At 60.0% G+C, this 114378-nt stretch carries 113 protein-coding genes and 1 tRNA gene (2 of these 114 running past the window's edge); 58 read left to right on the top strand and 56 right to left on the bottom strand.

Annotation, left to right across the window (positions count from 1 at the left end; translation table 11 throughout):
* A protein-coding gene (locus GH663_RS11870) for a PAS domain S-box protein (RefSeq protein WP_153131945.1) crosses the window boundary here: on the top strand, positions 1-2170 show its 3' portion. The gene continues 359 nt to the left of window position 1, outside the view; 2170 of the gene's 2529 nt are visible here — the last part of the coding sequence; its start codon lies off the left edge, out of view; the stop codon is at positions 2168-2170.
* A 199-nt stretch (positions 2171-2369) separates the two neighbouring features.
* On the opposite strand, the gene cls is transcribed toward GH663_RS11870, so the two are convergent.
* Entirely contained in the window at positions 2370-3758 is a 1389-nt protein-coding gene (gene cls, locus GH663_RS11865) for a cardiolipin synthase (RefSeq protein WP_153131944.1), read from the bottom strand.
* A gap of 713 nt (positions 3759-4471) precedes the next feature.
* Here cls and GH663_RS11860 point away from each other — a divergent pair.
* From GH663_RS11860 to GH663_RS11840, 5 genes are all read left to right on the top strand, one after another.
* Positions 4472-5608, top strand: coding sequence for an ABC transporter permease (locus GH663_RS11860; protein WP_153131943.1), 1137 nt, complete (start codon positions 4472-4474; stop codon positions 5606-5608).
* Between the two features lies 1 nt (position 5609).
* The gene (locus GH663_RS11855; RefSeq protein WP_153131942.1) at positions 5610-6395 is read left to right on the top strand and encodes an ABC transporter ATP-binding protein; all 786 of its coding nucleotides are present in this window, start codon (positions 5610-5612) and stop codon (positions 6393-6395) included.
* Between the two features lie 11 nt (positions 6396-6406).
* Positions 6407-7345, top strand: coding sequence for an MlaD family protein (locus GH663_RS11850; RefSeq protein WP_246181572.1), 939 nt, complete (start codon positions 6407-6409; stop codon positions 7343-7345).
* On the top strand, positions 7342-8028 hold the full coding sequence (locus GH663_RS11845) for an ABC-type transport auxiliary lipoprotein family protein (protein WP_153131941.1): 687 nt from the start codon (positions 7342-7344) through the stop codon (positions 8026-8028). The genes GH663_RS11850 and GH663_RS11845 overlap by 4 nt, the downstream gene beginning before the upstream one ends.
* A 136-nt stretch (positions 8029-8164) precedes the next feature.
* Positions 8165-8728: a lipid-binding SYLF domain-containing protein gene (locus tag GH663_RS11840; protein WP_153131940.1), complete on the top strand. Its 564-nt coding sequence runs from the start codon at positions 8165-8167 to the stop codon at positions 8726-8728.
* Between the two features lie 104 nt (positions 8729-8832).
* Here GH663_RS11840 and GH663_RS11835 read toward each other — a convergent pair whose 3' ends face one another.
* The 5 genes from GH663_RS11835 to GH663_RS11815 form a co-directional block, all read right to left on the bottom strand.
* Entirely contained in the window at positions 8833-9318 is a 486-nt protein-coding gene (locus tag GH663_RS11835) for a hypothetical protein (protein WP_153131939.1), read from the bottom strand.
* A 95-nt stretch (positions 9319-9413) separates the two neighbouring features.
* On the bottom strand, positions 9414-9839 hold the full coding sequence (locus tag GH663_RS11830; RefSeq protein ID WP_153131938.1) for a hypothetical protein: 426 nt from the start codon (positions 9837-9839) through the stop codon (positions 9414-9416).
* Positions 9840-9920: 81 nt separating this feature from the next.
* Entirely contained in the window at positions 9921-10097 is a 177-nt protein-coding gene (locus GH663_RS11825; RefSeq protein WP_211371132.1) for a hypothetical protein, read from the bottom strand.
* Positions 10098-10243: 146 nt separating this feature from the next.
* A complete protein-coding gene (locus GH663_RS11820) occupies positions 10244-11029 on the bottom strand; it encodes a hypothetical protein (RefSeq protein WP_246181571.1) in 786 nt (261 codons plus the stop codon).
* Between the two features lie 79 nt (positions 11030-11108).
* Entirely contained in the window at positions 11109-11798 is a 690-nt protein-coding gene (locus GH663_RS11815) for a VIT1/CCC1 transporter family protein (protein WP_153131936.1), read from the bottom strand.
* Here GH663_RS11815 and GH663_RS11810 point away from each other — a divergent pair.
* From GH663_RS11810 to GH663_RS11795, 4 genes are all read left to right on the top strand, one after another.
* Complete coding sequence (locus GH663_RS11810; protein ID WP_153131935.1) at positions 11797-12057, top strand: hypothetical protein; 261 nt, start codon at positions 11797-11799, stop codon at positions 12055-12057. The genes GH663_RS11815 and GH663_RS11810 overlap by 2 nt on opposite strands.
* Before the next feature lie 16 nt (positions 12058-12073).
* Positions 12074-14686, top strand: coding sequence for a chemotaxis protein CheB (locus GH663_RS11805; RefSeq protein ID WP_153131934.1), 2613 nt, complete (start codon positions 12074-12076; stop codon positions 14684-14686).
* A gap of 183 nt (positions 14687-14869) precedes the next feature.
* Positions 14870-15070 carry a DUF3079 domain-containing protein gene (locus GH663_RS11800; protein ID WP_153132012.1) on the top strand — a complete coding sequence of 67 codons (201 nt, stop codon included), beginning with the start codon at positions 14870-14872 and terminating at the stop codon, positions 15068-15070.
* Between the two features lie 33 nt (positions 15071-15103).
* On the top strand, positions 15104-15523 hold the full coding sequence (locus GH663_RS11795; protein ID WP_153131933.1) for a PAS domain-containing protein: 420 nt from the start codon (positions 15104-15106) through the stop codon (positions 15521-15523).
* 29 nt (positions 15524-15552) lie between these two features.
* Here GH663_RS11795 and GH663_RS11790 read toward each other — a convergent pair whose 3' ends face one another.
* The gene (locus tag GH663_RS11790; RefSeq protein WP_211371131.1) at positions 15553-15822 is read right to left on the bottom strand and encodes a DUF3460 family protein; all 270 of its coding nucleotides are present in this window, start codon (positions 15820-15822) and stop codon (positions 15553-15555) included.
* 158 nt (positions 15823-15980) lie between these two features.
* Here GH663_RS11790 and sufB point away from each other — a divergent pair, with 158 nt between their 5' ends.
* From sufB to GH663_RS11740, 10 genes are all read left to right on the top strand, one after another.
* Entirely contained in the window at positions 15981-17429 is a 1449-nt protein-coding gene (gene sufB, locus GH663_RS11785) for a Fe-S cluster assembly protein SufB (RefSeq protein WP_153131932.1), read from the top strand.
* 14 nt (positions 17430-17443) lie between these two features.
* Entirely contained in the window at positions 17444-18211 is a 768-nt protein-coding gene (gene sufC / locus GH663_RS11780; RefSeq protein WP_153131931.1) for a Fe-S cluster assembly ATPase SufC, read from the top strand.
* Complete coding sequence (sufD, locus tag GH663_RS11775; protein ID WP_153131930.1) at positions 18208-19515, top strand: Fe-S cluster assembly protein SufD; 1308 nt, start codon at positions 18208-18210, stop codon at positions 19513-19515. The genes sufC and sufD overlap by 4 nt, the downstream gene beginning before the upstream one ends.
* A 10-nt stretch (positions 19516-19525) precedes the next feature.
* Entirely contained in the window at positions 19526-20782 is a 1257-nt protein-coding gene (locus tag GH663_RS11770) for an aminotransferase class V-fold PLP-dependent enzyme (protein WP_153131929.1), read from the top strand.
* Positions 20779-21228 (top strand): Fe-S cluster assembly sulfur transfer protein SufU, encoded by a 450-nt coding sequence (gene sufU, locus GH663_RS11765; protein WP_153131928.1) that lies wholly within the window; start codon positions 20779-20781, stop codon positions 21226-21228. Before GH663_RS11770 ends, sufU begins: the two co-directional genes overlap by 4 nt.
* 5 nt (positions 21229-21233) lie before the next feature.
* The gene (locus GH663_RS11760; protein WP_153131927.1) at positions 21234-21602 is read left to right on the top strand and encodes an SUF system Fe-S cluster assembly protein; all 369 of its coding nucleotides are present in this window, start codon (positions 21234-21236) and stop codon (positions 21600-21602) included.
* Positions 21603-21615: 13 nt separating this feature from the next.
* On the top strand, positions 21616-21936 hold the full coding sequence (locus GH663_RS11755) for a non-heme iron oxygenase ferredoxin subunit (RefSeq protein ID WP_153131926.1): 321 nt from the start codon (positions 21616-21618) through the stop codon (positions 21934-21936).
* Between the two features lie 81 nt (positions 21937-22017).
* Entirely contained in the window at positions 22018-22440 is a 423-nt protein-coding gene (locus GH663_RS11750; RefSeq protein WP_153131925.1) for a M67 family metallopeptidase, read from the top strand.
* Complete coding sequence (gene moeB, locus GH663_RS11745) at positions 22433-23893, top strand: molybdopterin-synthase adenylyltransferase MoeB (protein ID WP_153131924.1); 1461 nt, start codon at positions 22433-22435, stop codon at positions 23891-23893. Before GH663_RS11750 ends, moeB begins: the two co-directional genes overlap by 8 nt.
* A complete protein-coding gene (locus tag GH663_RS11740) occupies positions 23890-24801 on the top strand; it encodes a PLP-dependent cysteine synthase family protein (RefSeq protein WP_153131923.1) in 912 nt (303 codons plus the stop codon). The genes moeB and GH663_RS11740 overlap by 4 nt, the downstream gene beginning before the upstream one ends.
* A 152-nt stretch (positions 24802-24953) precedes the next feature.
* On the opposite strand, the gene GH663_RS11735 is transcribed toward GH663_RS11740, so the two are convergent.
* The 12 genes from GH663_RS11735 to GH663_RS11680 all read right to left on the bottom strand — a co-directional run bounded on the left by GH663_RS11735 (position 24954) and on the right by GH663_RS11680 (position 40536).
* Positions 24954-25607, bottom strand: a complete 654-nt coding sequence (locus GH663_RS11735; RefSeq protein WP_153131922.1) for a hypothetical protein — start codon at positions 25605-25607, stop codon at positions 24954-24956.
* On the bottom strand, positions 25604-27598 hold the full coding sequence (locus GH663_RS11730) for a lysozyme family protein (RefSeq protein ID WP_153131921.1): 1995 nt from the start codon (positions 27596-27598) through the stop codon (positions 25604-25606). The genes GH663_RS11735 and GH663_RS11730 overlap by 4 nt, the downstream gene beginning before the upstream one ends.
* Positions 27599-27611: 13 nt before the next feature.
* The gene (locus GH663_RS11725; protein ID WP_153131920.1) at positions 27612-30608 is read right to left on the bottom strand and encodes a type VI secretion system Vgr family protein; all 2997 of its coding nucleotides are present in this window, start codon (positions 30606-30608) and stop codon (positions 27612-27614) included.
* Between the two features lie 48 nt (positions 30609-30656).
* Complete coding sequence (locus GH663_RS11720) at positions 30657-31130, bottom strand: hypothetical protein (RefSeq protein ID WP_153131919.1); 474 nt, start codon at positions 31128-31130, stop codon at positions 30657-30659.
* A 35-nt stretch (positions 31131-31165) separates the two neighbouring features.
* The gene (tssH, locus tag GH663_RS11715) at positions 31166-33859 is read right to left on the bottom strand and encodes a type VI secretion system ATPase TssH (protein WP_153131918.1); all 2694 of its coding nucleotides are present in this window, start codon (positions 33857-33859) and stop codon (positions 31166-31168) included.
* Positions 33860-33874: 15 nt separating this feature from the next.
* Positions 33875-34939 (bottom strand): type VI secretion system baseplate subunit TssG, encoded by a 1065-nt coding sequence (gene tssG, locus GH663_RS11710; protein WP_153131917.1) that lies wholly within the window; start codon positions 34937-34939, stop codon positions 33875-33877.
* Positions 34903-36735, bottom strand: a complete 1833-nt coding sequence (tssF, locus tag GH663_RS11705) for a type VI secretion system baseplate subunit TssF (RefSeq protein ID WP_153131916.1) — start codon at positions 36733-36735, stop codon at positions 34903-34905. Before tssF ends, tssG begins: the two co-directional genes overlap by 37 nt.
* Positions 36736-37215, bottom strand: coding sequence for a type VI secretion system baseplate subunit TssE (tssE, locus tag GH663_RS11700; RefSeq protein WP_088178944.1), 480 nt, complete (start codon positions 37213-37215; stop codon positions 36736-36738).
* Positions 37216-37264: 49 nt separating this feature from the next.
* On the bottom strand, positions 37265-37801 hold the full coding sequence (locus tag GH663_RS11695; RefSeq protein ID WP_066881473.1) for an Hcp family type VI secretion system effector: 537 nt from the start codon (positions 37799-37801) through the stop codon (positions 37265-37267).
* 31 nt (positions 37802-37832) lie between these two features.
* On the bottom strand, positions 37833-39317 hold the full coding sequence (tssC, locus tag GH663_RS11690; RefSeq protein WP_153131915.1) for a type VI secretion system contractile sheath large subunit: 1485 nt from the start codon (positions 39315-39317) through the stop codon (positions 37833-37835).
* Positions 39314-39826, bottom strand: coding sequence for a type VI secretion system contractile sheath small subunit (tssB, locus tag GH663_RS11685; RefSeq protein WP_153131914.1), 513 nt, complete (start codon positions 39824-39826; stop codon positions 39314-39316). The genes tssC and tssB overlap by 4 nt, the downstream gene beginning before the upstream one ends.
* Before the next feature lie 89 nt (positions 39827-39915).
* Complete coding sequence (locus tag GH663_RS11680; RefSeq protein WP_153131913.1) at positions 39916-40536, bottom strand: tetratricopeptide repeat protein; 621 nt, start codon at positions 40534-40536, stop codon at positions 39916-39918.
* A gap of 99 nt (positions 40537-40635) precedes the next feature.
* Here GH663_RS11680 and tssJ point away from each other — a divergent pair, with 99 nt between their 5' ends.
* From tssJ to tssA, 4 genes are read left to right on the top strand one after another with little or no spacing between them, the layout of a single operon-like run.
* Positions 40636-41337 carry a type VI secretion system lipoprotein TssJ gene (tssJ, locus tag GH663_RS11675; protein ID WP_153131912.1) on the top strand — a complete coding sequence of 234 codons (702 nt, stop codon included), beginning with the start codon at positions 40636-40638 and terminating at the stop codon, positions 41335-41337.
* A gap of 4 nt (positions 41338-41341) precedes the next feature.
* Positions 41342-42685, top strand: a complete 1344-nt coding sequence (gene tssK, locus GH663_RS11670) for a type VI secretion system baseplate subunit TssK (protein WP_153131911.1) — start codon at positions 41342-41344, stop codon at positions 42683-42685.
* On the top strand, positions 42682-43455 hold the full coding sequence (icmH, locus tag GH663_RS11665; RefSeq protein ID WP_153131910.1) for a type IVB secretion system protein IcmH/DotU: 774 nt from the start codon (positions 42682-42684) through the stop codon (positions 43453-43455). The genes tssK and icmH overlap by 4 nt, the downstream gene beginning before the upstream one ends.
* A gap of 44 nt (positions 43456-43499) precedes the next feature.
* Complete coding sequence (gene tssA / locus GH663_RS11660) at positions 43500-44579, top strand: type VI secretion system protein TssA (RefSeq protein ID WP_153131909.1); 1080 nt, start codon at positions 43500-43502, stop codon at positions 44577-44579.
* Between the two features lie 43 nt (positions 44580-44622).
* Here the strand turns inward: tssA and GH663_RS11655 are convergent, their stop codons facing one another.
* From GH663_RS11655 to GH663_RS11630, 6 genes are read right to left on the bottom strand one after another with little or no spacing between them, the layout of a single operon-like run.
* On the bottom strand, positions 44623-45417 hold the full coding sequence (locus tag GH663_RS11655) for an OmpA family protein (protein WP_170291408.1): 795 nt from the start codon (positions 45415-45417) through the stop codon (positions 44623-44625).
* A 2-nt stretch (positions 45418-45419) separates the two neighbouring features.
* Complete coding sequence (gene tagF, locus GH663_RS11650) at positions 45420-46403, bottom strand: type VI secretion system-associated protein TagF (RefSeq protein ID WP_153131907.1); 984 nt, start codon at positions 46401-46403, stop codon at positions 45420-45422.
* Positions 46400-50245 carry a type VI secretion system membrane subunit TssM gene (tssM, locus tag GH663_RS11645; RefSeq protein WP_153131906.1) on the bottom strand — a complete coding sequence of 1282 codons (3846 nt, stop codon included), beginning with the start codon at positions 50243-50245 and terminating at the stop codon, positions 46400-46402. The genes tagF and tssM overlap by 4 nt, the downstream gene beginning before the upstream one ends.
* Before the next feature lie 16 nt (positions 50246-50261).
* The gene (locus GH663_RS11640; RefSeq protein WP_153131905.1) at positions 50262-51671 is read right to left on the bottom strand and encodes a hypothetical protein; all 1410 of its coding nucleotides are present in this window, start codon (positions 51669-51671) and stop codon (positions 50262-50264) included.
* A 35-nt stretch (positions 51672-51706) separates the two neighbouring features.
* The gene (locus GH663_RS11635; RefSeq protein ID WP_153131904.1) at positions 51707-51973 is read right to left on the bottom strand and encodes a PAAR domain-containing protein; all 267 of its coding nucleotides are present in this window, start codon (positions 51971-51973) and stop codon (positions 51707-51709) included.
* A gap of 43 nt (positions 51974-52016) precedes the next feature.
* Positions 52017-52865, bottom strand: a complete 849-nt coding sequence (locus tag GH663_RS11630) for a M15 family metallopeptidase (RefSeq protein WP_153131903.1) — start codon at positions 52863-52865, stop codon at positions 52017-52019.
* A gap of 204 nt (positions 52866-53069) precedes the next feature.
* Between GH663_RS11630 and GH663_RS11625 the strand changes: the two genes are divergently transcribed.
* Positions 53070-53660, top strand: a complete 591-nt coding sequence (locus GH663_RS11625) for a hypothetical protein (RefSeq protein ID WP_153131902.1) — start codon at positions 53070-53072, stop codon at positions 53658-53660.
* 43 nt (positions 53661-53703) lie between these two features.
* On the opposite strand, the gene dinB is transcribed toward GH663_RS11625, so the two are convergent.
* From dinB to mltG, 7 genes are all read right to left on the bottom strand, one after another.
* On the bottom strand, positions 53704-54852 hold the full coding sequence (gene dinB, locus GH663_RS11620) for a DNA polymerase IV (RefSeq protein WP_153131901.1): 1149 nt from the start codon (positions 54850-54852) through the stop codon (positions 53704-53706).
* 141 nt (positions 54853-54993) lie between these two features.
* The gene (locus GH663_RS11615; protein WP_153131900.1) at positions 54994-55653 is read right to left on the bottom strand and encodes an ankyrin repeat domain-containing protein; all 660 of its coding nucleotides are present in this window, start codon (positions 55651-55653) and stop codon (positions 54994-54996) included.
* Positions 55650-56432 (bottom strand): TatD family hydrolase, encoded by a 783-nt coding sequence (locus GH663_RS11610; RefSeq protein WP_153131899.1) that lies wholly within the window; start codon positions 56430-56432, stop codon positions 55650-55652. The genes GH663_RS11615 and GH663_RS11610 overlap by 4 nt, the downstream gene beginning before the upstream one ends.
* Before the next feature lie 9 nt (positions 56433-56441).
* Positions 56442-56804, bottom strand: coding sequence for a PilZ domain-containing protein (locus tag GH663_RS11605; RefSeq protein WP_066881517.1), 363 nt, complete (start codon positions 56802-56804; stop codon positions 56442-56444).
* Positions 56805-56810: 6 nt separating this feature from the next.
* On the bottom strand, positions 56811-57830 hold the full coding sequence (holB, locus tag GH663_RS11600; protein ID WP_153131898.1) for a DNA polymerase III subunit delta': 1020 nt from the start codon (positions 57828-57830) through the stop codon (positions 56811-56813).
* Positions 57827-58441, bottom strand: a complete 615-nt coding sequence (gene tmk / locus GH663_RS11595; RefSeq protein ID WP_153131897.1) for a dTMP kinase — start codon at positions 58439-58441, stop codon at positions 57827-57829. Before tmk ends, holB begins: the two co-directional genes overlap by 4 nt.
* On the bottom strand, positions 58438-59433 hold the full coding sequence (gene mltG, locus GH663_RS11590) for an endolytic transglycosylase MltG (protein WP_246181570.1): 996 nt from the start codon (positions 59431-59433) through the stop codon (positions 58438-58440). Before mltG ends, tmk begins: the two co-directional genes overlap by 4 nt.
* A gap of 92 nt (positions 59434-59525) precedes the next feature.
* On the opposite strand from mltG, the gene ygfZ reads away from it, so the two are divergent.
* Positions 59526-60542 carry a CAF17-like 4Fe-4S cluster assembly/insertion protein YgfZ gene (ygfZ, locus tag GH663_RS11585; RefSeq protein ID WP_153131895.1) on the top strand — a complete coding sequence of 339 codons (1017 nt, stop codon included), beginning with the start codon at positions 59526-59528 and terminating at the stop codon, positions 60540-60542.
* Positions 60543-60554: 12 nt separating this feature from the next.
* Positions 60555-61304 carry an NRDE family protein gene (locus GH663_RS11580; protein WP_153131894.1) on the top strand — a complete coding sequence of 250 codons (750 nt, stop codon included), beginning with the start codon at positions 60555-60557 and terminating at the stop codon, positions 61302-61304.
* Here GH663_RS11580 and GH663_RS11575 read toward each other — a convergent pair.
* Genes GH663_RS11575 through guaB form a run of 4 tightly spaced genes read right to left on the bottom strand, consistent with a single transcriptional unit; the run spans position 61274 to position 65393 of the window.
* On the bottom strand, positions 61274-61756 hold the full coding sequence (locus tag GH663_RS11575) for a L,D-transpeptidase (protein ID WP_153131893.1): 483 nt from the start codon (positions 61754-61756) through the stop codon (positions 61274-61276). The two genes, GH663_RS11580 and GH663_RS11575, sit on opposite strands and share 31 nt — an antisense overlap.
* A gap of 2 nt (positions 61757-61758) precedes the next feature.
* Positions 61759-62211, bottom strand: a complete 453-nt coding sequence (gene tadA / locus GH663_RS11570; RefSeq protein ID WP_211371137.1) for a tRNA adenosine(34) deaminase TadA — start codon at positions 62209-62211, stop codon at positions 61759-61761.
* 23 nt (positions 62212-62234) lie between these two features.
* Positions 62235-63869, bottom strand: coding sequence for a glutamine-hydrolyzing GMP synthase (gene guaA / locus GH663_RS11565; RefSeq protein ID WP_153131892.1), 1635 nt, complete (start codon positions 63867-63869; stop codon positions 62235-62237).
* A gap of 60 nt (positions 63870-63929) precedes the next feature.
* Positions 63930-65393 carry an IMP dehydrogenase gene (gene guaB / locus GH663_RS11560; protein WP_153131891.1) on the bottom strand — a complete coding sequence of 488 codons (1464 nt, stop codon included), beginning with the start codon at positions 65391-65393 and terminating at the stop codon, positions 63930-63932.
* Between the two features lie 56 nt (positions 65394-65449).
* Here guaB and GH663_RS11555 point away from each other — a divergent pair, with 56 nt between their 5' ends.
* Complete coding sequence (locus GH663_RS11555) at positions 65450-65941, top strand: DUF4124 domain-containing protein (RefSeq protein WP_153131890.1); 492 nt, start codon at positions 65450-65452, stop codon at positions 65939-65941.
* Between the two features lie 15 nt (positions 65942-65956).
* Here GH663_RS11555 and GH663_RS11550 read toward each other — a convergent pair whose 3' ends face one another.
* Positions 65957-66283: an RnfH family protein gene (locus tag GH663_RS11550; RefSeq protein WP_153131889.1), complete on the bottom strand. Its 327-nt coding sequence runs from the start codon at positions 66281-66283 to the stop codon at positions 65957-65959.
* On the bottom strand, positions 66276-66719 hold the full coding sequence (locus tag GH663_RS11545; protein WP_153131888.1) for a type II toxin-antitoxin system RatA family toxin: 444 nt from the start codon (positions 66717-66719) through the stop codon (positions 66276-66278). The genes GH663_RS11550 and GH663_RS11545 overlap by 8 nt, the downstream gene beginning before the upstream one ends.
* Positions 66720-66776: 57 nt before the next feature.
* Between GH663_RS11545 and smpB the strand changes: the two genes are divergently transcribed.
* The gene (gene smpB, locus GH663_RS11540; protein WP_153131887.1) at positions 66777-67226 is read left to right on the top strand and encodes an SsrA-binding protein SmpB; all 450 of its coding nucleotides are present in this window, start codon (positions 66777-66779) and stop codon (positions 67224-67226) included.
* Positions 67227-67233: 7 nt separating this feature from the next.
* Positions 67234-67854 carry a trimeric intracellular cation channel family protein gene (locus GH663_RS11535; protein WP_153131886.1) on the top strand — a complete coding sequence of 207 codons (621 nt, stop codon included), beginning with the start codon at positions 67234-67236 and terminating at the stop codon, positions 67852-67854.
* A gap of 33 nt (positions 67855-67887) precedes the next feature.
* On the opposite strand, the gene GH663_RS11530 is transcribed toward GH663_RS11535, so the two are convergent.
* Positions 67888-68676 (bottom strand): NAD-dependent deacylase, encoded by a 789-nt coding sequence (locus GH663_RS11530; RefSeq protein WP_153131885.1) that lies wholly within the window; start codon positions 68674-68676, stop codon positions 67888-67890.
* A 113-nt stretch (positions 68677-68789) separates the two neighbouring features.
* Positions 68790-68866: transfer RNA gene (locus tag GH663_RS11525), tRNA-Asp, on the bottom strand.
* A gap of 125 nt (positions 68867-68991) precedes the next feature.
* On the opposite strand from GH663_RS11525, the gene menD reads away from it, so the two are divergent.
* The 5 genes from menD to GH663_RS11500 all read left to right on the top strand — a co-directional run bounded on the left by menD (position 68992) and on the right by GH663_RS11500 (position 77426).
* Positions 68992-70623: a 2-succinyl-5-enolpyruvyl-6-hydroxy-3-cyclohexene-1-carboxylic-acid synthase gene (menD, locus tag GH663_RS11520; RefSeq protein ID WP_153131884.1), complete on the top strand. Its 1632-nt coding sequence runs from the start codon at positions 68992-68994 to the stop codon at positions 70621-70623.
* On the top strand, positions 70620-73205 hold the full coding sequence (gene mutS, locus GH663_RS11515) for a DNA mismatch repair protein MutS (protein ID WP_246181569.1): 2586 nt from the start codon (positions 70620-70622) through the stop codon (positions 73203-73205). The genes menD and mutS overlap by 4 nt, the downstream gene beginning before the upstream one ends.
* Positions 73202-74134 (top strand): metallophosphoesterase family protein, encoded by a 933-nt coding sequence (locus GH663_RS11510; RefSeq protein ID WP_170291406.1) that lies wholly within the window; start codon positions 73202-73204, stop codon positions 74132-74134. The genes mutS and GH663_RS11510 overlap by 4 nt, the downstream gene beginning before the upstream one ends.
* Positions 74135-74250: 116 nt before the next feature.
* Complete coding sequence (locus GH663_RS11505; protein WP_153131882.1) at positions 74251-76275, top strand: methyl-accepting chemotaxis protein; 2025 nt, start codon at positions 74251-74253, stop codon at positions 76273-76275.
* 17 nt (positions 76276-76292) lie between these two features.
* Entirely contained in the window at positions 76293-77426 is a 1134-nt protein-coding gene (locus GH663_RS11500) for an ABC transporter substrate-binding protein (RefSeq protein ID WP_153131881.1), read from the top strand.
* A 51-nt stretch (positions 77427-77477) separates the two neighbouring features.
* On the opposite strand, the gene GH663_RS11495 is transcribed toward GH663_RS11500, so the two are convergent.
* The 7 genes from GH663_RS11495 to pyrG form a co-directional block, all read right to left on the bottom strand.
* Complete coding sequence (locus tag GH663_RS11495) at positions 77478-77972, bottom strand: FKBP-type peptidyl-prolyl cis-trans isomerase (RefSeq protein ID WP_153132008.1); 495 nt, start codon at positions 77970-77972, stop codon at positions 77478-77480.
* A gap of 2 nt (positions 77973-77974) precedes the next feature.
* Positions 77975-78448: a peroxiredoxin gene (locus GH663_RS11490; protein ID WP_439329169.1), complete on the bottom strand. Its 474-nt coding sequence runs from the start codon at positions 78446-78448 to the stop codon at positions 77975-77977.
* Positions 78449-78544: 96 nt separating this feature from the next.
* Positions 78545-78829, bottom strand: a complete 285-nt coding sequence (gene ftsB, locus GH663_RS11485; RefSeq protein ID WP_066884920.1) for a cell division protein FtsB — start codon at positions 78827-78829, stop codon at positions 78545-78547.
* Positions 78830-78835: 6 nt separating this feature from the next.
* The gene (eno, locus tag GH663_RS11480; protein WP_153131880.1) at positions 78836-80119 is read right to left on the bottom strand and encodes a phosphopyruvate hydratase; all 1284 of its coding nucleotides are present in this window, start codon (positions 80117-80119) and stop codon (positions 78836-78838) included.
* 36 nt (positions 80120-80155) lie between these two features.
* Positions 80156-80464: a DUF1330 domain-containing protein gene (locus tag GH663_RS11475; protein ID WP_153131879.1), complete on the bottom strand. Its 309-nt coding sequence runs from the start codon at positions 80462-80464 to the stop codon at positions 80156-80158.
* Positions 80461-81297: a 3-deoxy-8-phosphooctulonate synthase gene (kdsA, locus tag GH663_RS11470; protein ID WP_153131878.1), complete on the bottom strand. Its 837-nt coding sequence runs from the start codon at positions 81295-81297 to the stop codon at positions 80461-80463. Before kdsA ends, GH663_RS11475 begins: the two co-directional genes overlap by 4 nt.
* Positions 81294-82934 (bottom strand): CTP synthase, encoded by a 1641-nt coding sequence (gene pyrG, locus GH663_RS11465; RefSeq protein ID WP_153131877.1) that lies wholly within the window; start codon positions 82932-82934, stop codon positions 81294-81296. The genes kdsA and pyrG overlap by 4 nt, the downstream gene beginning before the upstream one ends.
* Positions 82935-83092: 158 nt before the next feature.
* Between pyrG and GH663_RS11460 the strand changes: the two genes are divergently transcribed.
* The 15 genes from GH663_RS11460 to GH663_RS20990 all read left to right on the top strand — a co-directional run bounded on the left by GH663_RS11460 (position 83093) and on the right by GH663_RS20990 (position 98074).
* Positions 83093-84037 (top strand): dialkylrecorsinol condensing enzyme, encoded by a 945-nt coding sequence (locus GH663_RS11460; protein ID WP_153131876.1) that lies wholly within the window; start codon positions 83093-83095, stop codon positions 84035-84037.
* Positions 84027-85193, top strand: coding sequence for a beta-ketoacyl-ACP synthase III (locus GH663_RS11455; protein ID WP_153131875.1), 1167 nt, complete (start codon positions 84027-84029; stop codon positions 85191-85193). The genes GH663_RS11460 and GH663_RS11455 overlap by 11 nt, the downstream gene beginning before the upstream one ends.
* Positions 85183-85578 carry a DarG family dialkylresorcinol biosynthesis protein gene (locus GH663_RS11450; RefSeq protein WP_153131874.1) on the top strand — a complete coding sequence of 132 codons (396 nt, stop codon included), beginning with the start codon at positions 85183-85185 and terminating at the stop codon, positions 85576-85578. Before GH663_RS11455 ends, GH663_RS11450 begins: the two co-directional genes overlap by 11 nt.
* Positions 85575-86570: a BtrH-related acyltransferase DarH gene (darH, locus tag GH663_RS11445; RefSeq protein WP_246181568.1), complete on the top strand. Its 996-nt coding sequence runs from the start codon at positions 85575-85577 to the stop codon at positions 86568-86570. Before GH663_RS11450 ends, darH begins: the two co-directional genes overlap by 4 nt.
* Entirely contained in the window at positions 86570-87481 is a 912-nt protein-coding gene (locus GH663_RS11440) for an ABC transporter ATP-binding protein (RefSeq protein WP_153131873.1), read from the top strand. Before darH ends, GH663_RS11440 begins: the two co-directional genes overlap by 1 nt.
* A 2-nt stretch (positions 87482-87483) precedes the next feature.
* Positions 87484-88716, top strand: coding sequence for an ABC transporter permease (locus GH663_RS11435; RefSeq protein WP_153131872.1), 1233 nt, complete (start codon positions 87484-87486; stop codon positions 88714-88716).
* Positions 88713-88982, top strand: coding sequence for an acyl carrier protein (locus tag GH663_RS11430; protein WP_153131871.1), 270 nt, complete (start codon positions 88713-88715; stop codon positions 88980-88982). The genes GH663_RS11435 and GH663_RS11430 overlap by 4 nt, the downstream gene beginning before the upstream one ends.
* Entirely contained in the window at positions 88979-90061 is a 1083-nt protein-coding gene (locus tag GH663_RS11425) for a beta-ketoacyl synthase N-terminal-like domain-containing protein (protein WP_153131870.1), read from the top strand. The genes GH663_RS11430 and GH663_RS11425 overlap by 4 nt, the downstream gene beginning before the upstream one ends.
* Positions 90058-90732, top strand: a complete 675-nt coding sequence (locus GH663_RS11420; protein WP_153131869.1) for a hypothetical protein — start codon at positions 90058-90060, stop codon at positions 90730-90732. The genes GH663_RS11425 and GH663_RS11420 overlap by 4 nt, the downstream gene beginning before the upstream one ends.
* A gap of 19 nt (positions 90733-90751) precedes the next feature.
* A complete protein-coding gene (locus GH663_RS11415) occupies positions 90752-91609 on the top strand; it encodes a tetratricopeptide repeat protein (RefSeq protein ID WP_066884886.1) in 858 nt (285 codons plus the stop codon).
* Positions 91610-91632: 23 nt separating this feature from the next.
* Positions 91633-92541: a histone deacetylase family protein gene (locus GH663_RS11410; protein ID WP_153131868.1), complete on the top strand. Its 909-nt coding sequence runs from the start codon at positions 91633-91635 to the stop codon at positions 92539-92541.
* Positions 92542-92647: 106 nt separating this feature from the next.
* Positions 92648-95425 (top strand): ATP-binding protein, encoded by a 2778-nt coding sequence (locus GH663_RS11405; protein WP_153131867.1) that lies wholly within the window; start codon positions 92648-92650, stop codon positions 95423-95425.
* Positions 95422-96900 carry an NAD(P)H-hydrate dehydratase gene (locus tag GH663_RS11400; protein ID WP_153131866.1) on the top strand — a complete coding sequence of 493 codons (1479 nt, stop codon included), beginning with the start codon at positions 95422-95424 and terminating at the stop codon, positions 96898-96900. Before GH663_RS11405 ends, GH663_RS11400 begins: the two co-directional genes overlap by 4 nt.
* Positions 96901-97003: 103 nt before the next feature.
* Positions 97004-97867, top strand: coding sequence for a carboxylating nicotinate-nucleotide diphosphorylase (gene nadC, locus GH663_RS11395; protein WP_153131865.1), 864 nt, complete (start codon positions 97004-97006; stop codon positions 97865-97867).
* Positions 97868-97936: 69 nt separating this feature from the next.
* Positions 97937-98074: a hypothetical protein gene (locus GH663_RS20990; protein ID WP_170291405.1), complete on the top strand. Its 138-nt coding sequence runs from the start codon at positions 97937-97939 to the stop codon at positions 98072-98074.
* Here GH663_RS20990 and GH663_RS11390 read toward each other — a convergent pair.
* A complete protein-coding gene (locus GH663_RS11390; RefSeq protein ID WP_153131864.1) occupies positions 98071-98703 on the bottom strand; it encodes an SAM-dependent methyltransferase in 633 nt (210 codons plus the stop codon). The two genes, GH663_RS20990 and GH663_RS11390, sit on opposite strands and share 4 nt — an antisense overlap.
* An 87-nt stretch (positions 98704-98790) precedes the next feature.
* Between GH663_RS11390 and GH663_RS11385 the strand changes: the two genes are divergently transcribed.
* Positions 98791-99729, top strand: coding sequence for a GAF domain-containing protein (locus GH663_RS11385; RefSeq protein WP_153131863.1), 939 nt, complete (start codon positions 98791-98793; stop codon positions 99727-99729).
* Positions 99730-99775: 46 nt separating this feature from the next.
* On the opposite strand, the gene thrC is transcribed toward GH663_RS11385, so the two are convergent.
* From thrC to GH663_RS11365, 4 genes are all read right to left on the bottom strand, one after another.
* Positions 99776-101203 (bottom strand): threonine synthase, encoded by a 1428-nt coding sequence (gene thrC, locus GH663_RS11380; protein WP_153131862.1) that lies wholly within the window; start codon positions 101201-101203, stop codon positions 99776-99778.
* 32 nt (positions 101204-101235) lie between these two features.
* On the bottom strand, positions 101236-102360 hold the full coding sequence (locus tag GH663_RS11375) for a hypothetical protein (protein WP_153131861.1): 1125 nt from the start codon (positions 102358-102360) through the stop codon (positions 101236-101238).
* Positions 102361-102627 carry a DUF2249 domain-containing protein gene (locus GH663_RS11370; RefSeq protein ID WP_066884857.1) on the bottom strand — a complete coding sequence of 89 codons (267 nt, stop codon included), beginning with the start codon at positions 102625-102627 and terminating at the stop codon, positions 102361-102363.
* A 120-nt stretch (positions 102628-102747) separates the two neighbouring features.
* Positions 102748-103068 (bottom strand): hypothetical protein, encoded by a 321-nt coding sequence (locus GH663_RS11365; protein ID WP_066884854.1) that lies wholly within the window; start codon positions 103066-103068, stop codon positions 102748-102750.
* 186 nt (positions 103069-103254) lie between these two features.
* Between GH663_RS11365 and GH663_RS11360 the strand changes: the two genes are divergently transcribed.
* On the top strand, positions 103255-104697 hold the full coding sequence (locus GH663_RS11360; protein WP_153131860.1) for an aminotransferase-like domain-containing protein: 1443 nt from the start codon (positions 103255-103257) through the stop codon (positions 104695-104697).
* 108 nt (positions 104698-104805) lie between these two features.
* On the opposite strand, the gene GH663_RS11355 is transcribed toward GH663_RS11360, so the two are convergent.
* Together GH663_RS11355 and GH663_RS11350 are read right to left on the bottom strand one after the other, a co-directional pair.
* A complete protein-coding gene (locus tag GH663_RS11355) occupies positions 104806-106116 on the bottom strand; it encodes a homoserine dehydrogenase (protein WP_153131859.1) in 1311 nt (436 codons plus the stop codon).
* Positions 106117-106125: 9 nt separating this feature from the next.
* A complete protein-coding gene (locus GH663_RS11350) occupies positions 106126-107370 on the bottom strand; it encodes a pyridoxal phosphate-dependent aminotransferase (RefSeq protein WP_153131858.1) in 1245 nt (414 codons plus the stop codon).
* 124 nt (positions 107371-107494) lie between these two features.
* Here GH663_RS11350 and GH663_RS11345 point away from each other — a divergent pair, with 124 nt between their 5' ends.
* The gene (locus GH663_RS11345) at positions 107495-107866 is read left to right on the top strand and encodes an Mth938-like domain-containing protein (RefSeq protein ID WP_153131857.1); all 372 of its coding nucleotides are present in this window, start codon (positions 107495-107497) and stop codon (positions 107864-107866) included.
* 14 nt (positions 107867-107880) lie between these two features.
* Here the strand turns inward: GH663_RS11345 and GH663_RS11340 are convergent, their stop codons facing one another.
* Positions 107881-108675, bottom strand: a complete 795-nt coding sequence (locus GH663_RS11340; RefSeq protein WP_211371129.1) for an outer membrane lipoprotein-sorting protein — start codon at positions 108673-108675, stop codon at positions 107881-107883.
* Between the two features lie 51 nt (positions 108676-108726).
* Here GH663_RS11340 and GH663_RS11335 point away from each other — a divergent pair, with 51 nt between their 5' ends.
* The 5 genes from GH663_RS11335 to pepA all read left to right on the top strand — a co-directional run bounded on the left by GH663_RS11335 (position 108727) and on the right by pepA (position 114026).
* Entirely contained in the window at positions 108727-109482 is a 756-nt protein-coding gene (locus GH663_RS11335) for an ABC transporter ATP-binding protein (RefSeq protein WP_153131856.1), read from the top strand.
* Complete coding sequence (locus tag GH663_RS11330; RefSeq protein WP_246181579.1) at positions 109382-110857, top strand: DUF1302 family protein; 1476 nt, start codon at positions 109382-109384, stop codon at positions 110855-110857. Before GH663_RS11335 ends, GH663_RS11330 begins: the two co-directional genes overlap by 101 nt.
* A 59-nt stretch (positions 110858-110916) precedes the next feature.
* Positions 110917-112152, top strand: a complete 1236-nt coding sequence (locus GH663_RS11325; RefSeq protein ID WP_153131854.1) for a glycosyltransferase — start codon at positions 110917-110919, stop codon at positions 112150-112152.
* Between the two features lie 101 nt (positions 112153-112253).
* Positions 112254-113042, top strand: coding sequence for a 2-oxo acid dehydrogenase subunit E2 (locus GH663_RS11320; protein ID WP_153131853.1), 789 nt, complete (start codon positions 112254-112256; stop codon positions 113040-113042).
* 186 nt (positions 113043-113228) lie between these two features.
* Positions 113229-114026, top strand: a complete 798-nt coding sequence (pepA, locus tag GH663_RS11315; protein ID WP_153131852.1) for a flocculation-associated PEP-CTERM protein PepA — start codon at positions 113229-113231, stop codon at positions 114024-114026.
* 120 nt (positions 114027-114146) lie between these two features.
* Here the strand turns inward: pepA and GH663_RS11310 are convergent, their stop codons facing one another.
* Positions 114147-114378 carry the 3' portion of a nitroreductase family protein gene (locus GH663_RS11310; protein WP_153131851.1) on the bottom strand. The gene runs 839 nt beyond the window's last position, so the window shows 232 of its 1071 coding nt (coding positions 840-1071); its start codon lies off the right edge, out of view — the gene reads right to left on this strand; the stop codon is at positions 114147-114149.

Raw genomic sequence — 114378 nt, 5'->3', positions numbered from 1 at the left:
CGGCGAGCTGCAGCACCTCTGCCTGCGCTACACCCAGGCTCTGATGACGCAAATGGCGCAAAGCGTGGTCTGCAACCGCCACCATACCGTGGACCAGCAGCTTTGCCGCTGGCTGCTGCTCAGCCTCGACCGTCTGCCCGGCAACCAACTGAACATGACCCAGGAGCTGATTGGCAACATGCTGGGCGTCAGGCGCGAAGCGGTCACCGAAGCCGCCGGAAAGCTTCAGGCCGCCGGCCTGATCCAGTACAGCCGAGGACATATCAGCATCCTCGATCGAACCGGTCTGGAGGAGCGCGCCTGCGAATGCTACGCCGTGGTCAAGTCTGAATATGACCGCCTGTTTCAGTTCCCGCTCGCCATCCGTATCAAGAACCGCGTCCGGCCCAATCCGGAAACCATGCGCCGGCGCGCCGAAGCGCGTCTGCTGCAATCCCCCCCGGATATCTTGCAAACATCGTGGGACAACATGCGGCTGGTGCATGAACTGCAGGTTCATCAGATCGAGCTGGAAATGCACAACGAGGAACTCCGGCTCGCCTATAACGAGGCCGACGCCCTGATCGAGCGTTACGCCGACATCTACGATTTCGCCCCGGTCAGCTACTTCACGCTCGACCGGCAAGGCGTCATCATCGATATGAACCTGGCCGGCTCGATCCTGCTCTCCATCAAAGGTTCGCAGAAAGGCCGCTATCGCTTTGCCTCACGCATCGCCCCGGAGGACCTGGTCGATTTCAATGCCTTCTTCGAGCAAGTCTTCCGGGCCAAGGACAAGACCGCCGGCGAGTTCGTGCTGTCGGCCAACGATCACCGCCCCGAGGCAATCGTCAAGATCGAGGCGGTTCCCGATGAAGACGGGAATGAGTGCCGGATGGTCGTCATCGATGTTTCGCAGGCCAGACAAGCGCAAAAAACGCTGCAGGAGCGCGAGCAATACCTGCGCGCCGTCATCGACAACTTTCCCTTCTTCGTCTGGCTGAAAGATGCACAAAGCAGCTTTCTTGCGGTGAACGCCCCTTTTTCGGCAAATTACGGCTGGCCATCGGCCGATGCCCTGATCGGCAAGACGGACTTCGACATCACCACCCGGGAACTGGCCGAGTTCTATCGAGAAGAAGATCGTGCCGTCCTCGAATCCGGCCAGACGAAAACCTTGGTCGAACTGATCAACACCAGCGATGGGGAACGCTGGTTCGAGGTTTATAAATCGCCGATCCATCTGGAGGGGCAAGCAATCGGCACGGTCGGCTTTGCCCGCGACATCACGGAGCGCTACACCGCCGAGCAAGCGCTGAAGAACTCGGAGAAACGCTACCGCAGCCTGATTGAGAAAATGCCGCTCAGCGTCGCCATCCAGCAGGATGGCGTCCTGAAGTACATCAACTCCAGAGGCTTGGATCTGATCGGCTATCCGGCCAGCGAATGCATCGGTCAATCATTCCTGCCCCTGGTCCATGAAGCCGACCGCCAATGGGTCACCGACATTCACAAGGTTCATGCTCTCGGCGAACTGGACAACAGCAGCGCCGAGGTCAGGCTGGTGAATATGGCGGGGCGGGTCATCGACTGCCTGATCCACGTCAGCAGCGTCGAATGGGAGGGGCGCGTCGCGGTCCTCGCGATCCTCGAGGACATCACCGCCAAGAAGCTGATCGATGCAGAACTGCACCGTCTGGCCTGCATCGACCCGCTGACTGAACTGGCCAGCCGGCAGCATTTCCTCGACCACATGGAACAAGCCTTCTCGCGTCTGAAACGGGGCATCGACCGTGAGGTCGTCGTCGTCAGGCTGGATCTCGACCAGTTCCAGACAACCACCGAGAGCCTCGGCGGTCTGGCTGGCGATGCCCTGCTCCGCCTGTTCTCGGCCCAACTCCGCGACGAATTGCGCAAGGTCGATTTTGCCGGCCGCATCGATAGCGAAAAATTTGCCGTGCTGCTGCCGGAGACCAATCTGTTCGCCGCCAAGGTATTTGCCGAACGCTTGCGGGAGAAGGTCGCCGGCACAACGATCATCATGGCCGGCCAGCCGGTTTCCAGCACCATCAGCATCGGCCTGGCCGCAATGAACGTGGACGACGCCTCGGCCGACCATGCCCTGCTGCGTGCCGAACAGGCGCTGGCCCACGCCCACGAGGCCGGCGGCAATCGGACCGCCGAGGCCTGAGCGACCCGACCGGGCATTCCGTTCAAGAAATTGCGCTGTGTGCGCTACCCAACAGATGCAGGCATTGAATAACAGCAGAATGTCGTTGGGCATCCTTCCATGACCCCTTAGTTGGGTGCCTTCAGTAGTTTGCCCGGAACAGCATGCCTGCATCCGGGCATTTTTTTGGCCATTGTCATGAGCCATGCATGAGGCACCGCTAAAGCAGTCGCTGCAACAAACTCGCCCCCCACTCCTTGATGCGGAGCAGCATGGATCGTTGCTCCCAACGCTCAGGGTCGATGGCCTCCGAGCCCTCGATATCCCGGGCAATCATTCCCGACATCTGTTGGGCGAAGTCGCGGCCGAGAACGACCACGTTGACCTCGTCGTTATCGACAAAGCTGCGCCAATCAAGATTGCTTGAACCGACATACGACCAGACGCCGTCGATGAGCGCCGTTTTTGAATGAAGCAAGGCCCCACGACGCTCATAAATCCGGACGCCAGCTTTCAACAGCATGGAATAGTGCGCACGACCGGCCTGAAAAACTACGGCCGAGTCTGACTTGCCGGGCAGGATGAGCCTGACATCGACCCCGCGCCCGGCCGCATCGATCAAAGCCTTGAGCAGTTGCGGGTCGGGTACGAAGTAGGCATTGGTCAGATGGATCTGCCTTTCGGCATTGCCGATGGCGGAGACCAGGGTCAGGTAGATCGGGCTATTGGCGTCGTCCGGCGTGCTGGCGATGGCGCGCACGATATCTTTGCCCTGCGCCGTCAGATCGGGGAAATAATCCCGCGCCGCCAGCGGTTTGCCGTGCTGTTTCGTCCAGGTTTCAATGAACAGTTTTTGCAGTTCACCGACGACCGGGCCGTCGATCTGCAAATCGGTATCGCGCCAGGCTATTTTGTTTTCTGCAGTTTTTCCGGCCCGCCGATTCGCCGAGCCGGACGAATAGACACTGCTGATGTTGATGCCGCCCAGGAATGCCGTCCGCCCGTCGACCACCAACAACTTCCGGTGATCGCGATGGTTAAGCCGCCATGACACCCTTGCCGCCAGCGGATTGATCGGATTGAACTCGAGGATATTGATGCCTTCTTGCTGCATGCGCTCGAAGAAGGCCTTGGGGGTATTGATCCCGCCGAAGCTGTCGTAGATCAGATTGACCTGAACGCCTCGCCGCTGCTGCACCAGCAACAAGTCCGCAAACTGCTGCCCAATCTCGTCGTCTTCAATGATGTACGACTCGAGATTGATATGGTCGCGCGCCGCCCGGATCGCCGCGAACATCGCACGGTAGGTCGCCACGCCATCCTGCAGCAGGATTACCCGGTTGCCCAGTAGGAGTGGGCTGCCAGCGATGGCCTGCTCCAGCGCAATCTGCTTGTCGAGGATATCGATATCACCCGACTTGCGTTTGAGGTCGGCAGCGATGGCCGCATTTTTGCTGGCGGGGAGCGGACCTTCGGCATTTTCGAACCTGGCGGCCTGTTCACCGTGGCGGTCGATAATGGCGTCGGTATCGGGCAAGGCGGCGCAACCTGCTGCAACGAGCAGGAGGGCCGTCGACGTCAGGACAAGCCGGGAAATGCGGACAAGCATGACTGACCACCTCATCCTGCCATCGACAAGGAAAAGGGTGACGCCGCCGCGATCCTGAAGCAGACTGCCGCCTTTTCCGCGGGCTTAACGCGCCGGTGCAGCAGGAACGACGACCACCGTGTCGGTCCCCGTCTTGCCGGGCTCGCCTTGAGCTCCGGTACCGCCAGCCGCTCCGGTTGCACCGGTATCACCGGTCACCCCGGTCGAGCCGGTTGACCCCGTGGAGCCGGGCTGGCCGCTCGAGCCTGTAGCTCCGGTTGGACCTGCCGGGCCGGGAACCGGAACGTTGACGACAGTTGGTGGCGCGACCTGTGGTTGCTTTTCGCATGCGCCCAAGCCCAGGGCGAGCAGCAGCGCTGAAAAGATCATTGAGTATTTCATCTGGATTCCTCTTCTCGGTTTATTGAAAGCACAGACTTTGGTGTCTTTCGATCACCGTGTGCTGTTGTTCGACGGTACGCCGACGCCCGGCAAGCCTCCGTTCGCTAACACACACATAAGTGACAAATGCTGCGCAGACCGATGAGCGCAAACGAGTCGCCAAAAAACGCACTATGTGGGCCGGCGCACAGAGAGATGACGAACGTGGTGCTAAATCTGCATGACGACGAGTCACAAGCTCCCACCACTTCTCGGGATCAAAGGTGTCGTTTTTCAAGCATCAAGGAAGAACCCAGAATGAACAAAAAGCCGAATGCCGGCACTCTCATACGATGACGCAAACTCCGGCCACAGCCGCCCGCTTCACCCGGACCAAGCCACTGGAACTGGCGCTATCGGGTTCATGGACGGTGCGCGGGATCGGCCGGATCGACAGCGAACTCGAGACCTTGGCCGTGCCGTCCGGCGTAGCCGTGGTCATCGATGCCTCGCGCATCGACGCCTTTGACAGCGCTGGCGCCTGGATCGTGCACAAGCTGCTGCATCGCCTGCACGGTGCATCCGGCCAGGCTGAAATCCGCGACCTGCGACCGGAGTTCGTCAGATTGCTTGATGTCGTTGGCCAGGAAATTGCCCAGCAGGCATCGACCAGCCCGCCGGATGCCGTTAAGCCGCTCAACAAGCTCGAAAGCCTCGGCCGCGGCACGGCCGACGCGCTCGAACAAGGCGTCGCCCTGCTGGCCTTTGTCGGTGAATCCAGCCTCGCCCTGAGCGGCTGGATTGCCCATCCGGCTCGCATCCGCTGGCGCCCCATTCTCTACAACATCCGCAGTGCCGGCTTCGATGCCCTGCCCATCGTCGGCCTGCTCTCCTTCCTGCTTGGCGTCGTCGTGGCCTATCAGGGCGCCGACCAACTCAGGCAATACGGGGCCAACATCTTTGTAGCCGATCTTGTCGGCCTTTCGATGCTGCGCGAATTCGCGCCGCTGATTACCGCCATCATCGTCGCCGGCCGCTCCGGCTCGGCCTACGCTGCACAGATCGGCAGCATGGCGGTAAGCGAGGAGATCGATGCCATGCGCACCATCGGCATCGCACCGCTCGAGATGCTGGTCCTGCCCAAGGTTATTGCCCTCTTCATCGCCCTGCCCCTGCTCACGGTGTTTGCCGACGTACTCGGCGTTTTCGGCGGCATGATCATGGCGCGCGCCCAGTTGGCCGTCAGCTATCCCGAATTCCTCGACCGCTTCGCCAAAACCGTCAGTGTCACGGCTTATCTGATCGGTATCAGCAAGGCACCGGTTTTTGCTGCAATCATCGTCACCGTCGGCTGCTTTCAAGGCTTTCGCACCCACGGTGGTGCCGACAGCGTCGGGCTGCAGACCACGCGCAGCGTCGTCCAGTCGATCTTTCTGGTGATCGTTGCCGATGCCCTGTTCTCTGTTGCCTTCAGCGCCCTGGACCTCTGAGATGAATGAACCGTCACCAGAAACCACGCCAGCCATCGAGATCAGCCAACTGACGACGCGCTTCGGCGACCATGTCGTCCATGCCGATCTCGATCTCCTTGTCCACCCGACTGAAATATTTGCGCTGGTCGGCGGCTCGGGCTCGGGGAAGTCGACCCTGCTGCGCGAAATCATTCTGCTTCAGCAACCGGCATCGGGTTCGATCAAGGTACTTGGCGTCGATCTGGAAAACATCAGCGACCCCGCCGCCCTCGCCCTGCGCCAGCGCTGGGGGGTCATGTTCCAGAGTGGCGGCCTGTTCGGCTCGCTGACGATCAGGGAAAACGTCGGCCTGCCGCTCCGCGAGCATAGCGGACTGGCTGACCCGCTGATCGACGAAATCGCCGACTGGAAGCTGGCGATGACCGGCCTGGAACCGTCGGTCGGCGCAAAGTATCCGTCGGAACTCAGTGGCGGCATGATGAAACGGGCATCGCTCGCCCGCGCCCTGGCCCTCGACCCGGAACTGCTCTTTCTCGACGAACCGACCGCCGGCCTTGATCCCGAGAGCGCCGAAGAAATCGACCGCTTGATCAAAAAACTGCGTGATCTCTTCGGCCTGGGCATTGTCATCATCACCCACGATCTCGACCTGCTGTGGCAAATCGCCGACCGCGTTGGCGTCCTCGCCGACGGCAAGATGCAAGGCATTGGCTCGATGAGTGAACTGGCGCAACTCGATCATCCCGCTGTCCGCAAGTTTTTCGACGGCCCGCGCGGGCGAGCCGCGCAAAGCGGGGTGAAATGATGGAAACCAAAGTGAATTATGCGGTTGTCGGCGCCTTTGTCCTGCTTTTGGCGACGGCACTGGTCGCCGCCGCCCTTTGGCTGGCCTCTGGCGGCGCCGTGAAGAAAAAATACGATCTCTACCTGGCGATCGAGGAAGAATCGGTGGCCGGTCTCAATCTGAACGCCCCCGTCAAATACAACGGTGTTGACGTTGGCAAGGTGCGGCAAATCCAGCTCGACCCCGGCAACCCGGAAAGGGTCAATCTGCTCTTCGCCATCGAGCACGGCACGCCAATCAAGGAAGACACGGTGGCAGTACTGAAGACCCAGGGCCTGACCGGAATCGCCTATGTCGAACTGAGTGGTGGCGCCGACCATGCACCGCTGCTGCAGGCGACGGCCGGCAACGAGTATCCGGTAATCCGTACCAAGCCATCGCTGAGCACACGCCTGGAAAATGTGCTGACCAACGTACTCGCCAAGCTGGATGCCACCTCGAACAACCTCAACGCCATGCTCGGTGCCGAAAACCAGGCGGCGTTCAAGAACACCCTCGCCGACCTTGCCAGCGTGGCGCACACCTTCGCCGCACGCAAGGAAAGCATAGATGCCGGCCTGATCGACGCCGCCCGCCTGTTTGCCCACGCAGCGCAGGCCTCGGTCAAGCTGGAACCGACACTCGACCGCCTCGGGCGCGCGGCGGATGCGGTCGAAAAGATGGGCAACGAAGTCACGCTAACCAGTGCCAGCGCCGGCAAGACGATCAACTCGGTCGGCGGCGATGTCGGACGCTTCACAGCCGAAACCCTGCCCGAACTGGAACGACTGCTGCGCGAACTGAGCGTCCTTAGCACTTCGTTGCGTCGTCTCAGCGAGCAGATGGAGCGTGATCCGTCCGCTCTGCTGTTCGGCCAGAGGCCGGTGCCCACCGGGCCGGGCGAGTCATCAACGGGGGAGCGGCAGCGATGATCAAGCCTCCTCTCTTTCGCCGCCAGCGGCTGGTTGCCGCCACGCTGCTCGGATTGCTCGGTGCCTGCGGTGTACTCACGCCAAACCAGGAATCGCAACGCGCCTTCTATACGCTGGATGGTTCAGGCGTTGTCGATATACGAACGCCTCCCCTTGCCCCCTTGCCGGTCTCGATCGCTGCGCCAACACTGATCATCAATCCACCACATGCGGCAGCCGGTTTCGATAGCCGGCGCATCATCTACGTACGCGAACCTCATCGGCTGGAATATTTTGCCAATAGCGAATGGGCGGATACGCCGGCCCGGATGATCGCCCCGCTGATCGTCGCAGCCCTCGAAAAAAGCACTAGCTTCCGCGCCATCCTCCTGACCCCCAGTGCCGCAGTTGGCGATCTTCGCCTGGATGTCGAAATCGTGCGGCTGCAGCATGAGTTTGACCGTTCGCCAAGCCAGGTCCGTTTCACCCTGCGCGCATATCTGATCGACACCGAAACCCGTCAGGTTCTGGCCAGGGAGGAGTTCGACGAGAGCGTTCCCGCCCTCCAGGACACCCCGTACGGCGGGGTCATCGCCGCAAATGGCGCGGTGCGGAAGGTCATGGCGCGACTCGCCGTTTTTTGTGCCGAAGCCGTTCGAAGCAGGCACCAGACAGCCTTGCCGCGACCGAAGAGCGACCACTGATTGCTCCCTATGTGCGCTATCAAACCGAGATGAAAAATCAATCCATCTAAGCTCTTTTCAGGAATATCCCTCCCGCTTGCGCATGTTTGGCAGTCCGGGTGCGTCGAGTTCCCCTTTGTAATTCTGGAGATCGAAAATGAACAACACACCAAACATTTTGCAAAAATTCATCCTCGTCACTGCTACGGCCTTCGCATTGGCCACAATCAGCAACGCGGCGCTTGCCGCCAGTGCCGAAGACCTCAACAAGGACGCGGCGCAGGCGTTGCAAATACTCTACAAGAGCAGCCCGGTTGCCGAGAGCCTTTCCAAGAAAGCCAAGGCAATCCTCGTCTTTCCCAAGATCATCAAGGCTGGACTGGTCTTCGGTGGCGCCTATGGTGAAGGCGTTCTGACCAAGAACGACAAATTCGTGAGCTACTACAACTCGGTTACCGCCACCTTCGGCTGGCAGGCCGGGGCGGAGTCGTATGGCTATGTGGTTTTCCTGATGAGCGACAAGGCCGTGAAATACCTTGATGATTCGATGGGATGGGAAATCGGCGTCGGCCCGACGGTGGTCGTGGTCAATGAAGGGATAGCCAAGAATCTCTCGACATCGACTTTGAAGAACGATGCTTACGCCTTCATTTTCGACCAGCAGGGCCTGATGGCCAGCCTCAGCATCGAGGGCACCAAAATCAGCCGTATCAAACGCTAGGCCGCAGTTAAAGCGCTGTTCACCTTACGACGGTCTTGATTCCCGATGGAGTCAAGACCGTTTTTATTGCCCCCCGTTTGCAATCGACCAAGGGCCGGAAAAGATCATTCGCCCCGGCTGACGAATACCATGCGTAGCGGTTGCCTGGTTGTACCAGCCTGGATGCGTCGATGCAGCCACGCCCCGTCAATTTGTGCGGATATCCGATAAGCCCCCGGAGGCAGCTTGATATAGAGCAGCGGACCTTCGCTGACGCCGGAAATGATCTGCCGGCCGTCGCGACCAGCCACGGCGAATGGAATGTCAGCCAGGTAGCTGCCCTGGCGATTGCTGAAAACGATGTGAACGTTGTAGGAAGCCGCTGCCTTGCGCATTTCATCGCGCGCCTCCTCGCCAATGCCGCCACTCATCCAGGGAATATCGGCTTGCGGGATGCTGATTGCGTTGGATTTTGCATTGTCCCCGACCTCACCGGCTTGCAAGGGAGGGCATAGCAAGGCGCCAAGAATGATCGCGATGGGTAACGAAACGGACTTGCGAGCCAATTTATGATGGCCCCGGGCGAGTATTGCTATTGCTGGTATGTGCATGATCTGCTCCGAAATAACCGTGGACCGGCATGAGAGCAGCCGGTGGAAAGCACCGGCTGATTTTCAGGTCCTTGCTGGGTGATTGCGCCACTACCTCAACGATATTCCCCTCGCTGATGATCATTGCGCGGATCGCCACGTTGCCCATCTCTGTGATCGTCCCGGTGTTCATCCCGGCGATCTCCGTAATGCCGCTGGTAACGCGGTGCATATTCGCGCTCGTACCAGCTGTTTTGTACAAAATAGACTCGCTCGTTGCAGGCATTGTATTTACCGCAATGTCGGCGCCAGTTTTTGGCATGCCCGGGAGGTACATTCAGATAGAGTGGCGGCCGCCCAGCCGGTACTCGATACACTGCTCTCGGCTGCTGATAGATAAGCTGCGGCGGGGGCGGATAGTCGCCAAAATCGAGCCGGCCGTAAAAGCCTGGCTGGCCGATGCTCACCGCTACCCCTACATCGGCCGCTTGGGCAGATGAGGCTGATGCAGCTAGCAATAGCGCAATCAAAAATAATTTCATGGTATTCCTTCTCTTCTTCTCATCGGTTCACCCAGCACCTGACGAGAATCCCCGGGCACCATGGTGAAAGCTTGCCGGCAACTACTTCTTGTCGCCCTCGGCGGCGTCCTTGATCTTTTCTCCGGCTTTTTCGACCTGCTGCCCAGCGGACACGGCAGCCTTATCGACTTCCTTACCCGCCTTTTCCATCGGCCCCTCTTTTTTTTCGCAGCCGTACAGCGCAGCGAGCAAGGCACTCATGGCAATGACAACTGTCATGGTTTTTCCGTTTGTATTCATTGCGTTCTCCTCGAAAGCATTTGCCAAACCACCGCGTTTGATGGTTGACCGGTCGTGCCTTATCGTCAGCCTCTTTCCCGAGACACCTGACCTCAAGCCTTGATGGCCTGAGTCAGGAGGTCTTGTTACTTTTTGTGAGTCACTTTTGCCTTGTCGAGGCAGCTATCCTTGGCTGCACCGGAGTACGCATCGCACTTTTCCTTGGCGACTGCATACTCGGCATCGCTCTTGTCGGCATTGGCATCCTTCCGGGCCTCGGTGGTTTTCTTGCTGGCATCGCCGCGTGCATCGGCCGTTTTTTCATTGGCTGTTGCGTTTGCTTCAGCAGTCTTCATTTGCGCCTTGGCATCGGCTATTGCGGCAGTTTCTGCGGCCTTAGCTTCCTTTTGGCAGACATCCTTGGCGTTGCCGGCCAGATCGTCGCACTTCTCCTTGGCCACGCCATAGTCAGCCTCGGCCTTGGCAACGCGCGCTTCGTAGCGTGATTTCTGTGTTGGCTTGTAGGCGGCTTCGAGGTCAGCCTTGGCTACTTTCTCTTTGCCCTTGGCTTCAGCCATGCAAATATCATTGGCATTGCCCGACAGCGAATTGCAGTTCGCCTTGGCCGTCTTGTAGTCGGCTGAAATTTTGTCCTTGCCGGCATTGAAATCGCCTTTCGACATGCCTTCAGCCATGGCGCTGGCACTGAAAGCGAGGGTGATGGCGAGGGCGATCGTATTGATATTGAGGTTTTTCATTTTGTAGTCCTTGATGATTTGATCCTGAGAGCTATGCCAAGGCAAACGAGGCCCCGCATACAGTTTTCTTTGCCAAAACCGCGTGATAGGTAAGCATCGCGCGTTGCCGCAATACGGGTGTCGCACTGCATTTGGCTCCGATAGGCCGAGCATGGGGCAGAAGCCCGCTGCCATCTGTCCCTTGGCGCACATAGCGAATACTTGCCCGCTGAATGACGCCACTCAGCTATGGGGCAGGCCGAATACAGGAAAATCAGGCAGACACACCAAACAAGGCACCGACGCCAGCCGTCAAGCCCATCGCCAAGGCCCCCCAAAAGCTGACGCGGGCGATTGCGACGCTCAAGGGCGCCCCCCCTGCGGCAGCCGACAAGCCCCCCAGCAAGGCGAGAAAAAGCAGCGCACTGCCGGCGACACTCCAGAACAGCACGCTCACCGGCACTAACATGACAACCAGCAGCGGCAACGCCGCACCCATTGAAAAAGTGGCGGCCGAGGTCAGCGCGGCCTGCAACGGTTTGGCTGTCTGGCATGCCGAGATACCCAACTCGTCCCGGGCATGCGTCCCAATGGCGTCATGGGCCATTAATTGGCTGGCCACCACGCCGGCAATTTCGGCGTCCAGCCCGCGGCCGATGTAGATGGCTCGCAATTCCGCCAGTTCGTGTTCCGGATCGGCAGCCAGTTCACGCCGTTCGCGATCCAGATCGGCATTTTCCGTATCGGCCTGCGAACTGACGGAAACGTACTCGCCAGCGGCCATCGAACTGGCGCCCGCCATCAGGCCCGCGACGCCGGCAATCAGGATGGTGCTGGAATCGGCCCCGGCCGCAGCAACGCCCAGAACCAGGCTGGCCGTCGAGACGATCCCGTCGTTTGCCCCCAGCACTGCGGCACGCAGCCAGCCAATCCGTTCTGTCCGGTGTTTCTCTGTGTGTCGCATGAATATCCTGACTCCAAGGCAGTTGGATTCCGTTCTCGCGCTTTCCGGGCTGCAACAAGGCCAGCCCAACATCAATACTGGTCTGCCGATGGCGATAGTCAAGGCGCATCTCGCCATTACCGTTGGACTGCGATTGAACTCTGTGTGCAAGCGCACATACGTTCTGCTTGGCGGCGATTTATTGATTGCAGTGGCGGCTGATTCGGTGCACCCTGAAACGGTCTCCGAATCCCCAGATGTCCGTAAGGAAAAATATTGATAGCGAGTGGCGAGTGATGCCGACCGTACCCAAAACGCGCCCGCCAAGTCACCAGGCCAATGTCGTAGCGCATCGCCCGGCGCAACCTTTCCCGATTGTCGCAATCGGTGCTTCGGCCGGCGGTCTTGAGGCGCTGGAACAGTTTCTCGGACACGTCCCCGCTGCCAGTGGCATGGCCTTTATCGTCATCCAGCACCTCGACCCCGATCGCGAGGACATGCTCTCCGAATTGCTGCAGCGGGCGACAACCATGCCGGTCGAGCAGGCGCGCAACCGGATGAAGGTCAAGCCCGATTGTGTCTACGTCATTCCGCCCAATACCAATATCTCCATTCTGCACGGCAACCTGTATCTACTGGCGCCCGTCGCACCACGCGGATTGCGGCTGCCGATCGACTTTTTCTTCCATGCGCTGGCCGAAGACCGGCGCGAGCATGCCATCGGCGTCATCCTCTCGGGCATGGGCTCGGATGGCACGCTCGGTCTGCGCAGCATCAAGGAATACGGCGGCCTCGTCCTGGTCCAGGAGCCGGCCAACGCCAAGTTCGACAGCATGCCGAAAAGTGCCATTGCCACCGGCCTGACCGACATCATTGCGGTGGCAGAAGAACTGCCGCTGCGCATCATCGATACCCTGCAGCATGCGCATCATTACCCGCCCGTCCGTCCCGTGCCGGCCACCGAAAGCACGGCCGACAAGACAGCTTTCGAAATAATCTGCATCCTGCTGCGGGCAGCGACCGGCCACGACTTTTCGCTTTACAAGAAAACCACGGTCTATCGTCGGATCGAACGGCGCATGGCCATTCATCAACTGGACCGGATTGCCGATTACGCCCGTTACCTGCGCGAAAACCTGCAGGAAGTCGAATTGCTGTTCAAGGAATTGCTGATCGGGGTCACCAGTTTCTTTCGCGATCCGGCGACCTGGGCCTACCTTCAGGAACACGTGCTGCCCGGCTTGCTCGCTAGCTACCCGGGTGGGGGCACGCTACGCGCCTGGGTGGCAGGCTGCTCGACTGGCGAAGAGGCATTTTCCCTGGCGATCGCCTTTCGTGAAGCCATGGACAAAATGCCGCCCCCCGCCCGCTATTCCGTCCAGATCTTCGCCACGGATCTTGACCCGGATGCCATCGAAAAGGCACGGCGTGGCATTTACCCGGCCAATATCGCCGCGGACGTCTCGGAGGATCGCCTGAAACGCTTCTTCATCGACGAGGGAGACAATTTTCGTATCTGTAAGGAAATTCGTGAAATGGTGGTCTTTGCACCGCAAAACCTGATCATGGACCCACCCTTCACCAAACTTGATATCCTGACCTGCCGCAATCTGCTGATCTACCTCGGCGCCGAGCTTCAGAAGCGTGTTCTTCCCCTCTTCCACTACAGTCTCAAGCCGGGGGGCGTGCTGATGCTGGGCAGTGCCGAAACGATAGGCAGCTTTACCGATCTTTTCGTGCCGCTGGAGAGCAAGGCACGCTTATTCCGGCGCAACGACAGCCTTACGCGCCCGACATCCCTTGAATTCCCGACCCGCGATCTACCTACAAGAACAGAGTCTCCGATGGAAACAAAGCCCGAACAGGTTCCCGCCAATCTGCAACACCTTGCCGACGAACTGCTCCTCCAGCAGTTCTCGCCGGCCGCCGTGCTGGTCACCGCGACCGGTGACCTGGTCTATATCAGCGGCCGTACCGGCAAATATCTCGAACCCGCTGCCGGCAAGGTGAACTGGAATATCCACGCCATGGCCCGCGACGGGCTACGCCAGGCCATTGCGCTGGCCATGCCGAAGGCCTTGCGCAGCGGCGAACAGGTGGTCTGCCCCAACCTTTCGGTCGACAGCAATGGCGTTACGCAAATTGTGGACCTGACGCTGCAACCCATTGCCGAACCAGCCGCCCTGCGCGGCATGCTCATGCTGGTCTTCAGGGATACCGCGACAACGGCAAAACCCTACGCCGCTGCGCCCGGCAAGCGCGGGGGACGGGGTAGCCCGCGTGAAATGGAGCTGGAACAAGCGCTGCTGCAGGCTCACCTGGAAATACGGACGTTGCGCGAGGAAATGCAAACCTCGCATGAAGAGCTCAAGTCGGCCAACGAGGAGTTGCAGTCGACCAACGAGGAGTTGCAGTCCACCAATGAAGAGCTCACCACTTCCAAGGAAGAAATGCAGTCCTTGAACGAAGAGCTGCAGACGGTGAATGTCGAACTGCAATCGAAGGTCGATGAGCTATCAACGACCAACAACGACATGAAGAACCTGCTCAACAGTACCGACATCGCTACCGTTTTCCTGGATAACGCGCTGCATGTCCGGCGCTTCACCACCCAGGCGACGCGCCTGTTCAAGCTGATCCCGAGCGATCTCGGCCGCGCCTTGTCGGACATCGTCACCGACCTCGACTACCCCGACTTCCGGCACGATGCCGAGGAGGTTCTGCACACGCTGGTTTTCTCGGACCGTGAAGTTACGACCGGCGATGGCCGCTGGTTCCAGGTCAAGATCATGCCCTACCGGACCCTGGAAAATGTCATCGACGGTGTCGTGATCACTTTCAACGACATCAGCCGCGCCAAGCAACTGGAGGCCGAATTGCGCGCCTTTGCCGGTGAGAAAAAGGTTTAGGACGCCAGGGAGCCGACGCACTCGGCGACCATCGGCCTCAACGCCGATCTTGTGAGCGAGATCAAATAATTGCCAATATAGTTGAGTAAACTACTCAGCTATAGACTAGCCGATATCGGGTTCAGGAACTATTTCGAGACCGCGGGCATGAGCAAAACACCGACGTTTTTCAAGTCGCCTGAAATGGCGAAAAAATTTCCGTTGAATCCAAAACATCCCGAGCGGACCTGTTGGGGATGCGACAAATATTGCTCGGTGAACGCCTTGCAGTGCGGCAATGGCTCCGGTCGCACCCAGCACCCGTCCGAAATGCTCGGCGAGGACTGGTACATGTGGGGCGATTGGGGCATCGACCCGAACGAGCAGCCTGAAACGAAGACCTAGTTTCATGTTCGGCAACAAACAGGAGAGCCAACTATGGATGACAATCTGCAAGCGGTTTCCTCCCTCGGCGACTTGATCGTCGAGCACACGGCCGATGCGCTGATCTACTCGAATCGCGACGGCATTATCGAACGCTGGAACCCAGCTGCCGCATCGATGCTCGGCTATAGCGCCGCCGAGGCCTGCGGCCAGAGCCTCGACCTGATCATTCCCGAACCCCTGCGTGCCGCCCATTGGCGGGGTTTTGATGCGGCGATGCAGAACGGTTCGACGCGACTACACGGCCGCCCGACCGTGACCCGAGCGGCACACAAGTCGGGGCAGACGCTCTATGTCGAAATGAGCTTTGCACTGGTCAGCGACAAAGCCGGAAAAGTCATCGGCTCGGTTGCGATGGCGCGGGATGTGACAGAGCGCTTTCTGCGCGAAAAAGCGGCCCGCCAAAGCAAGTAGGCTATTGTCCGTGGCCGGGCGAGCAAAGCTCACTCCGGCCCTTTGATTGGACCATGGCGGTGAAAGCCGTAGCCATCGTCGGGGACGCTATCCAGTTCGGCTTTTTTCTGGGCGACCAAATCGACTTGCTTGTCCCAGTAAATATGCCAGCCTTTGTGCTGGTCCTTGACCACCTCAGGGTGTTCCTCGAGAAAGTGGTTGATGAAGCGGGTGTGATTGGAAACAAACCCCCGATCCATGACGCCATGGCCAGACTTGTCGCCGTATGGGTGAAACAAGCTGTTGAAAAAGTTGTTCATGGTAAGTACCTCAAAATGGGAAAGAAGCAGAATCCCCCATTAATTCGAGTTCATATGAGCCGGCTTGGTTCGCTTCATTTGCCATCAAGCAGATGGGCAGCCGAGGTAGCCGGAACGATGGATAGACCCACCGGTCCAAGTTGCGAAGGAGGCGAGCCATGCTCAAGGAAGCCACCAAACTCGACGAACTGGTCAGTCGCGAATACCAGCACGGTTTTCATACCGACCTGGAAACGGATACCCTTTCCCAGGGCTTGAACGAAGCGGTGATCCGCCTGATTTCAGCCAAGAAGGAAGAGCCGGAATTCATGCTCGACTGGCGGCTGCAAGCCTATCGGCACTGGCTGACCATGCGCGAACCCGGCTGGTCCACGATTCATCATCCGCCCATCGACTATCAGGCGATCAGCTATTACTCGGCCCCCAAGTCTCGCCAGGACGGGCCGCAGAGCCTGGCGGAAGTCGATCCCGAACTGCTGCGGACCTACGAAAAGCTCGGCGTGCCGCTGCAGGAGCGGGAGATTCTGGCCGGGGTTGCGGTCGACGCGGTTTTCGACAGCGTTTCCGTCGCCACCACCTTCAAGGCCAAGCTGGGCGAGCTCGGCATCATCTTCTGCTCCTTTTCCGAAGCGGTGCGCGAACACCCGGAACTGGTCCGCCAATATCTCGGCTCGGTGGTGCCCTACACCGACAACTATTTCGCCAGCCTGAACTCGGCCGTCTTCTCCGACGGCTCCTTCTGCTATATCCCGCCCGGCGTCCATTGCCCGATGGAGTTGTCCACCTACTTCCGGATCAACGCCATCAATACCGGCCAGTTCGAGCGCACGCTGATCATCGCCGACCGTGACAGCTACGTCAGCTACCTGGAAGGCTGCACGGCACCGATGCGCGACGAGAACCAGTTGCACGCGGCAGTGGTCGAGCTGATCGCGCTGGAAAATGCCCAGATCCGCTACGCCACGGTGCAGAACTGGTACCCCGGCGACAAGGAGGGCCGCGGCGGCATCTACAATTTCGTCACCAAGCGCGGTGAATGCCGGGGCGACAATTCGCGGATTTCCTGGACCCAGGTCGAGACCGGCTCGGCGATCACCTGGAAGTACCCGAGCGTGATCCTGCGCGGCGACAATGCGCAGGGCGAGTTCCATTCGGTTGCCCTGACCAACAACTACCAGCAGGCCGACACCGGCACCAAGATGATCCATCTGGGCCGTAACACGCGCAGCAATATCGTCTCCAAGGGCATCTCGGCCGGCCACGGACACAACGCCTACCGGGGTCTGGTCAAAATGGCCAAAAGCGCGGTCGGTGCCCGCAACTACAGCCAATGCGACTCGCTGCTGCTCGGCGACAAGTGCGCGGCCCATACCTTCCCGTATATCGAGGTCAAACATCCATCGGCCCGGGTCGAGCACGAGGCGACCACCTCGCGAATCGGCGAAGACCAGTTGTTCTATTGCCAGAGCCGCGGCTTGTCGGCCGAAGATGCCGTCTCGATGATCGTCAACGGCTTTTGCAAGGAGGTCTTCCAGGAACTGCCGATGGAATTCGCCGTCGAGGCGCAAAAGCTGCTCGGGGTTAGCCTCGAAGGCAGCATCGGCTAGGAGCCGCACCCACCATGCTCGATATCCGCAACCTGCACGTCAGCGTCGATGGCAAGCCCATCCTCAAGGGCCTCGATCTCAGCGTCAAGGCCGGCGAAGTCCATGCCATCATGGGCCCGAACGGTTCGGGAAAAAGCACGCTGGCCCATGTGCTGGCCGGACGCGAAGGCTATGTCGTCAGTTCGGGAGAAATCCTTTATCAGGGCAGCAACCTGCTCGAACTGAACGTCGAGGAACGAGCCCAGCAAGGAATACTCCTCGCCTTCCAGTATCCAGTTGAAATCCCCGGCGTGGCCAATGTCTATTTCCTCAAGGCGGCACTCAATGCGCTGCGCCGCCATCGTGGTCTGCCCGAACTCGACGCCATCGACTTTCTCGCCCTGATCCGCAACAAGCTGAAGCAGATGGAAATGGACGAGAGCCTGCTCTACCGTCCGGTCAACCAGGGCTTTTCCGGCGGCGAGAAGAAGCGCAACGAGATACTCCAGATGGTCCTCCTCGAACCGACGCTCGCCTTGCTCGACGAAAGTGATTCGGGCCTCGACATCGACGCCCTGAAAGTGGTCGCCGCCGGCATCAACGGGCTGCGCAGCCCGCAGCGGGCGATCGTTCTGGTCACCCATTACCAGCGCCTGCTCGACTACGTCGTGCCGGACAAAGTGCATGTCCTGGCGGATGGACGTATCGCCCGCTCCGGCGGTCGCGAACTGGCCATCGAACTCGAACGCACCGGCTACGGCACGCCGGCGGATCATCCGGGACGGCAGGCGGCCACGCCATGAACGCCCGCGTCCCCGGCTCGGCTGCCGATTACCTGGGCGCCTTTCGGCGAATTTCGGGCATTTTGCCGGGCCAGCATCTGGACTGGCTGCGCCAGGCCCGGGCCGAGGCGATTGGTCGCTTCAGCCAGCAGGGCTTTCCGACACTCCACGACGAGGACTGGAAATACACCAGTGTGGCGAGCATCGAAAAAGGCCGCTTCAACATCCTGCCGACCGCCAGCGACAATTTGCTGGCCCCGCAGGTCGCCCTCCATGCCCTGCCCGACAGCCATCTTCTGGTCTTCGTCAATGGCCGCCTGGACCCCGGACTCTCCCGGCCGGGCCGCCTGCCGCCGGGCACCGTGTTGAGCAGCCTGGCCTATCAGCTCGAGCAGGATCAGGATTGGCCGGAGGATACGTTGGTCACCTACCCGCCGGCCTCGCCCTTCGCCGATCTGAATCTTGCCTTCATGGCCGATGGCGCCTATGTTCGCTTGCCGCCTGAAGCGGCGCTGGCCGCCCCGATCCAGTTGCTGTTCATTACCAGCGAGGCCAATCTCGCGGTCCAGCCGCGTAATCTGCTGGTCGCCGGCGCTGGCAGTTCGGCCAGTATCGTCGAACAGCATGTCGCCCTCGGCGAGAGCAGCTATTTCACCAATACGGTCACCGACATTCTCGTTGGCAGCGGCGCCACGCTTGAACATCACAAGGTCCAGCAGGAAAGCCCGGCGGCTTTTCATATTGCTACGGTCAACGTCTCGCAGGCGGCAAAAAGCCGGTTCACCTCGACCTCCTTCGCCCTCGGCGCCCGCCTGGCCCGGACCGGCATCGCCGTCAAGTTCCAGGCCGAGGACGCCCATTGCACGTTGGATGGGCTTTATCTGAGCGATGGCCGCCAGCATGTCGATCACCATACCTGGATCGACCATCAGAAACCCCGCTGTACCAGTCGCGAACTCTACAAAGGCATCCTGAACGGCGCGTCGCGTGCCGTCTTCAATGGCCGGGTGGTAGTGCATCCCGATGCCCAGGGCAGCGATGCCCAGCAGACCAACCATAATCTGCTGCTCTCGGAAAACGCCGAGATCGACACCAAGCCGCAACTGGAAATCTGGGCCGACGATGTCAAGTGCAGCCATGGCGCAACGGTCGGCCAACTGGACGAGGATCAGGTTTACTATCTGCGCGCCCGGGGCATCGGTGAAGCCTCGGCCCGGGTGATACTGACCCGGGCCTTCGCCAAGGAAATCATCGACCGGGTCGGCCCGCTGTCCCTGCAGGAGCGGCTGGATCAACTGCTGCAGCACAAGCTGCCGCGGCAGTGAGGGAGGCAAGATGCTGAGCGCCTTGAATACCTCGCCGACCGCAAGGCTTCCCGCCCTCGATGTCGCCCGCCTGCGCCAGGACTTCCCGATCTTGCAGCGCGCAGTCCATGGCCAACCGCTGGTCTATCTCGACAATGCGGCGACCAGCCAGAAGCCATGGTCGGTGATCGAGGCCGAACGGCACTATTACGCCCACTACAACGCCAATATCCACCGCGGCGTGCACCAAATGAGCCAGGAAGCGACCGAGGCCTATGAAGCGGCACGCGACCGGGTGCGCGATTTCATCCACGCGTCGAGCCGCGAGGAGATCATCTTCACCCGCGGCACCACCGAGTCGATCAACCTGGTGGCGAGCAGCTATGGCCAGCGCATGCAGGCCGGCGACGAGATCCTGATCACCGAAATGGAGCACCATTCCAACATCGTCCCCTGGCAATTGCTTTGCCTGCGCAGCGGCGCGCTGCTGCGGGTGGCGCCGATCGACGACGCCGGCCAGCTCAACGTCGCGCGATTCGCCGAATTGCTCGGGCCGCGCACCCGACTGGTCGCGCTGAGCCACATGTCGAATGCGCTGGGCAGCATCAACCCGGTCAAGCAGCTGGTCGAACTGGCGCATCAGGTCGGTGCCGTGGTGCTGCTCGATGGCGCGCAGGCGGTCGCCCACCTGCCGGTCAATGTGATGGATATCGACTGCGACTTCTATGCCTTTTCCGGCCACAAGCTGTACGGCCCGACCGGTATCGGCGTGCTCTACGCCCGGCGCGCCATCCTTGACAGCATGCCGCCTTACCAGGGCGGCGGCGACATGATCCGCGAGGTCCGCTTTGCCGGCTCAAGCTGGAACGACCTGCCCTACAAGTTCGAAGCCGGCACGCCCAATATCGCCGGCGGCATCGGCCTCGGCGCCGCCCTCGACTATATCGGTGGCGTCGGCCTGGCAGCCATCGCCGCCCACGAAAGCGAACTGCTGCGCTACGCCACCGCACTGGCCGCCGATTTCTCCGGTTTGACCCCGATCGGCACGGCCGCCGATAAGGGCGCCATTCTGTCCTTCACGCTGGCCGGAATCCACCCGCATGACATTGGCACCATCCTCGACAGCTGCGGCGTCGCGGTACGGACCGGCCATCATTGCGCCATGCCGGTCATGGAACATTTCGGCGTGCCGGCCACGGTGCGTGCCTCCTTTGCGCTGTACAACACCCGGCATGAAATCGACACGCTGTTTCAGGGGCTGACCAAGGCCCGGGAGATGTTTGGATGAGCACTGATCTGCGCGATCTGTATCAGGAAACGATCGTGGACCATGCGCGCCGGCCGCGCAATTTCGGCCCGCTGCCCGAGGCCAGCCACCAGGCCGAGGGCTTCAACCCGCTGTGCGGCGACCGCCTGACGCTGCGCCTGAAAGTAGTCGGTGGCTTGATCGAGGATGCCCGCTTCGAAGGTGTCGGCTGTGCCATTTCGACGGCCTCGGCCTCACTGATGACCGAGGCCCTCAAAGGCCTGAATGAGCAACAGGCCGAAGCGCTGTTTTTGGGCTTCCACAGCATGTTGACCGGCGGAATCCCGGTCTCGGGCTCTGTACTCGGCAAACTGGATGTACTGACCGGTGTCCGCGAGTTCCCCAGCCGAATCAAGTGCGCGACGCTGGCTTGGCACGCGCTGCACGCCGCGCTGCATGCCGAAAAACAACCGGTCAGCACGGAGTAAACAGCATGGGATTTCGCCAATGGCTGAGCAAGGCCGAACGAACCGAAGCCGAACGTCTGCCGCCGCGCAGCGAACTGGAAAGCGACATCGTCTTCGTCCTGCGGACGATCTACGACCCGGAAATTCCGGTCAACATCTATGACCTGGGGCTGATTTACGAACTCAAGGTCGATCCGGAGAACGGCCATGTCCTCATCCGGATGACGCTGACGGCACCCGGCTGCCCGGTGGCCCAGACTTTTCCCGAAATGGTGGCCGAGACGATCCGCGAAGTCCCCGGGGTTGAGGATTTGCAACTCGAACTGGTCTGGGACCCGCCCTGGTCGAAAAAGATGATGAGCGAGGCGGCCCGCCTGGAACTTGGCTTGCTGTGAAGGAGTATCAGCGATGAGCGAATGGACCGATGTCGCAGCCGAAACTGACTTTCTCCCGGGTAGCCGCCGTCAACTGGATGTCGATGGCGTGGCGATGGTCGTCTTCAATGTCGATGGCCATTTCTACGCGATCGAGGATCTGTGCAGCCATGAGGCCGAAACGCTTTCCAACGGTCAGTTGTGCGGCCTGGAAATCACCTGCCCCGCGCACGCCGCCCGCTTTTCCCTGGTCGACGGGGCAGCCCTGTCGCCGCCCGCCTACGAGCCGATCCCCGTTTTCCCGGTACGCATCGAAAACGGCCGGGTGCAGGTCAGGGACAACCGCTTCGACTGAAGCAGAAAAACAAGTCATCACCAACCGGAACGTGCCGCCCCTCGAACGGGTCCAATACAAGTGACCAATGAGGGCTGCGCGATGCCTGGTGTGCTACTGCTTCCGCCCGGGGTCCGTGCCGAACTTGAAGCACAGGCCGCTACCGGCTATCCCGACGAAACCTGCGGCCTGCTGCTCGGCCTGAGCAACTCTGTCCGCTGTAGCGTCGTTGCCCAATATCCAGCCCACAATCTGAATCGGGAGCGGGCCAACGATCGCTTCGTGCTTGATCCGCAGGATTATCTCGCGGCCGAGGAGTTTGCCGAGGACACGGGCGTCGAAGTGGTCGGTGTCTGGCACAGCCACCCGGACCACCCTGCCCGCCCCAGCGAAACCGACCGGGCGATGGCTTGGCCCGGCTGGTCTTACCTGATCCTGTCGGTCACCGCAGGAGAGGTTGTCGATGTACGGTCCTGGCGCCTCGCCGGCCGGGAATTTTATGAAGAGGAGGTTCACCATGGCTGAACATCCCGGCGAACTGGTCGTCATCCGCATTCCCACTCCGCTGCGCAGCTATACCAACGGTGCCGATCAGGTTGCCGTGCAGGCGACCACCGTCGGCGACGCGATCACGGCACTCGGCGATGCCCATCCGGGCATCCTGGAGCGTGTCGTGGCCCCGGATGGCAGCCTGCGCCAGTTCGTTAACATCTATCTCGGGGCTGACGATATCCGGGTACTGCATGGTCTGGTCACCCCGTTGCCGGCCGGTGCCGTGCTGGCCATTGTCCCGGCCGTGGCCGGTGGTGCCGGCGGCAAGGAGCGCCGGTTGAACGAATTGCGCGCCGTCATTCCCGAGCTCACCCCGCTGGAAGCCTTCGGCAGCCAGGTTCGAGGCGGCGTACTGATCGACATCCGCGAAGCCGACGAAATTGCTCAGGGCAGCCCGCCCAACGCCCTGCGCCTGGGCAGGGGCTTTCTCGAACTTCGCATCGAGGGCCTGGTTCCCGATTACGACCAACCGGTGATGACGCTGTGCGGCGGTGGCGTGCGTTCGCTGTTCGCCGCTGAAGCCCTGCGGCAACTGGGTTATCGCCAGGTCGCCTCGGTCATCGGCGGCTATAGCCGCTGGAAGGCCGATGGCCTGCCCTGCGAGTTGCCGCAAACCATGAGTAACGAAGAAAAGGAACGCTACAGCCGGCACCTCTCCATGCCCGAGGTAGGTGAGGCGGGCCAGGCGAAACTGCTCGACAGCAAGGTCTTACTGGTCGGTGCCGGCGGCCTCGGTTGCCCGGCCGCACTCTATCTGGCGGCTGCGGGCGTCGGCACGCTGGGAATTGTCGATGATGACCGAGTCGACCGCAGCAACCTGCAGCGCCAGGTGCTGCACACCCACGGTCGCATCGGGCAACTCAAAGTGGATTCGGCGCGGGCCAGCCTGCTAGCGCTGAACCCGGGCATTCATATCGAGACATATCCGGAGCGCCTGACCAGCAGCAACGTCGAGCATCTTTTCGCCGGCTATGACTTGGTGGTGGATGGCTCCGACAATTTCCCCACCCGTTATCTGGTCAACGATGCCTGCGTCAAACTCGAAATACCGAACATCCATGGTTCGGTCTACCGCTTCGAGGGCCAGGTCACGGTCTTCTGGCCAGGCTACGCGGAACGACGCGGCCCCTGCTACCGCTGCCTCTACCCGGAACCGCCACCGCCCGAACTCGCCCCATCCTGCGCCGAGGCAGGCGTTCTGGGCGTGTTGCCGGGTATCGTCGGCTTGCTCCAGGCCACCGAGGCGATCAAGCTGCTGCTCGACCTGGGCGATCCGCTGGTCGGCCGTTTGCTCTGCTACGACGCCCTGCCCGGCCGCTTCAGCGAATACACCCTGCTCCCCGACCCGAGCTGCGCTTACTGCGGCGACCACGGGGCGTTTCCCGGCTACGTGGACTACACGGCCTTCTGCCGGGCTGCGGCATGAGCGCTGCGGCCCTGCTCGCAGCCGTCGGCAACACCCCGCTTGTCGAAATCCCGTTTGCCGCCGAGGCAAACGATGGGGTTCGACTCTTCGCCAAGCTGGAAAGCGTCAATCCGGGCGGCTCGATCAAGGACCGGCCGGTCGCCCGAATGCTGCTCGAAGCACGGGCCAACGGCCATTTGGCCGGCCAGCGCCGTCTGCTCGACTCATCGTCAGGCAATGCCGGCATTTCCTACGCCATGTTCGGCGCAGCCCTCGGCATTCCGGTAACGTTGGTCGTCCCGGGCAATGCCAGTGCCGAACGCCTGGCCAGAATTCGCGCCCATGGCGCCGAACTGGTACTGACCGATCCGATCGAAGGCTACGACCACGCCCTGCGTACCGCACATCGGCTGGCAGAGGAACAACCGGAACGCTACTGGCTGTGCGACCAGTACGCCAACCCGGCCAACTGGCAGGCGCACTATGAGGGGACCGGCGAGGAAATCCTCAAGCAGTTGGCCGAACGCGGGCTTGGTCCACCCGATGCCCTGATCGTCGGCGTCGGTACCGGCGGCACCCTGACCGGAATCGGCCGCCGCCTGCGTCGCGACAACCCGAAGTTACTGATCGTCGCCGCCATCCCCGAACTTTTTCCCGGCGTCGAAGGCCTGAAACCTCTCGGCCACCCCGGCGACATCGTACCGGCCCTGCTCGACCAGAGCCTGATCGACCGCCGCGAACCGGTCAGTCTCGACCAGGCCGCCGCCATGTGCCACCGTCTGGCCAAACTCGGCCTCTACGTCGGCCCCTCATCCGGCGCCTTCGTCGAGGTCGCCCTGCGTGTGGCGGCCACTGGCGAGCAGCAGCTTCTCGTCACCGTGCTGAGCGACACTGGCGAACGCTATGTTTCTACTGGGCTTTGGCATTAAATCCGGGGTCACCTCAGACAGGCTCCTTTTTGGTTTTTGTGCTTTTTTGCGGGGCGACTGCAGGCGTCATCCCGATGCGGGTCTCACCGAGATTGTTGCGCGCATGGTGAGTGATGTCGGTGGTCAGGAAGCGGCGGGGTGGGATCGCCTTCTCAACGCTTGCAATGCTTCGGGATTTCCTTGGCTTCTTCATCGTTTGGCGCCTTGGCGAAGCTGAAGTAGCAGTGATGGGTTCCGTCGTCCAAATCCGGCCACTTCGTATGAATCATCACGTTGGTGATGCGCCAGCCATTTTCGGATTTGGTCAGGAAATAGAGGTTGCGACCAAGGTCGAAACTCGGTGGATTTGAGATTTTCTTGTTGCCGGCGGGGAATACTTCTACCTTGGCTCGGTTTCCCGATACGATGGGGGGGGTGATGTATGGAAATGGAATATCATCAATTCTTATATCCGATGGCATATCTTCGGCGCCCAAATATGGATAACGGTTTGGCGCATCACACCCAACAAATCCTGTTTTGATGTCTCGTTTTCTAACCACTAGGGGGTCAAAGAACTCGTTAAGTAGCTCGCATTTTTTTTGTGGCTGATATTTCCCGACTTTGTTTGGTACACGATTTCTGAGAAACGGACTGCCGTCCCTCTTAGAAAACTCTCCAAACTCAAACGTATCCGGATCATACGAATACATCTTCTCAACAAACTGCTTAACCTCTTTCTGCTCTGGCGTCAGCGTATCGGCCGGCCAAGCCATGCCAAAGACCAGCAGTGCCAGCAAGCCACAAACAGTTTTCAGATGAGTCATCCCTTTGCCTTTTCTTCGTTCAGGTATTGATCAAACAGAGTTTGGAAGTACGCGATGTTCATGGGCCTCTTGCCCGCTGTCAGCCGATGCGCATTTTCCTTGCCGCCGGGAAGGCTTGTCCACTCACTCGGCAAGGCCAAACTGCCGTTCGGGCCTTTGAATTCCAAGGCTTCCTTGATGTACCCTGTACGTATCAAGTGCAATACGCCTCTATCCTCCAACTTCATTACAGCGATCCGGTCTTGGACCGTAGGACTGAAACGATCTACCCTCGGTTCGATCAGCCCTTTATCAAAAATCTCTTGCCACGTGCCCGAGAGAATCTGATACGCCCCGGCTGCCGTTGATCCCTTCAACGGCTTGCCTTGGCCATCCCATGGGTGTGTCTTGTAGTTGGAGAAACGGCGGTCGCCCGAGGGCAGCGGAGCATTCAGCATCTGGTAACGCTTGCTATCATCCTTTTCGGCCTGACATTCAAACTCGCGAATGCAGCGCAGGAAGGCACGGATGCGCTGCGTGGGCAAGGGATCGAAGGCTTTGCGGTAGATGCGGATATTGACGTACTCCGGGTAGTACTTCCCCTGCATCGAATATTGCCCGTCATCATTTCTCGGACGCTCCTTATACCACCTTGGATGCCCAGGGAAAGTCGGCGGTAACGGAATAAAATCGCTGATATAAAAATCATAGTCCCGAATGTCGATATGCCCATGGTTTTGGCTTTTCGGGTCTTTTTTCTTCCGTTGCTCCCAGGTTGCATCCGACCACGCGTAGACAATCACATCGCCCGCTGCCGCCCAGCGGGCATCGGGCACTTCTGCCGTGACATCCCTGAAACCCTTGGCAATCAAGGCCGGCCCCGCCTGGCTGGCGGATAGCTGCATGGCGTAATGTTCGGCATCCGTTTGTGTGATGCTGGCCTTCTGCGCGGCTAGCACGCCGTCGATGATCTTGGCGCGGGACAGTGCAACCTTGACGTAGGTGTAGCAGAGGCCATGAGATCTATACGATTCTTTTTCCCTCTTTTTATGCTTAAACGTCCCCTTCCCCATCGAAGCCAGCACACCGGCAGTCCCTTCCGTATAGAGGTACTCCGTCTGCTCCCTCGCAAACGCCAGCAATGCCTCGACCTTCTTGACCATCTCGGCATCGACCTTGACCGGCGTAGCCGGTACGGAGCCTCCCATTGCGGAGGAGGCCGGTGTTCCCCATAGGTTGAACGTGGGCATGCGCCAACTATTCCACCAGTCGACCGCTTTTTGGGTAATCACGACCAGCGGGTTGCCGTTTTCGTCGCGCCCTTTTTCCAGCTTTGGTTTGACTTCCTCCTTACCGGAAATGTGTTGCGGCGGTTTGTCGGCATGTTGCTCGGCTTTTGTTTCAGGAGGCTTGGTTTGCGCTTTGGGCCTAGGTGCAGGCTTTGGCGGTATGGCAGGTTTGTCGGTATGTGCTGCCGGCTGGTTCGTTTCCGTGTGACTGACTTCGGTTTTGGCCGCTGGCTGTGTGTTTTCGCTTGCCGTTGAGTCGTTTTTCGCAGCGCTCAAATCACCAAGATCACTCTGTTCCGGTGTCGGGATATTTGCCTCGGCGTTGCCGGCGTTACCTTCATGTTTTTCGGTTCGAGTTTCCAACACGATGTTGGGGCTAACAGCAGTCAGCACTGCATCGCTAGACGGCATGCAACATTCGCCGATTTTCTTGTAACTGCCATCAAAACGCTGCACGGCGATGCTCAGTGTTTCTCCGGCGGGTGCTTCGATAGGAGGAATGGCGCCATTGGCATCGGTACGTGCCAGCCGTTCTCCACCTTGCCAGCGAACAGCAACACCCATTTTGGCAATGGGCGATCCATCCAGCGAAAGAAAATTAATGTCGAACGCCGGTTTCGTATTTGGCTCTTCGGTGCTATCAGGCGCTGGATCACTTTTGTCTGGCACTTCGTTAGCAGATTGGGAGTCATCGACCACAGAGGTATCGGTTAGTACATTCATGACTTGTCGTTACTTAGAGATGATTCACGTCCTGGAAGAAAAGCCAGTCACCTTGGGAAATGACGACCTTCACTTTCTCCGCCTTTGAGGTGAAAATGTCGCCGGTTGTGCCGTCTGCGCTCAATTGTCCGGCTGCGATTTTTTGTCCTTGTTCGTTGTATGCCTCGTAAGGCATTGCCGCATACAACGAACCACTTTCAGGGTCGCCACCAATTAATCCTGCGACATTGATGCGCTGACTATAGGTTGAACGTTCACTCGCCTCGCTTTGAACCCAATTTAGTTCGTTTGCAGCGGGGGAACTCGGCAACTCCACTGCTGCACTCTTCGGCCCGGTCCAATCCTTCTTGCTCGCCTTGAACTCCACCTTGCCCGGGGCATGCAATTCGATATTCCCGCCTTCGATCTTCAGGTAGGCCCCTTGGGCGGTAGCGAGGAATTTCTGTTTGGCGCTGGCATTTAGGCTGCCGTTGGTGCTGGCGAAAGTCACTTTCTTGTCGGCGGCGGCGGTAGTTTTCCCGCTTTGGCTTTGCAGGCTGACCTTGCCGCTGGCGGCGTGCAGGTGGATCCCGGTTTCGATGTTCGGTTTCTTTGGGTCGCTGGCCTTGCCAACGGTAAACAGCGCGATGCCGTCTTTCACCGCCAGGCTGTGGTTGCCCTGGGCGATCAGGTTGCTGTCCTGGCCGCTGGCGATGCTGAGGTTTTTTCCGGCGGCCAGAATATGGCTTTTCGGGGTGAGTTGGGCGATGCCGGCCGGCGCGCTGTATTGGAGGCGTGGTTCGCTCCAGGCGGGCACGGTGCCGGTGCCGCCCTCGACGGTTTTGATGCTGCCGTTACTGGCGGCCGTGCTGCCTTTGCTGGCTGTAGCGCCGAGTACGGAAATCGAGTGTTTGAGTGCGTCCACCGCAGGAAGCTGGTCGGCTTGCAGATCGCCTTTGAGAGCGGCATTTTGCTTGGCGGCGACCTCGCTCAGGCTTTGGCTGAGGCTTTGGGCCTGCTCGGTCTGGCTAATCGCTTCACGACTGTCGAGTTGGCTGCTGCTGGCGTTGGCGCGGGCATCGGCACTGATCAGCAGGCCATTGCCGGCGCGGAGAGCCGTTGAGGCCTGCGTCGCGAGTTCGGCGCCATGGCCGCGATTGTTGAGGCGGGCGTTGTCGTTTTGTTGTTTGAGATGACCGAGTTGCAGGCTGCTCCGGTATTCGCTGGTGCCGAGTTCGATGCGCGACTCGCCGGGCGTGTCGTCGAAGATGAGCTGGTTGTAGCCGCCCTGACCGCTGCGGCTGCTGTCGAGTTGCTGGCTTTTCAGGCCGGACAGGCTGGCGCCGTGGCGATGAGGGTCGGCCTCCTGGCCGGCGAATAAGGCGGGGGCATTGGCACTGGCTTGCATGGTGCCGCTGCCCAACTGGTTGCCTTGGGCATCGCGACTGCCCTGCCCGTTATAGACGCTGCCAATGATGATCGGGCGGTCGATGTTGCCGTTCTGGAAGGCGACGAGAACCTCCTGTCCCGGCCGCGGTGTCAGGTGGCCGCCCCAGTTGCCGCCGGCGACCGGGGTCATCACCCGCAACCAGACACCCAGTGTCTCGCTGGCCGGGGCGTTCTCGGCGCCGGTCGGATGCTCGCGGCGAGCGGCGGACTGGGCGCCGCGTTGCCACGGAAACTGGACGCGGACGCGCAAGTCGCGGTCGGTATGGGTCGGCTGGCCATTGCCGACGACGATGGCGGTCGATGTGCCGTTGATGGTCGGCCGCGGATGGATCATGCGGCCATGGCTGTCGGAGAGCAGCGGACGCCAGGGCAGGCTGGCGCGGATGGCGGTGATCTGGTTGCGATAGAGATCGACCGTCTCATCTTTGGTTTTTGTGTTTTTTTGCGTGTCGACCGCAGGCATCATCCCGATTCGGGTCTCACCGAGATTATTGCGGGCGTGGTGGGTGATGGCGGTGATCAGGAAGCGGCGCTGCTCCGCCGTATCCCGGTCGTGTTCCGGGTGATCGGCCAGCAGGAAGGTAGTCCCCGGCGCGGCGGAGCGGACGCTGCCTTCGCCATGAAACTGCTTCAGGCGCGCATCGATCGCCTGACGCTGGTTGTTCAACATGCGCTCGCCGTGGGCGGCGTTCTGCCAGGCATATTGACCGGGGTCATGCCAGGCCACGGTGCGCGGCACGGCACCATTGTTCACCGTGCTGGCGGCACTTTGCGGGCGGCTTGAGAGCGCCCGGTAATCCCAACTGCTCGCCTTGCTCTCGCTGGTGTCGAGCTGACGCAGGCCGTACCAGCGGTCGAGGCTGTCCTCTGCGAGGGTGGCGCCGGCCTGGGTATAGCGGATGCGGGGCTGGGCATTGTCGACGAACACGCCATTATGGTCGCCGATGACCAGCGTGTGGCTACCCAGGTTGCCGCCCGTATCGGCCTTGTGCTCGAACCAGCAAAAGAGCCCTTCTTCGGCGAGCAGGCGTTTCAGGAAGGCGAGATCGCTTTCGCGATATTGCACGGTCATGCCGCGCTTGGGGTAAGCAGCGGCATCGGCCAAAGTCCAGCGCCACTCGGGAACAAGCTTGCCCTGCCCTTTCCAGTCTTCGAGCAATTCGTCGATGATTTCCACGACGCTCTTGTCCTGAAACAGGTAGTTGTCCTGGTTGTGCCCGAGGAAGGCCAGCCAGGGTTCAAGGGTAAGCTGGTAACGAGCAAAGCCGCCGTTGGCGCCAAGGCGGGTGACTTGCGTGATGTGGCCGTGAAAGGGACGCAGCGTGGTCCGCGAGGCGGCGGTTTGCAGATCGAGCCGGGCCGGCTGGCCAAGGAGCGCCGTCAAGGACTGCTGGGCATTGCTCGACAACACCGTCAGTTCGATGCGAAAACCGGCATGCTCGGCCAGCGGGCCGAGGGCTTCGTCGATGCGTGCCGTTTCGGCCAACAGGGCATTCGCACCGGCCGGCGTGCTCAGGGTCAGGAGCCGGTCGCTCTGGCGCCAGCCGGCGCCGCCGGCGATCAAATCAAGGATGCTGTTCATGTTCCTGCGGTCAACGAGTGAAATGGGGCAAAAAGCGCGGGCGGCGACTCAGGAGAGCGCCCAGAAGCGAACTTCAAGCGGGTGCTTGCCTTCGGCGGCAGCACAGACCGGCCCGGCATTACGGCCATCGAGCAGCGCCATCGAACCACCTTGCGGCCCGCTGCCCTGAATAAAAGCAACGATGCCGCGCCGGCCGAACAGTGCGTAGCAGACCTCGGCCATGCCTTTTTCGAGCGGCATGATTTCCGGTGCGGCATGGCGCACGGCAAGCCACTCGGCCAGCCGATTGGCGCCATGACAGACCTTGCGGCCAGCCAACGGACCAGCCTCTATCCGCAGCGAGCCGCAGACCGGCGCCCCGCCGCTCAATAGGGCCAGGCTAGTCAGCACCGCCCCGTTGCGGACATAGCCGGGCGTTCCCGCCTTCTCGGCCCAGCCCAGGCTGTTGAACAAGCTGTCCGTCTCTAGCGCAGCGTAGCGCCGGTAAGCATTGGCAAAATTGGCATAGTTCAGATTGAGCATGCGTGAGCCTCCGGATAGTGGTCGGAAATCGCGATTTACTTGATGGCGTACTTGAATTCACCGTTCTTGCCGGCCCCGACCTTGATGCGCTCGACGGCCGCGCCGTCTGCCATGCGGGCGAGCACGACTTCGGCAATTTCGGGCAACAGCGTGCCGTTGAGAATGTGATCGACGTTGCGCGCCCCCGAATCGACCTCCGTGCAACGGGCCAGCACCGCTTCGACCAGCTTGTCGTCCCAGACGAACTCGGCCTTGTGGTTGGCGGCGATACGGTCGCGGATGCGGCCCAGCTTGAGTTCGATGATGCTGACCAGCACCTCGTCCGAAATCGGGTAATACGGGACGACCTTCATGCGCCCGAGGAAGGCCGGCTTGAACGACTTGAATAGCACCGGGCGCAAGGCGTCGGCCAGCGCATCGGCGGCCGGCAGTTCCGCCGCCGGCTTGTTCAGGCAAGCCTGCATGATCTGGGTCGAGCCGACGTTGCTGGTCAGGATGATCAGCGTATTGCGGAAGTCGATTTCACGACCTTCGGCATCATCGAGCACGCCCTTGTCAAAGACCTGGAAGAACAGCTCGAGCACATCGGGATGCGCCTTTTCGACTTCATCGAGCAAGACCACGCTGTACGGGTTACGGCGGACCGCTTCGGTCAGCACACCGCCTTCGCCATAGCCGACATAGCCCGGCGGCGAGCCCTTGAGGCCGGACACCGAATGCGCCTCCTGGTACTCGCTCATGTTGATGGTGACCAGTTTTCGCTCGCCGCCGTACAGGATGTCGGCCAGCGCCAGGGCCGTTTCGGTCTTGCCGACGCCGGACGGGCCGGCAAACATGAAAACCCCCTTCGGCTTGTTCGGATCTTCGAGATTGGCCCGGGCCGTCCGCACCCGCTGGGCAACCGCTTCGAGCGCATGGTCCTGGCCGATCACCCGTTCCTGCAGCAAGGGTTTCAGGTTGAGTACGGTCTTGATCTCGTCCTTGACCATCTTGCCCAGCGGAATGCCGGTCCACGCGGCAATGATCTCGGCCACCACATGGCCATCGACCTGCAACGGCACCATCGGCGACTCGCCTTGCAACTCGCGCAGGCGGGCCAGCGCCTTGTCCAGTTCGCCGTCGCCGGCCGCCGCCTCTTTCTTGCGCCCCTTGGTTTTTGCCTTTTCCGGCAGGTCGACCGCAGGACTATCGTTTTCCAGTGCGCCACGCAGTTCCAGAATCCGGCTGACCAGCGCTTTTTCCTCATCAAAGCGGGTTTTGAAGATCGCCAGATCGGACTCGACGACCGCCATCTGCGCCTTCAACTCCTTGATCCGCGTATCGTGCCAGGCGCCACTGGCTGCCTCGCGCTCCAGGGCGGCCAGTTCGGCGCGCTCGCGCAGCAGGCGCTTGTCAGCTTCGTCGATCAGGGCCGGCGTCGCACTCTGGCCGAGGGCCACCTTGGCGCACGCCGTATCAAGGACGCTGATCGCCTTGTCCGGCAATTGCCGACCGCTGATGTAACGATGCGACAGGCGCACCGCCTCGGTCACCGCCTCGTCCAGAACCCGAATCGCAAAGTGCTTTTCCATCAAGGGCACCATGCCGCGCAGCATGGCCGAGGCCAGGACCTCGCTCGGCTCCTCAACCTTGACCACCTGAAAACGGCGGGCCAGCGCCGCATCCTTCTCGAAATACTTCTTGTATTCGGCCCAGGTCGTCGCCGCCACCGTGCGCAACTCGCCGCGGGCCAGGGCCGGCTTGAGCAGGTTGGCCGCATCGTTCTGCCCGGACTGGCCGCCGGCGCCGATCATCGTGTGCGCCTCGTCGATGAAGAGGATGATCGGCTTCGGGCTCTTCTTGACCTCGTCGATAACATTTTTAAGGCGGTTTTCAAACTCGCCCTTGACGCTCGCCCCGGCCTGCAACAGCCCCATGTCGAGCGTGTGCAGTTCGACGCCGAGCAGCGGTGGCGGCACGTCGTCAATGGCGATCCGCAAGGCCAGCCCTTCGACGACTGCGGTTTTGCCGACGCCGGCCTCACCGGTCAGGATCGGATTGTTCTGTCGGCGCCGCATGAGGATATCGATCACCTGCCTGATTTCGCCATCACGGCCGATAACCGGATCGACTTTGCCCTCCCGCGCCCGCTGCGTCAGGTTGGTGGTGAACTGGTCGAGAGCCGGTGTCTTGCCGGCATGCGCGCTGCTGACGAGCAAGGGGTCGCCCCCCTCTTCTCCCCCCTCCGCCGCTGCCATGCCGGCCAGTTCGGTCGCTTCGGCCGAACCTTCGGTCATCGCGTCAAAATTATGCTTCAACTCGTCCAGCCGGACCTTGGCCAGCAGTTTCGAACCACGGAAAGCCAGTTGGGATAGCTCCGGCTCGGTCAGCAGGGCCAGCAACAAATGGCCGGAGCGTATCCGCGGCAGGCGGGCATCCAGCGAGGCGAGCAGCCAGGCCTGTTCGAACAATTTGAGAATATGCGTCGAGAAAACCGGCGTCCGGGTATTGCCGCTCTTGAAGCGGTCGATTTCCTGGCTCAATTCGCGTTCCAGGCCGGTCTGACTGATCCCGCAACGCTTGCCGATCACCTGCAGGTCGTTGCCGGGTTGCTCGAGGAGCGCCATCAACAGATGTTCCAGATCAACCTCGTAATTGCTGCGCGCCATGCACAGGCTGGCTGCACGTTCAGCCGCCTGGCGGCAGGTACTGTTCAGTTTGCTGATCAACGTCTTCAGTGAGGTGCTCATCGCTTTGCTTCGTGATTAGTGAGTGAAATGGGTGAGATAGCGGGTATCGCTGCGGTCGACGCTGGCTGGGCGGGTCAGCACGAAACTGTCGTAGCCGAGGCGGCAGCCCTTGCTGGCCGAAAGCCCTGCTGGTTTGGCATCAGCCGCACGCAGGATGGGACAGATTTCGTACTCGAACTGGCCGCCGGTGGCCAGCGTCAGCAGCTTTTCCAGTGCGGCGGCCAGTTCGCCTTGGGGCAGGAAGGCCATATAGCGCTCGTGGCACAGGGGGCCAATGTGAATGCGGATGCGCAGATTGCGTTGCCAGACCCGCTCACCGAGCAGCAAACTGCCGCCCAGTGCCATGTTGCGCGTGCCCAGCGCGGAGCGCTGATCGGCCGGTACGGCATACCAACTGCCGACGAATTGCTCGACCTCGACCACTTCCCGGAAGTAACCGCCAATCACCCGCTGCAGTGACTCGGCAGAAACCGGGCGCTGGCGCAGCAGGCCGGCAAAATAGGCGATCGACTCATCATCGATCGCCCCCGGCGCCTCGTTCAGGCGGGTGCGCAGCGAATCAAAACCCAGCCCGGTCAGCGCCAGGACAAGCGGTAAAAAGCGATTCTGGCGATCCGTCTCGTACTGGATGGCCAGCTTGTACTTTTTCCAGGCGCGGTAAAAATGCCCGACCGCCCGGTTGCTGAACAAGTCGAGGAAAGCCCGGCCCGATTCATCGCGCTTGAAGCGCTCATGGTTGATGACCTGCTCGGTATAGTGGATCGGCAAGGTGCCATTGACGCCCAGCATGCCGATGAAACTTGGCGTGATGGCAACCCGCTCCAGCTCGCCGGTTTCCAACCCCGCCTCGTCTTTCCGGTAAGCGGGGAGCATGGCATCCACCTGGCTCGGAGCAAAGCCGAGGCGCAGCGAATTGCGAAAACGTATCCGCTCGCTGACGATATTGGCCCCGCCGCCCCGGACATCTTTGTGGAAATAAATCTCATAGAGACGCACGAGCTGGAAAAACTCGTAGCGCTCGGGTGCCTGCAGGCTGTGCTCGACTAGACCAGGATCGAGTCGCCGTTGCGGGGTGCGCATCGGATCAGTTCCTCTCCGGTTCGTTTCGAGATCACCACCAGCTGGATGAAGCTGTTCAGGCTGACGTAAAGGCCAAGAAAACGGTCGATACAGCGTGCGAAGACATCAAGGCCGCTGCCCACGAAACTCGATTCGTCGATGGTCAGCCGAACCTCTTGTCCACGGATGAAGCAGGCAAACGGCTTGCCGGCCATCCATTGCGTTTTGTCGCGCTGCTCGATACCCAGGACACCTTCGATCTGACGCCGGCTGGCGGCGGTCCGCGGCAAATCGTAGAGGGCCAGCATTTCCTGGAAGGCAGCCAGCCCATTGCCGGACAACGACAGGTGGTTGAGCGAGAGGTGCGAGATGATGCGCCACTGCCCATCGCGCCGATGATCAAAACGACAGGGCTGGCTGGGTTTTCTCAACAGCTTGATGGCGCGTACGCTGGAGCCGCCCTCGAGAAAGAGGTCGCCGGAAGGCAGGCCGACCGACATCAGGGTCGGCAGATCGCGATTGGTACAGGTCAGTTGCAGGCTGAGGACGTCGGTCTTCGGTTGTACCGGGTCGAAATCGGCATCAACGATCGACAGCGAGGTTTCATAGCCCGGGCTGGTCTCGGCCACCATGTGATCGCGCTGGGCATACCAGTAATAACCGTTGCGCTCCGGCGTTTCGCCATGGCGCAGCGAGAAAAAGGCGCGGAACTCGGTGATCGACTCACCGTGCGGCGTTTGCCGGACACGCCGCACCGAGTCGATCGAATAGACATCATAGGCATAGGCCCGCCGGCCGTCCGCGACCACCGGGTAGGCTGTCTGCCGGTTGCTGATCCGGATCGGATCGCCGCGCTGGGCGAACAGATTGACCACCGGTACGCAGCCCAGGCGGAGATTTTGTGCGCTCAGTGTTTGCAGCAAGCGGGAGGCATCGCTGTCCGCGCGCAGATCTCCCAGCGCAATATGCAGTGTAATTTTTCCTTCAGCGAGCAGTCCGGACGGAATATCCGCCATGCAGATGTCGAAAAAATTGAATTTCTCGGGAAAGCAGAAATATTCGGTCAGATAACGATAGGCACCGTGCGCCGTATCCGGCATTTCGATCAGGCTTTCGTCATCGGCAAAGCCGACTTCGCCGATCAGTCCAGCACGCGCAATGCGCCAGCGTTGATCGGCCCCGGTCGCATAGACCTTGAGCGTACGCAAGAACAAGGCATCACGCAGTGCCGAAGCCACCGAGGGTTCGGCGTCGATATAGACCCGCAACCGGTCCACTTTCTGAAAGCCGGCTTCGATATTGGCTCCGCGCAACGACAGCGCAAAGGAGAGAATGGCATTGCAGCCCACCGGCAGGCGAACCTCGCTGGGTGCACTGGCGATTGGATCGAATGAAAGCTCGCCAATCGTTACCGGGGCCAGTTCAACATCCCAGGCTGTCCTGAACTTGCAGGCCGCCCCCTTGATTGGCCTCGACTGCAGTTCGGTGCCCCGCTTGACGCTCGCTATCGACGACAGATCTCCTGCCGCATGTTCGAAATGGGCGATCGAGCAACTCGGGAAAGGACGCAAATAGTGCGGATACAGCACATTCAACAAGGCTTCGGTGAATTGCGGATAGCTGTCTTCCAGCTTTTTCGAGACGCGCGCCGTCAATAGCGCGAACGACTGGATCATCCGTTCGACATGCGGGTCATCGCAGCCTTCGCCCGACAGCAATAACTGGGCGGCAAGCTTGGGGTAACGCTCGGCAAACTCGCGGGAATGCTGGCGCAGAAAGGCCAGTTCGCGTTCGTAATAAGGCAGCAGGTCTTCCAATTAGGCTCCCAGCCGCGGCCGATGCCGGGTAACGGAATACTGCAGACTGGTCGGTTGCAGCAGCGCGTCGAAACTGACCGGCTCCTGCGCCGGGCGGACCACAAGTACCGCATTGATTGAAAAATAGAGGGCGTTCACCGTCTTGCGATGCAATTCAAGATCAACGCGAACCTCGCGCAGACGAGGCTCATGGGCGGCAATCGCCGCCTCGATCGAGGCACAGATTCGCCGCCGGTCATGCACGTTCGCCAGACTTAGCCCGGCGAAATCGGCCAGGCCGAAACCAGCGACCGAACGTACGGCCAAGGGAAAGGCCTGATCAAATCCTTCATCAAGGATGACTCGGGTATTCAAAAGTGCTTCCAGATCACGGGCAACTGAGTCTTTCAGTTGTTCGAGCGACAGACGACGCCGTGCCGCGCCGACCGGCAGGTCGTCGAAAAGTTTGTCAAAGAGGGAAGGCTCGAAACCCTTGATCATAAAAAACGGCGGAAACTCGTTTCCGCCGGATTTCTCTACAAAGATGCGATCAGGTCAGGTTCGGCGTGTTCTTGGCCAGATTCCAGGCGCCCTGGATATTGACCTTGCCGGACTTGGTGCCATCGATATTCAGCTCGTCGTAGGTCCACTTCACGGCCGAGTATTTCAGCGAGAAGCTTTCCTTGGGAATGCCTTCCTCATCAACTGCCGGAGAAACCGAAGCGATGATGACGTTTTTCAGTTCGATCTTCAGGTATTGGTGACGATTCTGGGTGGCCGACGGGTTGCCGGTCGTGTTCTGACCGCCGAAAGCACGATAGAAATAAATGATCACGTCACTGACCACGAGGCCGGAGGAACAGGCCTGGTAGAGCTTCGGGCTGGAACCGTCGATATCCTTGGTGAAAATCATCTCGCCATGTTCGACCCGCTCGGCAGTATGACCGCCGGCGGCTGACGCGGTCGCCGATTTCGGCTGGCGCATCGAATGGCTCCAGCTATAGACCTCGACCGTATCCTTGTGCTTGGCATCGCGGGAGTCCCCCTTGATGTCGCTGCCCTTGAACTCAACGTAAATATCCTTCATTTCGTGCTTTCTCCTTGAATGTTAGAGACCATCAGTTTTTGCCGGATTGCGGCAACTCGGCGACCAAACGCAAAGACACCGAGAGTTCGTCAAGCTGGAAGTGCGGCCGAATGAACGACACGGCCCGATAGACACCGGGCCGTCCGGGCACTTCGCTGACTTCGACTGACGCTTCCCGTAGCGGGAACTGCGCCTTGGTTTCCTGTGACGCGGAATCGTCTGCCGTCACGTACTGATCGATCCAGCGCTGCAGGTAGTTCTGCACATTGGCCGCCGAAGCAAAGCTGCCAATCTTGTCGCGCATCATGGCCTTCATGTAATGCGCAATGCGCGACACCGCGAACATGTATTGCAACTGCGCCGACAAGGAAGCATTGGCGTTGGCGGAGTCGGTGTCGTATTTCTTTGGCTTCTGGGCCGACTGGGCACCAAAGAAGGCGGCGTAGTCGGTGTTCTTGCAATGGACCAGCGGGATGAAGCCGAGGTCGCTCAATTCCTTTTCGCGACGGTCGGTAATCGAAATTTCCGTCGGGCACTTGAGTGCCACTTCGCCATCATCGGTGCGGAATGTATGGGTCGGCAGGTCCTCAACCAGACCGCCGCCCTCAACGCCACGTATGGCAGCACACCAGCCATAGTTTTCGAAGGCGGTGGTCAGGCGGGCGGCGAAGGCAAAGGCGGCGTTACACCACAGGTACTTGTCGTGATTCGTGCCATCAACTTCTTCAACGAAATTGAAGCCTTCAGTTACCTCGCCATCAATCGGGTTGTAAGGCAGGCGCCCAAGAAAACGGGGCAAAGCAAGACCGACATAGCGTGAATCCTCCGACTCGCGGAACGATTTCCACTTGGCGTATTCGACGGTATCGAACACTTTTCCCATATCCCGCGGCTTGCCGAGCTCGGTGTAGGAGTCCAGACCAAAGAGCTGGGGCGATGCTGCGGCAATGAAGGGGGCGTGTGAGGCAGCGGCGATATGTGACATCTGTTCGATGAAATACATATCTTCGGGCTGGCGGCTCAGTTCGAACTGGCCGATCAAGGTCCCAAAGGGCGCCCCCCCGAAGGTACCGAACTCTTCCTCATAGACCTTCTTGAACAGCGCACTCTGATCGAAATCGATAGCCGATTTGAAATCCTTGACCAGTTCACGCTTGGAGGCATTGAAGAGTTTGATCTTCAATTGCTGCCCGGTTGAGGTTTGCTTGCACAGGTAATGCAAACCGGTCCAAGCACTTTCCAGCGCCTGGAACTCCGGCGCATGCATGACTTCGCTCAACTGCTCAGAAATCAGGCGATCCAGTTCCGCCACCCGGGCATCGAGCGATGCCGCCAAATTTTCGGAAACGATTACTTCTCCGTCGAGAACCTGATTGACTAGTTCGCTGATGATGTCCCGCGCCCGGTTCTTTTCCTGATCGGATTGCGCGACACGGCTCTCTTCGATGATCTGATCAAGAAGACCGGATTCCCGAACATGACCGACATCGCTCATCACCGCCTGCTGAACGCTCATTGCAGTTCCCCTTCCTTCTTCTGGCCGCCGAGGCTGTGTAGTTGCTCGGTGCTGTTCAGGACATCGTTGAGCAGATCCTCAAGTTTTTCATTGCCGGCAAGCTTGTTACGCAGGTCGGCCAGTTTGGCGCGAGCCTCCTGAAGCTTGCGCAACGGTTCGACCTGTTGAACAACGGACTCTGGCCGAAAATCCTCGAATTTTTCAAACTGGATATCGACTCCCATCTCGCCACCGTCATGAGCCAGACGGTTCTTCACGCGAAAACTTGTACGTGGCGCCATGGCCTCCATGACGTCATCGAAATTATCCATATCGACATTCACGAACTTGCGGTCGCGCACCTTGCCCTGTGGCTCCTTGGACTGCGCGGCAAAGTCACCGAGAACGCCCACCACAAACGGCAACTCCTTGACTTCAAGTGCATCTCCGATCTCGACGTCATAGGTCAACTGAACGCGCGGCGGACGAACCCTCTGCAGGCGCTTTTGAACACTCTCTTTTTTCGCCACAACACTTCTCCCGAATGGATATTCAAAACAACTACGCGGAGCCATCCAGCCCAACGGCTCCTGGACAAAAATGGATCTGCTCCAGCGAATTACCTCAACACGCTGAACGGATTGGCCCCCGATGACGCTGGCGCGGGTGCCGCATCGCTCGTTCCATCTGCTTTCTTTGGAACCGGGCGAGGCTTTGCCCGCATGGCGGCCTCCCTCTTCCTCCTGGCCTCAAGCTCAGCCGGGGGTACCAAGACATCCTCGCCCAGCGTCTCCCGCATCACTTTTGCCAGGCCAACCGCATCGGAGCGGGCATTCCCCTTCAACTCGACATCACTACGCAGATCGAACAACGACTGCGTAGCGACCCGCAATCCAGAAACAGCTCTAATACTTTTCGCAGTACGGTCTGTCGTATCGCGCTGCAGGGCCTCTTCGGATGCAATGATCGCCTGCGCATAGTTCTCGGCATCGAAATAAACCTTTGCCATACGTACCCAAGGTTCTTTGCGTCCGGGATTTTTCTTGGCCAATTCACCAAGGACTTTTACCGCCTCCTCCTGATTCCCTTTGCTTAGCAGCGAGTCAACGCTAAGACTTGACTTATCCATCGCAGCCAGAAATTCATCTTGGCTCATCGGGGCACTATTGGTCGCACACCCAGACAAAGCAGCAATTAGAACTAAAACAAGAACATAGCGAAGATTCTCAAGGGGCAACATACGCATTCCTCACAAATTTGTTCCGCATATAAAATGCCAATTGGTTTGCTTTGATCAAACTGAAATAGTACAGTACGGCCCCAGCAATAATCAATACATATGCATATTTTGATCTTGTTTATTTATGCTTATGACATTCCGCATACACAAAACCGCGACATGACAAAGGCAAATCGAATAACTTCTACATCTCCGTCGCTTTTCGCACTCGCCCTGCTCTGCACACTTTTTGCCGGGTGTGCATCGATGTCAGCACTGCAAATGGCAGGCAGTGCAGTCGGCATGGTGCTCGAGGTGTCCGGGGTGATGAAAAAGGATGGCGGCGACCCAAGCAAAAAGATGACCGACCTGTCAGTTCGGGTATTTGCTGGCGACCAGTTGAATTTGGCCAATAGCGGGAAGCCGCTATCGCTGGTCTTGAAAATGTATGTTCTGCGCTCCCCGGAGCGCCTGAAGACACTAACCTACCCGCAAACATCGACGGCTGACAGCGAAAAGGAGGCATTCGGCGAAGAATTGATTTCAGTTCGCGAAATCACTGTGCTGCCCGGGAAAACCTATGATCTTCAACTAAAGGTCCCTGGCGATGCGACAACGATTGGGGTCGTCGGGCTGTTTCGCACCCCCTACTCGTATCGCTGGAAACTCGCATTCGACACAAAGAACTCGTTTGGTGCGGGTATTACCGTTGGCGCCCACGCTTGCGCACTCACCGCCAGCAAGGGCTCCCTGGTCGCCGAGATCAGTCCTGAGAGCGTTCAGTCACTGGTAGGCGTTCAATGCAATCCGTACCAATCCTGAAAAAATGAACAATGCAAAAATCCTGTGGGGTGAGGGACTATTTCTCCGCCCCCAACACTTTCAACAACAAGATGCATACGTCGAGGCCCACAGCAAGAAAAGCATGCTCTCGGCCAATCCATTTGCCTGGGGGGTGCGGGACCTCGATCTTGACCTTGAGTCCCTGAAAAGCGGTGTTCTCCGCTTCAACCGAATCGACGTAATTTTCCCCAACGGGGATTTTTTTACGGCACCTGATGCGGATCTTTTACCTCCGCCGCTCTCCCTTGCCTCGGCAGTTTCGGAAGATGGGACAACGGAATTTTTCCTCGCCTTGCACCAACTCAACGCGCACGGTGGAAATTGCGTCGAAAACGCGTCCGACTCAGGCCTGGCACGCTATCTGATCGTCCCTCGCGAAACATCCGACCTCTTTACCGAAGCTGCAGAAGCAGATATTTCAACGCTCAGTCAAATTGGTCATCTGAAATCATCCAACGAGCCTCGCGATCAGTTTCTAACTTTACCTATCGCACGGATTCGCCGCACCTCGAGCAATGGCTTCGAGGTTGATGCGTCATTTATCCCGCCTTCGGCCAGTCTGCGCAGTTCACCGGGTCTGTACATGCTGTTGAGGCGCCAAATTGATGCCCTGCTGGCCAAAGTCGAGGCGCTTTATGGCTTTCACCGTGAGCCATCCAAAAACATCATCGAATTTCGATCCGGCGATATCGCTTCATTCTGGCTCCTGCACACAGCCAGTAGCGCTTGCGCCACCTTGACCCACCTTTTTCGCAACCCGGATAGTTCTCCGGAGCGCCTGTTTCTGGAACTGCTGCGTCTGGCCGGCGGGCTAATGACATTCTCCAAGGGCCACTCGCTGAACGACCTCCCCACCTACGACCATCTTCAACCGGGCCCCTGCTTCGCCCGCATCGATCAGATACTGCGTGAATTGCTCGATACCGTCATTTCTACCCGTTATTTCGCAATCGCCCTAAGCCAGCCAAAACCAGCTTTTTATGCAGGGCACCTGGACTCGGAAAAAATCAACGGCGAAACAGCGTTCTATCTCTCCATTACTGCATCTCACCCACAGTCAGAAATCATCGAATCCATTCCGCTACGGATCAAAATTGGCGCCCCGGACGATGTCGAAAAGCTTGTTCTCTCAGCCATGTCCGGCGTCCGCCTCACCCATGCGGCACAAGTCCCGGCGCCTATCCCGGTTCGCCCCGGTGCCTGTTACTTCGCCCTGGATGCACACGGCCAGTTGTATGAGCGGATGCTGAAAGCTCAATCAGTAATGATTTACGCACCGGAAAGTTACCGCGACCTCAAAATTGAAATGATTGCCGTTACCCCATGACCCTCGCCCCCAGTCTCTTCTCCATCGCCCCAAGCGCAGATACCCAGCAGCCAATGAGCGAGCAGCCGGCCCGAAGCCTTGTCGATTTGCTATATGACGGCTTTTACATGCTCATCCTGCTAAACAACCGCAGCAGCCCAAAAGATAGCGACGAGTTCTCCGGCAACATCCAGAAATTCCTCGATCAATTCGAGCGAGCAGCCAAAAAACACAAATTCAATGCCGAAGACATTTTTGATGCAAAGTACGCTTTCTGCGCCGCGGTCGATGAAGCCATTCTCGCTTCGGGAATGAATATTCGTGAAATTTGGGAACGTCGACCGCTGCAACTGGTACTTTTTGGCGACCAGCTAGCCGGTGAACACTTTTTCGACAAACTTGAGGCCGCCCGCAATGGCGGCTCCAGTCGGATAAACGCGCTGGAAGTTTTCCATATGTGCCTGCTCGTTGGCTTCAAAGGACGTTACTTGCTGGAAGGCCCGGAGAAACTGAAATACCTTACTGCTCAGCTTGGTGAACAAATCGCGCACATCAAAGGAAAGGCCGCCGCCTTCGCCCCCCACTGGGCCGCCCCGGACAGCATTGCCAACGCCATCAAGCGCAACATCCCTGTTTGGGTCATCACATCGGTACTGGCCTTGCTCGGCCTGATGGCCTATGCCGGGCTTAATTGGCATGCCGACACGACTGTTGCGCAAGCGCTATCGCCGTTCAAAAACATCATTCAACTCGCCCCACGCGCCCCCACGCTAACCATAACCCTTCCCTGACCGCTAGGCCGTCCAACATAATCTTTCGAGCAAGGTATACAACAATGAGTTTCGAGCATCTGCTTCGGCCACTGGAGTCCGCTCACGGCCTCTGTGGCGAAGATATGATTTTTTCCGCTGAGTTCGACGCCATTCAGGAGGCGCGTCGTTTTGATGACCCGACGCTGGCCCAGGGAGAGTGGGTATCCGAATTCAAGGAAGCCAACTGGGAAAAAGTAATTCGCAGCAGCGAAGACCTTCTGGCTCAAAAAACCAAGGACATGCGGGTAGTGGCTTGGCTGATCGAAGCAAAAGGCAAGCTCTCGAGCCTGGCGGGACTGGCTGATGGCTATGCCCTGCTTGGCGGATTGTGCGAAGAGTTCTGGAATGACATCCATCCCTTGCCGGAAGATGGCGATTTTGAACCGCGAATCGGGTTACTCGACTGGTTGACTACCCAGACCTTGCGATTGATTCGCGAAACACCGCTGACCCAGTCGACCAAGGGAAATTTCTCTTCAAGCGATCAAGAGTCAGCACGCGCAATGGCTAAAACCATCGGATGCAACCCCGGCATTGCCGATGACTTGCTACGTTCGGCTCATGTAACTCAGGAAAGTTTTGAAGCAGCTCTGAAAGACACCTCCGTAAGCTACTTCAAAGGGCAGCTAGAGGATGCTGAGCATCTCAGAAGCTCAGTTAAAGCACTCGAAGCAATACTTGACCAAAAGATGGGCGATGATGCCCCCAGCTTCGTCCCTGTATTCGATGCGCTTGATGACATCGACCATTTCTTTCGCCGTCATGCCGGAACTAACAGCGTGAAGCCAGCAGAAAATACTTTAGTTTCCTCGTCACCCAAACGGACCGAACGGCTGGAACCAAGTATTAATGGCGCGAGTGATCTGCCCGAAAATGCTTCGATTTGCTCCCGAGACCAAGCAATTGACCAACTGCAAAAGATTGCTGCCTTTTTCCGTCGTACAGAACCGCACAGTCCTGTTGCCTATTTGGCCGACAAGGCCGCCAAATGGGGGCGAATGCCACTGCATGAGTGGCTACGGACCGTCGTCAAGGATGACAGTGCGCTCTCCCGGATGGAGGAGTTGCTCGGTATCGAGGCAATAACCAGCGAGTCCGCTTAAAGGCAATCTGCCGTAGAGGCTCACGCCCCTACGGCAGTTTATGTCAATTGGCCAGCCGGAACTCGATGCGCCGATTTTTTGCTCTCCCCTCCGCGCTGTCATTGGTGGTAAGCGGATAATCCGGCCCGGAACCGAGCGCACTCAACGACTCACCGGGGATGCCGATGTCGATCAGGTAAGCACGCACCGTATTTGCACGGGCCAGGCTAAGCCCAACATTTGCTAGTCTGTTGCCGCTACTGTCGGTGTGACCAATCACCTGAACTTTCGGGGTGCCGACTTGCTTGATGGCTGCCGCCATCTCGTCAAGGATGACCCGCCCGGCCGGTGTCAGTGTCGCAGAGCCGCTCTCGAACTCAACCACGCGGTTCGACAAGGTCTTGTCCAGCACACTCTGAGCCCCACCACCGGAGACGACGAGGCCGTTATCGACGGTATAGGTCGGATTCAATGCTGTTGCCAGTTCGCTAACCACCTGCTGACGTGACGCTTCATTTGAGACATTGCCCCTGATTGCGATTTGGGTGCCACTGACCTGCATCTGCCCCTTGCGCACTTGCTTCAGGTTGGGATTGAGAATTTTGGTCATGTATTCCGTCCAGTTGGTAGGTGGAACCACACCACCAACCTCCAGGCGATCAAGCACATTGGCAGCACCGTAGAGGTCTCGTAATTTGCCAAGAATGGCTGCACGCGACGCTTCGTCAGGCACTGTCCCCGATGCGACTACCTTGGCCGTTTCGTCAGCAACCGATGGAGCAGAAACTGCGTTTCCCTGAGCGAAGACAGCGGCTTGAAATATGAAAAACAAGGCACTGAGGAGTACTGAATGTTTCATGCTTATTCCCCTAAAAAAACTTCTCTGAAAGTATTGATGGCTAACTCAAGGGGAATGTGAGGCTGGGCAAGATAGGCTGAAAGTTTGGCAACACCATAGTCATTGGTCAGGTCGGGCTGGTCTTCAATCCATTCCGGATCGGTCAGTGAAATTATTTTCTCTTCAACAGTCTCAGGCGAAAGTGCTGCCAACAGCGTGCTAGGTGATGCACCGTTGAAACCCAGAACGAGATGGGGGGCCTTGCTCTGATGTTCAATGAGAACTTGCATCTCGACGCTTGTTCTGCGCAGGAATGCTGAAACGAGGTAGAGCCATAGCCCGGCAACCAGATTTCTCTGGCGCTCATCCGATGGCAAAGGAAGAACGATATCTTTCTCGACCGAGACGCTTCCTTGACCCAGAACGGGGCGCATCAATAAGCCTATGGCGAGAATAATCCGGCGAATCGCATCGACTCCGGAAACGTCGAGCATGCCAGCCAATGAGTCGATCGTTGTTCGCCGAACAAAGTTTCCCAGTGGGTCTGCCTGAATGGCTAACTCAAAACTGACGGCACAGTTCATAGCCTCGAGTTCGGCAAGCACTAGCCCAAGCTCCGTCCCTTGCACACCGGAATCGGAGATTTTTGCCAAGGTACCAAAAACCAGTTCGAGCCCGGCCGGCGCACAACGGAACATCAGGGAATCGTCCCGCTCGATGGTGGCAGCGGTAATGAATGGAAAGCGGCGGCCTGACGAGTCAGTACTCGGTTTCAAGTGACCGACTACCGATAATCGGCTTCTCGCTCCAACAAAGGCAAAATCCACGGAACGGGAATTATCGTAGCCAATCTTCCAACGCGGGTCTTCCGACCAACGCTCCATCGTCTGCGAGACCCAGCGATCGAGTAGATTTATCAGTTGGTGCTGTCCTGTTCCCTTTACAAAATCGCCACGAGACGGAATTTTTCCGAAACAGGTCGCCGATACGGCAATTGTATTGCTCATAACGCGCTCCCCACTACGGGCGCCGGCGCTGTCGCACGTGATGCCTGCGGCATCGACTGGGGCGTAACACCGACCGGAACGACGCCTTCAGCGGCCGGGTTTTGGTATCCGTTCGATGTCGAGGCAGTGACGCTTTTGGGCAGGACAAGCCCGCCAAGACCACGCGCCCCGCCGCCCTCTTCATTTTTACCTGCGGCCTGAGCCTGAGCGCTGCTGACCAATCTGAGATCAACTGCAATCTCGACATCTTCAACACCCCATGTCAGACGAAAAGTACCGTCCTGCTGACGTGTGCGTTTAGCTGCATTGATCATTTTTTCCAGACCGAAACGTCCAGGAATATTGATGACTTCGATGATTTTTCCTTCAAATGTCGTGGCGGTAATACGAGCCCCCGAGGCACCAGACGCATTCGGCCAGATGAAATTGGCCCATTGAGCGGCACCATTTCGATAACTCAGTTTCTGACCGTCAATTTCAATGACGTAGCCGGTCGTTCCTGGTGAGGCTTGTGGGCGCAGCATGAATACGGTTTGCGCCTGGCCGGCGCTTCCAGTTCCAGCCTCAGAGGCCGCCCCCCCCTCGAGCGGCGAAACCCAGCGCGCAAAATCACTCATGAACTCAGGCTGCAGGGTTATCCCGAGATCCCCCCAGGTCCGTGGCGTAACGGTGTTGCCCCGGCGGACAACCAGCGGCCCCATCGCCGACTCGACATATTTGGCAATCGCACCTTCCGGGCCGAATACCTGGGCAATCTCGACTGGCGATGCTTCGATATTGGATCGGGCGGTAAACGGATATTTGATTGCCAATTTGCGGTTGAACGGTTCATAAACCAGGGCTTCCCATGTCTTGTTCAAGTCATCAGAAGCCGGCTTGATGATTGCAGCATATGACTGCAGCAATGGGCGAAGCAAAAGCGGGCGGAGTACTGCTTTTTGACCATCGGGCATTCCGGTCAACATCTGCTCGTCCACGAAACGCAAGGTTTCAGCGAGCTCGGAGCCGCCGCCATCAATCGTTTCACGCATCAACTTGAGTGATCCAGGCCCCGGATCCCCTTGGTTCTTTAGCTGATTCAGGCGTGTGCGTACCTTGGAAAGCTGCTTGAGGTAGGTGTCGACCAGAGGATCGGCTTTGTCACGCGGCATGACCAAACGTCCAAAACCGGCAAACTCCTTGCCGATCGGGCCCATCGGAACCTCCGCTGTCTTTCCCGAAACATTGACGTCGAGTTGGACCCGGCCGGGCGACATTTGCAAAATTGAGCGCTTGAACCATTCAATAAACCCTTTTTGCGCACGCTCAAGGCCGAGATTGGCGATCGCTGGGTTATCCCAGGCTGTCTGGTCAAAAACCACCTTGATCAGGGTGCCGATCGGCGAGCCTTGTGGATCGCCTAAGCGATGCATCGCCGATACAGCGTCAGGAAAGGTTTCGAAGGAGGAAACACTGACCCCCAGAACAAATTGCTTCCACTCCTCCGCATAATCCCGCTTGTACATGGCGATCAAAGATTTCTGAATCTGCTCAGGGCTACCTTCCAGTGTCAGATCATCCTTGGTTGATGTTTGCAATACCCAATCAGCACTCTTCTGCTCGCTGGTTGCGGCATCCTTAATTGCGGCCTGGACATATTCTCGCCAAGCTTCAACCGTAAAGGCCCCGGAAACAACATGGCTACCCGCCACCAATGCTGCGTTATCAGGTCCGACAATATTGGCTACTGTCAGCGGCGGGAAACGGGTCGACGCACGCGCCTTGATTTCCGCGTAAACACGCTCGGCAGCAGGCATGCCACGCACAACCAGGCGGAGTTTGTCGCGAACCTCATCGACCATCACCAGGTTGATATTGATAGTCGGCCACGCCGGATGGTTGGCATGCTCGAGATGAAACGAGAGAACGCGCCCAGCCGAGCGGATCATTTGCTCACGACTCATCGTGCCACGATTGGCTTCCAGCCACCCACGCCAGAATCGGGTAATCTGGTCAGATAGATGCCCCACGTCGAGATGATCTCGGCTGGATAGCATCAGGTAGGTCTTGAGAGCGTTATAGCCATCTTCGACTTCAGATGGGGTGGCATCCTTGTAAGTTTTTGCGGCTGCACCTCGTGTTGCTTGGGCTGTACTCGCCGAATTCCCTTGCGCTTTGAGTTGATCGCCATGCGTACTCACTTCGTTGAGAAACGCCTCAAGATTGTCCTTGACGGGTACCAGCATCAGATTGCTGACACCGGCGAAATACTCGCTACGCAGCTTGTCAGCCATCAAATCACCTTGATAAAGACCAAGGCCGATCGAAATCGGATGCTCTTCGTTAAACCGTTCAAGTTGGACTAGGCGGTCCTGCAGTATTTCCAAGGCCTCCAGGCGTGACTGGAGGTCGAGACGTCCTTCCTGAATACGCACAGCCTTGGCAAGATCCTGCTCAACATTGGCCAACAGGCTTCTATTGTTGAAATATGACCAACTCCAGCCGCCGAGTGATAACCCGAGAAGGCACAATGCACCAAGGACGGCAAACTGTCGCAATTGACTTTTTGCTTTGCTGGCATGCTGCCGAACCAGGTTTCGATCAGGGAATATCACTTTCGAGAACAGCTCTCGGAGGAAATAGCCATGATTCAAGGCAGCACGAACCGAAGCCCCCCCGCCTCCCGCCAAAGCGAACTTGCGCAGGATACGGTCATTGGAAAGAGGTTTGATATCTGCACTCTGGGTAGCAGACGTAATGTAGAACCCACGAAATACGGGCTTGAACTGAAACGGATTATCTTCGAACAAGGTCGCAATAAAAGCCTGCAAGGCTGGCTTTACCGAAGCGAACTCCGAGGGAAAAGCGAGTAGGCCAGGCAAGCTCTGCTCTCCCTGAAGGCGCGAAAGTTGCGCAACGCTCATCGCACGCACCCCCTCGTAGAGCTCATCGAAGTGCTGCTCGAACAAGGCAATCAATTCGTTACCGGTTGACTGATCGTATGGAATGGTCGCCCCCCAGACCCGATCCCGCTCATTCCAGTCGAGATCCAGGAAAAAATCATGGAATCCGGGAATCAGGTCAGCCTTGGTGAACAACACATACACTGGCGCGAATACTTCCAGTTTTTCGGTAAGCTCCTGCACTCGCTGACGCAGGTTCTTGGCCAGATTGATTGCAAAAGCGGGCGAATTTCCTATCAATTCGCCAATGCTCACTGTCACGATAATCCCGTTGATCGGTGCCCTCGATCGATGCTTTTTCAACAAGCCGAGAAAGCCGAGCCACTCCTCCCGATCTTCCTCATGTACCGAATAGCGCCCAGCCGTATCGAGCAAAATACCCTCGGAGGTGAAAAACCAGTCGCAATTTCGTGTTCCACCGATTCCCTGAATAATGGCGTTGCCACCATCATCGAACGGAAACTTCAGGCCGGAATTGACGATCGCCGTACTTTTCCCAGCCGCAGGATTACCGATCGTGATGTACCAGGGGAGTTCGTATAAGGCCTCGGCTCCCGACATTTGCCCAAGCTTTGAAGTCTTTATTGTTTTGATCGCCTCCTGCATGCGCTGTTTAAGTTTGGCGACCTCGGCTGCAGTAGCCGGTCCGGCTCCTTTCTGTGCAGGCTCCCCCTGCTGCTCCAACATTGAGCCAATTGCCTCACCCGCCTTGCGTGCCCGATGTCGACGAACCAGCCATACAACTCCCCAGACAACAATTATTGCTAGGCTGGCCAATGCTGCCCAGACCATCGCCACTTTTAATGTCTGCGCACCAAGAAAGAACAAGGCCGTGACAGCAGCGACACCAACAAATGAAAGAAAACGGGAATCAGTGAATAAGGAACGGATTTGCGACATCTTCAGTTATCTTTGCTCAAGTGGGGCTGGATTTGGTATCGATTTGACTGGCATATGGCATGACCAGCACAACCGCCCGATCAAGTTCGTGTTGATTGCTTACAAAAAGGGCTGGCGCTTCGGTCAGCAAGACCTTGCTCCGCGCACAAGCGAGAGCCAGCAAGCTGCCAATGGGTTGGAGGGCGCCGTGGACCGTGCCTGTCGCTAAACAATCCTTAATGGGCTCCAGATGTTCAAACGCCTGCCCCACGCCCTCCATTGCCTCGGCTATATGATTGGAACGATGATCGGTATCGAAGACCACCGTCTTGACCCGAGAGCTCTCGATCGCAAGCGTATTGAGCAATCCAGCGACAAGTTGCTCTATAAGCTTGCCGCCAATCCGGCCACCGGCATCGACTGCCTTGTCCCTAGTGCCAATGCTGGCGCGACTGATCACCACCGCATCGGTTAGCCCAAGATGCTCAACTGTTGCACGGCTGGCGAGAAGCAACGCTGCAGCTCCTTCCCCTGGTATTTTTCGTTGCTGGTGTTGAGCCGAGAACAAGCTGTTGGCAGCAGCCCAATTGCTCACGGTCAATTCGTCAACATTTGATGCAGCCCCCAACAGCAAGGTCAGTTCCATCCCGTTGGAATCCCGATTGACACGTAACACCGCCTCGTCAAGCAGCCTAATTGCATCCACCTCGTTGGCAGCTGCCTGCAAAGCAATTTCCAGCTTGCCTTTACCCAAGAGGGGCCAATCATTCAACTGTAGCCAGGATCGAAGGGCTGCATGACAGGAGGGGCTCCAGTTAGCGGGAAGTACCCAGAGCACCCTTAAATGAATCCCTTCCTTGTCCTGCTGCAAAATATGCTCAAGCGGCTCCCGAACCGCATCCATCAGCCCCTCCAGCAGCGCCAATGCACGTACCACGCCAGGATATTCAGTCAATTGGCGCATTGATTCCGAACCTTCTTCCAGACGCACTAGCGCGGCATCGACATCCAGGTCACTCACCTCGGCCAGGAACACCGGGAAGCCCTTTTCATCTGTAACGCGAAAACAGGGTTCAGGGCGCTTGCCGGCTTCAATGGCAGATAGCAGATCATCGGCAGAAATACCCGGCGCAGCAACGATGAAGGCATTGACTAGGCAATGGGTGAACGAACGTTCGGCCGCTGCGGTTTTGGCTTTTGAACTCGACAACGGATCATCATCAAGTGTGGCCGCCATGCTTGGCATGGCAACGCTTGGCGGGGCTTTCAGATGCTCGATGAAGACCCGGAGCAACCAGTATCCACCAATCAGAGCCAGTGGCAAGGCGGCGAGAGAGAGCGCAAGATCGGATTTGCTCGGTTCATGGTCGTTCGACTGCCACCATCCAAGCACAAGGGCCCAGACCATGACAAAAGTCAGCAGTCCCCCGCCAAGTGCTTTAAACATTATCAATCAACATACGCTTATCGGGCACCGGCGCTTTAATCGGTGGTCAGGGACTGGCTGGAGATCAAGCTAGCCCCGCAAGCTGTTTTGTCGCCATGGCGTGCCGCTGGACGCCCATCAATTAAAGCTGTTTGATCGCCGGTAACGATCGTCGTAACGCTGCCATGCCCCTTTTTCGGACATGTCACTTTGTCCCCGACCCGTGCTATTCCCTTGCCATCACAGTCGCTCGACTCTGAGGCAGAGATGACGACACCACCATGGTCGGTTTTGTCACCCAGAAGAATGAATGGCTTACTCATTTTTGCCCAAAAAACTCTCTATTACTTTGATCGGAGGGTTCGACTACTGAACAACATTTCGGCCAAGAACGCCCTTTCGCCTTAACTCGACATGCCCGTAGTCCAGCATTTTCCATCGCCCCCCCCAAGTGAGCCCGACCTGCTCGGCGATCTCTCCATAGAGCTGGTAACCCCTCATCGCCCATGGATCTCGCTCGGAAATGACGACTTTGCCATCCCGGTAGAATGCTGAATCTGCAGCCAGACCGTACTGGTGGTAGCTCATGTTCGCACCCGCCTGAGTGACATGGCTGCCCTGCTCGGCCAAACGCGCCTGCCGCTCCGGGCTGCGATAGCCCTCGATCAAAACCATGTCGTAGCCATGCCGCTCCTTCATTAACTTGAAGACGACCAGCAAGCGTTGAGTAAAGAGCTGATCCAGCAGAGTCCAGTTGCGGCTGGCATTAATGACATCAGGACGAATCAATTCCACTTCGCGGGTCGTAAAAACCTCAGGTGGCAATGGCGCAGGCGGAACGAGTTGCTCCCCCTCCAGCAAAATTGCTATTTGTCGATCTGCAATTTGTCCATCATCGGAAAAGTCAAACACTGCAGGACTACGCAAAGTCAGAGCAATCAGCGACGGAGCAACAACCAAAAAAAATGCCGAACCGACCAGCAAAGGTCTCGAGGACACAAACAGCCGAAGCCCCGCCAAACCCTGCCGGGATGATTCGCAGGTTCGCCGAAAACCGGAAGAGCATCTCGAACCGACATTGACGACCGGCGTTGCGCCATTACTGAGCGCCCCCAACAGGGTCGAAATGAAACGCCTGCGATAGCCGGGAAACACCACCAACAGCACGCCAAGCGCAACAACAAGGAAATACGCCAGAACGGCGACAGCAACCACAAGAGATCCTTACGAATAGCCGGGAAATCCGCTTCCGAAGAAATTCGGCAGCAGTGCATGACAATCATCAGCCCTGCGATTTTAGTACAAACGAATATATTTATGAGCTTGACGAAGTCATATTACAATAAATATAAATTCCATTTGCATTACAAGACAAGCAATGAATGCGTATCCATTCCGTGAATCCGACAAGGCAGGGCGATGAGTATCCTGCGCGACCTTGATCCGACAAACGCCAGACTCTCTGCCGTGCCGACACCCCGCTCTGGCAGGGCTACCGTCTGGATTATCGCCTTGCTACTCATCGTCGCAGGAACAGCTTGGCTATTCCTGGTACAACATCGAGAACGCAAAAACGGGACCATTGAAAGCCAGCAGATCGAGAGCGCTCATTCGGTAAATCCCCCCAGTGCTCTAGAGCTGGTACAACGCCCTCCTGCCGCCCCCCTGCTTCCGCCAGAACAATCACACTCTTCCAAGCCCGACAAAGGCGCCGCACTAATTCGGGAAAGCACCGATCCTCGGGAAAATGCCCTTGAGAGCAGCAAAGCCCCACTGGACATCCATCAGGAACTAAACTCGGGGTTGAGGGCAGAACCTTCAGACAAGAAGGAAGTGGTCGTCGCTCCGCAGAAAAAAACTAGGCAAAATCGCCCATCGAGCGCTGCCGCCACAAAGAAACAAGGCAAGACCTTGGTCGCCCATACCGCAGCCGACGGCAGCCGCTCGCTCACGACGACAAAGAAATCAGTCGAGCGGGATATCGACATCATCACTGCGATAGTGAGATAAATGGTGCCTTTGTAAGCCACCAAAGCAGCAGAAAGAATGCTGGCTAAAACGGCAATTGGGCTTGGCTAGCGGGACATTCCCGCCCGTGTTCGGACAATGAATGCAAACCGCTGGCCCGTACGCCAAGTAGCCGTATTTTCTGGTCTAGGGGAACACGCTTCAGGCATTCTCCTGCCGCCTTGCGCAGTTCATCCCCTGAGCTGATCGCAATTGGCAAGGTCAGGTCACGCGTCACTACCTGGAAATCGGCGTAACGCAGTTTTATGCCGATCGTCCGGCAGGCGTAACCTTTTCGCATCAAGTCATCAGCAAGGCGCATGCAGAGCATCGTAAAAACTTCGGAGAGTTCAGCACGGTTCTGCCTGGCATGGAGATCTCGCTCAAAGGTGGTTTCCCGGCTGATCGACTTGGGTTCCGATTTCGTCACGACCGGCCGCTCATCGACCCCATGCGCCACTTGGTGCAACCAACTGCCGGTACTGCGACCAAATTGTCGGACCAGTACTTCAACAGGCGTCGCCGCCAACTCGCCAATAGTATGAATGTTGAGTCGATTCAGCTTCTCGCCTGCCTTGGGACCGATGCCATTGATCTTTCTGGCGGCCAACGGCCAAATTCGTTGGGGAATGTCATCCATCTGCAGGATGGTCAGCCCATCAGGCTTATCAAGATCCGAGCCTATTTTTGACAACAGCTTGTTTGGCGAAATACCGATCGAGCAGCGCAGACCAGTTGCGGCAAAAACAGCGTCCTTGAGGCGCCTGGCCAGTGCTACCGAATCCTCCGGAATATCGTCAAGGTCGATATAGATCTCATCAATCCCTCGATCCTCAATTTTTGGCGCAATACTCGCGACTGCTGCCTTGAACAGCCTTGAATAATGGCGATAAGCATCGAAATTGGCAGGCAGAAGAATGGCGTCAGGCGCCAGGGCGGCCGCTTTCATCAGCCCCATGCCGGAAAAAACCCCCTGAGCCCTTGCTTCGTAGGTCGATGTGGTAATCACACCGCGCCCGACATAGTCTCCAAGCCGCGCACACAGCAGGCTGCCATCGGCCGCCAGTACGGGCGGTGCAATATTCCGCCCACCAACGACCACGGCCAGTCCGCGCAGTGCCGGATAACGAATTAGCTCGACAGAAGCAAAAAACGCATCCATATCGAGATGGGCGATACGACGAATACTGTTCATATTAACAGTATATGCGATTCTTCAAGCAGTATTGCCCCCGCCATGCCTCGCCACAAGCAAAAGAGCCGCGTTGCCAGACTGGCAAGGCGACTCTTTTCGGGCGCACCATCTATCCGGGCAACGTGGCCCACATTGGCAGCACTAGCGGATTTCGATACTCACGGAGCGCCCGGACTTACCGCCGGCACGGCGCAGCAGGTCGGCAATATCGGTATTCTTGTTCTTCAACGCGATATCGAGCGCAGTCTCACCAGTGTCGACGGCCTTGTTCGGGTCGGCCTGGTTGCCCAACAGCAACTTGGCGATTTCAAGATGCCCTCCACGCGAAGCAGCAATCAGGGGTGTCGTGCCATTCTCGCTAGGCGCATTGACGTCAGCCCCGGCCTTGATCAGCAGCCGGGCAATATCGAGATGACCGGCAAAGGCTGCGTAAGCCAGCGGCGTCCAACCGGGTGTGTTGATCTGCGCCCCGCCCGCCACCAGGAGTTCGACGACTTTCAGGTGCCCTCGGAAGGCGGCCAGCCGCAACGCGGTGTCTCCAGCCGAATTGCGCGCATTCACCTTGGCGCGCTGCTTGATCAGAAAATCCACAAGGTCGGCATGCCCATCCCGCGCCGCCAGCATCATCAGCGTATTACCCTCGATGTCGGTGCTGTCGATCGAGGCGCCACGCTGGACGATTTCGGCAACATCTTTGGTATCGCCAAGTTTGGCCGCGCTGATCAGGTCATCGTAAGTGGCGGCAATGCCCGAAAATGGCAGGCCGAGGACAATTGCTGCGGTCAACAGTGTTTTTTTCATGATTTTGACGGGCGACTGGCCTGTTTGAACAGACGGAAGAAATTGTCAGTCGTCGCCTGACTCACATCCTCAAGCGACAGAGAACGCAAACGGGCGATTTCTTCGGCAACGTGGAGAACGTATGATGGCTCGTTGGGCTTACCACGATAGGGAGCCGGCGCCAGATAGGGCGAGTCGGTTTCAACGAGAATACGGTCAAGCGGACACTGCTGGGCGACATCTTTGACGATGCTGGCATTCTTGAAGGTAACAATGCCGGAAAACGACAGGTAAAAGCCGAGATCGAGCGCTTGCCGGGCAATCTCCCAATTTTCGGTAAAACAATGCATGACGCCGCCCACCTCGTCCGCGCCCTCTTCCTGCATTAGGCGCAGCGTATCGGCAGCGGACTCTCGGGTATGAATGACCAGCGGCTTGCCGACGCGCTTGGCGGCCTGGATATGGGTGCGAAAGCGGGCCCGCTGCCACTCTGGCTTGTCTTTCTGCCAGTAATAGTCGAGGCCGGTTTCGCCGATGGCAATCACTTTACGATGCCCGGCCAGCGCAACCAGCATCTCTTCCGACGGTTCCTCGACATCGGTGTATTCGGGATGCACGCCAACCGTGGCAAACAGGCGTTCTTCCGCCTCGGCCAGGGCCAGCACCTTCGGGTAATCTTCGAGATTGACGCCAATGCAGACAGCGCAGCCGACGTTGTTGGCCTGCATGCGGGCGAGAACATCCGGCAAGCGGTTGGCCATATCCGGAAAATCAAGGTGGCAGTGTGAGTCGACCAGCATCACGGTCGCTTACAGCGTATGGGTCGGGCGGGTTGATTGCATTACGCCACCGAGTAGACCTTCGATCTTTCGGCGAGCTTCCTGGCCGCTTTCATCATTGTTGAAATGCACGCCGATTCCCTGTGCGCGCCCGTTCTGCGCCCCCGGCGGCGTAATCCAGACCACCGTCCCGGCGATCGGCAACTTGGCCGGATCGTCCATCAGGGAAAGCAGCATGAAAACCTCGTCACCAATACCGTAAGCACGAGTCGTCGGGATAAAGATGCCGCCACTTCGCAAATGGGGCATGAAAGCCGCATAAAGTGCGGATTTCGAATTGATGTTCAGCGAGAGAACACTCGGGCGCTGCGGCGCGGGTTTGACTTCACTCATTGTCGATCAATTGGCAAACAGGGCACGGTAGTCCAGAAAAACACCTTCCAGGAAAAGACGCGCGTTGAGCGGCTGCTCTGCTTCCTGACGGCGTTTGATCAAATCACGGTAAAAATGAATCAGGCGTATGGCCGGGATCATATCAGCCAAGCCCTTGATTGTGGCCTGATGCGGCAGAAAATATCTTATTGGCAAGCCATTCCTGGCGAGTGCCAGATCGACCTGCCATTTTTGTAAAGCCTCAATGATCGCCTTCAGCAGTAACTTGCCTTTGCTTTCCTTGATTGCTTTTTCCAACTCGCCGGCCATGCCGATAGGATCAACATTCTTGCCAGATGCCAGACGCTTGATCAGCAATTCCAGCCAAGCGCCCTGACCGGAGGCGGCCAGTTGAAGGGCCAGTCCGGGGGCTCCACCGGCCAAGGCCAGCCAGCGTCCCGCCTCGGTCACCCCATCATCGAGCAAGACCTGCTCGGCAACCTTGGGTTGGGGCACCGCCACCGGCACGACTTGGCAGCGGCTACGGATGGTCGGCAGCAAACGGAGAGATTCGTTTGAAACAAGCAAAAACAACGTACTTGGCGCTGGCTCTTCAAGTGTTTTAAGAAGAGAGTTGGCTGTACTTCGGTTCATCGCCTCGGCCGGGTGAACCACGATAATGCGCAAGCCGGCACGATGTGTGCCGACGTTCAAAAAATCATCGAGCGAACGCACCTGATCAATGGTGATCTGCTGGCTGGGTTTTTTCTTGCCATCTTCAACCTCGGCCTCATCCGCTAGGGCATCCGGTTGCAACAGGCGAAAATCGGGGTGGTTTCCTTGGCTGTACCAATTGCAGGCTAGGCAACGACCGCAGGCTTGACCATCGCCGAGCGGACTCTCGCACAGCAGGCTGGCCGCGAAGCGCTTGGCCAGTTCGAATTTGCCGAGACCTTTTTGCCCGACCAGCAACAAGGAATGCGGCAAGCGCTCACGCCTGGCCTGCAAGCTATTCCAAACATTTTCGTGGAGCTTTAATACGTTCATAAACAATTCGTTGAAACGACTTGTTCAAGTGTTTTACGAATATTATCGAGGCTGTTGTTCGCGTCCACTACCCGAATTCGCGATGGATTGGCATGGGCTCGCTCAAGATAAGCCAGACGGACGCGCTCGTGGAATTCGGCGCGCTCCTGCTCAAAACGGTCAAGGACGCGACTGGCCAGCGCAATACGCTCACGGGCGACATCGAGCGGTAAATCGAAGAGCAAGGTCAGATCAGGCTGAACATGGGCATGCACCCAGTGCTCAAGGGCCAGGAACTTGCTCCGGTCAAGACCCCGCCCGCCACCTTGATAGGCATAGGTCGCATCACTGAAGCGGTCGCAGACCACCCATTCGCCACGCGCCAGCGCCGGCTCGATCAGCTTGGCCAGATGCTCGCGCCGGGCGGCAAACATCAGCAGCGTTTCGGTCTCCAGGTGCATGGGATCGTTGAGCAACAAGGTGCGCAGCTTTTCGCCGAGTTCGGTCCCCCCCGGTTCGCGTGTCACCTGTACGGTTTTGCCCTGCCCCCGCAGCCATTCGGCCAGCCACTCGACGTGGCTGCTCTTTCCGGCACCATCGATGCCTTCGAAAGTGATGAATTTGCCTTTCACTTCCTTCCTCTCTGATATCTGTTTACTGCGCGGTTATGTTCGTCGAGGGTACGCGAAAACTCACTACTCCCATCGCCCCTGGCCACAAAATAAAGCACGTCGCTCGCTGCTGGATGCAAGGCCGCCTGCAAGGAGGCAAGACCAGGCATGGCGATCGGCGTCGGCGGTAGACCGCTACGGGTATAGGTGTTGTACGGCGTATCAGCCTGTAGATCGCGCTTGCGCAGATTGCCATCGAAATTTTCGCCCAGGCCGTAGATGACCGTTGGATCGGTTTGCAGCAACATGCCCTTACGCAGCCGATTTACAAAAACCGCAGCAACCATCGCCCGGTCGGCTGCCTGACCGGTCTCTTTCTCGATAATTGACGCCATCACCAAGGCTTCGAGCGGAGTTTTGTACGGCAGACCCTGATCGCGCTGCCCCCATTCGCTGTCGAGTTTGCGCTGCATGGCGCGGAGTGCGCGCGCCAGCAAATCGAGATCGCTCGATTGCTTGTCAAAAAGATAGGTGTCAGGGAAAAGCCAACCATCAAGCTGAGCAATGTTTTGGCCCAGTCGCTCAGCAATCTGGGCCTCCGACAGCCCGGTCGTCTCGTGGCGCAGATCCGGGTGCTTGTCCATCCGCTGGCGCCACTGCCGGAAACTCCAGCCTTCGACCAGCGTCAATTCACCTTGCGTCACCTCGCCGCGGGTCAGCTTGCCCAGCAATTGCAGTGGCGTGACGCCCTGTTTAACCGAGTAACTCCCGGCCTTGATTCCCGTCTCGGCTCTATTCAGACGGGCCAGCCAGGCCAACACGGTTGGCTGAACTTCGATCCCCGCCTCTTGCATCTGAGTGATCGCTGAACGCATACTGCTCCCCGCCGCCACGTGGAAATCGACCGGCGACGAACGTAGGCTCAACGGCTGGTTTGCCCACCACCATGTACCGGCGGCAAGCGCCGAGAGCAGCAGAAAAACGAATATAAAAAACTTAAGAAGAAGGCGCACGGGAACTCGCTGGCGACAAGCCGGTCTTGCCCGTGTGGCACGAGCACGTGAAAACGGGCGATATAATATCCCAAACCCCAACAGGAGCCTCCATGAACCCCAACTGGCGCAGCTTTCTAGAATCCGCGGAAGGCATCTTCGATGCCGCATCGGCCGATCTACTTCATTTTGGCGATGCCGCCGCCGAGTTGCAGGCCGCCGGCCAGCAGACCATTCTTGTGCCACTGACCCACCTTGGCCTGCTCGAAGCCAGCGGCGAGGAGGCCAAGAGCTTTCTGCACAGCCAGTTCACCAGTGACGTCAATCATCTGGCCGAAGGCCAGGCCCAGCATGCCGGCTGGTGCACCGCCAAGGGCCGGATGCAGGCCAGCTTTCTCGCCTGGCGTAACGGCGACGCCTACCGGATGACCGTTTCGGCAGACCTCCAGGACGCTACGCAAAAACGCTTGCAGATGTTCATCCTGCGCGCCAAGGTCAAACTGACTTCATTGAACGACAGCACCATCCTGCTGGGGCTGGCCGGCCGGCAAGCCGAAGAGGCACTCGCCGATGCAGGACTCCCCTGCCCGGCCGAACCGATGACCACCGCCGCCAGCGATGGCGTTACCGTCATTCGCCTGGAAACAAACCGTTTCGTCATCAGCGCACCGGAAGAGATGAAGGCCGACCTGTGGCAAAAGCTGAGCGTCAAGGCCCGCCCGGCTGGCACGCCTGCCTGGCGCTGGCTGGATATACAGACCGCCTTCCCGCTCGTGACGCTGGCCACCAAGGAAGAGTTCGTACCGCAGATGGCCGACTTCGAGAAGATCGGCGGCGTCAGTTTCCACAAGGGCTGCTACCCGGGCCAGGAAATCGTCGCCCGGACGCAGTACCTCGGCAAGGTCAAGCGCCACCTTTATCGACTGACCAGCACCCAGGCGCTGAGTGCCGGGGAAGCGCTCTATTCCCCGGACAACCTCGACCAGGCTTGCGGCATGGTGATGAGCGCAGCACCGTCGCCGAAGGGCGGCTACGAAGCACTGGCTGTCGTGCAATCGAATTACTCGACCAACGTTCACCTTGGTTCCCGCGAAGGCCCGCAAGTGCAGGCTGCTGCGGTCAACCCGTAAAAACAGGCAAAAATGTGTCTGATCGTCGTCGGCTGGCATTCCCATCCGGACTACCCGCTGGTGGTTGCGGCCAACCGCGACGAGTTTTATGCCCGACCCACCGCAGCCGCCGGCCGCTGGCCGGAGGCCCCTCGAATCATCGGCGGCCTCGATCTTGAAGCCGGCGGGACCTGGCTAGGGATTGCCGAGAACGGCCGCTTTGCGGCTGTCACCAATGTGCGCGAACCCGGCATGGCCAAAGGCCGACTGTCGCGCGGTGCGCTGACGCGCGATTTCCTGCTTTCAGAAAAAAGTGCCAGCGATGCGATCGACGCCATCGACGGTTCAGCCTATTCCGGCTTCAACCTGCTGCTCGGCGACGGTGAAACGCTGTACTACCGCTCCAATCGTGACGGTGAGCCACGGGCGCTGCCGCCCGGCATCTATGGCTTGTCGAATCATCGGCTGGACAGCCCGTGGCCCAAGTTGCTCAAGGCACGCGAGCGCTTTGCCTTGGCCCTGAAAAAACTCCCGGACGAAAGCGAGTTTTTTGCAATTCTCGCCGACGATGAAATCGTTGCCGACCACGAACTGCCGGAAACCGGTGTTTCACTGGATTGGGAGCGGCTGCTTTCGGCGATTTTCGTTCGCTCGGAAAACTACGGCACCCGTGCCTCAACGCTACTCTGGCGAAATACCCATGGTGAAATCAGCTTGCAAGAACGCAGCTTCGGGCCGAATGGCAGCCCGCTTCAGTCTTCGCTGATATCCACCGCCGTGTAACACGGCAGCAGATCGAACAACTCGACAATATCGGCGTTGCGCATGCGGATGCAGCCATGCGAACCCGGCACGCCCATCTCGGCACAATCCGGACTGCCGTGGATATAAACATAGCGCCGCATGGTATCGACGCAGCCCAGGCGGTTGCGGCCCGGCTCGCAGCCAGACAGCCAGAGGATGCGGGTCAGGATCCAGTCGCGACCAGGGAACTGCTCAGCCAGTTCCGGCGTCCAGATTTCGCCGGTTGGGCGACGGCGGACAAATACCGTATTTTCCGGCTGCCCAGCACCAATTTTGGCCCGGACAAGGTGTCGACCGCGGGGCGTCTGGTAACTGCCGGAAACCTCGCCCACCCCGGCCTTCGCGGTAGACACCGGATATTCGCCCAGGATTTCGCCCTGTTCACCGAACACGGTCAGCAACTGGCGGGCAACTGAAATGTGCAGCTTCATGCTTACTTGCGACGCCGGCTGGCGAAAAACTGTGACAACAGGCTACTGCACTCGTCGGCCAGCACTCCGCCCTCGACCGTGGCGTGGTGATTCAGACGCTCGACGCCGAACAAGTCGACAACACTGCCATGCACCCCGGTCTTGGCATCGCGCGCGCCGTAGATCACCCGGCTGATGCGGGCATGCATGATCGCGCCGGCACACATGGCACAAGGCTCGAGGGTGACGAACAATTCGCAGCCCGGCAGCCGGTAGTTACCCAGAACCCGCGCTGCATCGCGCAGGGCGGCGATTTCCGCGTGTGCCGTCGGGTCGCTTTCGCCAATCGGCGAATTGAAGCCGCGCCCGATGATCACACCGTTCTGGACGACGACGGCGCCGACCGGCACCTCGCCCAGGCACTCGGCTGCGCGGGCCAGTGAAATGGCCTCACGCATGAAGAACTCGTCGCCCAGCACGACGACGGAGCTATCTTCGACTATTCCCACTCGATCGTTGCCGGCGGCTTGCCCGAGACGTCGTAGACGACCCGGTTCAGACCACGGACTTCGTTGATGATGCGATTGGAAACCCGGCCGAGCAGTTCGTATGGCAAGTGGGCCCAGTGTGCCGTCATGAAGTCGCTGGTCACGACGGCGCGCAGGGCAACGACATTTTCGTAAGTACGGCCGTCGCCCATCACGCCGACGCTCTTGACCGGCAGGAAGACGGCGAAAGCCTGGCTGGTCAGGTCGTACCAGCTTTTGCCGATATCGGCCGCGGTGCAGGCACCGGCTGCCACATCGCGCTCGGTGGCATGCGTGGCGCGCAATTCGTCGATGAAGATGGCATCGGCGCGTTGCAGCAGGTGAGCCGACTCCAGCTTGACCTCACCAAGGATGCGCACGCCCAGACCAGGGCCGGGGAACGGGTGGCGATAGACCATTTCGCGCGGCAGACCGAGCGCAACGCCAAGCTCGCGGACCTCATCCTTGAACAACTCGCGCAGCGGCTCCAGCAACTGCAGATGCATGTCTTCCGGCAGGCCACCGACGTTGTGGTGGCTCTTGATGGTGTGAGCCCCCTTCTTGTTCTTGCCGGCCGACTCGATCACGTCCGGATAGATGGTGCCCTGGGCCAGCCACTTGGCGGCGGAGAGTTTCTTGGATTCAGCCTGGAAGACCTCGACGAACTCCTTGCCGATGATCTTGCGCTTCTGCTCCGGATCGGAGACGCCGGCCAACTTGCCCATGAAGTCGTCGACCGCGTCGACACGGATCACCTTGACGCCGAGGTTGCGGGCGAACATCTCCATGACCATGTCACCTTCGTTCAAGCGCAGCAGGCCGTGATCGACGAAAACGCAGGTCAGCTGGTCGCCGATAGCGCGGTGAATCAGTGCCGCGGCAACGCTGGAATCTACGCCACCGGACAGGCCAAGGATGACCTCTTCGTCGCCGACTTGGCGGCGAATGGCATCGACGGCTTCAGCAATGTAATCGCCCATCACCCAGTCGGTACCGCAACCGCAGATACCGTGTACGAAACGCTCGAGAATGGCACGACCCTGCTGGGTATGCGTCACTTCCGGGTGGAACTGGACGGCGTAGAACTTGCGGCTTTCGTCAGCCATTGCGGCGATCGGGCAGGAGGCCGTCGACGCCATCTTGACGAAGCCTGCCGGCAATTCCATCACGGAATCACCGTGGCTCATCCAGACCTTGAGCATGCCATGGCCTTCAGGACTGTAGAAGTCGGCGATATCGTTCAACAGCGCCGTGTGGCCATGAGCGCGAACTTCGGAATAGCCGAATTCGCGCGACTTGCCAGCCGCTTCGGCAGTCATCACCTTGCCGCCCAGTTGCTGAGCCATGGTCTGCATGCCGTAACAGATACCGAGCACCGGAATACCCAGTTCGAAAACGACCCCCGGCGCCCGCGGCGTGTCGCCTTCGGTCACTGAACTCGGACCGCCGGACAGGATGATGCCCTTGGCGCCGTAGTTGCGGATAAAGTCTTCGGAAACGTCGTACGGGTGAATTTCGCAGAAAACCTTGGCTTCACGCACGCGACGGGCGATCAGCTGGGTAACTTGGGAACCGAAATCGAGAATGAGGATTTTCTGGTGAGCCATTTTCAAAACCTTGAATGAAAAGGGCGGCTCCGGGAGCCGCCCTTTGGGACACTGGAACGATCAGTCGAGATGATAGTTCGGCGCTTCCTTGGTGATCTGCACGTCGTGGACGTGAGACTCGCGGATACCGGCCGAGGTGATTTCGACGAAACAGGCATTGTCGTGCATGTGGGCAATCGTCGGGCTGCCGAGATAACCCATCGACGAACGCAGGCCGCCCATCAACTGGTGGATCACGGCCAGCACGGAGCCCTTGTACGGGACGCGACCTTCGATGCCTTCCGGCACGAACTTATCGACGTTGGAAGTCGTTTCCTGGAAGTAGCGGTCGGAGGAACCGGCCTGCATCGCGCCCAGCGAACCCATGCCACGGTAGGACTTGTACGAACGGCCCTGGAACAATTCAACCTCGCCAGGCGCTTCTTCGGTACCGGCAAACAGGCCACCGAGCATGACCGTATCTGCCCCGGCCGCGATGGCCTTGGCGATATCACCGGAATAACGGATGCCGCCGTCAGCGATCATCGGTACGCCGGAGCCCTTGAGGGCTTCGGAGACGTTCTGGATGGCAGTGATCTGCGGCACGCCGACACCGGCCACGATCCGCGTCGTGCAGATGGAACCGGGGCCGATACCGACTTTGACGCCATCAGCCCCCATCGCCACCAGGGCACGGGCCGCATCGGCCGTCGCGATATTGCCGCCAATGACTTCGATTTGCGGGAAATTCTTCTTGACCCAGTTCACGCGGTCGAGCACGCCTTGCGAATGGCCGTGGGCGGTATCGACGACGATCACATCAACGCCGGCTTCGGCCAGCAGTTCGACGCGCTCTTCGGTACCGGCCCCGACGCCAACGGCAGCACCGGCGCGCAGGCGGCCGGAAGCATCCTTGTTGGCCAGCGGGTGTTCGGTGGACTTCAGAATATCCTTAACGGTGATCAGGCCACGCAAGTGATACTGGTCGTCGATCACCAGCACGCGCTCCAGGCGGTGCTTGCGGATCAACTCCTTGGCATCTTCGACGCTAGCCTCTTCGCCGACCGTGACCAGGCGCTTGCGCGGCGTCATGATGGATTTGACCGGCTGATCGAGATTGGTTTCGAAGCGCAGATCGCGGTTGGTCACGATACCGACCACCTTGCCGGACTTGTCGATCACCGGCAGGCCGGAGATGCGATGCTGGCGAGTAATCTCGATCACATCGCGCACCGTCATCAGGGGCGAAACCGTGATCGGATCGCGCAGGATGCCGGATTCGAAACGCTTGACCTTGGCCACTTCGGCAGCTTGCGCCTTGGGGCTGAGGTTCTTGTGGACGATACCGATACCGCCTTCCTGAGCCAGCGCGATGGCAAGGCGGCCTTCCGTCACGGTATCCATGGCGGCGGACAGCAACGGCAGGTTCAGAGTGATATTGCGGGTCAGCCGGGTGGCCAGACTGACGTCGCGCGGCAGGATTTGAGAGTGTGCGGGGACGAGCAGAACGTCGTCAAAAGTAAGGGCTTTTTGCAGCAGTCGCATGGCCTTTAATCCAAGGTCACAAAATCGTATTATACAGAAAACCTTCGAAAAGCCCGATGACCATGAAACTCGCTCTGATTTTTGCCCTCGGCATCACGTCCACCGCAGCACTCGTTTCAGCCCATGCCCAGACTTATCAGTGGAAGGACAATAATGGCCGGACGGTAATTTCCGACAGCCCGCCCCCCGGCACAGCCAAGACCAAGCGCGCCATCGGGGAAGCTCCGGCCGCTACCGGCTTTGTCGAAACCCCGGCACCGGGTGAGAAGAAGGCCGAAGCGCCGCAAACGACCGCAGAAAAAGATCTCGAATTCAAGAAGCGCCAGCAGGAAGCCAGGGAAAAGGCTGAAAAGGCTGAAAAAGAACAGGCAGCCGCCCGCGAGAAGCAAGCAAACTGCGAGAACGCCCGGCGCAACCTCGCCGCCCTGGAATCCAACCAACCGATCGCCAGCCTTGACGAGAAGGGCGAGCGCCAAGCGATGGACATCAACCAGCGCAATCAGGAAATGGAACGGGCGCGCCGCTTCATGGCGGAATCCTGCAAATAGACAGGGGCGCGGCGCTCAACCCTCGGCGGCGTCGGCGTCCCCGGCGCCTTTTTTCATGACCTTGCCTTCGGCCGCCCGCTGCTTGCGGACTTCCTTTGGATCGGCAATCAGCGGCCGGTAGATTTCAACGCGATCACGGTCGCGCAGCACGGTGTCCGGCTTGGACAACTTGGCGAAGACACCGAACTTGTTTTTCTTGAGATCGATTTCCGGATGCTTTTCTAGCAGGCCGGAAGCCTCCAGAGCCTGCAGCAGCGTCGCTCCCGGCGCCAGCTTGACGCTCACCAGCGCCTGCTTCTCGGGCAGCGCATAACAAACCTCAACATTGATCATCTCAGCCATGGCTGACTCCATAAACCTGCGCCGCCCGGCGCACGAAAGCGTCAACAAAGGTATTCGCAATGTGACTGAAGACCGGGCCGATCACTTTTTCAAATAATTTGCTGGAAAACTCGTAGTGCAGTTGGAACTCGATCTTGCAGGCGTTCTCGGCCAGCGCCTTGAAATGCCATGAACCTTCCAGCCGACGGAACGGGCCGTCGACCAGACGAATTTTCATCAGCTTCGGGTATTCCTTGTCGTTCTCCGTGGTGAAGCCGGATTTGACCGAGTGGTAATTGATATGCAGCGTTGCCACGGTCTTCTGTGCATCGCGGAACTTGACCTCGGTCTGGCTGCACCAGGGCAGGAAGGCCGGGTAATCCTCGCAGCGATCCACCAGCTCGAACATGCGCTCGGCGGACTGCTCGATCAAGACTGTCTTTTCAACCAGAGCCATGCGGCAGCAACGTTCCTGTATCCTATAAAATAGAGATTTTAATGGATCACCGGCAGCATGAGCATCACGGTCAACAAAAAAGCCATTCACGAATACTTCATCGAAGAGAAGTACGAGGCTGGTATTGCCCTCCAGGGATGGGAGGTCAAGGCGATCCGGGCTGGCCGGATGAACATCAAGGAATCCTACGTCATCATCAAAAGTGGCGAGATTTTCCTGATCGGCATGCACATCACCCCGCTGCCGACCGCCTCCTCGCACAATCCGCACGACCCGACGCGCACCCGCAAGCTGCTGCTGCACGCCAATGAAATCGGCAAATTAATCGGCAAAGTCGAACGCGCCGGCTATGCGCTGATTCCGCTTGACCTGCATTATTCGCGCGGCCGCATCAAGCTTGAAGTCGGCCTCGCCAAGGGCAAGAAACAGCACGACAAGCGGGCCGACGAGCTGGAGAAGGACCACAAGCGCGAAGCCCAGCGAGCAATGAAAGAGCGCCAGCGCTGATTAAGGCATGGATGCCCTGCTCTACTGGGTCGGCATGGCCGCCGTGGCGGTCAACGCCCTAACCGGCGTACTCGATTCCGGCCGCAAGCAGATGGATCTGATCGGCGCCTTGCTGGTCGGTGTCGCCACCGCGCTCGGCGGCGGCACCATTCGCGACCTGTTGCTCGACCGCAATGTGTTCTGGGTCGTCGACCAAGCCTATCTGGTCGCAGCCCTCGGCACCGGCTTCATTACCTTTTTCATTGCCCGCACCCTGCCGGTCCATCCCAGGCTCTTCCTGATCCCCGATGCTGTCGGCCTGGCGCTATTCACCATTGTCGGCACCCAGGTCGCCTTGCAATGGCACACCCCCTGGCTGGTCGCCAGCCTGATGGGCGTCATCACCGGCGTCGTCGGCGGCGTGCTGCGCGACATTCTCTGCAATGACGTACCGCTGGTTTTTCTCAAGGGCGAGCTTTATGCCAGCGCTGCCTGGCTGGGCGCCCTGGTGCTGGTCGGGCTACAGCAGATCGGCATTGATGCCATTAGCGCCAGTTGGCTGGCGATGGCGGTTGTCTTGACGCTGCGCCTGCTGGCCATGCGCTTTCACCTGACGCTACCGGTTTTTCGCACGCAAAAGACGGAGTAGCGGAACGGGCTGACGTTTTTCAGCCAAGCAAAACTAGGCGGCACCACCCGATTGCAGGCTAGCCAGACGGCGCATCAGGCCCTGCATGGCCTCCGCCGCCCCCAATGGCAGGTGATACTCGACAATTTCACTGAGCCGGGTCGGCAGCGGATTGATCTCGACAGTCGGAATCCCCAGCCGGGCGGCCCAGACCACCGGTTCGGCAATGTACGGAAAAACACCGGAAGTGCCGATCGTGAAGATGATGTCGAAGCCGGCTTCAAGGCCATCCAGGAAGCGCTCCATCGCAGCCTCCGGCAAAGCCTCGCCAAACAACACCACCTTCGGTCGCAAGACACTGCCGCAGGCCGGGCAATGCGGCGGCATGTCGTGGCCGCTCAGGTCGTCCACCGTTTCTTCGAAAGCGCAGCCAGTGCAGGCCAGTTGCTTCAGATTGCCATGGATCTCGATGACATTGCTGCTGCCCGCCTGCCGGTGCAGTCCATCGACATTCTGGGTGAACACCATGACCCGAGGCAAATGCCTTTCCAGCTCGGCAATCGCCAGATGCGCGGCATTGGGCCGTGCCCCGCGGCAGTTCCCTTCGATCTGGGCGAGATACTTCCAGGTGATATCCGGGCGCACGGCGAACACTTCACCGGACAGCGCCTCCTCGATCGCCAGGCCGTCGTCGGTATGCACGTCATTGTATAAACCGCCGACGCCACGATAGGTCGGCAAACCGGAGTCGGCAGAAATACCAGCACCGGTGATGAACAGCGCACTTTTCGCATGCAGCAGCAGCAGGGCGATCTCATCGAGGAATGATTCGATTTCAGTCATGTCTCAAGCATAGCCCAGCCCGCTACAGGCGGGTAGCCGATCAGCCCCGACAAGATCGCGGCTGCAATGTAAAAACCCCAGCCGCTCAATGAGCAGCGGGGGTTTCGAATTTCTGGCGGAGTGGACGGGACTCGAACCCGCGACCCCCGGCGTGACAGGCCGGTATTCTAACCAACTGAACTACCACTCCGCGTTGGCTTGTCCGGCCGTGGCCGGACAACGGGGCGCATAGTAGCACAGGACTTCACGCTGTCCCGCTTTTCGCGCAACGAATACAATAGCCGCCCTTTTCGATATTTCACCGGCTGACGCGACGTGCCCACCTCCCTCGATACCGGAACACTCAACTTCTGCTGGTCGCAGGCGCTGATCGGCGGTCTGGTGGCGGCCGGCGTGGAACGCGCCGTGATTTCGCCCGGCTCCCGCTCGACGCCGCTGGCGCTGGCCATGCTCCGCCAGCAGGGACTGGACTGCGAGGTCATTGTCGATGAACGCAGCGCTGCCTTCTTTGCGCTCGGCGCCGCCCGTGCCAGCCGGCGCCCGGTCATCGTCCTTGCCACCTCGGGAACGGCGGTCGCCAACTGGCTGCCGGCGGTCATCGAGGCCAATCTGGCCGGCGTCCCGCTGATTCTGCTCTCGGCGGACCGCCCACCGGAACTGCAAGGCATCGGCGCCAACCAGACCATGGCCCAGCCCGGCCTGTTCGGCGAGCAGGTCCGGGCCTGCCATGCCATGGGGACACCGGAACAGGGTTTCGATAGCAAGGCGCTGAGCGCCCTGGCGGCACGCGCGGTCGAGCAGGCAACCTGGCCGCATCCTGGCCCGGTGCACATCAATCAGCCATTTCGCGAGCCGTTGATCCCGGCCACTGCACCACCGCCAGCCCCAGCTGCGAACTACGTTCGTACCTCCCGCTCCTGCTCGCAACCGGACCCCGCAGCCGTCGCCGAACTGGCGACGGCCATGGCCGGGCGCCCCGGCCTCATTGTCTGCGGTGAACTGCCGCCGGAGCACGGTTTTGCCGAGGCGGTCGCCTCCTTGGCCGAGCATCTGGCCTGCCCGATTCTGGCCGAGCCGCTGTCCAATTTGCGCTATGGCCAGCACGACCGCTCGCATCTCATCGTCCATTACAACCAATGGCTGAGCCAGCAGGCGGCAGCCGTGGGCAAGCCGGCCTGGATTCTTCGCTTCGGCGCCTTCCCGGTGACGCGCAGCCTGCAAGGCCTGCTCGGCGAACACCACGACGTAATGGCCCTGGTTGACCCCTGGCCGCGCTGGAGTGACCCCGCCCATCGCCTCAGCCACTTGCTGCATGCCAGTCCGCTCGCCGTCTGCCAGGCGCTGCTCGCCGCCGCACCCAGTGCGGCACCCTGTGGTTGGCTGGCCAGCTGGCTGGCGGCCGACCAGGGCCACGAGGGAAGCCAGAGCAGTGCCTACACCCGCTTGATCCCTTACCTGATGGCCGCCCTGCCCGCCCATTGCCCAGTTTTTGTCGGCAATTCACTGGCCATCAGGATGCTCGACAGCCACTCCGGCAGCAGCGACAAACCACTCGAGTTTTTCGCCAATCGCGGCGCCAGCGGGATCGACGGCAATGTCTCCAGCGCGCTCGGCATTGCCGCCGAGCGCGGCCGGGTCGTCGCGTTGCTCGGCGACCTCACCTGCCAGCACGACATCGGCGGACTGGCCGCGGCCCGTGGCCGGAATGCGGTGATCCTTGCGGTCAACAACGGCGGCGGCGGTATTTTCGAATTGCTGCCGCAAGCGGCCTTGCCGGAATTCGAGCGCGGCTGGCTGACGCCGCAAAATATTGATTTTCACCATGCCGCCCGTGCCTTCGGGCTGAGCTACGCCCAGTCGACAGTCGGCCCCGCCCTGGCCGAGCTGGTACAAGCCGCCATCGCCAGCGGCGGCCCCCATTTGATCGAAGTTACCCTGGAAAAATGAGCAAAACGCCCAGCCCCGCAAAAGACCAGCATTCGCCGATGATGAAGCAGTATCTCGGACTGAAAGCTGCCCATGCCCCGAACATCCTTCTTTTTTACCGGATGGGCGATTTCTACGAACTGTTTTTCGAAGATGCCGAGAAAGCCGCCCGCCTGCTCGACATCACCCTGACGACGCGTGGCCAGTCGGCCGGCGTGCCGATCAAGATGGCAGGCGTGCCCTTCCACTCGCTTGAGCCTTACCTGGCCAAACTGGTCAAGCTCGGCGAATCGGCCGTCATCTGCGAGCAGGTCGGCGACCCGGCCACCAGCAAGGGACCGGTCGAGCGGGCCGTGGCCCGCATCGTCACTCCCGGAACCTTAACCGATGCCGCGCTGCTCGACGACAAGCGCGACACCTGGCTGCTGGCCGTCACCACCACACGCAACACGGCCGGCCTGGCCCGCCTCAATCTGGCCAGCGGCGAATTTGTGCTGACCGAAACGCCGGCCGACCAGATCGCCAGCGCGCTGGAGCGCATCCGGCCGGCTGAAATCCTCTATCCGGAAAGCTGGCAACCCGACTTCGCGCTCGATGCCGCACGCACCCGGCAGCCGGACTGGTATTTCGAATACGACTCGGCTAAGCGCCTGCTCTGCGAACATTTCAAGGTCGCCTCGCTGGCCGGCTTCGGCGCCGAGGGGCTGCGCCCGGCCGTAGCCGCGGCCGGCGCCCTGCTGCAATACGCGCAAACGACGCAGGCCGGCAATTTGCCGCATTTGCGGGCGTTGACCGTCGAAGTCGAAGGCGCCTACCTCGGTCTCGATCTTGCTACCCGGCGCAACCTTGAACTGACCGAAACCCTGCGCGGCCAGCCGGCGCCGACCCTGTTTTCGCTGCTCGACAACTGCATCACCAGCATGGGTTCGCGCCTGTTGCGCCACACGCTGCACCACCCCTTGCGTGAGCGCGCCATTCCGGCCGCCCGCCATGGTGCCGTCGAAGCCCTGCTCGAGGATTACGGCCGCCTGGCCGGCGAAGTCCGTCGCGAACTGAAAGGCATTGCCGACATCGAGCGTATCGCCGGCCGTATCGCGCTGCGCAATGCCCGTCCGCGCGACCTGGCCAGCCTGCGCGATTCGCTGGCTCGCCTTGAAGGGCTGCGCCAGCCGTTTGCCGGCACCGCTTCCCCCTTGCTCGACAACCTGCATGGCGACCTCGACACCCCGGCCAGCGAGTTGGCGCTGCTGATCCGCGCCATTGCAGCCGAACCCGGCGCCCAGGTTCGCGACGGCGGCATCATCGCGCCCGGTTACGATGCCGAACTCGATGAATTCCGCGCCCTGAACGACAACTGCGGCGCCTTCCTGGTCGATATGGAAGTGCGCGAACGCGAACGCACCGGCATCAGCAGCCTCAAGGTCGAATTCAACAAGGTGCACGGCTTCTACATCGAAGTCACCCACGCCAATACCGACAAAGTGCCGGACGATTACCGCCGGCGCCAGACGCTGAAGAACGCCGAGCGCTACATCACGCCGGAACTGAAGGCTTTCGAGGACAAGGCCCTGTCCGCCCAGGAACGTTCGCTGGCCCGCGAAAAGCTGCTTTACGAAGCGATCCTCAACGAACTGGCACCGCTCGTCCCGACGCTGCAAACCATCGCCCGCGCCATCGCCCAGCTCGACCTGCTGGCTGGCTTCGCCGACACGGCGCTGAAACGCAACTGGAGCAAGCCGGAATTTGCCGATGAAATCGGGTTGACCGTCGCCGGCGGCCGCCACCCGGTGGTCGAGGCGGAAATGGCCAACAGTGCCGACACCTTCATCGCCAACGACGTGCTGCTCGCCGAAAACCGCCGCCTGCTGCTGATCACCGGCCCCAACATGGGCGGTAAATCGACCTACATGCGGCAGACGGCGCTGATCGCGCTGCTCGCCCATATCGGCTGCTATGTGCCGGCCGACCGCGTCGTGCTCGGCCCGCTCGACCGCATTTTCACCCGCATTGGCGCCTCGGATGACCTCGCGTCCGGGCGTTCGACCTTCATGGTCGAAATGACCGAAGCCGCCGCCATCCTGCACCACGCTACCGCCAACAGCCTGGTCCTGATGGACGAAATCGGCCGCGGCACCTCGACCTTCGACGGCATGGCGCTGGCCTTCGCCATCCTGCGCCACCTGGTCGAGAAAAACCGCTGCCTGACGCTGTTCGCCACCCACTATTTCGAACTGACCCGCCTCTCGCACGAGTACAGCGAACTGGCCAACGTGCACCTCGATGCGGTCGAACACAACGACCGCATCGTCTTCATGCATTCGGTCGAGGAAGGCCCTGCCAACCAGAGTTACGGGATTCAGGTCGCCGCCCTGGCCGGCATCCCGAACGCCGTGGTCCGCGCAGCCCGCAAGCAGTTGCGCGAATTCGAGCAAAGAGCTGCGGTCGACCCGCTGCAACCGGATCTTTTCGCCCAAGGCGACCCCGAGCCGGCCGACCCGGAACCGCACCCGGCGCTCGATCAGCTCGCCGCCCTCGACCCGGACAGCCTGACCCCGCGCGAAGCGCTGGATGCGCTATACGCCCTGAAAGGCCTGCTCAAGTGAAAGCCTGGCTGGCCGCCCTGGTGCTGCTCTGGGTCGGCCAGGCCAGCGCCGACAGCTGGCGCTTCGGGCTGATCGGCGACGTGCCGTACTCCGAAGCCGAGCGGCGGGAGCTGCCGCAAATGCTGGCGGCGATGGCCGACGACAAGGTCGACTTCATCATCCATGTCGGCGACTTCAAGCATGGCAAGGATCGTTGCGACGATGCAGTCTTCGAAGATCGCCGCGCGCTGTTCGAGGCCGCCCGCGTCCCCTTCGTCTTCGTTCCCGGCGATAACGAATGGACCGACTGCGAGCGCCTCTCGAATGGCGCCTACGATCCGCTGGAACGCCTGGAGAAATTGCGTAGCCTATTCTTCAGCAAGCCACAGTCGCTCGGTCAAAAAAAGCTCGCGCTGGAACGCCAGCCCGGCCCCTACCCGGAACACAGCCGCTTCCGGGTCGGCCCGCTGCTGTTCGTGACCTTAAACCTGCCCGGCGGCAACAACAATTACGGATTGACTGGCGAAGCGAGTCGCGAATTCCGCAATCGCAATCCCTATGTCCTGGCCTGGCTGAAAGACTGTTTCGCGCTGGCCCGGCAAGATAAGCTGGCCGGCATCGCCCTGCTCCTCCAGGCCAACCCCGGCTTCAAGCACCATGCCCAGGGCTTTGCGCACAGCGGCTATCGCGAATTTCTCGACACCCTGCGTGAAGAAACCCTGGCCTTTTCGGGGCAGGTTCTGGTCGTGCATGGCGACACGCACACCAGCCGGGTCGACCAACCGATGCGCGACAAGATGGGCCGCGTCGTCAACAATTTTGTCCGGGTGGAAACCTTCGGCTACCCAACCATGGGCTGGACCAGCGGCAGCATCGACAGGGAATCGCCGACCCGAATCCGCTTCGACCGCCATCCCTGGCCCCCCGCAGGAGCGCAAGCCGCCCCGTAATTACGCATCAATGAATTGATTTACCACTACGTATTTTCCCCAATTCCCGACACAGGGGCGAGTTATAGACAATCCGTTTCCTAAAATAACAAAGCAGCAAAGAAGGAAACAGTCAAATGATCGTTTTGTTCGAACCGGCAGTTCAAGTCATGAACCGCCTGCGTTTTGCTTCGCGCTTCGTCGCCATCGGCGCCGCAACGGGCACCCTGATCGCTGGCCTGCTCTTTCAGTTCCTGTGGTCGGTCGGCAGCCAGTTGGCGAACACCCGCGATGGCATCGTCGGCGCCCGTGCCATCGTTCCTATCCGGCAAATGACAGAGGCCTTCCATGACCAAGTAACGGCCATGACGCTTCTATCCGCTGGCTCCTCACTACCCGGTCTGGAGGAAAAGGCCAAGAAGGCCGCGCTGACGATAGACGAGCTGATCGTCACCGGCCGCAAAGCGACGCCGGACGACTGGGCGCTTCAGGAAAGCTGGGAAAAGCTCGCCAAGGAATGGAGCAGCGCCCGCGATACGCTGCCAAATGCCACGACCCCGGAAATTCGCAAGGTCACCGAACGCCTAGAACAAAACCTGAATTCCCAGGCACGCAATATCGCCGACCGGGCCGGCCTGACGCTGAATGGCGAAGTCGCCACCTATTACCTGAACGACACCCTGGTTTCAGAGCTGCCGCAACTGCTCGCCATCATCACCCAGCTCCGCCTCAAGGCCAGCCATGTCGCCGAGGTGCAAATGGTTGATGCCAGCGACAAGGGACGGCTCGACAAACTGCTCAGCGACCTTGACCTGCAACTGCTGCGTACCGGCGAAACCCTGCACCGAGCCACCGCCGGCGGCGAAAACGCTGCCGCCATCGAACTGGCACGCGGCAATCTTGAAAAAGACATCGTAGCCCTGAGCAAATTCATCAGTAACGAAATCATTTTCAAAATCGACATGGATGTCCAGCCGACCGACGTGTTGGCTAAAACCGAGGCGGCTCTGAAGAGTGCGGGCGAAATGTACGCTGTCGTCGAGAATGCCTTGCGCGAGGCACTGGAGAAAAGGGAATCCCGCCTCCAGATCAAACGCTTCATCAATATTCTGATCGCCACCCTCGGCGTGTTGATCGCCACCTATTTCTCGATCGGCTTCTACCTGTCCCTGGCCCGCGGCAGCAGGGACATCATCGGCGGCAGCCGCCGACTGGCCGACGGCGACCTGCGCCACGAAATTCGCATCGACTCGCGCGACGAGTTCTCGGAAATTGCCGAGAGCTTCAATCGCATGGCCAGTTCATTCCGCCAGGTCATCCGCACCCTGCAACACAACGCCGGCAACGTGCGCGACGCGGCCCATACGCTGGCCTCGGCGACAAGCCAGATCGCCAGCAGTTCGAGCGCACAGGAAGCCTTGTCTGAACAGGCCACGACAGCGGTATCGTCGATTTCCGGCAATATCCAGGAAGTCGCCTCCAGTGCCGCCGACGTCGATGCCGTGGCCCGCCAGAGCCGCGAACAGACCGAACTTGGCCACAACAGCCTGACCGTCATGCTGCGCGACATCGGTGTCGCCGAGCAGGCGGTCAGCGAAATTGCGGCTACGGTGCACGAGTTCGTCAAGGTCACGCTCGATATCTGCCAGATGACTGCCCAAGTGCGCGATATTGCCGATCAGACCAACCTGCTGGCGCTGAACGCAGCCATTGAGGCGGCACGTGCCGGTGAAGCCGGTCGCGGCTTCGCCGTGGTGGCCGACGAAGTGCGCAAGCTGGCCGAGAAATCGGCACAGTCAGCCAACGAAATCGACCGCCTGACCCAGGCCGTCAGCAACCGGATCGGCAGTGTCGAATCAGCTATCCAGAGTGGCACCAACGCCTTGCAGGAAAGTACCGAGCAGGCCCGCAACGTGTCGCAAATCCTGGCCAGCGCTACCGCCTCGGTGCACTCGACGACCGACGGGGTTAAACTAATCTCGCAGGCGGTACAAGCCCAGATTTCAGCCAGCCGCCAGATCTCCGGTCACGTTGCCGAAATCCTCAAGATGGCCTCGGGCAACAGTAGCGCCGTATCACGAGCGGCCGCCGAAGCTAGCAACCTGGAAGATTTGGCCAGCAGCGTAAGCAGCGAAATCGCCCATTTTAAGATCGCCGATTGACCAACAAGGGGAACACCATGTCGCTCCGCCAGCTTTTCGCACTACTTGCCCTGAGTACGCTGAATCTGGTGGAGTGCCAGGCCGCCGCCGACATTGTCCTTGGCCAGGTTGCCCCCTTTTCCGGACCGCTGGCCCCGACCGGCAGCAGCCTGCGCGCCGGCATCCAGCTCTATATCGATGCTACCAACGCCAGCGGTGGCATTAACGGCGCCAAGCTCAAACTGGTCAGCAAAGACGACGAATACAAGACTGAGCAAACCGTTCGCCAGGCCCGCCAGCTAATCCAGGAAGCGCAGCCCGTCGCGCTGACCGGCATCGTCGGCACCGGTAACGTCAGCGCCCTGCTCGGCGAACACTTACTCGACGACACAGGCATTCCGCTGGTTGGGGTCAGGACCGGAGCCTCCAGCATCGTCGGCAGCAATAATCCCTGGCTGTTCCTGACCCGCGCCAGTTACGCCAATGAAATTGAAAAAATCGTCGAGCAGTTCGCGTCCACCGGCAACAAGCGTTTTGCCGTGTTCTATCAGAACGACCCCTTTGGCCAGGACGGCCTGAGCAGCGCCGAGAAACTCGTCGCCCAGTACAAGGGCGAAATAATCGCCCGCGCCAGCTACGAGAAGAACACGACGGAAGTCGCCGCGGCGGTCAAGACAATCGTCGCCGCCAATCCGCAAACCGTGATCATGATTTCGAACACGGCGGCAAGCGCCGAGTTCGTCAAGCAGATGCGGGCCGCAGGCAACGTCTCTCAGCTAGCAACCATCTCGACCACCGACGGCCCGCAGGTCGCCGCCAAAATCGGCCCGGAAATCGCCAAGGGGCTGAGCATTACCCAGGTGGTACCCGCTCCCAATGCCGTCTCCACGCCGCTGATCAAGGAAATCCAGGCGGCCTACAAACGTTTCCCCAATACCGAGACCGCCCTCAATCACACCCTGATCGAGGGCTACCTGAGCGCCAAGATCATCGGCGAAGGCCTGCGCAAGGCAGGCCCCAACCCGACCGGCAAGCAACTCCGGGAAGCACTGAAGAGCCTGAACAACCGAGACATGGGCGGTGTGTTCATCAACTATTCGGGCAAAAGCCAGAGCGGTCTGAACTACGTCGACATCACCATCCTCAATCGCGAGGGAAAGCTGCTGCGCTAGACAAAAAAATGGCGGCCTCGCGGGCCGCCATTGCACAGCAAGCCTGAGCGCTTAGTGGCAGGCTTCGCCGTCTTCGTCCGGATTGTGGACGTGACCGTGTTCAATTTCCTCGGCACTGGCCGGACGCACCGCCGTCACCGTGCAGGTGAAAACCAGGGCCATGCCAGCCAGCGGGTGGTTGCCGTCGAGCACCACCTTGTCGTCAGCAATATCGGTGACGCGATAAATGATGAAATCTTCGTCATCGCCACCTTCAGCACCGCCTTCAAACTGCATGCCGACCTGGAGTTCCTTCGGGAAATCCTTGCGCGGTTCGATCTGAACCATCTCGGCATCGTAATCGCCAAAGGCCTCGTCCGGCTGCAGCTTGACCTGGATCGATTCGCCGATGCCCTTACCCTGCAGGGCTTCCTCGATTTTCGGGAAAATGTCGTCGTAACCGCCGTGCAGGTAAATGAGCGGCTCGCGGCCTTCGTCCACCACCTCGCCATCCGGATCGGTAACGTGGTAATCGAGGGTGATGACGGTATTCCTGGCAACCAGCATGTTCATGAGTTCAATTCCTTGACGAGGCGCAGCACTTCCAGTGCATGACCTTTGTAATTTACGTTGTAGAGCGCATGGCGAATGACGCCGGTGCGATCGATGATGAAGGTGGAGCGGACAATAGCGTATTTCTTGTGACCATCCACCTCTTTCGCCTGCCAGACACCATACTGCTTGCAAACCGTGCCTTCGGTATCCGACAGCAGCTCGAGACCGATACCTTCCTTGTCGCGAAACTCCGCATGCTTCAGGCAGTCGTCGCGACTGATGCCGAACAGCACGCAGTCTTGTCGTTCGAAGTCGCCCTCATGATCTGAAAAGTCGGTCGCCTCCTTGGTACAGCAAGGGGTACCGTCCTTCGGATAGAAGAACAGGACGATGTGCTTTTTGCCCTGGTAGGCCGCCAGATCGACAGTCTCCATATCGGCATCCGGCAAGGCAAATGCGGGAGCTCTTTCTCCAACCTTGAGCAGCATGTTGTTCTCCTCGAGCGCTCTGCGTGGGGGACTGCTGAGAGCGATTCTAGCGGAGGCAAATGCTGGTGACTACTGCGGTGAACGCCTTTTTCCCGGCTATTTTCCGGGAACTTTTTCCGGGATCTGTACGAAGCTTTCATCCTGCCGGATCATGCCCAGTTCGAAACGGGCGCGCTCCTCGATCGCGTCGTAACCCTGCTTCAGATCGCGAACCTCGGCATCGAGGCCCGCGTTCCTGATTTCCAGCTTTTTGGTAACTTCCTTCTGCGCCTGCAATTGACGGTCGTACTCCCATACCTTCAGCCAGCCCCCCTTACCCACCCACAGCGGGTATTGGAGCAGGCCGATGGCTGCAAGGAGGCCGACCGTCAGCCAGCGCATAAAACCTTAGCGCAGGTTGTAGAAGGTTTCGCGACCCGGGTAAGAGGCGGTATCGCCGAGATCTTCCTCGATACGGATCAGCTGGTTGTACTTGGCGATACGGTCGGAACGGGACAGCGAACCGGTCTTGATCTGACCGGCATTGAGGCCGACGGCGATGTCGGCGATGGTGCTGTCTTCGGTTTCACCGGAACGATGCGAGATCACCGCGGTGTAGCCGGCGCGCTTGGCCATTTCGACGGCAGCGAAGGTTTCGGACAGGGTGCCGATCTGGTTGATCTTGATCAGGATCGAATTGCCGATGCCCTTCTTGATGCCTTCCTTGAAGATCTTGGTGTTGGTCACGAAGACGTCGTCACCAACGATTTGCACCGTCTTGCCCAGGCGGTCGGTGAGCAGCTTCCAGCCTTCCCAGTCGGCTTCGGACATGCCGTCCTCAATTGAGACGATCGGGAACTGGTCGGCCAGGTTGGCCAGGTAATCGACGAACTGAGCCGAGGTCAGTTGCAGACCTTCACCGGACAGGTGGTACTTGCCATCCTTGTAGAACTCGGAAGCGGCACAGTCCAGGGCCAGCAGCACGTCCTGGCCCGGCACGTAACCGGCAGTTTCGATCGCCTGCATGATGATCTGCAGGGCTTCGGCGTGGCTGCCCAGATTCGGGGCAAAGCCGCCTTCGTCGCCGACGGCGGTCGAGTGCCCCTTCTTGTCGAGCAGCTTCTTTAGCGCGTGGAAGATTTCAGCGCCGCAACGCAGGGCTTCGCGGAAGTTGGCGGCGCCGACCGGCATCACCATGAATTCCTGGATGTCCAGGCTGTTGTTGGCGTGCTCGCCACCGTTGATGATGTTCATCATCGGCACCGGCATCTGCATCGGGCCCATGCCGCCGAAGTAGCGGTAGAGCGGCAGGCCGGATTCTTCGGCAGCGGCTTTGGCGACGGCCATCGAAACGGCGAGGATGGCGTTGGCGCCGAGACGCGACTTATTGTCGGTACCGTCGAGGTCGATCATCGTCTGATCGATGAAGGCCTGTTCCTGTGCATCGAGACCGATGATGGCTTCGGAGATTTCGGTATTGACGTTCTCGACGGCCTGCATCACACCCTTGCCGAGGTAACGGGAGGCATCGCCATCGCGCAGCTCGATCGCTTCACGGGAACCGGTGGAGGCACCGGACGGCACGGCCGCACGACCCATGACACCGGATTCCAGCAGCACATCAGCTTCAACGGTGGGATTGCCACGGGAATCCAGAATCTCTCGTGCAACAACATCAACGATGGAACTCATATTTCTTCCTTGTTATCAATAAATTGAAATAACCACTTAAACTAAACTATCAACGCCAGTTGCCACCAGCATATTCATTTCGCCGGCATTTTCGCGCACTTTGCGCGCCTTCTGGTATTCGTCGGAATAATAAAAACGTTTGGCCTGCTCGACCGTGTCGAATTCGACGACGATCAGGCGCTGCGGCGCACTCCATGGTCCTTCGAGGATTTCGGCGGCACCACCACGGACGATGAAACGGCCGCCGTACTGCTCGACAGCCGCCGTCGACAAGGCCCGGTAACGATCGAAAGCCTCGGCATCATGCACCTTCACCTCGGCAACGATGTAGCCTTTCTGGCTCACTTCAATTCCTCGAAACCAGCCGACTTGACCGCCCTGTCGACCGCCAGCAGCGTTGCCAGCAGGCTTTCCATGCGCGCCAGCGGCCAGCTGTTCGGACCATCCGACCAGGCTTTTTCCGGGCAGGGATGGGTTTCCATAAACAGGCCGGAAATACCGACCGCGACGGCGGCGCGAGCCAGCACCGGAACGAATTCGCGCTGGCCGCCGGAAACCGTGCCCTGGCCGCCCGGCAATTGCACGCTGTGCGTCGCATCGAAGACGACCGGACAACCGGTTTCGCGCATGATCGCGAGGCTGCGCATATCGGAGACCAGGTTGTTGTAACCGAAGGAGGCACCGCGCTCGCAGACCATGATGTTGTCGGCGCCGTCATTCACTTCGCGGGCCTTGGCAACCACGTTCTTCATGTCGCCGGGGGCAAGGAACTGCCCCTTCTTGATATTCACCGGTTTGCCGCAGGACGCGACAGCGTGGATGAAATCGGTCTGCCGACATAGGAACGCAGGCGTCTGCAGCACGTCGACCACCGCCGCTACCGGCTTGATCTGGTCGATATCGTGAACATCGGTCAGGACCGGCACGCCGATTTGGCGCTGCACTTCCGAGAAAATACGCAAGCCTTCGTCCAGCCCCAGGCCGCGCACCGAGGTGCCGGAACTGCGGTTGGCCTTGTCGTAGGAGGCCTTGAAAATATAGTTGATGCCGAGCCGGGCGCAGATTTCCTTCATGGTGCCGGCGACATCCAGGCACAGTTGCTCGGACTCAGCCGTACACGGGCCGGCAATCAGGAAAAAAGGCTGGTCAAGACCAGCCTCGAAACCGCAGAGTTTCATTTACCTTTGGCCTGTTGATTGGCCAGCGCCGCCTTCACGTAGGACGTAAACAGCGGGTGACCCTGACGCGGGTTGGAGGTGAATTCCGGGTGGAACTGACAGGCAACGAACCAGGGATGGACGTCGGTCGGCAGTTCGACCATTTCGCAGAGGTCGGTACCTGGGGCGCGGCCGGCAACGACCAGGCCCTTTTCTTCCAGTTGGGCGAGCAGCGTATTGTTCACTTCGTAACGGTGGCGATGACGCTCGGTGATCTCGGGGGCGCCATAGATCTGGCGGGCCAGCGTGCCCTCGCCCAGCTTGCAGACCTGGGCGCCAAGACGCATGGTGCCGCCAATGTCGGAATCTTCGCTGCGCTTTTCGACCTTGCCGGAGGCGTCCAGCCATTCGGTGATCAGGCCGATCACCGGATACGGCGTGTCCTGGACGAATTCGGTGGAGTGTGCACCGGCCATGCCGGCCACGTCACGGGCAAACTCGACGACAGCCAGTTGCATGCCGAGACAGATGCCGAGATAAGGCACTTTGTTCTCGCGGGCATAGCGAATGGCGGCAATCTTGCCTTCCGTACCGCGTCGACCGAAGCCACCGGGCACCAGAATGGCATCGACGCCCTTCAGAACGCCGCAGCCTTCCTTTTCGATATCTTCCGAATCGAGATAGACGATATTGACCTGGCTACGGGTATGGATGCCGGCGTGCTTGATCGCTTCGATCAGCGACTTGTAGGATTCGGTCAGATCGACGTACTTGCCGACGAAAGCCACCGTCACTTCATTTTGCGGATGTTCGAGCGCGACGATCAGGTTTTCCCAGACGGTCAGGTCGGCCGCCTTGGCCAGGATGTTCAGCTTGTGGCAAACGATCTCGTCGAGCATCTGCTCGTGCAACATGCCCGGGATCTTGTAGATCGAGTCGGCATCGAGACACTCGATGACGGCTTCCGGCATCACATTGCAGAACAGCGCGATCTTGCGGCGTTCCTCGACCGGAATCGAACGGTCGGCACGGCACAACAGAATGTCCGGCTGGATACCGATTTCGCGCAATTCCTTGACCGAGTGCTGGGTCGGCTTGGTCTTCAGTTCGCCGGCGGTCGGGATATAGGGCAGCAGCGTCAGGTGCATAAAACAGACGTTGTTGCGACCTTCCTGGATGCCCATCTGGCGAATGGCTTCGAGGAAAGGCAGGGATTCGATGTCGCCGACCGTGCCGCCAACTTCGACAATCGCCACGTCGGCACCTTCGGCCCCGGCCTTGATGCGATCCTTGATCTCGTCGGTGATGTGTGGAATGACCTGCACGGTCTTGCCGAGGTACTCGCCACGCCGCTCTTTCTTGAGCACCGAGTCGTAAATCTGGCCTGTCGTGAAATTGTTGCGCTTGGCCATCTTGGCGCTGGTAAAGCGCTCGTAATGCCCGAGATCGAGGTCGGTCTCGGCACCGTCTTCGGTCACGAATACTTCGCCGTGTTGAAACGGACTCATCGTGCCAGGGTCGACGTTGATGTAGGGGTCAAGCTTGAGGTGGGTAACCTTGAGGCCGCGGGATTCCAGAATGGCCCCGAGCGATGCGGCGGCGATGCCTTTGCCCAATGAGGACACGACACCGCCTGTAACGAAAACGAATTTGGTCATGGAAAGACAGGCTGCGGGAAAGCAAAATGATAGCCGAAAAGGGGCAAAACCCCCAAGCCCGTCGACGCAAACAGGTGTTTTTCCGGCCGGCGGACGGTGCACCGTAGGCAGCCGGGCATTTGTTAGAATTCGTGCTTATTCAGCCACCTGCCAGCCCCTTGAAAAACGTTCTCGTCGTCAATTACTCGCAAACCGGCCAGCTTGCGCAGATCACCGCCCAACTCGTCGAACCCTTGCGCGCGGCGGGGCATCGGGTGCATCTGGAGACGCTGGTTCCCGAGACGGCGTACCCGTGGCCGTGGCCGATTATCGACTTTGTCGATGCCTTTCCGGAGTGCGTGCAACTGGATGCACCGCCACTCAAACCGCTGAGCATCGCCGCCGATACGCCGTTTGACCTGGTCATCCTGACCTACCAGGTCTGGTATCTGTCGCCGGCGTTGCCGATGACCGCCTTTCTGCACAGCCCGGCCGGCCGGCAACTGATCCACGGCAAGCCGGTGATCACGCTGGTCGCCTGCCGCAACATGTGGCTGTCGGCACAACAGACGATGCAGCACCTGATCGGCGAAGCCGGCGGCCAATTACGCGACCACCTGGCCTTTACCGACCAGGGCCACCCGCTCGCTACCTTTATCACGACGCCACGCTGGGTGCTGACCGGCCGCCGAGACCGTTTCCTTGGACTGCCCGCCGCCGGCGTGGCGGCGGAAGAAATCCGTCAAGCCAGCCGTTTCGGGCGCGCCCTGGCCGATGCGCTGGATCGCGACGAGGAAAAATCGGGCGCCGCGATGCTGGCCGGACTGCGCGCCGTCACCGTCAATGCACGTCTGGCGCTCAGCGAACGGGCCGGCCAGCGCGCCTTCCGCGTCTGGTCGAAACTGATCCGCGCCTTCGGAAAACGCGGCCAATGGCGGCGACGGCCGATATTGCTCATCTTTACGCTGTATCTGATTACGCTGGTATTGACGGTCGTTCCTTTAAGCCTGTTGTTACAATGGTTGTTTTCCCCCCTGCTCAAACCCCGGCTTGATCGGCTGAAGAACGAACTCGAACAACCTTCCGGCTCGCAGGAATACAACCTAGAAAAATATGCACAGTAGCGGCAAGGTTTACATCACCGGCACTTCCACCTTTTTGCCCAACGCGCCGGTCGCCAACGAAGAGATCGAAAGCGTGCTCGGCATGATCGGCGGCAAGCCGTCACGGGCGCGGCGCATCGTGCTGCGCAGCAATGGCATCCGGACACGGCACTATGCGATCGATCCGGCCAGCGGCGCCGCCACCCACACCAATGCGCAGCTGACCGCCGAAGCCGTGCGCCAGCTGGCCAGCGAGCGCTTCTCGCCGGCCGACATCGACTGCCTGGTGACCGGCACCTCCTGCCCCGACCAGTTGATGCCCAATCATGGTGTCATGGTGCATGGCGAGCTGGGCATTCCGGCCTGCGAAGTGGCGTCCACCGCCGGCATCTGCGTGGCCGGCATCACCGCACTGAAATACGCCTGGATGGCGGTCCTTTGTGGCCAGGCGAAGAACGCCGTCGCCACCGGATCGGAGCTGGCCTCACTCAGCCTGCATGCGCGTAACTTCGAGGCAGAGTCGGCACATCGAATCAGCGAACTGGAAGCCAATCCGGAAATCGCCTTCGAAAAGGATTTCCTGCGCTGGATGCTCTCCGACGGCGCCGGCGCCATGCTGCTCCAGGACCGCCCCCATCCCGACCGCCTGTCGCTGCGCATCGACTGGATCGACATCCTGTCGCAGGCCGACTCGATGGAAGCCTGCATGTACGCCGGCGCCGAAAAGCTGGCCGACGGCACGCTCAAGGGCTGGCAGCAATACTCGCCGGAAGAACGGAACAGCCGCTCGATCTTCGCGGTCAAGCAGGATGTCCGCCTGCTCAACGAAGCCGTCGCCTACCAGACCATCGGCAAGTCGCTGGCCAGGGCGATGGCGACGCGCGGCCTGCAGGCCGGCGAAATCGACTGGTTCTTGCCGCACATGTCTTCCGAATACTTCCGGCAGCCGATGGCCGACTGCATGGCCGCCGCTAATTTTCATTTCCCTCAGGACAAGTGGTTCACCAACCTGCACGACAAGGGCAATACCGGCTCGGCTTCGATCTACATCATGCTCGACGAGTTGCTGAAGAGCGGCCGTTTGCAGGCCGGCGAGCGCCTGCTCTGCTTTATTCCGGAGAGCGGCCGCTTCACCGGCTCGCTAATGCACCTGACGGCGGTCGACCATGCTGGATAGCGAAGTTCCGCAGGAAGGTAACAGCACGCTGGCCGGCCACAAGAAGGCGGTCTATGCCCGCGGCGGCGACGGCAAAATGCACCTCGTCCAATCGGCCGGCTGGGAAGTCGAGGAAATCGTCACCCGCCAGGCGGTGGACGACCTGCTGCGCATGACCGAGGATGCGCGCCGGCGCGTTGAGGCCGGCCAGACCTCGGCGCTCGAATACCACATGCACCGGGTCCGGATGGATATACCGCTGCTGGCACAGGCGAGCGGCATCTGGCAGTGGCGCATTCGCCGCCACTTCCGGCCGGCCGTCTTCGCCCGTCTGTCGCCGCGCCTGCTCGGCCGCTACGCCGAGGCGATGGGCCTGACGGTCGACCAGTTGCAAAAGACCGAATGATGGCCTTCCAGCACAGCCAGGCTTCGCATTGCGAAAGCGGCGTCATGGCCTCGATGCTGCGCCACCACGGCCTGCCGCTGTCGGAGCCGATGACTTTCGGCCTCGCCTCGGCCCTCTCCTTTGCCTACCTGCCCATCGTCAAGATCAACGGCCTGCCGCTGGTCGGCTACCGGATGCCGCCGAAATTCATCATCAAGGGCCTGCAAAAACCGCTCGGCCTGAAGATGCGCTTCGAAACCTTCCGCCAGCCGGCGGCCGGCGTCGCCCGCCTGAACGAACTGCTCGATGCCGGCCAGGTCGTCGGCCTGCAGACGTCGGTCTTCTGGCTGCCCTATCTGCCGGCCGACCTGCGCTTTCACTTCAACGCCCACAACGTCCTGGCCTTCGGCCGCGACCGCGCCTCCGGCGACTATCTGCTCTCCGACCCGGTCGCCGAAACCCCCGTCAGCTGCGCCCCGGCCGACCTGCAGCGGGCTCGTTTCGCCAAGGGCGTACTGGCCCCGAAAGGCCTGCTCTACTACCCGGTCGGCAAGCCGCAAACGCCCGACTGGCAGAAAGTTTTGCCGGCCGCCATCAAGAAGACGACGCGCATCATGCTCGATGCGCCCCTGCCGATCATCGGCGTCCGCGGCATCCGCCGACTGGCCAAGGCCATCGAGCGGCTGGACGCGAAAAATGATGCGGCGCGCACCAAGCTGTTCATCGGCCAGGTCGTCCGCATGCAGGAGGAAATCGGCACTGGCGGCGGCGGTTTCCGCTTCATCTACGCCTCCTTCCTGCAGGAGGCCGCCGAACTGCTCGCCCGTCCGGCACTCAACGAACTGGCTGAGCAACTGATCGACATCGGCGATGAATGGCGCGAATTCGCCCTGCTCACCGCCCGCCAGATTCGCGACCGCGACCCGCTGGCCCCTGCCGCACTGGCCGACAAGCTGCGCCTGATCGCCGAGCGCGAACACGGCTTCTTCCACGCCCTGCGTCGCGCCGCCTGATGCTGCGCATCGATGGCGTCTCCTATCGCTACCGCAATACCGAGACGCCTGCCCTGCGCGAGATCTCGCTCGCCATTCCGGCTGGCGGCGTCTATGGCCTGCTCGGCCCGAACGGGGCTGGCAAGACGACGTTGATTTCGCTGCTTGCCGGGCTGTTGACCGCCGGCAACGGCGAAATCTCGCTCAACGGCCAGCCGCTGGCCGCGGCCCGCGCCGCCAACCCGCGCGCCATTGCGCTGGTGCCGCAGGACTACGCTTTCTACCCGATGCTGACGGTCAGCGAGAACCTGCGCTTTTTCGGCGGCGTGCTCGGCCTGAGCGGCGCCGAACAGAAAGCGCAAAGCGCCGCGGCCATTGCCTTCGCCCGTCTCGAACAGGTCGTCGGCAAGCGGGCCGACCAGCTTTCCGGTGGCCTGCGTCGGCGCCTGAACCTGGCCATCGGCCTGCTCGGCCGGCCGCAATTGCTGCTACTCGACGAACCGACGGTCGGTGTCGATCCGCAGTCGCGCCACTTCCTGCTCGACGCCATCGCCGCGCTGCCGGCGGCCGGCACCTCGGTGATCTACACCAGCCATTACATGGAAGAGGTCGAGGCGATTTGCCCGCAGATCGCCATCATCGACCAGGGCCAGGTGCTGGTCGACGGCGCGCTGGCCGATCTGCTGCGCAGCCCGGAGCCGCTGCTCGAACTGACCCTCGAACGTCCGTTGCCGGCCGAACTGGGCGAGCGCTACGCGGCGCGCCACGAAGGCGCCCTGAAATATTGCCTGCGGCTACCGTCGACCGCAGCACTGCCCCGCCTGCTTGATGAACTGGCTACCGCCGGGTGCACCGTGCTTCAGCTCAACCTCGGCCAGCACAACCTGGAACAGGTCTTCATGCAACTGACCCATCGTTCGCTGCGGGATTGAGCATGTCGCCTCGTCTGCTCGCCCTCTGGCTCAAAGAGTCGATCGCCCTGCTCCGCGACCGGCATGGCTTGCTGGCGCTGTTCATCATGCCGACCATTTTCATCCTGGTCATGACGATGGCGCTGCGCGACGCCTTCACGCCCGGCGTCAGCATCGACGTCAGCTATTCGGTGGTCGACCTCGACCATAGCCCGCTGTCGCAAGCCCTGATCAAACGCCTGAAGAAAGGTGCCTCCTTCCGCCTGCACGACGAGGCAACCGATCTCGATAGCGCCCGCCGCAGCCTGCTCAACGGCGAGCAAAACCTGGTGCTGGTCCTGCCCAAGGAATTCGGCGCCCGCCTGCTGACCCCCGGCGGCACCGACGGCAAACCGGCCGAACCGCTGACCCTGTTGGTCGATCCGGCCCTGACCCCGGCCCTGCAACTGGCCTTCCGCAATCAGGTGATGGCGGCGCTCGGCGCGGTGCGGGCCGACGAACTGACCAGCAAGGCCGGCAAGCTGTTCGGTCTGCCGGTGGCGCCCGGCGCCAGCGCCGAAAGGGAGTGGCCGGACGAAATCCGCAGCGAGGCCGTGCGCAACGACCGCAATGCCCGCCTGCCCTCGTCGGTCCAGCAGAACGTGCCGGCCTGGCTGATCTTCGCGATGTTCTTCGTCGTCATCCCGGTTTCCTCGATCTTCATCATCGAGCGCCAGCAGGGCACGCTGCAACGGCTGCGCGCCATCGGCTTGCCGTTCCGGCTGATCCTGGCCGGCAAACTGCTGCCCTTCTTCATCGTCAATCAATTGCAGGCCGTGCTGATGGTGCTGGTCGGCATCTTCCTCGTCCCGCTCTTCGGCAGCGAAGCTCTCGCCCTGCCTGAACGCCTGCCGCTGCTGCTCGAATGGTGGGCCGTCTCGGCCGCCGTCAGCCTGGCCGCCGTCGCCTGGGCGCTGCTCGTCGCCAGCCTGGCCCGCACCTCCGAACAGGCCACCGTCGTCGGCGGCGTCGGCAATATCCTGATGGGCGCCATCGGCGGCATCATGGTGCCCAAGTTCATCATGCCGGCCGCCATGCAGAAACTGGCGGCGCTGTCGCCGATGGCCTGGGGGCTGGAAGGCTTTCACATCGTCATGCTCCGCCACGGCAGCTTTGTCGACCTGATGCCCAGCCTCGGCCGGCTGCTCGCCTTCGCCATCCTCTCGCTGGCCCTCGCCGTCTGGCTCAACCACCGCTCCCTCGCCGCCCAATCATGAATGCTGCCCTCAGCCTCGAACTCAAGGCCCTGATCGTCGAAGCCTGCGACAAGGACTGCGACCCAGCCAGCATCGGCGACGACGAACTTCTGTTCGGGCCGGAAGCGCCCTTGCAACTCGACTCGCTCGACGCGTTGCAAGTGTCGATGGCGATCAAGAAGAAATACGGCCTGCGCCTGCCGGACAGCAAGGAAACGCGGCGCATCCTGTCCAGCGTCGGCAATCTGGCCGAGCATCTCGAAACCTGGCTGGCCGGGCGCGGATGAAGCGCCCCGTCCATATCGCCGGCCGCGGCCTGCTTTGCGCCGGCGGCGATTCGCCCGAAGCGGTAGCCGCAGCGCTGTGGGATGGTGCCTGCCCCCCCGGCCGGCGCCGGCTCGGCGAACGTGAATTTCCCTACTTCGCGCTGCCGCTCGCCGAAGCCGACTGGCTGGCCCGCGCCGAACAGGCGGTCCGCTGCACCGCCGCCCAGCTCGGGCCGCTGGCCGCCGAGACGCCGCTGTTCATCGCTTCCTCCTCGTTCCAGATCGGCCACTTCGAGCAACGCGGTGCGCCGTTCGAGCTGCCCGCCGCCAGCGCCTCGTTCAGCCACCAACTCGGCGACTGGATGGGTCTGAACGGGCCGCGCTACAGTTTTTCCAATGCCTGCATCGCCGGCTTCTCGGCGCTCGACGCCGCACGTAGCCTGATCGCCGGCGGCCTGCTCAACCAAGCCGTGGTGCTCGGCGTCGAACTCGCCAACCACAGCACGCTGGCCGGCTTCGCGGCGATGGAACTGCTCTCGCGCAGCGCCTGCCGCCCCTTCGATGCCGGCCGTGACGGCCTGGTCCTCGGCGAAGCGGTGGCCGCCGTCCACCTCAGCGCCGCCCCCGCCCGCTGGCGAATCGCCGGCCTGCGCACCGGCCTCGACGGCTATTCGACGACCGGCCCCGACCCGGCCGGCGGCCCGATCGCCAGTGCTGCGGTCGACTGCCTGCAAGAGGCAAAAATCACCGCCGCCGACATCGACCTGGTCAAGCTTCAGGCGGCCGGTTCGCCGGGCACCGACCTCGCCGAAGCCAATGCGTTGCGCCGGGTCTTTGCCCAGCGCATGCCACCGCTGCTCTCGCTGAAATCGGCGATCGGTCACACGCTCGGCGCCAGCGGCATCGCCGAACTGGTCGCCCTGCTCGCCTGTCTCGATGCCGAGCACATTCCAGCGACGGCCGGCTTCAGCCGGGTCGATCCTGAAATTGCGCTGTTTCCGATGGTCGACCGCAGCAATGCCCATATCGAGCGCGCACTGCTCAACCTGATCGGCTTCGGCGGCGGCCTGGCCAGCCTGATCGTCGAGCGCAGCCGATGATCTATCTCAACGCCGTGCTCAGCCAGCAGTTCGCCCCGGCGCAACTGCCCGGCGCCGTCCGCGCCGCCATCGGCAAGCCGCTGCGCCGCGCCAGCGGCCTCACCCAGCTGGCGCTAGTCGGCGCCCTGGCCAGCCTGCCGGCCGAATGCCGCGACCTGCCGACCGCACTGCTCTGGCAATCGACCAGCGGCCTGCGCCAGGAAACCCTGACCCTGCTCGACGAAGTCTGCAACGGCGCGGCCGAGCCGATGCCCTACGACTTCCTCGCCACCCAGCCGGCGATCGCCGCCGCCCAGCTCCAGGCCTTCCTGCCCGGCTTGCAATCGGCCACCCAGACGCCGCTTGAGCAGGCGGGCACGGCCAACTGGTCGCTGCTGCTCAGCCTGGCCGGGCTATGGCTGGCCGAAGGCCGTTACGCCCAGATCCTGTGCGCCCATCTCGACAGCACGCCCGAGGCGGCGCATGGCCACTGGCTGCTGCTCGGCGCGACGCCCCTTGAAAAGGCGCCGGCCCGCCTCCAGATAGACACTTCGCCGCAACCGGATGCCGTGCCGGACAGCCCGGACTTTCCGGCACGGCTTGCCGACTGGCTGCACCAGGCCAGCCCGCCCACACTCTCCCTGCATTCTCCCGCCGCCCCCCGGCTGGCGTTAGAATTCGCCCGACTTTAATTTTTACAGGCCGCCATCCATGTCCGAGTTTTCCTTTGACGTTTCCATTGAAGATTTCGAAGCCAAAGTACTGACCAAGGCCGACAGCGTTCCCATCGTCGTCGACTTCTGGGCACCGTGGTGCGAGCCCTGCAAGGTGCTGAAGCCGCAGCTCGAAAAGCTGGCCGAGGAATACAAGGGTCGCTTCCTGCTCGCCATGGTCAACGCTGACGAAAACCCGGAACTCTCGCAGCACTTCGGCGTGCGCAGCATTCCGTCGGTCAAGGTGCTGTTCCAGGGTCAGTTGGTCGATGAATTCAACGGCGCGCTGCCGGAAGGCCAGTTGCGCGAATTCCTCGACCGCATCGCGCTGCCGGCCGGCCCCGGCGGCAATCTGCGCGAGGAAGCCGCGGCGCTGGTCGCCGAAGGCAAGCTCGAAGAGGCATTGGCCAAGCTGGTCGAAGCCAGCCAGGCCAACCCGCAGGATCAGGCGATCCAGCTCGATGCTGTCGACGTGCTGATGCAACTCGGCCGCAACGACGAAGCCAAGCAACTCCTGGCCGGCGACTACGCCAACGAGCCGGACCGCGCCAACGCCCTGCGCGCCCGCCTGGCCCTGGCTGACGGTGCCGCCGACACCGCCGAGATCGAAGCCCGCCTCGCCGCCAATCCGGCCGATCATGGCGCCCGCCTCGAACTTTCCCGCGCCTACGCGGCGCAAAGCCGCTTCCGCGAAGCGATGGAAGCGGCGCTCGAAGTTGCCGTCCGCGACCGTTTCTTCGAGGAAGGCGCCGGCCGCAAGGCCCTGCTGCAATTGTTCGAAGCCCTCGGCGGCAGCGAGCAGCACGACGACCTGATCCGCGAGTTCCGCCGAAAGCTGTCGGCCGCGCTGAACTAGCCCGCATCCCGAAGACATCGGCCGTGCGGCTGTTCTACACCGATGTCTTCGTGCTGCCCCTGCCGGCCGGGCATCGTTTCCCGATGGAGAAATATTCCCGGCTGCGCCAGGCCTTGCTGGCCAGCGGCGAGTTTACGCCCGACGATTTCCACCTGCCGGACGCCGCCAGCGACCTTGAACTGGCCCGCGCCCACGACCCCGACTACATCCAGGCCGTGTCCGGCGGTCGACTGTCCGAAAAGGCCCAAAAAGCCATCGGTTTTCCGTGGAGTCCCGGCATGGTCGAACGCTCCCGCCGCTCGGCCGGGGCGACCATTGCCGCCTGCCGCGCCGCGCTGGCCGATGGCGTCGCCGCCAACTTGGCCGGCGGCACCCATCACGCCTTTCGCGACCGCGGCGAAGGCTTCTGCGTCTTCAACGACGCCGCCGTCGCCGCCCGCGCCATGCAGGCGGAAGGCCGGGCCGAGCGGATCTTGGTCGTCGATTGTGACGTCCATCAGGGCAACGGCACGGCCAGCATCCTGCACGGCGACGACAGCATCTTCACCTTCTCCATCCACGGTGCCCGCAACTACCCCTTCGACAAGGAGGCGAGCGATCTGGACATCGAACTACCCGACGGCTGTAGCGACGCCGCCTATCTGCTGCGCCTTGAGGAAGGCCTGCATACCGCCTTCGATCTGGCCCGGCCCGACCTCGTCATCTATCTGGCCGGTGCCGACCCCTATCACGACGACCGTCTCGGCCGCCTCGGCCTGAGCTTTGCCGGCCTGGCCGAACGCGACCGCCGCCTCTTCGGACATTGCCGGCAGCGCCAACTGCCGGTGGCGATCGCCATGGCCGGCGGCTATGCCCGCCAGATCGACGATACCGTGACCATTCACGCCACCACCATCCGTTCGGCCCGCGCCTTGCTGCAGCACTCCGAATGACGCTCCGGCGGTTGCTCTGGCGGGCTGCCGGGGCGACAATGCCGCAATCCGTGGAATGCTTGCGCCACGGGCAAATCGCTGAATACAGGCAAGCTTGGAAAATTCGGTGAAGACCTCACTTCGCATCTTCAATTGGCGTTCATTGCGCACCCGGGTCACCGTTGGCGTGCTGGTGGTCGGCCTCAGCGTGCTGTGGACCACCGTTCTCACCCTCAGTCACAGTTTGCGCCGCGACATGGAAGCGGCGATTTCGGCGCAGCAGTTCTCGACCATCTCGCTGATTGCCAGCGAAGTCGACCGCTCGATCCGCGAGCGGATGAGCATCGCCGAATCGATCGCCGCCAAGCTGACGCCGGAAATGATGCAAGAAGATGGCGCCGCCCAGACCTACCTGGAACAACGCGACGTTCCGGCCAGCCTGTTCAACTGGGGCATCCTGATCGTCGACAGCCAGGGCCTCGCCATCGCCAGCACCCCCAGCACGCTCAAGCGCAACGGGGTGAATTTCGGCAATTACCCGGGGGTCGGCGAGGTCTTGCGCGCGGGCAAGCGCCTGATCACCGATCCGCTGCTCAGCCCGCACAGCCAGCAGCCGGTTTTTGGCATGCATGTGCCGGTACACGACAAGGACGGCAAGACGATCGGGGCGGTGATCGGCGTCACCAATCTGGCCGAGCCGAATTTTTTCGACGAAATCAGCGCCGCCAAGTATGGCAATACCGGCGACTTCCTGGTCACCGCCCCGCGCAGCCGGGTCTATGTCGCCTCCTCCGACAAGCGCCGGGTCATGAAGAGCGGCCCGGCCGCCGGGGTCAATGCCGTCTATGACCGCTATATCGACGGTTACGAAGGCTCCGGTGTAGCGCGCAGTTCGCGCGGCGTCGTCGAGCTCTCGTCGAGCAAGCGGATCGCCGCGACCGGCTGGCTGATGCAGTCCGTGCTGCCGGCCGAAGAAGCCTTCGCCCCGATCCGCACCATGCAGCGCCATCTGCTGCAGCTTTCGCTGTTGCTGACAGTACTCGCCTCGATCGCCGGCTGGTGGTGGGTTCGCCGCCAGTTGCAGCCGCTCGGCGAAGTTTCCGAACTGCTCAGCCAGATGCGCGATGGCCAGATTCCGCGCCAGCCGCTGCCGATCCGGCAAATGGACGAAATCGGCCAGTTGACCGCCGCCTTCAACGGTCTGCAGGAAGCCATCGTCGCCGAAGAAGCACGCGCAGCGGAACATGCCGCCAACACCCGGCTGCGCCGTATCGTTTCCTATGTGCCCGGGGTGGTTTTCCAGTATCGGCTGAACCCGGATGGCAACGGCTGCTTTCCTTTCACCAGCGATGCGATCAGCGATATCTACGGCGTCACACCCGAGGAAATGCAGAGCAGCGCCGCGGCGATCCGGAAGATGGTGCACCCTGACGATGCCCAGCGTTTCTTCGACTCGCTGCATTCCTCGTCCCTGGCGATGGGCCCGTGGCGCATCGAGTACCGGATCATTCACCCGAGCGGCCAGATCAAATGGCTGCTGGTCAATGCGGTGCCGGAGCGCAGTACTGACGACAGCATCATCTGGTACGGCTTCATCGCCGACATCAGCGAAACCAAGGCGATGGAAGCCGAACTGCGCCAGGCGCTGACCGAGCACAAGCTGAAGGACGCCGAAATCGCCCGCTATCGCGACCACCTCGAACAACTGGTCAGCCAGCGTACCGCCGCGCTGGAAATCGCCCGGGCCGATGCCGAACGCTTGTCGCGGGCGAAGAGCGAGTTCCTGGCCAACATGAGCCACGAAATCCGGACCCCGCTCAACGGCGTGCTCGGCATGGCCCACCTCGGGCTGCGCGCCACGCCGGCCGACAGCAAGGCACACGAAGCCTTTGCCAAGATCACCAGCTCCGGCAAGCTGTTGCTCGGCATCATCAACGACATTCTCGACTTCTCGAAAATGGAAGCCGGCATGCTGAAGATCGAATCCACCACGGTCGAACTTCAGCCCATCCTCGATGAAACGCTGGACCTAATGCGCGAGCGGGCCACCAGCAAGGGCATCTCCCTCGAACTGCAGCGCCATGACCTGCCGCCGGCCTGCCAGAGCGACCCGCTGCGCCTGCGCCAGATCCTGCTCAACCTGCTCTCCAACGCCGTCAAGTTCACCGAAAGCGGCAAGGTCGTGCTCGACGTCGGGCTGGATGGCGACGAGTTGCTGCTCCGCGTCTCGGATACCGGCATCGGCATTACCGAAAGCCAGATCGGCATCATCTTCAATTCCTTCGAGCAGGGCGACAATTCGACGACCCGGAAATTCGGCGGCACCGGCCTCGGCCTCGCCATCACCGAGCGCATCGTCAAGCTGATGGACGGCAGCATCCACGTCGACAGCATTCCCGGCCAAGGCAGCATTTTCGAAGTTCGCCTGCCCTATCGGCCGGCCGCTCAGTCGACATCGCCAGCCCACAATGCCGAGCACCTTTTCCCGCGTCTGAAACCGCTGAATGGCCTGAAGATACTGGTCGCCGAGGACAATGAAATCAATCAGGAGATCATGCGGGACAACCTGACGGAAGACGGGGCCAGCGTCGTCATCGTCGGTGATGGTCAACAAGCCGTCGATTGCGTGCGCCAGGCGCCGAACGGCTTCGCCATGGTCCTGATGGATATCCAGATGCCTATCCTCAACGGCCTTGATGCCGCCCGCCAGATTGCCGAGATCGCCCCCGGCCTGCCCATCATCGGCCAGACTGCCCACGCCCTCGCTCAGGATCGGGCAGCCTGTATCGCTGCCGGCATGGTCGATCACATTGCCAAGCCGATCGATCCGGCCAAACTGGTCGCGCTGATCCGCCAGCACGTCATCAGCAAAGATCGTCCCTTCCTCTCAACCGAGCGATCATGACCGCCCTCTACCTCAGCCCCTGCCTGCGCCAGATCGAAGCCCGTCATCGCGATGCGCCGCTGATGCAGCGCGCCGGCGCCGCCGCCGCCGAGTGGGCGGCCGAACTGGTCGACCAGCGCAGCCGGCCGATCCTCGTCCTGACCGGCCCCGGCAATAACGGCGGCGACGCTTTCGAAGCCGCCCGCCTGTTGCGGGAAAGTTTTTTCGACGTCCGCCTGGTCTTTGCCGGCGATCCAGCCCGCTTGCCGGCAGATGCCCGCGCCGCCTACCAGCGCTTTGTCGCGGCAGGCCACGCCTGCCTCGACGAGATTCCGAGCGAAAACCACTGGTCGCTGATCATCGACGGCCTGTTCGGCATCGGCCTGACCCGGGCGCCTGAAGACCGTTACGCCGCATGGATCGCCACCGCCAATCAACTGGCCAGGCGCGACCGCTGCCCGCTGCTCGCCCTCGACTGCCCCTCCGGCCTCAACGCCGACACCGGCCAGCGCCCCGGCCTCGCCATCGAAGCCAGCCACACGCTCAGCTTCATTGCCGCCAAGCCGGGGCTGTTGACCGCGGATGGCCCCGACCACTGCGGCGAACTGCGCATCGCCGACCTCGAACTCAGCCCGGAAAAGGAATTGGCAGCCGACGGCGAGCTGATCTGCAGCAGCGACTTTGCGCCCTGGCTGAAGCCCCGGCCCCGCAACAGCCACAAGGGCAGCTTCGGCAGCGTCGGCGTTCTCGGCGGCAGCAAGTCGATGGTCGGCGCCGCGCTGCTGGCCGGACGAGCCGCCCTCAAGCTGGGCAGCGGCCGGGTCTATCTGGGCCTGCTCGACCCGGATGCCCCGACGGTCGATGCCGGCCAGCCGGAACTGATGTTCCGCCGGGCCGAGGTGCTGCTGCAGACCGATCTGCAGGCGCTCGCCTGCGGCCCCGGCCTCGGCAACTCCGGCGAGGCGGTACGACTGCTCGAGCAGGCACTCAAATGCCCCTTGCCGATCGTGCTCGATGCCGATGCGCTGAACATTCTGGCCACCGATGGGCGGCTCGAAGGCAATCTCTACAACCGCGTTGCGCCGGTGATCCTGACTCCACACCCGACCGAAGCGGCCCGCCTGCTCGGCTGCGCGACGCGCGAGGTGCAGGCCGACCGGATCACGGCCGCCCGCGAACTGGCCCGCCGTTACGCCTGCCATATCGCGCTGAAAGGCTGCGGCACCGTGATTGCTGCGGTCGACGGCCGCTGGTGGCTGAATTCCACCGGCAACCCAGGGCTGGCCACGGCCGGCACCGGCGACGTGCTGACCGGCCTGATCGTCGCCCTGCTCGCCCAGGGGTGGCCGGCCGAGCAGGCCTTGCTGGCCGGCGTCCATCTGCATGGTGCGGCGGCCGACCACCTGGTCGCCCAGGGTATCGGGCCGATCGGCCTGACCGCCGGCGAAATCATCGACGCCGCCCGCCAGGTTTTCAACGGCTGGATCGAGCGCTGAACATCCCAGCCGGCCAGCGCTGAGCGGAAAGCCCCGACAAGCGCGGACATGCTTACGTCCAGACGGTACAATTCACGACCTCGTCTGCCGACTCGCCGCTGATATGTCCATCGAATTCAATTACCCGCTCGCCGCCGAAATTTCCCGCAATGTCTCCGCCGCCCTGACCGAAGATGTCGGCGCCGGTGACCTGACCGCCAGCCTGGTGCCCGGCGACCGCCAGGTCCGGGCCACCGTCATTTCCCGCGAGGCGGGCGTGCTCTGCGGTACGGCCTGGTTCGACGAATGCGTCCGTCGCCTCGACCCCGCCGCCCGCGTCACCTGGCACGCCGCCGATGGCGAGCGCATCGCCGCCAACCAGCTGCTCTGCGAAATCGACGGCAACGGCCGCGCCCTGCTCACCGCCGAGCGCAGCGCCCTCAATTTCCTGCAACTGCTCTCCGCCGTCGCCAGCAAAGCCCGCATTTATGCCGACGAAATCATCGGCACCAAGGCGCAGGTCGTCGACACCCGCAAGACCCTGCCCGGCCTGCGCATCGCCCAGAAATTCGCCGTCCGCTGCGGCGGTGGCGGCAACCACCGCCTGGCGCTGTGGGATGCCATCCTGATCAAGGAAAACCATATCCACGCCGCCGGCGGTATCGACCAGGCAATGGCCGCCGCCCGCCAGGTGGCAGCCGAGGCAGCCGATCGCTGCAAGTTCATCCAGATCGAAGTCGAATCGCTCGACGAGCTGCAAACGGCGCTGGCCGCCGGCGCGACGATGATCCTGCTCGACAACTTCAGCCTCGACATGATGCGCGAAGCCGCCCGCATCAACGGCGGCCGGGCCGTCCTCGAAGCCTCCGGCAATGTCAGCCTGGAAACCATTCGCGCCATCGCCGAGACCGGCGTAGACCGCATTTCGGTCGGCGCGCTGACCAAGGACGTCAAGGCACTCGACCTTTCGATGCGCTTCGTCGGCTAGGATTTCTCACTGTTTATCGTCATAATCGGGCCAAGAAATCCAAAACCGATAGACCCCAGGGAGTTCCGAATGTTATTCGCGCTGTTCTACATCATCGCCATTACGATTCTGGTGCTTCACTTCACTGGTTTTCTTGCCCGTCACAATCTCGAATGGCTGGTTCTGGTGCTGGCCATCGCCGTTTTTCCGGCCGTCATCTACCTCTAGACAGCGCCGGGCTTGCGCGCCACCAGGTCGATCAAGGCTGATCGGCCTGAATGGGCGGCCCCTTCCTCAAGCGTATCCTCGTGCTCGTCGAGCAGCACGATTTCCCAGTCGGCAAAGACCTCACGCAGCAAGGCCTCGGTATACAGTTGCTCAACATCCGATGGCCCGCCGGTACGATATTCGAGCTGTTTCGGCGTATAACCGTGCAGCAGCAGCCAGCCGCCCGGCTTGACCGCCTGCTTCATGCCCGCCAGTTGACGCGGCCGCTCATCGGCTGATGCAAACTGGATGAAGATGCCGACCACGGCATCGAACTCGGCCACCGGCCAATCCCAGTTCAAAATATCGGCTTGCACGAAGTCGACCGTGGCATGTCGTCCACGCGCCAGCTTGGCCGCTTTCTCCAGCGCCACCGGCGAGATTTCGGTGGCAGTCACCTGACAGCCCTGCTCGGCCAGCCAGACGGCATTCCGCCCCTCGCCATCGGCAACGGAGAGGACCGTCATGCCGGCCGAGAAACGCGCCGCCTGCTGCGCCAGGAACTTGTTCGGCGCCGTGCCGAACAAGTAATTGTCGCCGGCATCGCGGTAACGCGCCGACCAGAAAGCCTCGTGATCGTTGGTGCTCATTTCGATTCTCCCGGACAGGTTTGAAAGTTGCTTGCATGGTACCTGACAGCATCAAATCGAAACCATTGTCAGAAAGACAACACAACCATGAATACCTTGATCCGGGTGACCGAAATATGGGTTCCAAACAAGGAACGCACACATCTCGAGTTTTTCGATGGCCTCTACGGCCCGCTCAGCGACTTCAAGGGAGCCAGCCAGGCGATACGCTTCGCCTACGATGAGGGCTTGCCCGGCAAGGCCTGGGCGGCCCGCCGACCGATCATCCTGCATAATTTCGATAACTCCTATTTCCTGCGCACCGAAGCCGCGCGCCAGGCCGGGCTGACCAGCGGCATCGCGCTGCCGATCTTTGCCGGCGATTATCTACAGGCAGTGATCGTCTTTTTCTGCGGCGATGACGAGGAAAACGTCGGCGCCATCGAAGTGTGGAGCAACACGCCGGCCGAATCGACCGAAATCGGGCTCGACGACGGCTATTACGGAACGGCCGAAACCTTCGAATGGACGGCCCGTCACACTAAATTCCGCCCCGGCTTCGGCCTGCCTGGCACCGTCTGGCAAACCGCCATGCCCTGCATCATGGAAGACCTGCTCAGTTCGAAGCGGACCTTGCGCCGCGACTCGACGGTCAAGATCGGCATCAGCAAGGGCGTCGGCATCCCTTGCTCATTCGACGGCAAACGAGCCGTCGTCATGACCTTTCTCTCGGCGCTGGGCACGCCGATCGCCCGCCGTTTCGAGATCTGGGTCCCGAACGACAGCGGCGACCACCTACGCTTCGGGGCCGGCTACTGCGACCAGGCGCCGCATCTGTCCGAATGCCATGCCGGCTCCCTGATCGCGCCTTGGGAAGGTGCGCTTGGCGAAGCCTGGCAGAAAGGCGTGCCGGCGGTCCGTGCCAGCCTCTCGCTCGAAGTGAATGCCGCCGCCCGCTCGGCAGCCGGTGTCGGCCTGAGCGCTATGGTCGTCGTGCCGGTGATTCAGGATGGCCGCTTCAAGGCCGCTGTTTGCTGGTATTTCTGAGGGCGAAAAAAAAGCAGCCGAGGCTGCTTTTTTACTGAAGTTTCGCTCAGAGACGTTCAACCAGGTAGCGTTTGACGGCCTCGACGTCCGGCGCCATCACGTCGACGCGTTGCGGCAGTTTTTCGATGCCCATCAGGTCGACCGGACGAACCGGCTCCTGGCCCAGCGCTTCGCGAATGGTTTCCTCGAACTTTGCCGGCTGGGCTGTTTCCAGAACGATCATCGGCACGCTTGGCAGGCGGTGCTCCAGCGCCACCTTCAGGCCGTCGGCCGTATGGGTGTCGAGCATGACGTTGTAGCGCCCCTGCGCGAAGCGGATGGTGTTGATGCGGTCGATGTGCGTGCTCTTGCCGGAAACAAAACCGAAATCGGGCATTTTCGACCAGTGCACCGTAGCACTCAGGTCGAAAGCCTGGCCCTTGTCGACCTTGGCCCACAATTCGCTGACCACGGCCGGGTCGCGGCCGACCAAATCGAAAACGAAGCGCTCGAAGTTGGAAGCCTTGGAAATATCCATCGACGGGCTGGAGGTGACATTGGTTTCGGCGGTCGTCCGCGGGCGATAGACGCCAGTGCGGAAGAACTCGTCGAGCACGTCGTTTTCGTTGGTGGCGAGTACCAGACGGGCAATCGGCAGCCCCATCTGGCGGGCGATGTGGCCGGCGCAGATGTTGCCGAAATTACCCGAGGGCACGGCAAAGGCGACCTGCTCATCATTGCTCTTGGTGGCCAGGAAATAGCCCTGGAAGTAATAGACGATTTGCGCGGCAACCCGGGCCCAGTTGATCGAATTGACGGCACCGATCTTGTACTTGGCCTTGAACGCGGCATCGTTGGAGACTGCCTTCACGATGTCCTGCGCGTCATCGAACATGCCGGTGACGGCGATGTTGAAGATGTTGGCGTCCTGGAGCGAATACATCTGGGCGCGCTGGAAAGCGCTCATCTTGCCGTCCGGCGAGAGCATGAAGACCTTGACGTTGTGCTTGCCGCGCATGGCGTACTCGGCCGCCGAGCCGGTGTCGCCGGAAGTGGCGCCGAGGATGTTGATCGACTCGCCGCGCTTGTCGAGCACGTACTCGAACAGGTTGCCGAGCAACTGCATGGCCATGTCCTTGAAGGCCAGCGTCGGGCCGTTGGACAGTTCCTGCGTGTAGAGGCCGTCTTCGAGCTTGGTCAGCGGCGTGATCTGGGCGGCATCGCCGCCGTTGCGGGTATGGCAATAGACCGCGGCGGTGTAGGTCTTGGCGACCAGCGCCTTGAGGTCGGCCGGCGGAATATCGGTAATGAACTTGGCGAGAATCTCGTAGGCGAGGTCGGCATACGACAGCTTGCGCCAGGCGTCAAGTTCAGCGCGGTTGATCTGCGGGTAGCTTTCCGGCAGATAGAGGCCGCCATCCGGCGCCAGGCCGCCGAGAAGGATGTCGCAGAAAGCCTGGGGCGCGGCGTGACCGCGGGTCGAGATATAGCGCATGGCGAAGCCCTGAAAAGCGAAAAACCGGAATTTTACAGTGTCGACCGCGTGACGCGCACGGCTTGCAGCAAGCCGATGATGAACAACAGCATGCCAAGTGCCACCAAAGCGCCGCCGAGCGTCGCCCAGCCCGCCAGCAAGGCGACCGCCGAAGCGAAAAACAGCCCAGCCCGCCAGACGCCGGTGGCTGCCAGTTTTTCCCGCATCAGCTTGCGCGCCGGAATGGTCGGCCCCGGCCAGCGCCAGACCGGCAGCAACTGGCTGAGCGCCCCGCTCACCAGCGGCAGCAGAAAGCCGACAGCCCAGGCCAGCAAGCCGGGTTTTCCCGGCAACAGGCGCGCCCCGTGCGCGACACCGGCGGCCAGCGTCAGCAACAGGCCGGCGACAGCGGCGAGCAGCGATGCCGAAACCCCGTCCGCCAGCATGCTGCGAATACCGAAACGACGCACCCACTGACCGACCAGGCCGAGAGCGGCAACCAGCACCAGCGCCGCGCCCGGTGCAGCAAACGGCCAGAGCACGGCGGCGCCGGTCGCAATGACCAGCGCCCCGCCAGCGACCAGCCACAGCCGGCGGCGAAGCCAGCCGGCCGCTTCCGGGTCGGGGCGGCCGAGCGCCGTCGGCAGCAGCACCGGCAAGGTGCCAAGGGCGGCCAGGCCGACCAGGCCGATCGTATTCAGATGCAGGTGAAACAACCGCAAGGCCGGCCAGTATTGCGGCCAGACCGCGATCAGCAGGATGGCGACCAGGGCCAGCATCAGGCAGCCAAGCGCTGCGCCGTACCAGCGCCAGCCCGGATGCGGCGAACCCAGCGTCGCCCGTGCCCGCCCGGCAATCCAGTTGAGCAAAATGGCCGCCAGAATCAGGTCGACCGCAGCGGCGAGATGCAGAAAGAAATGCGGGATCAGGCCCTGCATGGCAGCGACGGCGCACAGACCGGCGCCCTGGGCCAGCATGGGCAAGCGGGCCAGCCAGCGCCCCGGATCACCGGTGCGGGTCAGCACCGGGACAAAATGACTCATTGCCGCAAAGATCAGCGGCACGATGCCGACTGCAAACGCCAGATGGGCGACAGCCAGCGGCGAGCCCAACCCGTTCAACGCCAGGATGGCGCTGAGCAACAGGGCGAGAAGGGTCAGGCTCGCGGTATACAGCAATCAGGCAACAACGGCGAAATCGATCACGATGGCACCCGGCTCGCGCTGCTTGTACTCGATGTTCAAGTGGGCACCGTAGCGCTGCTGCAACTGGGCGAGCAGCGGCAGAGGATCGTGGTCATTGCAAAAACGCATGGTTTCGCCAGGCTGCAGCGCATCCAGCGCGCCAAAGATGGCGGCATGACGGAAACGCTTGGCAATGCCGCGCGCATCGAACGGATAGAGGGCTTCGGGCGTGGTGTGGTTGCAGGCATGGATATGTTGCATGATAGCTCCTTGAAAGGCTTGCCGGAATGGCAATTGGCAACGATTCTGCCGGCCATCGCGAGACATTTCCTTGATCCGAATCGGAATAGGCATAGTCTTGATGAGGGTATATGCGCTCGCTCAGCCAGGCTGCGAAACGCCAAACACCGCCTCCAGACAGCGCCCCACCCGGCGCCACCAGGCCACACCATCCGGTGGAATGACCAACACTTGCAGCGCACTCAGGGCGGCCAGTTCGATCCAGCCGCCGCGTTCAGCCTGCCAGATCTGCTCGGCGCCAAGCCGCCAGCGTGGTCGGACCATCGCTTCGGCCAGCCACTCCGGCGGGCCATGCAGCTCCGCCTCACCGACGAGCAGTAGTACCGTACTGCCGGGGTCGAGCAAAAATTGGCGGGTTTCGCCACGACACAAGCTCAGCTTCAGGGTTCGCCGATCATCCATGCTCCTACTCCTCAATTGCCTCCCGGACTCGGGACATGACGAGATCGTAGCCAGCCGACGGCTTGCGAAACAGCCACAGAAAACAGGCATCTGAACCGCAACAGTTTTGTTTATTCACATCTGTTATGGTGCGATTTTCGGACATCTATATCTGTCGCAAAAACCTGCGGCAGAGGAAGATCAGGCATGGATCAGCTCCCCCTTTATCGGCGCCTGGCCGCCCATTACCGCACCGCGATAGAAACCGGCGCCCTCGCCCAGGGCGATCGTTTCCCGTCAGTCCGGGCCTTGATGGGGCGGCATGAAGTCAGCCTGTCCACCGCCGTCCAGCTGTGCCGGCAACTGGAGAGCGACGGCTGGCTGGAAGCGCGGCCGCGCTCCGGCAATTTCGTCCGTCGACCGCGTCGGCTGGCCGTACGCCCACTGGCCGAACCCATTGCCGGCCAAGCGCCGGACCCCGCCCAATATGTCGGCATCAATGCCCGGGTTTCGGAATTTATCGCCCGTGGCCGGCAAGCCCAGGTCAAGATCAACTTTTCCAGCGCCCGCAGCGCCCCGGCCCTTTATCCGGCCGAGGCCCTGAAGAATGCCGCCACTCGCGCCCTTCGCCGGCACCCGGAATTGCTGGTCAGCCCCCCGTCGAACAACGGCAATGTCACTTTCCGCAGCGCCCTGGCCAAACGGGCAATGGCCAACGGCATGCTGCTGGCACCTGAGGAGATCCTGGTCACTCAAGGCTGCATCGAAGCGCTCAACCTGGCGCTGCGGGCCATTACTCAGCCCGGCGATATCGTCGCCGTCGAATCGCCGACCTTTTTCGGACTGCTCCAGGTACTTGAAACACTCGGCCTGCGCGCCCTGGAAATCCCGACCAGTCCGCACAGCGGCATTTCGCTCGAAGCGCTGCAACTGGCCATCCAGACCAGCGAAAAGATCAAGGCGCTGGTCGTCGTTCCTCACTTGCAGAACCCCCTCGGCAGCATCATGCCGGATGCCCAGAAAGCCAATCTGGTCGAGTTATGTCGAGTAAACGAGATTCCACTGATCGAAGACGACACCTATAGTGCGCTGAGCAACGACGACACGCCGCTCAAGGCACTGAAAGCCTGGGACCGGGACGGCAATGTCATTCACTGTGCCTCGCTGCACAAGGTCCTGGCCCCCGGCTTGCGCCTGGGCTGGATGAATGCCGGGCGCTGGCAGTCGCGGGTGGAAATGCTCAAGTATGTGCAGAGTCGCAACAACGAGGAACTGGCCCAGCTGGCGGCGGCCGATTTCATCGCCTCCAGCGCCTACGACCGCCACTTGCGGCGTCTGCGCAGTTGCCTGAAAACCCAGCGCGCCCGGACGGCGGAAGCGATCGCCCGTTACTTCCCGAGCGGTACCCGGCTCAGCGAACCGGCCGGCGGCCTCGCACTATGGGTCGAGTTGGCGCCCGGCCTGTCATCGAAAGCCCTGTTCGACGCGGCGCTGGCCGAGGGCATTTTCATCGCCCCCGGACTGATGTTCTCCAACTCCAATCGTTATGACGGTTTCGTCCGCCTGAACTGCGGCGCCCCATACACCCCGGAAATTGATAGCGCCCTGCAGCGCCTCGGCGAAATCTGCGACAACTTGCCCGGCCGTTGAAAATTGCCCTTTTTTCAGCGTCGACCGCAGGGATGCCCCTCGCAATGGCAAGGCTGAAATAAAAACGGGAGCCAGCGGCTCCCGTCGATCAATTCAGCCGGAAAAGGCTTATTGCAGCTCTTCCAGGCGGATGCGCTTGACCTTGCCCTTTTGCGCCGCCAGCCCTTCGATCTTGACGATCGCGGCATCGGCAGAGCTTTCCTTGCAGACGTGGGTCAGGATGATGATGTCGGTCTCGCCCTCGCCTTCTTCCGGCTCGCGCTGCAGCATGGCATCGATCGAGATTGCCTGGTCGGCCAGAATGCGGGTGACGTCGGCCAGCACGCCCGGCTTGTCCTCCACGCGCAGACGCAGGTAGTAGCCGGTCTCCACTTCGCTCATCGGCAGGATCGGCAGGTTGGACATTGCGTCCGGCTGGAAGGCCAGGTGCGGCACGCGATGTTCCGGGTCGGCCGTCGCCAGGCGGGTGACGTCGACCAGGTCGGCGATCACGGCCGAAGCGGTCGGCTCGGCGCCGGCGCCCTTGCCGTAATACAGCGTCGTACCGACGGCATCGCCCTTGACGACGACGGCGTTCATCGCGCCTTCGACATTGGCGATCAGGCGCTTGGCCGGGATCAGGGTCGGATGGACACGCAGTTCGATGCCCTTTTCGCGACGCTTGGCAATACCGAGCAGCTTGATCCGGTAACCGAGTTGCTCGGCATACTTGATGTCGGAAGCTTCGAGCTTGGTGATGCCCTCGATGTAGGCCTTGTCGAACTGCACCGGAATGCCATAGGCGATCGAGGCAATCAACGTCGCCTTGTGGGCGGCATCGACCCCTTCGATATCGAAGGTCGGATCGGCTTCGGCATAGCCCAGACGCTGTGCTTCCTTGAGCACTTCGTCGAAGGACAGGCCCTTGTCGCGCATTTCGGACAGGATGAAATTGGTCGTACCGTTGATGATGCCAGCCGCCCATTCGATGCGGTTGGCGCTCAGGCCTTCGCGCAGCGCCTTGATGACCGGAATGCCGCCGGCGACGGCGGCTTCGAAAGCGACCATGACACCCTTTTCCTGGGCGGCATTGAAGATCTCGGTGCCATGCACGGCAAGCAGCGCCTTGTTGGCGGTCACAACATGCTTGCCGTTGGCAATGGCCTGCATGACCAGTTCCTTGGCCACGCCATAGCCACCGATCAGCTCGACGATGATGTCGATTTCCGGATCGGTCACCAGCGAGAATGCGTCGTCGGTGACGCGCGCAGCACCACCCGTCACCTGCTTGGCCAGCTCGACATTCTTGTCGGCGACGGCCGTAATTCGAATCGGACGGCCGGCGCGACGGGTAATTTCTTCCGCATTGCGCTTGAGAACGGTCCAGGTGCCACCGCCGACGGTGCCGATGCCGATAAGGCCAACATTGATGGGTTTCATGCTCTGACTTTACTTGGGTTGGTTAACTTGGGTTGAATGACGCTTCCGGTAATTTTCCAGGAAGCGGGCAAGACGGCCGATCGCTTCCCGCAGATCATCTTCGTGCGGCAGGAAAACCAGGCGGAAATGGTCCGGATGCGGCCAGTTGAAGCCGGAACCCTGGACCAGCAGCACTTTCTCTTCCTGCAGCAATTCGGTAATGAAAGCCTGGTCGTTCTTGATCGGATAAACCTTCGGGTCAAGCTTCGGGAACATGTACAGCGCCGCCTTCGGCTTGACACAAGTCACCCCGGGGATGGCCGTAATCAGTTCGTGCGCGATATCGCGCTGGCGGCGCAGGCGCCCGCCTTCCTTGATCAGGTCGTCGATGCTCTGATAGCCGCCCAAGGCGGTCTGGATGCCGTGCTGGCCCGGCGCATTGGCGCACAGGCGCATCGAAGCAAGCATGTCGAGACCTTCGATGTAATCCTTGGCATGCCGCTTGTCGCCCGACACCACCAGCCAGCCGGCTCGATAGCCGCAGGAGCGGTAATTCTTCGACAGGCCATTGAAGGTAATAGTCAGCACGTCATCGGACAGCGAGGCGATCGACGTGTGCTTGACATCATCGTAGAGCACCTTGTCATAGACTTCATCGGCATAGATGATCAGGTGATGCTGACGGGCGATCTCGATGATTTCCTTCAGCAACTCGTCCGGATACAGCGCACCGGTCGGGTTGTTCGGATTGATGATGACGATGGCCTTGGTCTTCGGCGTAATCTTGCTACGGATGTCGTTCAGGTCCGGATACCAGCCGTTGTCCTCATCGCACAGGTAATGCTTTGGGGTGCCGCCGGAAAGACTGATGCCAGCTGTCCACAAGGGATAGTCGGGGGCGGGAACGAGCACTTCGTCACCGGCGTCGAGCAAGGCGTTCATCGCCATCACGATCAGCTCGGAAACACCGTTACCGACGTAGATATCCTCCAGCGTCACACCCTTGATACCCTTTTGCTGGGTGTAGTGCATGATCGCCTTGCGCGCCGCAAAAATCCCCTTGGAGTCCGTATAACCGGCCGCATTGGGCAGGTTGCGGATGATGTCCTGCTGAATTTCCTCAGGCGAATCGAAGCCGAACGCGGCCAGGTTGCCGATGTTCAGCTTGATGATCTTGTGACCCTCTTCCTCCATCTGCTTGGCCTTCTGCAGCACGGGGCCGCGGATGTCGTAGCAGACGTTGGCGAGTTTGGCGGATTTCTTGACTTGTTTCATGAACGAGGTCCGTCGGGAAGGTATCCAGCCGCCATCAGCCAGACTACCGAGCCCCAAAAGGTATAATCCTACTTTAACGAATGGTGCACCGCAATTTTGGCGGACTTAATAGGCAGATATCGTCGTGAAACTCCATCAATCGAACACCGCCGGCCTCAATATGTTCACTGCCTATGGCGAAGGCTATGTTGCGGTCAACAACGAAAAACATCAGAAAAACCTGATCCTGCTACCGGAGTCGATCATTCTCGAATGGTCGACCGCAACCGTCAGCACGCTGACCGAAAGCGACATGCAAAAACTGTTGGGGCTTGGCACGGAGATTATTCTGCTCGGCACCGGAGCACGCCTGCGCTTCCCGGCCGGCCCGCTGCTCCGGCCATTTGCCCCGGCCGGCATCGGCCTAGAAGTCATGGATCTGCAGGCTGCCTGCCGGACTTTCAACATCCTTGCCGCCGAGGGCCGCAAGGTGGCGGCCGCCCTGCTGTTCGACTGAACGCCTGCCGGCGATCAATCCAGTTTTTTCAGGTAATCCTTGGTAAAGATTTTGTCCGGCAAGTCGCGCAGCTTCATTTCGCCGTACTGAAGTACCGACTTCTCGCCGCCCCGCAGCGCGTCCTCCATTACCAGGCGCGTCGGACGCAAGCGTCCGGCCAGGGTTTGAAAGTTTTCGTAGCTGCACTTTTTCAACAGGCGGTTGGAAAGCGAGTAAAACTCGGCCTTCAGCGGCCAGGCATTTTTCGCATTCACCCAGTAGACAACGCGCTGGTAAGTCACGCTGCGGTCCACGGCAATCAACTCCAGGACCTGATAAGTTTCGCCGTTGATCGTTTCTGTGCGCAAGACCTTGGGATTGTAGTCGCCGGAAAAATTGGCCCGTGCCAGGTCTCCATTCGCCACCTGCCCGGTCAAGCGCTGCGCCAGCGAGATACGGACCGGCTGCGAAACCTCGGGCATAAAAACCCAAAGATCGCGCCCCTTCATCAAGATGATCTGCCCCCGCTCTGCGGCCGGCTCGGTCACCATGACAACGGAATTTTCGTTACCCTTGGAAAGAACGCGATACTTGCGTGTTTCAGCCTGCGTGTCCTGCTGACTGGTGTTGATTACGATATCGACTTGAAAGCCCTCGGCCGGAAAGCGGACCTTGTCAGCCTTTTCCACTATACTCCGAGCATATGAGTCATCAACCGGGGCTGAACCAGGTTCTTCCGCCACCGCTGTGAAAGTCTGGAGCGAAAAAAACATGCCCACAAGCAGAACACAGACCCTCAACTTCAGCCCCTCGGCGCCATTACGCGACATGAGCATTCTCCCGTATTGGTTTGGCGTTAACTTTGACAGCATCAACCCAGTATGAGCGTCGTACGAATCGAGCATGTCTTCAAGGACTATCGCCTGGGCGAACAGACTGTCCAGGCGCTCCATGATATTACACTGGCCATCGAACCCGGCGTCTTCCTCGCCATCTCCGGCCCGTCCGGCAGCGGCAAGACCACCCTGCTCAATCTGATCGGCTGTATTGACAAGCCCAGTAGCGGAAAAATATATGTCAATGATCAGGATGTCTCCCTGAAATCAGCCAATGAACTGGCCGATCTACGGGCCCGCTCCATCGGTTTCATATTCCAGACCTTCAATCTTTTGCCCGTCCTCTCGGCCGCCGAGAACGTCGAGTACCCACTGCTCCGCTGCCCGGAAATCTCTGCGACCGAACGAAAAAAACGGGTCAATTACTTCCTTGATATTGTCGGCCTGTCCAAATTCGCCAACAACCGCCCGAATCAGCTGAGCGGCGGCCAGCGGCAACGCGTAGCCATTGCCCGGGCACTCGCCATCAAGCCCAGCATTGTCCTGGCCGACGAACCCACCGCCAATCTGGACAAAGTCACAGGCCGAGAAATCCTCCGTCTGATGAAGCAGATTAATCGCTATCTAAAAACCACGTTCATCTTCTCGACCCACGATCAGAAGGTCATTGACCATGCTGACCGGCTTGTCCAAATGGAAGATGGATCCATCACCGCCTTTGGTGTTCGCAACGACAAGACATGGAATCTGGCTCGCGTTCGCCCCCTCCCTGAAGGTGATGATGAGGACGACGCTGAATAATCCAGCAGCCAAGAAACCCGAGACACCAACAATGACCATTCACCGCCTGACACTGATTGCCGCACTCTGCTTTTCACTCGGAGCCCAAGCTGACGATGATGACCTTCTTGGCCGCAATGCGCTCTTTGGCGACGACCTGGACAAACCAGCCGAAAAAGCAAGCCCAGGGAATGGTATCAGGGGCTTTCTGCAGTTTGAACTGGCCCGAACCATCGCGAGCCCGGAACATTGGTCAAAAATGCGCACGCGCGCCGACTTGAGCAGCCAGGGGAAATTGAGCGACAGCCTGAAATGGAAGCTAGGCGCCCGCTTCGACTACGATGCCGTTTACGGCATCAACGACTTCTACAATCCGGAAGTAGAACGCGACCAACGCTTCAATGCCCAATTGCGCGAAAACTATCTCGATTACAGTGCCGGCAACTGGGATTTCCGCTTTGGCCGCCAGCATGTGGTCTGGGGGGAAATGGTCGGCCTGTTCTTCGCCGACGTTGTGTCCGCCCGCGACATGCGCGAGTTCCTGCTTCCCGACTTCGATCAACTGCGAATTCCCCAATGGGCAGCCCGCGCCGAATACTTCGTCGACGACTTCCATGCCGAATTATTGTGGATTCCGGTAGCCAGCTACGACAACATCGGCAAACCCGGCGCCGAGTTTTACCCATACTACCCGGTGCCCTCTGGCTTTACCGCACAATACCAGCAAGAACAGCGCCCCGAACGCAACGCCGAGAACATGAACTACGGCCTACGGCTATCCACACTCAAGAACGGCTGGGATGCATCGGCCTTCTACTACCGTAGCACTGATGTCGCGGCAACGATCTATCGTGAAATTGCTCTCGCCCCGACCCCAACGATTACCTTCCAGGCGCGCCATGATCGCATCAGTCAATTTGGCGGGACACTCGCCAAGGACTTTGGCGACGTAGTCTTCAAGACGGAAGCGGTCTACACCAAGGGGCGAAGCTTCAACGTATTGAATGCACTTGATACCGACGGTGTTGTGGCTCAGAACACCATCGACTGGGCGGCTGGGCTGGATTTCACGCTCCCGGCCGAAACAAGGTTCAACGTCCAGATCTTCCAGCGCCAATTTTTCAATTACGACACCGATATCGCTCCAGACAAGCGAGAAAACGGCTACAGTTTCCTGCTCAACACCAAAGTATTCAACAACTGGGAAGCACAAGCGATTTTCATTTCCAGCGCAAATCGTCCCGACTGGCTTTTCCGCCCCCGTGTAAGCTGGAACTTTGAGCGCAACTGGCGTTTGCTGGTTGGGGCCGATGTTTTCAAAGGCCCACCGAATGGAATGTTTGGCCGATATGACCAACAGGATCGCGTCTACTCAGAGGTCCGTTACAGCTTTTAGTGGCCGGCCAGGCTGACCCTCGGCGTAATTCAGCCTGTCCAGCATATCGAACAGGGAGGATGGCAGTGAAGAAGCTCAAGGTCCTGTTCTTTGGTGAAGGCGCAACGCTCGCCCATGTCGCCAGACCGCTCATGCTGGCTGAAGGCCTGGATGCAAATCAATTTGAGGTGGTTCTCTGCCGCCCTCCGGGCTACGCCAGCCTGACGACTGACTTGCCCTTCCCCGTTCTCGACCTCGCGTGCCAGGACGCAAGTATTTTCGCAGACCACCTCGAGCATGGGCGACCGCTCTACGACTTCGCAACACTTTCTCGGTATGTCGAAACAGACCTTGGACTGATTGACCAGGAAGCCCCCGATATCATTGTTGGTGACTTTCGTCTCTCACTCGCCGTTAGCGCCCGCCTGCGCTCAACCCCGTATATAACAATCTGCGATGCCTACTGGAGCCCGGAGCGAGCGCTTAGCCCCCGGCTTCCTGTCTTTGGATTCACGCGCTTTATCCCAATCCCCTTGATGGATTTTCTGTTTCGACAGATTTCACCAATGGCCTTCAAGCTACACGCCCGACCAATCGAAAGGCTCCGCGCAAAATTTGGCTTACCATCATTGGGACACGACCTCCGATGCTGCTACACCGATGCGGACCTGAGACTCTTTGCCAATTTTCCAGCGCTCTTTCCGGAAATCCGGCCGCATTTGGGTGCCGACTTCCTCGGCCCCATTTCATGGTCGCCACCACCATCTGCTGAGCAAACAGCCCTGAACAACGACGAACGGCCTTTAGTTTACGTCACCATGGGCAGTTCCGGCAGTGCTCGGGTAACTGAGGCAATCATTCCTGTCCTGGAAAAGAAAGGGGTGAGAATCATCGTTTCCACCGCAGGCAAACCGTTAAAAATTGCTCCAAAAAAATCAAGCACGCAGGTATTCAGCTTTTTTCCTGGGGCTGTTGCCTGTAAGCAAGCCGACCTGATTATCTGTAATGGCGGCAGTCCGACAACAAATCAAGCCTTGATCAATGGCAAGCCCGTACTGGGAATTTGCCAGAACATGGACCAGCTCCTGAACATGGAAGCAATCGAGTCATACGGAGCAGGCATTCAATTACGTTCAGATCGTACCAACCCAAGCAGAATTGATGCTGCACTATCAACACTGCTTGGCGACCCCAAGTACTCATTTCAAGCTAGGCAACTGGTCAATACTCTACCCAAGCAAACTTTTCACGAAATACTAGGGCAACACTTGGTGCGTCTATATGGACGTTCCACCGCATTGCTTGCGCAACCTTGAAATTCTTTTCACTCTGAAGAGATGCATTGCATCACCTCCATGCAGGCTCGAGCATCAACTGCTTCCTGGATAATTTTCGCCTAACCCAGAAGGGGATCACCATGCCTGAATACTCGCTTATGCCGCGAAACCGCTTCTTCGAAGTCATTGGCGGAATGAATGTTGAGAATCATGGCGACAACAAGGTAGCCATGCTTAGCGAAATAGACATGACCCAATGCATTCGCTTACGCCAGACAATCAATGAAAAGCACACCGTAAAACCCTCCTTCACCGCATTTGTTACCAGCGCTGTCGCCCAAACATTGAAAAGCCACCCCTACGCTAACCGGACAACCCTCGAATGGCCGTTTTTCCGACGTATCATCCAACTAGAAAACATTCACATCACGGTTGCGGTTGAACGCGACACACCAGGAACAGAGCAGGCAGTCTATGCCGGCACCATCCGCAACACAGACAAACTTGACCTCGCCAAACTGACTGCGGAACTGCAACAACTCGCCACGGCACAAGGCGTGCACGGAGAACGCTGGAGGCTGCTCAACACAATCATTCGACGACTTCCTACCCCGCTCGCTCGTCTGGTCGTCAAGTTTCCTCGCCTATGGCCGGGGCTGTGGGTCGAGCACCGCGGTGGAGCCGTAATGATTTCCTCGCCGGCTAAATATGGCGTGGATATGCTGGTCGGAAATTGGCCTTGGCCGATAGGAATCTCTTTCGGGCTGGTCAAAGAACGCCCATTTGTAATCAATGGAGAACTGACGGTACGGCCAACGATGATGTTGATCATGAGCTTTGATCGACGACTAATGGGCGGCGCCCCGGCTGCACGTTTTTTTAAGGCTGTAGCGGACAGATTGGAAAATGCGGAATCCACCCTTTCCTAATACTCAGACCATCGGTCTGTAAGCACTGTCGATTTTTTTTACACTCAAATACATCAACATAAAAAACAAACAGACAAAGCACCGCAAGCCAATGATTATTAACGAATTTTGTTTTCAGGCACGGTACATGCTTTTAACTTGCCGTCAGCGAGTGCCTGACCCAACAACTTTCAATAGGGTGTAATTATGAAAAAGAATCTTCTGAAGACCCTGATCGGCGGTGCCGCGGTGCTCGTTGCCAGTACTGCCGCTCAAGCTTACGTTATCGACCTTGATGGGGTCGGCAATGTAAATTTCGACAGCATTGACTGGAGCAAAACCGGTTCTGCATGGGTAACCAACTTCACGGGTGTGGTCGGTAGCACCTTCGATCTGTATGTCATGGCCGATGCCGTGACGCTCAACAATGGCGCGAGCACCACGTATAGTTTTTCCGGTGTCGATGGCACCCCTGAACTGACGCTGTATGCACATATCACCGAAACCATCGATTCTGTTAACGCAGGTCTGGCCACTTTCAGTGTCGTTAGTGGTAGTTGGAACGTCTTCCAGCAAGCACTGGGCAATGCTAACCCACTCAATGGCGTAGGCTTTACCGACGGAACCAGCATTTTGAACGGCACCTTCCTCAGTGGCCCGAGCGGTAGTTTCAACTTTTCTGGTGCCAACGGATTTGGCATCAGCGCCCTCCTCGGCTTGGTTACGGGTGCCAATGGCGACGTAACCCCGGAACCAACCGGAACTAATGCTACCTCCACCCTGCAAGTTGGCTCTTTCACTTCAGGCTGGACCGCTCCGACTGGATTTTCCGCCGCAGCTGGTGGAGTAACCGACCCTGCTTACAACCCCTTCCTTGGTGGTGCGAACGGTCAATTCGTGTTCCAGGCAGATGCAAACCAAGCTTTTGTCCCGGAACCGGGTTCACTGGCACTAGTTGGACTAGGTTTGCTGGGCTTCGGCGCACTCCGCCGCCGCAAGGCCTAATAGACAGAGCCAGCAAAACCTCTAGCCAAAAGCAAAATACCGCCCGATTAAATTCGGGCGGTATTTTTTTTCGTAGAAATACCGCCCTCAACAACGGTGCCAGACTCAGTGCTGCAGCACCTAGCCAACCCACAAATCACCCAAATCTTTTCGGATCGAACGTGAGCGCGGCATGCCAGAAACTCCTACCCGGCAAAAAAACACAAAGCTATCGTCTTTTTTGGCACAAGCCAGACTCTCGAAAGCCTCGGTGAGTTCATTAGCTTTTTGATTCAAAGCCTCCACTATCGAAATTTTCTGCTCCGCTCTCGCATACCAACGAAATATCACGGGCGTCATCTCGGGCTGAAGA

This window comes from Dechloromonas hortensis (assembly GCF_009469765.1).
Lineage (GTDB): Bacteria > Pseudomonadota > Gammaproteobacteria > Burkholderiales > Rhodocyclaceae > Azonexus > Azonexus hortensis.
This window is presented reverse-complemented; position numbering and strand designations above follow the sequence as displayed.

Bases quoted from the DNA above. Each gene is read 5' to 3' on its own strand.
- GH663_RS11730 (WP_153131921.1), bottom strand. From the start codon at position 27,598: ATGAATGTACTAACCGATACCTCTGTGGTCGATGACTCCCAATCTGCT.
- GH663_RS11425 (WP_153131870.1), top strand. From the start codon at position 88,979: ATGAAGCGCCCCGTCCATATCGCCGGCCGCGGCCTGCTTTGCGCCGGC.
- GH663_RS11845 (WP_153131941.1), top strand. From the start codon at position 7,342: ATGATCAAGCCTCCTCTCTTTCGCCGCCAGCGGCTGGTTGCCGCCACG.
- smpB (WP_153131887.1), top strand. From the start codon at position 66,777: ATGAGCATCACGGTCAACAAAAAAGCCATTCACGAATACTTCATCGAA.
- GH663_RS11330 (WP_246181579.1), top strand. From the start codon at position 109,382: ATGGATCCATCACCGCCTTTGGTGTTCGCAACGACAAGACATGGAATC.
- holB (WP_153131898.1), bottom strand. From the start codon at position 57,830: ATGAACGTATTAAAGCTCCACGAAAATGTTTGGAATAGCTTGCAGGCC.
- GH663_RS11835 (WP_153131939.1), bottom strand. From the start codon at position 9,318: ATGCACATACCAGCAATAGCAATACTCGCCCGGGGCCATCATAAATTG.
- GH663_RS11735 (WP_153131922.1), bottom strand. From the start codon at position 25,607: ATGACTCATCTGAAAACTGTTTGTGGCTTGCTGGCACTGCTGGTCTTT.
- GH663_RS11750 (WP_153131925.1), top strand. From the start codon at position 22,018: ATGCCTGGTGTGCTACTGCTTCCGCCCGGGGTCCGTGCCGAACTTGAA.
- GH663_RS11580 (WP_153131894.1), top strand. From the start codon at position 60,555: ATGTGTCTGATCGTCGTCGGCTGGCATTCCCATCCGGACTACCCGCTG.
- GH663_RS11495 (WP_153132008.1), bottom strand. From the start codon at position 77,972: ATGCTGGTTGCCAGGAATACCGTCATCACCCTCGATTACCACGTTACC.
- tssA (WP_153131909.1), top strand. From the start codon at position 43,500: ATGAGTTTCGAGCATCTGCTTCGGCCACTGGAGTCCGCTCACGGCCTC.
- icmH (WP_153131910.1), top strand. From the start codon at position 42,682: ATGACCCTCGCCCCCAGTCTCTTCTCCATCGCCCCAAGCGCAGATACC.
- GH663_RS11725 (WP_153131920.1), bottom strand. From the start codon at position 30,608: ATGAACAGCATCCTTGATTTGATCGCCGGCGGCGCCGGCTGGCGCCAG.
- GH663_RS11545 (WP_153131888.1), bottom strand. From the start codon at position 66,719: ATGGCTCTGGTTGAAAAGACAGTCTTGATCGAGCAGTCCGCCGAGCGC.
- GH663_RS11440 (WP_153131873.1), top strand. From the start codon at position 86,570: ATGCTGCGCATCGATGGCGTCTCCTATCGCTACCGCAATACCGAGACG.
- GH663_RS11575 (WP_153131893.1), bottom strand. From the start codon at position 61,756: ATGAAGCTGCACATTTCAGTTGCCCGCCAGTTGCTGACCGTGTTCGGT.
- GH663_RS11615 (WP_153131900.1), bottom strand. From the start codon at position 55,653: ATGAAAAAAACACTGTTGACCGCAGCAATTGTCCTCGGCCTGCCATTT.
- GH663_RS11860 (WP_153131943.1), top strand. From the start codon at position 4,472: ATGACGCAAACTCCGGCCACAGCCGCCCGCTTCACCCGGACCAAGCCA.
- GH663_RS11455 (WP_153131875.1), top strand. From the start codon at position 84,027: ATGCACAGTAGCGGCAAGGTTTACATCACCGGCACTTCCACCTTTTTG.
- tssE (WP_088178944.1), bottom strand. From the start codon at position 37,215: ATGATCAAGGGTTTCGAGCCTTCCCTCTTTGACAAACTTTTCGACGAC.
- GH663_RS11695 (WP_066881473.1), bottom strand. From the start codon at position 37,801: ATGAAGGATATTTACGTTGAGTTCAAGGGCAGCGACATCAAGGGGGAC.
- GH663_RS11605 (WP_066881517.1), bottom strand. From the start codon at position 56,804: ATGAGTGAAGTCAAACCCGCGCCGCAGCGCCCGAGTGTTCTCTCGCTG.
- thrC (WP_153131862.1), bottom strand. From the start codon at position 101,203: ATGCGCTATATCTCGACCCGCGGTCACGCCGCGCCCCAGGCTTTCTGC.
- GH663_RS11505 (WP_153131882.1), top strand. From the start codon at position 74,251: ATGATCGTTTTGTTCGAACCGGCAGTTCAAGTCATGAACCGCCTGCGT.
- dinB (WP_153131901.1), bottom strand. From the start codon at position 54,852: ATGAACAGTATTCGTCGTATCGCCCATCTCGATATGGATGCGTTTTTT.
- GH663_RS11815 (WP_153131936.1), bottom strand. From the start codon at position 11,798: ATGCGACACACAGAGAAACACCGGACAGAACGGATTGGCTGGCTGCGT.
- tssM (WP_153131906.1), bottom strand. From the start codon at position 50,245: ATGTCGCAAATCCGTTCCTTATTCACTGATTCCCGTTTTCTTTCATTT.
- GH663_RS11325 (WP_153131854.1), top strand. From the start codon at position 110,917: ATGGCAGTGAAGAAGCTCAAGGTCCTGTTCTTTGGTGAAGGCGCAACG.
- GH663_RS11805 (WP_153131934.1), top strand. From the start codon at position 12,074: ATGCCGACCGTACCCAAAACGCGCCCGCCAAGTCACCAGGCCAATGTC.
- GH663_RS11795 (WP_153131933.1), top strand. From the start codon at position 15,104: ATGGATGACAATCTGCAAGCGGTTTCCTCCCTCGGCGACTTGATCGTC.
- GH663_RS11535 (WP_153131886.1), top strand. From the start codon at position 67,234: ATGGATGCCCTGCTCTACTGGGTCGGCATGGCCGCCGTGGCGGTCAAC.
- GH663_RS11420 (WP_153131869.1), top strand. From the start codon at position 90,058: ATGATCTATCTCAACGCCGTGCTCAGCCAGCAGTTCGCCCCGGCGCAA.
- GH663_RS11820 (WP_246181571.1), bottom strand. From the start codon at position 11,029: ATGGCAGCGGGCTTCTGCCCCATGCTCGGCCTATCGGAGCCAAATGCA.
- GH663_RS11450 (WP_153131874.1), top strand. From the start codon at position 85,183: ATGCTGGATAGCGAAGTTCCGCAGGAAGGTAACAGCACGCTGGCCGGC.
- sufB (WP_153131932.1), top strand. From the start codon at position 15,981: ATGCTCAAGGAAGCCACCAAACTCGACGAACTGGTCAGTCGCGAATAC.
- GH663_RS11635 (WP_153131904.1), bottom strand. From the start codon at position 51,973: ATGAGTAAGCCATTCATTCTTCTGGGTGACAAAACCGACCATGGTGGT.
- tssK (WP_153131911.1), top strand. From the start codon at position 41,342: ATGAACAATGCAAAAATCCTGTGGGGTGAGGGACTATTTCTCCGCCCC.
- GH663_RS11430 (WP_153131871.1), top strand. From the start codon at position 88,713: ATGAATGCTGCCCTCAGCCTCGAACTCAAGGCCCTGATCGTCGAAGCC.
- GH663_RS11825 (WP_211371132.1), bottom strand. From the start codon at position 10,097: ATGACAGTTGTCATTGCCATGAGTGCCTTGCTCGCTGCGCTGTACGGC.
- moeB (WP_153131924.1), top strand. From the start codon at position 22,433: ATGGCTGAACATCCCGGCGAACTGGTCGTCATCCGCATTCCCACTCCG.
- ftsB (WP_066884920.1), bottom strand. From the start codon at position 78,829: ATGCGCTGGCTGACGGTCGGCCTCCTTGCAGCCATCGGCCTGCTCCAA.
- GH663_RS11340 (WP_211371129.1), bottom strand. From the start codon at position 108,675: ATGTCGCGTAATGGCGCCGAGGGGCTGAAGTTGAGGGTCTGTGTTCTG.
- GH663_RS11770 (WP_153131929.1), top strand. From the start codon at position 19,526: ATGCTGAGCGCCTTGAATACCTCGCCGACCGCAAGGCTTCCCGCCCTC.
- nadC (WP_153131865.1), top strand. From the start codon at position 97,004: ATGTCCATCGAATTCAATTACCCGCTCGCCGCCGAAATTTCCCGCAAT.
- tssJ (WP_153131912.1), top strand. From the start codon at position 40,636: ATGCATATTTTGATCTTGTTTATTTATGCTTATGACATTCCGCATACA.
- GH663_RS11390 (WP_153131864.1), bottom strand. From the start codon at position 98,703: ATGAGCACCAACGATCACGAGGCTTTCTGGTCGGCGCGTTACCGCGAT.
- GH663_RS11360 (WP_153131860.1), top strand. From the start codon at position 103,255: ATGGATCAGCTCCCCCTTTATCGGCGCCTGGCCGCCCATTACCGCACC.
- tssC (WP_153131915.1), bottom strand. From the start codon at position 39,317: ATGAGCGTTCAGCAGGCGGTGATGAGCGATGTCGGTCATGTTCGGGAA.
- GH663_RS11415 (WP_066884886.1), top strand. From the start codon at position 90,752: ATGTCCGAGTTTTCCTTTGACGTTTCCATTGAAGATTTCGAAGCCAAA.
- GH663_RS11555 (WP_153131890.1), top strand. From the start codon at position 65,450: ATGACCATGAAACTCGCTCTGATTTTTGCCCTCGGCATCACGTCCACC.
- mutS (WP_246181569.1), top strand. From the start codon at position 70,620: ATGAGCAAAACGCCCAGCCCCGCAAAAGACCAGCATTCGCCGATGATG.
- GH663_RS11550 (WP_153131889.1), bottom strand. From the start codon at position 66,283: ATGGCTGAGATGATCAATGTTGAGGTTTGTTATGCGCTGCCCGAGAAG.
- GH663_RS11830 (WP_153131938.1), bottom strand. From the start codon at position 9,839: ATGAAATTATTTTTGATTGCGCTATTGCTAGCTGCATCAGCCTCATCT.
- darH (WP_246181568.1), top strand. From the start codon at position 85,575: ATGATGGCCTTCCAGCACAGCCAGGCTTCGCATTGCGAAAGCGGCGTC.
- GH663_RS11350 (WP_153131858.1), bottom strand. From the start codon at position 107,370: ATGAAACAAGTCAAGAAATCCGCCAAACTCGCCAACGTCTGCTACGAC.
- GH663_RS11680 (WP_153131913.1), bottom strand. From the start codon at position 40,536: ATGTTGCCCCTTGAGAATCTTCGCTATGTTCTTGTTTTAGTTCTAATT.
- sufC (WP_153131931.1), top strand. From the start codon at position 17,444: ATGCTCGATATCCGCAACCTGCACGTCAGCGTCGATGGCAAGCCCATC.
- sufU (WP_153131928.1), top strand. From the start codon at position 20,779: ATGAGCACTGATCTGCGCGATCTGTATCAGGAAACGATCGTGGACCAT.
- GH663_RS11640 (WP_153131905.1), bottom strand. From the start codon at position 51,671: ATGTTTAAAGCACTTGGCGGGGGACTGCTGACTTTTGTCATGGTCTGG.
- GH663_RS11810 (WP_153131935.1), top strand. From the start codon at position 11,797: ATGAATATCCTGACTCCAAGGCAGTTGGATTCCGTTCTCGCGCTTTCC.
- GH663_RS11335 (WP_153131856.1), top strand. From the start codon at position 108,727: ATGAGCGTCGTACGAATCGAGCATGTCTTCAAGGACTATCGCCTGGGC.
- GH663_RS11500 (WP_153131881.1), top strand. From the start codon at position 76,293: ATGTCGCTCCGCCAGCTTTTCGCACTACTTGCCCTGAGTACGCTGAAT.
- sufD (WP_153131930.1), top strand. From the start codon at position 18,208: ATGAACGCCCGCGTCCCCGGCTCGGCTGCCGATTACCTGGGCGCCTTT.
- tssG (WP_153131917.1), bottom strand. From the start codon at position 34,939: ATGCGCACCCCGCAACGGCGACTCGATCCTGGTCTAGTCGAGCACAGC.
- GH663_RS11625 (WP_153131902.1), top strand. From the start codon at position 53,070: ATGAGTATCCTGCGCGACCTTGATCCGACAAACGCCAGACTCTCTGCC.
- cls (WP_153131944.1), bottom strand. From the start codon at position 3,758: ATGCTTGTCCGCATTTCCCGGCTTGTCCTGACGTCGACGGCCCTCCTG.
- tssH (WP_153131918.1), bottom strand. From the start codon at position 33,859: ATGAGCACCTCACTGAAGACGTTGATCAGCAAACTGAACAGTACCTGC.
- GH663_RS11610 (WP_153131899.1), bottom strand. From the start codon at position 56,432: ATGCTGGTCGACTCACACTGCCACCTTGATTTTCCGGATATGGCCAAC.
- GH663_RS11760 (WP_153131927.1), top strand. From the start codon at position 21,234: ATGGGATTTCGCCAATGGCTGAGCAAGGCCGAACGAACCGAAGCCGAA.
- guaA (WP_153131892.1), bottom strand. From the start codon at position 63,869: ATGGCTCACCAGAAAATCCTCATTCTCGATTTCGGTTCCCAAGTTACC.
- pepA (WP_153131852.1), top strand. From the start codon at position 113,229: ATGAAAAAGAATCTTCTGAAGACCCTGATCGGCGGTGCCGCGGTGCTC.
- ygfZ (WP_153131895.1), top strand. From the start codon at position 59,526: ATGAACCCCAACTGGCGCAGCTTTCTAGAATCCGCGGAAGGCATCTTC.
- GH663_RS20990 (WP_170291405.1), top strand. From the start codon at position 97,937: ATGTTATTCGCGCTGTTCTACATCATCGCCATTACGATTCTGGTGCTT.
- pyrG (WP_153131877.1), bottom strand. From the start codon at position 82,934: ATGACCAAATTCGTTTTCGTTACAGGCGGTGTCGTGTCCTCATTGGGC.
- GH663_RS11365 (WP_066884854.1), bottom strand. From the start codon at position 103,068: ATGGATGATCGGCGAACCCTGAAGCTGAGCTTGTGTCGTGGCGAAACC.
- GH663_RS11355 (WP_153131859.1), bottom strand. From the start codon at position 106,116: ATGAAACCCATCAATGTTGGCCTTATCGGCATCGGCACCGTCGGCGGT.
- GH663_RS11435 (WP_153131872.1), top strand. From the start codon at position 87,484: ATGTCGCCTCGTCTGCTCGCCCTCTGGCTCAAAGAGTCGATCGCCCTG.
- GH663_RS11370 (WP_066884857.1), bottom strand. From the start codon at position 102,627: ATGCAACATATCCATGCCTGCAACCACACCACGCCCGAAGCCCTCTAT.
- GH663_RS11790 (WP_211371131.1), bottom strand. From the start codon at position 15,822: ATGAACAACTTTTTCAACAGCTTGTTTCACCCATACGGCGACAAGTCT.
- GH663_RS11740 (WP_153131923.1), top strand. From the start codon at position 23,890: ATGAGCGCTGCGGCCCTGCTCGCAGCCGTCGGCAACACCCCGCTTGTC.
- kdsA (WP_153131878.1), bottom strand. From the start codon at position 81,297: ATGAAACTCTGCGGTTTCGAGGCTGGTCTTGACCAGCCTTTTTTCCTG.
- GH663_RS11385 (WP_153131863.1), top strand. From the start codon at position 98,791: ATGAATACCTTGATCCGGGTGACCGAAATATGGGTTCCAAACAAGGAA.
- eno (WP_153131880.1), bottom strand. From the start codon at position 80,119: ATGAGTTCCATCGTTGATGTTGTTGCACGAGAGATTCTGGATTCCCGT.
- GH663_RS11655 (WP_170291408.1), bottom strand. From the start codon at position 45,417: ATGAAACATTCAGTACTCCTCAGTGCCTTGTTTTTCATATTTCAAGCC.
- GH663_RS11320 (WP_153131853.1), top strand. From the start codon at position 112,254: ATGCCTGAATACTCGCTTATGCCGCGAAACCGCTTCTTCGAAGTCATT.
- GH663_RS11800 (WP_153132012.1), top strand. From the start codon at position 14,870: ATGGCGAAAAAATTTCCGTTGAATCCAAAACATCCCGAGCGGACCTGT.
- GH663_RS11755 (WP_153131926.1), top strand. From the start codon at position 21,616: ATGAGCGAATGGACCGATGTCGCAGCCGAAACTGACTTTCTCCCGGGT.
- GH663_RS11855 (WP_153131942.1), top strand. From the start codon at position 5,610: ATGAATGAACCGTCACCAGAAACCACGCCAGCCATCGAGATCAGCCAA.
- guaB (WP_153131891.1), bottom strand. From the start codon at position 65,393: ATGCGACTGCTGCAAAAAGCCCTTACTTTTGACGACGTTCTGCTCGTC.
- tagF (WP_153131907.1), bottom strand. From the start codon at position 46,403: ATGAGCAATACAATTGCCGTATCGGCGACCTGTTTCGGAAAAATTCCG.
- GH663_RS11530 (WP_153131885.1), bottom strand. From the start codon at position 68,676: ATGACTGAAATCGAATCATTCCTCGATGAGATCGCCCTGCTGCTGCTG.
- GH663_RS11720 (WP_153131919.1), bottom strand. From the start codon at position 31,130: ATGCTCAATCTGAACTATGCCAATTTTGCCAATGCTTACCGGCGCTAC.
- GH663_RS11400 (WP_153131866.1), top strand. From the start codon at position 95,422: ATGACCGCCCTCTACCTCAGCCCCTGCCTGCGCCAGATCGAAGCCCGT.
- GH663_RS11490 (WP_439329169.1), bottom strand. From the start codon at position 78,448: ATGCTGCTCAAGGTTGGAGAAAGAGCTCCCGCATTTGCCTTGCCGGAT.
- GH663_RS11840 (WP_153131940.1), top strand. From the start codon at position 8,165: ATGAACAACACACCAAACATTTTGCAAAAATTCATCCTCGTCACTGCT.